Below are 113,422 nucleotides of genomic sequence, written 5' to 3'. Positions count from 1 at the left end.
CTGGCGGCTGGGTGAGCCGACCGGCGCCACGAGCACGCCGGTAGGGCTGAGCTGGTCGAGGATGCTGGTGGGGATGGTGTCGCCTGCCGCGGTGAGGATGATGGCGTCGAACGGCGCCTCGTCGGCCCAGCCCAGTTTGCCGTCGTCGTAGCGCGAGCGGATGTTGGTCAGGCCGAGCTGGCGGAAGCGGCGACGCGCCTGGCGCAGCAGCTCCTCGATGCGCTCCACTGTGTAGAGCTGTTCCACCAGCGCCGCCAGCACCACCGCCTGATAACCCGAACCGGTGCCGATCTCGAGCACCCGTCCCAGCCGCACGCCGCGCGCGTCGGCATGCTCCAGCAGCGCCTCGGTCATCCGCGCCACCACCCAGGGCTGCGAGATGGTCTGGCCCTGGCCGATCGGCAGCGCGGTGTTCTCGTAGGCGCGCGCGTGCAGCGCCTGGTCGATGAAATGGTGGCGCGGGGTGTTGCGGATCACGTCGATCACCCGGGCATCGCGTATGCCCATTTCCTTGAGCTGCTCGGCGAGCCGGTCGCGCGCGCGCTGCGAGGTCATGCCTTCGCCCTTGAGCATGGATGGCGGCAGCGGATGGGTCATCTCAGGCCGCCTTGTCGCCGGCGACAGGCATGTCCTCGCCCAGCGCGACCATCCAGCTGCTGACCTTCTCCAGCGCCTGGAAGCGGGTGAGGTCGACATGGATCGGCGTCACCGAGATGTAGCCGCGACGCACCGCGTCGAAATCGGTGCCGGGGCCGGCATCCTCCACCGCGCCGGATGGGCCGATCCACCACACCGACCGGCCGCGCGGATCGGTGCGCTCGATGCACGGCGCGGAGCGGTGGCGGCGCCCCAGCCGGGTGACCTCGAAACCGCGGATCTCCGTCCACGGCCGATCCGGCACGTTGACGTTCAAGATGGTGTCGGCCGGCAGCGGATCGACCAGCAGGCGCTGCATCAGCCGCAACACGGCCTGCGCGGCGGTGTCGTAGTGCATGCCCACGTGATCGGCGCTGACCAGCGACACGGCAATCGACGGCAGGCCCAGGAAGCGCCCTTCCATCGCTGCCGACACCGTTCCCGAATAGATCACGTCGTCGCCGAGGTTGGCCGAATTGTTGATGCCCGACACCACGATGTCGGGCTCGTCGTCGAGCAGGCCGGAAAGCGCCAGATGCACGCAATCGGTGGGGGTACCGGCCACGCGGTAGCGGCCGTCCTCCAGGCGCGTGGCGCGGATCGGCACGTCCAGCGTCAACGAATTGCTGGCGCCGCTGCGGTCGCGGTCGGGCGCCACCACGATCACCTCGCCCACCGCGGCCAGATGTTCGGCCAGCACACGGATGCCTCGCGCATCCACGCCATCATCGTTGCTGACTAGAACTCGCATGTTGCTCCGTGCCTGACCCGCATTGCGCCCGCCGCCATCGACGAGCGCCTGAACCTCCCGAGTTTAGCCGAGCGGGCGCGGGGTTTCACGAGCGCCGGGCCTCGGCTGGTAGCATCCCGACATGCCACGACGTCCGCCAGTCACCATCAGCGACGATGACACCCGCTTGTTCCGCGAGGCGGTGGGCGAGGTGCGTCGCATCGAGGCCGAAGCCTCGCCCACGACCCCCAGGCCTGCGCCACGCCCGCGCATGTTCGAAGCCGATGAAGCCGCCGTGTCCGCCGAACTGCTGGTGATGGATTTCGACCCGGCCAGCCTGGAGGTGGGCGAGGAACTCGCCTACCTGCGCGAGGGCTATCCGCCCAAGCTGCTGCGCCAGCTCAAGCGCGGCCAGTTCAGCGTGGGCGAGGCGCTCGACCTGCACCAGATGAACGCGGCCGCCGCGCAGGCCGCCATCGCCGACTTTCTCGCCGAAGCGCACCGGCGCGACCTGCACTGCGTGCGTATCATCCACGGCAAAGGCCTGCGCTCGAAGGCCGCCGGCCCGGTGCTGAAAGGGCTCACCGACCGCCTGCTGCGGCGGCGCGACGACGTGGTGGCGTTTGCGTCGGCGCGCCCCGCACAAGGCGGCACCGGCGCGGTGGTCGTCCTCCTCAAGCGCTGAGGAGCACGCCAGGACCATGGGTGGCCCAACGGCCGACTGCCGGCCGGAGCCCTGCGCAAGCGCAGGGCGTATCCCCAAAGCGCAGGATGCGCTTTGGGGATACAACAAGCACGCCGCCCTGGCTCTGGGGCGACGCCATCAGGCGACCTGCGGTGCGGCCGCCACTTCCCGCACCACCACCGTGGCATAGGCCCCCGCCGGCAGCTCGAACGCCAGCTCCAGCGCATCGCTGGCCAGCCAGCGCCAGCGCAGATCCTTGGGCAGCAGGCGCAGCGGACGGCGCTCCTGCTCCATGCGCGCGGCGACCAAGCCCTGCGCAAGGTCGCTGTGTGCCGCCGCGACGTCACGCTCCAGCGCGCCCGCCTCGCCAGTGGCCGGCGATTCACCCTGTCCCCACAATGGGCCGGAAGGATGGATGTCGCCGCGCGCGAGACGCTCGGCCAGCACCTCGGTGTACGGCTCCGGCCCGAACCAGGAGCGCGAACCGGCCAGCGACCAGATTTCGCCCTCCAGCGGCGTGTCCCACGCGTCACGCTCGACGCGGGCGGCGAGCACGTCGTTGAAGATTTGCGAGCGCGCCGCCGAAAGCAGGAAGCCACGCTTGTCGCGATCCACCCGCTTGCCGGCGAACATCGCCCGCGCCTGCGCGAGGTTGCCGCCCTCGCGGCCGAAACGCTGCTCGCCGAAATAGTTGGGCACGCCGCGCGCGGCGATGGCGGCGAGCACCGCCTCGGCACGTTCGTGCTCGCCCTGCACCTCGCGCAGCACCAGCACGAAGCGGTTGCCGCGCAGCGCGCCGCGCTTGAGCTTGCGGCTGTGGCGCGTGGCGGCCAGCACCTTCACCTCCGCATGCGGAAAGGCCGACCAGTCGGGATCGGGCTTGCCGGCGAGCTGCACGGTGAAGGCCTGCCGCGTCACCGCGTGGCGATCCTTGAGTCCCGCAAAGCCCACGTTGAGCGGCGGTACGCCGGCGAACTTCGCCAGCTCGCGGGCCGTCCAATCGGTGTTGGCGCCACGCTTCTCCACCCACAGCAGGGCATGCTCGCCGCTGCCCTCGGCGTCGTAGCCCAGGATTTCCTCAACGAGGAAATCTTCATTGGCAAGGCGAAGGCGTCCGGTCAGCGGTGGTGTGGCGCCATGGGCAAAAGGCAGTTCGATGGACATGGCTCAGATTTTTTCCAGCAACACGCAAGCCTGCGCGGCAATGCCTTCGCCGCGACCGGTAAAGCCGAGTTTCTCGGTGGTGGTGGCCTTGACGCTCACCTGATCCAACGCGCAGCCGAGATCCGCGGCAAGGCACTCGCGCATCGCCTGCGCATGCGGGCCGATCCTGGGCGCCTCGCCGACCACCGTGATGTCGGCGTTGCCCAGCCGGTAGCCCTGTTGTGTCATCAACTGCGCGGCGTGGCGCAGGAACTGGCGGCTGTCGGCGTCGCGCCAGCGCGCGTCGGTGGGCGGAAAGTGCCGGCCGATGTCGCCCAGCGCGAGCGCGCCGAAGATCGCGTCGCACAGCGCGTGGATCGCCACGTCGCCATCGGAATGCGCGATGAGGCCGTGCGTGTGGGCGATGCGCACGCCGCCCAGCACCACATGATCGCCGGGGCCAAAGGCATGCACATCAAAACCGTTGCCGATGCGGAAAGTCATGCGGTTCTCGGTAGCAGGAATTCGGCCAGCGCGAGATCGGCGGTCGTGGTCACCTTGAGATTGTCCTCCATGCCTTCGACCAGCAGCGGCTGGCGGCCGGCCAGTTCCATCGCCATCGCCTCGTCGCTGACCGCGCGGCCCGCGTCAGCCACGGCACGCAGTGCGGCCACCAGTTCGCCGCGACGGAACATTTGCGGCGTGAAGGCACGCCAACGCTGGTCGCGTGGCTCGGTGACGAGGCAACGGTCGCCGTCGCCCGCGCGCTTGAGCGTGTCACGCAACGGCGCGCCCAGCAGGCCGCCGTCAGTCGCCGAAGCCCGCTCGATCAGGCGCGTGATGTCGGCCGCGCGTACGCAGGGGCGCGCAGCGTCGTGCACCAGCACGAAATCGGACTCACCTACCGCAGGTGGCAGGGCGCGCAAACCTGCCAGCACGGAATCGCTGCGCTCGGCGCCGCCGACCGTGGTGAGCACCGGTTTGCCGTGCATATTGGCGATGCCGGGCCAGTGCGCATCGCCCTCGCCCAGCACCACCACCAGCCCGGCGATCTGCGGATGCGCGGCCAGCCGTTCCAACGTGTGCTCGATCAGCGGCTTGCCGGCCAGCAGCAGGTATTGCTTGGGACAGTCCGCTCCCATGCGCGATCCGCGACCGGCAGCGGGCACCACGCACCACAGGCTTGCGCTCATGGCGGCACACCGCCGGGATGCGCCGGCGGCGGCAAGGGCAACGTACTGCTCGCACCGGCCGGCTGGTTGTCGACCTGGTAAAAGGTTTCGCCGGGTTTGATGAGGCCAAGCCCGGTACGCGCACGCGCCTCGACCGCCTGGTCACCGTGCTTGAGGTCGGCCACATCGGCCGCCAGCGCCTGATTGCGCTGCTGCAGCCTGGCGTTCTCCCCGGCCTGTTTCTTGATCGACACGCGCAAGGCTTCCACCTCGTGCACGCCACCGTGCGCGGACCACAACCGGGATTGCAGTCCGAGCAGCAGCAGGATCAGAACCAGGGCAATCCAGCGCAACATAGGGCAACGTGCGGCCGATCAGCCCGGCAGATGGTCGAGGCTGACGAAGGCCGCGCGGCCCGCGTAGCGCGCGGCCGAACCCAGTGCCTCCTCGATGCGCAGCAGCTGGTTGTACTTCGCCACGCGGTCGCTGCGGCACAGCGAGCCGGTCTTGATCTGGGTGGCGGTGGTGGCCACCGCGATGTCGGCGATGGTGGTGTCCTCGGTTTCGCCGGAGCGGTGCGAGATCACCGCCGCGTACTTCGCCGCGTCGGCCATGGCGATCGCTTCCAGCGTCTCGGACAGCGTGCCGATCTGGTTCACCTTGATCAGGATCGCGTTGGCGATCTTCTTCTCGATGCCTTCGCGGAAGATCACCGGGTTGGTCACGAACAGGTCGTCGCCGACCACCTGCACGCGGTCACCGATCGTGTCGGTGAGCAGCTTCCAGCCGTCCCAGTCGCCCTCGGCCATGCCGTCCTCGATGGTGACGATGGGGTACTGCTTCGCCCAGCCGGCCAGCAGGTCGACGAACTGCGCCGAGCTGTACTGCTTGCCTTCGCCGGCGAGGTCGTATTTGCCGTCGTGATAGAACTCCGAGCTGGCCGCGTCGAGACCGAGCAGGATCTCGCTGCCGACCTTGTAGCCGGTCTTGTGCACGGCTTCGAGGATGGTGTCGATCGCCTCGACGTTGGAGCGCAGGTTCGGCGCGAAGCCGCCCTCGTCGCCCACCGCGGTGGCGAGGCCGCGGCCATGCAGCACGCTCTTCAGCGCATGGAAGATTTCCGCGCCGGCACGCAGCGCCTCGGCGAAGCTCGGCACGCCGACCGGCAGCACCATGAACTCCTGCACGTCGACGTTGTTGTCGGCATGCGCGCCGCCGTTGATGATGTTCATCATCGGCACCGGCAGCGCGCCGGGCTTGCCGGTGGTGCCGTTGATCTCTGCCAGGTACTGCCACAGCGCCTGCTTGCGCTGGGCGGCCACCGCATGGGCAGCCGCCATCGACACGCCGAGCAGCGCATTGGCGCCCAGCTTGCCCTTGTTCGGCGTGCCGTCGAGGTTGATCAGTGTGGCGTCCAGGCCGCCCTGGTTGGCTGCATCGAAACCCTTCAGCGCGCTGGCGATGGCGCCGTTGACGTTGGCCACCGCCTTCTTCACGCCCTTGCCGCCGTAGCGCGACTTGTCGCCGTCGCGCAGCTCGACCGACTCGCGCGACCCGGTGGACGCGCCGCTGGGCACCGCAGCGCGGCCGAAGCCGCCGCCGGCCAGGGTAACTTCGGCTTCCAGCGTGGGGTTGCCGCGCGAGTCGAGGATTTCACGGGCGTGGATGCGGGTGATGTCGGTGCTCATGTGATTTCCGTTTAACTTCTGAAAAAGACCAAAGATCCAAAGGCTACCGTTAGCTCAAAGGACAAATATTCCAACGCGAATCCCAATCGCCGGCAAAGCCGGCTCGACAAGCTGGGGCGATTGCAAAGCTCGCTGGCGAATCACCATTAACCACGATCGGTTACAAGCAGCTTGTAGTCCGGCAGGTTGGTCTGACCTTGCGTCACTTCGGCATAGGCATCCTCCAGCTCATCAGCCAGTGCCTCATAGTCGACCAAGAGCAACTCTTCCGCCGGGCTAATGGACTCGTCCGGCAAACTTGTCAGCCGATTGATTTCCCTATCCACCGCCTGAATGACCAACACCAAGGATCGCGCTCCGATCTGCGGCATGACCACACCCTCCTCGTGATTCGATAGCAGTCAACGACCAAATCTAGCGTCTTACTTTTTGCCAGTTCAATCTACTTAACGCACCTTGACCGGCTTCCCCAAGGCGACTGAACGGGCTATGGCCGCACGCGCGAGATTATCGAGCGCCCCGAAATAGGCATCCAGCGTCATCCTTGTTTTTGGACGCACGGTGTAATGCCGCCCCTTCACTGTCTTGCTTCTGTTCCATTTCTGATTCTTGTCAGGCTTGAAAAAGAGAACGTCATCGCAGTATTCGGTGCCCTTGGGCACATTAAAATAGCTCCACTCGGCATAGCCGAACCAACCGGGAACGTCATGCATGGATGTTCCACCGTCAGCAAGCACGTACCAAGGGCCATCCTCGCCAGTTCGCTCACGCGTCAGATCAGCCCCCCTCAACAAACTGCCTGCCGTCCGAACCCATCTGAACTGCACCTTGAATCCGCGCGTGCAACAGTCCATCGCTACTAGCCCCATTTTTCCCGGCATCCAGATCATCAAGACGGCTGCAATCAGGCGAACTACGGTGAATAGCCCGAAAAAGCTCCCACTCTGTTTTGGCCATCGTCCATCCTCCACGTTGACAGATCGGTTCGGCAGCACTCGTTGCACTACAGGCTATTTTCGAGGAAGCGGTGCCGCTTGGTCACGGCATCCAGTTCCATCAGGGTTTCCAGCAGCGCCTCCATCTTGCCCAGCGGCCATGCGTTCGGGCCATCCGACAGCGCCCTGCTCGGGTCCGGATGCGTTTCCGCGAACAGGCCGGCCACACCCACCGCGACCGCCGCACGTGCCAGCACCGGCACGAATTCGCGCTGGCCGCCGGAGCTGGCGCCCTGCCCGCCCGGCAACTGCACCGAGTGGGTGGCGTCGAACACCACCGGGCAGCCGGTCTCGCGCATCACGCTGAGCGAGCGCATGTCCGAGACGAGGTTGTTGTAGCCGAAGCTGGCGCCGCGCTCGCACACCATGATGGCGTCGTTGCCGACGGCCCTGGCCTTGGCCACCACGTGCTGCATGTCCCACGGCGCCAGGAACTGGCCCTTCTTGATGTTCACCGGCTTGCCGGCGCGCGCCACCTTCTGGATGAAGTCGGTCTGCCGGCACAGGAAGGCCGGCGTCTGCAGCACGTCGACCACCGCGGCGACCTCGTCCATCGGCGTGTATTCGTGCACGTCGGTGAGCACCGGCACGCCGATCTGCCGCTTCACTTCGCCGAGGATGCGCAGGCCTTCTTCCAGCCCCGGCCCGCGGAAGCTCTCGCCGGAGGAACGGTTCGCCTTGTCGAAGCTGGACTTGAAGATGAAGTTCACGCCGAGCCGCGCGGTGATCTCCTTCAGCGTGCCGGCGGTGTCCAGCTGCAGCTGCTCGGACTCGACCACGCAGGGGCCGGCGATCAGGAACAGCGGCCGATCCAGCCCAACCTCGAAGCCGCACAGCTTCATGCGACCTTCTCCTGCGCCAGCTTTTCGCCGCTGCGCACGGCCTTGAACTCGCGCGCAGCGCGCACGAAACCGATGAACAGCGGATGGCCGTCGCGCGGGGTGGAGGTGAACTCCGGATGCGCCTGGCAGCCGAGGAACCACGGATGTTGCTGCGGCGGCAACTCGACGATCTCCACCAGCAGGTCGTCCATCGACTTGCCGGAGATCACCAGGCCCAGATCCTCGAAACTCTGGCGGTAGCGGTTGTTGAATTCGTAGCGGTGGCGGTGGCGCTCGCGCATCACGTCCTGGCCGTACAGCTCGCGCGCCAGGCTGCCGGCCTTCAGGCGGCACTCCTGCGAGCCCAGGCGCATGGTGCCGCCCAGATCCGAACGCTCGCTGCGCTGCTCCACCTCGCCCGTGGCGGTGGTCCACTCGGTGATGAGGCCGATCACCGGATTGGCCGTGTTGCGCTCGTTCTCGCTGGAGTCGGCGTCGGCCAGTCCGGCCACGTGACGGGCGAAATCCACCACTGCCGCGTGCATGCCGTAGCAGATGCCGAAGTACGGCACGCGATGCTCGCGGGCGTACTGCGCCGCCAGCACCTTGCCCTCGAAACCGCGCTTGCCGAAGCCGCCGGGAACCAGGATGGCGTCGGCGTGGCCGAGCACCTTGGCGGCGCCGTCGTTCTCGACCTGCTCGGAGTCGACCCAGTGCAGGTTCACCCGCGTCTGCTGCTTGATGCCGCCGTGGCGCAGCGCCTCGGCCAGCGACTTGTAGGCGTCCTTGTGCTCCACGTACTTGCCGACGATGGCCACGGTGACCTCGTCCTTCGGGTGCACCACGGCATCCACCGTGCGCTCCCAGGCGGAGAGGTCGGCCGGCCTGGCGTCCAGCCCCAGCCGCTTCACCACGATCTCGTCCAGCCCCTGCTCGTGCAGCCACAGCGGCATCTTGTAGATCACGTCCACGTCCACCGCGCTGATGACGGCTTCCTCGGCCACGTTGGTGAACAGCGCGATCTTGCGCCGCTCGCCCTCGGGCAGCGGCTGCTCGCTGCGGCACAGCAGCACGTCGGGCTGGATGCCGATGGAGCGCAGTTCCTTCACCGAGTGCTGGGTGGGCTTGGTCTTGATCTCGCCGGCGGCCTTGATGTAGGGCACCAGGGTGAGATGCATGAACAGGCACTTGCCGGCACCGTGCTCGATGCGCAGCTGGCGGATCGCTTCCAGGAACGGCAGCGACTCGATGTCGCCCACCGTGCCGCCGATCTCCACCAGCGCCACGTCGAAACCGCGGGTGGCCTCGTGGATGCAGTGCTTGATCTCGTCGGTGATGTGCGGGATCACCTGCACGGTGGCGCCCAGGTAGTCGCCGCGGCGCTCCTTGCGGATCACCGATTCGTAGATCTTGCCGGTGGTGATGGAATTCTTGCCGGTGAGCCGGGTATGGACGAAACGTTCGTAGTGGCCGAGGTCGAGGTCGGTCTCCGCGCCGTCGTCGGTCACGTAGACCTCGCCGTGCTGGAAGGGGCTCATGGTGCCCGGATCCACATTGATGTAGGGATCGAGCTTCATCATGGTGACCGAGAGGCCACGCGCTTCCAGGATGGAGGCCAGCGACGCCGCGGCGATGCCCTTGCCCAAGGAGGACACCACGCCGCCGGTGACGAAAATCAGGGGAGTCATGGGAAACAGCCGTGCTGGAAAGGCACATTCTAGCGGCAGACGGGCGCCACCGCGAGATGCGGCGGCAGTGCGGATCCATGTGGCCGGGGAGGCGGCCCCCCGGCTCCCCGCACGGGAGGGTTCCAGTCCGACGCACTTCGCGAGGAGTCGGCGGCCGGCAACAACCCGGCCGCTTGACCCGCATCAACACCAGACCGGCGCTGTACCCTAGGCTTGCCGCTGCTGCCTTCTCGCACCCTGGCCCTCGAGGAGAACCGGGCATTGAGCGCCACCTCGCCGCCGCAAGATTCGCGCAACCTGCTGATCGTGGACGACGATCCGGACGTGCGCGATTTGTTGCGCCGTTATTTTTCCCAGCAGGGCTATTCGGTTGCAACGGCCGACAATGGCCAGACGCTGCGCGCCGAACTGGCGCGGCACACGGTTGACCTGCTTTTACTGGACGTGGGCCTCCCCGGCGAGGACGGCTTCGAGTTGACACGGCAATTGCGCCAGCGATGGCACGGCGCGCTCATCCTGATTACCGGCCGCGGTGAATCGGTGGATCGGGTGGTGGGGTTGGAACTCGGCGCCGACGATTACGTCACCAAACCCTTCGACCTGCGCGAATTGCTCGCCCGGGTACGCAGCGCCCTGCGCCGCAGCCAGCCCACCATGGCGGCCGAAGCGTCGGAAGCCGTCATCCACCACTTCGCCGGCTTCCGCCTGGATACCCGGCTGCGCTCGCTGTGTACCGAAGATGGCACCTCCATGGCGCTATCCACCGGCGAATACGAGCTGCTGCGCGTTTTCCTTGAACACCCGAACCAGGTGCTGTCGCGCGACGCGCTGATGCAGCAGACCCGCAAGCGCGACGCTGCGCCTTTTGACCGCGCCATCGACGTCCAGGTGGGGCGCTTGCGCCGCAAGATCGAAACCGACCCGGCCCACCCCGTCCTCATCAAGTCGTTGCGTGGCGCCGGCTACATTTTCGTTGCGGTGGTAACGAGCCTGCGCGACGCATGAACGCCGGCACCATCCCCCACGCCACTATCGAAAGCCTGCGTGGCTGGCTTGCCCTCACCCCGGATGCCACGCTGGCCGTGGATGCCGCGGGCATCGTCGTGCTTGCCAACGGCCAGGCTGAGCACATGTTCGGCTACGCCGACGGCGCCCTGTGCGGCAAGGAGCTGGAGGTGCTGGTTCCCTCGCATCTGCGCGAGGCGCATCGTGCACACCGGCAGGAATTCATGCGCACACCGCTGTCGCGCGTGGTGATTTCCGAGCGCGAGCTCAGTGGACAGCGCCAGAGTGGCGAGCGGTTCCCCATCGGCGTAAGCCTTGCCCCCGTCGCAACCGAACAAGGCACGGTCGTGGTGGTTTCCGTGCGCGACATTTCGCAGACCTGGCGTGCGCGCCGCGTACAGGAGCACGCGCGGCGCGACACCATCGTCATGCAGATCGGCCGCCTGGCGGTGGAATCGCCCGACTACGAGAAAGCCATCCAGCGCATCCCCGAGCTGGTGGCCGATGCCCTGGAAGTCGGGGCGGTAGCGGTTTTTTCCACCGACTGGCGGCACAAATACCCCTACATCCGTGCGTCGACGGGCTTGTCCGAGTCTGCCGCAAAAAGCCTGACCGCGGCCTTTGGCGATACCCGGTTCATCCGCAATACCTTCGTGGCCGGCGGCCCGGATGCCATGACCATGGCTAACCCGCACCATGCGCACCTGGCGCCGGTTTACGCCAGCATCGAGGCCGCCGGATTCCGCGACGCCGCGATCGTTCCCCTGGTCGGACGCGATGAATCGCTGGGCGCCATTGCCGCCTTGACGACGGAAAGCACGCCGTTCGACCACGGCAAAATCGACTTCTTGCGCTCAGTGGCGAACCTGCTCGCCGCCGCCGGCCAGCGCAATCGCACCGAAGAGCATCTGGCGCATGTCCTGCGGCTGGAAGCCATCGGCCAGCTCACCGGCGGCGTCGCCCACGATTTCAACAACCTGCTCACCGTGATCTCCGGCAACCTGCAGTTGCTGGAAGCCGAGCTGCCGACCGATTCCGCCGCCCAGGAGATCATCGAAAGCGCCAGCCGCGCCGTCAGCCGCGGCGCCAGCCTCACGCATCGCCTGCTGGCATTCGCCAGGCGCCAACCGCTGCAACCGCGTGCCGTGGTGCCCCAGCCCTTGCTGGAGGAACTGGGGCGCATGCTGCGGCGAACCCTGGGCGAGGCCATCGCCATCGAGATCGATTGCGCCGCCGGCGTGCCGGACATCTACGCCGACCCCAACGAACTGGACACCGCGCTGGTCAACCTGGCGCTGAACGCGCGCGACGCCATGCCACGCGGCGGAAGGCTCACCATTGCCGCGCGCGAGGTGGTCGTCGCCAGCACGGAAAACGACTGGAAACTTCCGCCCGCACGCTATGTCGCCTTTGCCATCAGCGACACCGGCACCGGCATTGCGCCAGAGATTCGAGCACACGTACTGGAACCTTTCTTCACCACCAAGGCAGTCGGCAAGGGCAGCGGGTTGGGGCTGAGCATGGTGTACGGTTTCGCCTCGCAATCGGGCGGTGCCTTCACCATCGATAGCCGTCTGGGCTACGGCACCCGGGTGGAACTGCTGCTGCCCGTGGCCACGGCGACCCGTTCCAACGAACCTGTGCCTGTCACGCGCACGACTCGCCATGCGCCACGCGGCACCATCCTCGTGGTGGAAGACGAGGCCGACGTGCGCCAGGTCGCCGTGCGATTCCTGCGCGCCCTGGGACACTCCGTGCTCGACGCCCCTGACGCAAAGGCCGCGCTGCAGCTACTGACCGATCATCCGGACATCAGCCTGCTGTTTTCCGACGTGGTGCTCGGCAGCGGCATGAACGGCATTGAGCTGGCGCAAGCCGCGCAGCGCCTGCGACCCGGGTTGCCCGTACTGCTTGCGTCCGGCTACGAAGGCGGCGGCATGCCACACGAACCGGCCCAGTCCAGCGCGCCCTACGAACTGCTGCGCAAACCCTACCAGCGGGAGCAACTGACCGAGGCAGTGCAGCGCATCCTGCGGTCGGACTGAATCTCGCCCGATGGCGAAACGCGGTCAGCCGCTCGCCGCGTCGATGAAGCCGCGCAAGCCGTCCGCATCGAGCAACGCCACCTCGCGATGCGAAACCTCAATGAGCTGCAGGCGTTCCAGGTGGGAAAGCGCCCGGCTCACGGTTTCGTGCTTGAGCGCAAGAAAGCTCGCGATATCCATGCGCGTCATGCGTAACACGAACCGCTGATCGCCAAGGCCAAGCCGCGCCAGCCGGGCGGAAACATCGAGCAGGAACGCCGCCACGCGCGGCTCGGCCGGCAAGGTGCCGATGGTCAACATCCAGCCGCGACTGCGCCGGATCTCCTCGGCCATCGCCGTCGCCAATTGCGCCTGCAGCGCCGGCACGTGGCGGCAGGCATCGAGCACCGGCGGGTATGGCAACTCCCAGACTTCCGTGTCTTCCAGCGCGACGGCATCGCCGACATGGTGCGCCAGGCCGATGGATTCCACGCCGAGCAAATCGCCGCGCATGCGGAAGCCCGTCACCTGCTCACGCCCGCCCTCGGCAAGATTGCTGGTCTTGAGGAAACCGGCCTGCACCAGGTACAGGCCATGAAACGGTTGCCCGCCGCGATACAGATATTGGCGCGCGCGCAACCGCCGTCGACCGATCTGCATGTGATGACGAAGCAGCTCGACTTCCAGCTCGGGCACCATCACTGGCGACTCGGCTTCGACCGGCAAGAGGCAGACGACGCTCATGGTTTTTCCTGACGAACCCAACTGCCAGCAACGATAGGCCGCCGCACCGTCGGCATGGTGTCAGTTGCGCAACACCGTGTAACAACGTGTAACAAAACCGATGTCGCGCCACGCTTGTTGATGGGGATCAAAACGCATGCAGCGGGTACGGGAATAGTCGCCGTGCCGACCGCAAGCGACCCATGAACGAGCACTGCCGCCCTTCCCCCTTCACCGATCTCGCTGCCGTCGAGGCATGGGATGCCTGGTTTCGCTGGCGCGAGCAGGCCACCCTGCACGACGCGGCGATCGAGGACACTTGGCTGCGCGTGGCACGCGCGCTTGCCGCCACCGAGCCGGCGCAACTCGCAGCGCACTGGCAAAACCGGTACTTCGAGGCGATGGCCGGCTGGCGCCTGCTGCCCGATGCCCGCTTGCTTGCCGGCGCCGGCACCGGGCAGTGCCCATGGCGCGGCCATGGCCTGCGCGCCACGCTGAATATCGCCGCTTTCGTGTCGCCAGGCAGCGCATGCATCGATACCGAGGCGGTGACTGCCTGTGCGGTCGTCGCCATGCGCATGCTCGACGATGCCGCCATGCTGGCGCAAACCGCACCCTCGCGACGGGTGCGCATCGGCGTGATGGGACTGGCAGATGCCCTGGCCTTGCTGGCGCTCGGCTACGACAGCGACGATGGCCGCGCGCAGGCCGTGGCGATCCTGCACGCCATCGCCAAGGGTTGCTTTCGCGCCAACGTCGAACTGGCGGCTGAGCGCGGCGCCCGCGCTGGCGCAAGTCGCAAGGCCATGGCGCGCGCCCGATGGCGTGAGACGCCGGCCGAACTGCTGCTCGATGCCTCGCGCCATGGCCTGCGCTATACCCACACCACCGCCATCACCTCCCAGCCGCGGCTGGCCCTGCTCGCCAACGATGTTGCCGATGCCGTGGACCCGTTGCGCGGCGAGCACGTGCATGCCATCGATGCCGTCGGCAGCTTGCGCATGCTGCGTTCGTCCGGCTACGCCATCGGCCTGCTTCAGCAGCGCCATGGCGAGGCGCCAGATACCGTGGATTCACTGCCGCCAGCGGCACAGGTGCGCATGCGCCAGGCGCTCTCGCCATGGCTGGACGAAACCATTGGCTACCCGCTGCTGTTGTCGCAACACGCCAACGACGCCCAGTGCGCCGAAGCGCACCGCCTGGCGCTGGCACAGGGGTTGGGCGCGCCGAGCTGGCGCACGGCAACGAATCTGCAGCAAGTCGAACCGTGCGCCGCGGGCCATTGATGCACATCGAAGGCCTGCGGCATCCAGCCACACGAAGGCGCAGGCAAGTGTTGACCATGGTCAACAAGACGCTGGCGCAGGCGCCGAGAATGCCGCCCCGTAGCAACCGACCGGTTTCGCCCGCAAGGCGTATCCGCCAGTCACGCCACCAACCGTCGGTCACCAACAGGAACTGAGCGATGGCTCATCCAGCACAAAATCCGGCCTGTGCCGTTCCCGTCTCGCCGACACGGCGCCAATGGCTGCAGCATGCAGGCAAGCTGGCCTTGCTCGGCGGCCTGTTTGCCGGCGGCGGCTGGACGCTTGCCCGGCTCGGCGCCAATCTTTGGCAGGTACGCCGCGAACGCACGCTGATGGGCACTTCGGTAGCGATCAACTGCCTTGCCGAAGACCGCGAAGCGACCGGTATCGCCATCGAGGCGGCCTTCGCGCGCATGGCGGCCATCGCCGGCGAACTTACCCGCTTCGACGCCAACAGCCCGTTGGCTCGCCTGAATCGCGATGGCCAACTGCACGTGGTGCCGCATCACCTGCATGCCGTGCTGCGCGAGGCACTGGCCCTGTCGCAACGAACCCAGGGCGCCTTCGACCCGACCGTGCTGCCGGTGCTGCGATATTTCGAAACCTTGCGCGGCACCGACCGGCTCAGCGCCGCCGACGGCCGCCGCATCGAGCAGCATGAACAACTGGTCGACTGGCGCGCCATCGGCATCGACGCGCTGGGCATCCGCCTCGGCACGCCCGGCATGGCCATCACGCTGGACGGCATCGCCAAGGGCTACGTGGTGGATCAGGGCGTCGCCGTGCTGAAGGCACACGGCATCGAATACGGCATCGTCGACGCCGGTGGCGACGTGCATGCCTTCAGCGGCAGCGACCCCAAGCGGCACTGGAACATCGGCATCGTCGACCCCATCGACACCAGCCGCGTGGCGGCGGTGGTCAAAGTCCGCAACGCTGCCCTGTCCACCTCGGGCAATTACCGGGTGTTCTTCTCCGCCGATCGAAAACTGTTCCACATCGTCAATCCGCATACCGGCCTTTCGCCGCTGGCCTACGCCAGCGTAACGATGATGGCCCCACGTTCCGTACTTGCCGATGGCATGAGCACGGCCGCGTTTTCGCTCACCTTGCCGGATCTGTCCGCGCACGCCGCCGCACAGGGGCTTGAGTGGCTGACCATCGCGCGCGATGGCCGCGAACGGTACCGCTCGCGCGAGCTGCCGCTGATCGCGGGAATGGCGCGCGTTGCATGAATGCCCAGCGCGCCCTGCCCGCAACGCTTTTGTTCATGCTGCTCATGCTGCTGGCACTGCCGGCCGTTGCCGGCATCGACACGACGTACCCCGAACTGCACCAGGCCTTCCCCACCGCCACTCGCTTCGGCGACGCCACCGGCGATCCATCGGCCGCCGCCGTGTACCAGGGCGACAAGGTGATCGGCTACGCGTTCGAAACGGTGATGGTGGCGCCGGTGCCTGCCTATTCGGGCAAACCGATCAACATTCTCGTAGCCATCGACACCGACGGCGCGATCCGCGCCACGCGCGTGTTGCACCAAGAGGAACCCATCCTGCTGGTCGGCATTCCGGTGCAGAAGCTCTACGACTTCGTGGCGCGCTACATCGGGCACCACGTCACCGACCAGATCGTGGTGGGCACCGGTGGCGACGGTACGCACATCGACGCCATCTCCAGCGCCACGGTCACCTCAATGGTTGCCAACGAGACCATCATGAATGCCGCGCTGAAGGTGGCCGCCTCGCGCCACATCATCGCCGGCAGCGATACCGACGACGCCAAGGCGACCAGCGTGCGCCGGGATCTCTACCAGCAAGCGGACTGGGCCACGCTCACGGCAAACGGCGCCATCGGCCACCTGCAACTGGATCGCGACCAGGTCGCCGATGCGTTCAGGGGACAAGCCGAAGGTGGACTGGCGGATGACCCCACGGCCCAACCCCCGGCCGGCCACGGCAAGGACACCTTCATCGACCTGTGGTTTGCCGATGTGAGCGCGCCAACCGTGGGCCGCAACCTGCTGGGCGAAGCCGCCTATGCGGAGTTGATGAAGCGCCTCGGCAAGGGGGATACCGCCGTGGCGGTGATGGCCAACGGCATCTACTCCTTCAAGGGCCTGGGCTACGTGCGCGGCGGCATCTTCGACCGCCTGCACCTGATTCAGCAGGGCAAGCTGGTGCTGTTCCACGATACCGACCTGGTGCAGATGGGTGATGGTGGCCTCGCCGGCAAGCCGACGTTCACCGAACAAGCCATCTTCATCGTGCATCACGCCGCGGCGGCCAGCGGCTTCGACGCAGTGAAGCCGTGGACGCTGCAGCTGATGGTGAATCGCCAGGTCGGCCCCCTGCAAAGCATCTACCACACCTTCACCGTCGACTACCGCATGCCGGCGGCATACACCACGGCGCCACCAGCCGCCGCTGCCGAGGCGACGCCAAACGCCGCCCCCACTGCGCTGTGGAAGCAGATCTGGCTGGGCCGCAAGCTGGATATCGGCCTCTTGCTAGCCGGCCTCGGGGTGCTCACGCTGATCCTCGCCCTGCAGGACTGGCTGGTGAAGTACCCGAACCTGCTGGAGCGCATCCGTACCGGGTATCTCCTCTACACGCTGTTCTTCATCGGCTGGTACAGCCTCGCCCAGCTATCGGTGGTGAACGTCTTCGCGTTCATCCACTCGGTGCTGCACGGCTTTCAGTGGTCCACGTTCCTGATGGATCCGCTGGTGTTCATCCTGTGGGTTTTCGTGGCGGCAACCTTGTTGCTGCTCGGGCGCGGCATCTACTGCGGCTGGTTGTGCCCGTTCGGCGCATTGCAGGTACTGGTGAACAAGCTGGCCCGCCACTTCAAGGTGCCGCAGTTCGAATTCCCGCGCCTTGTGCACGAGCGGCTGTGGGCGATCAAGTACATCCTGCTGCTGGTGCTGTTCGGCATTTCGCTGCAATCGGTGGCCACCGCCGAGCACTACGCCGAGGTGGAACCGTTCAAGACCGCCATCACGCTGCACTTCGCGCGCTCCTGGGGCTACGTGGCCTACGCGCTGGTGCTGGTCGGCGTCGCCGCCTTCAACAACAAGTTTTATTGCCGCTACGTCTGCCCGCTGGGCGCCGGCCTGGCCGTTTCCGGACGTTTCCACCTGTTCGAGTGGCTGCGCCGGCGCAAGGAATGTGGCCACCCTTGCCAGATCTGCGCCAACGAGTGCGAAGTGCGCGCCATCGATCAGCTGGGCCGCATCAACTTCAACGAGTGCCATTACTGCCTGGATTGCCAGGTGACCTACGCCAACGACCGCAAGTGCCCGCCACTGGTCGAACGGCGCAAAAAGCGCGAGCGCGCGGCGCGCCCCTTGCCTACCCCGGTCGTGCTCTCCGCCGCGCCGGAGATGGAAAACCGCACGACACCCACCGTTGCCAATCCGCCTTCCACACCAGCCGAGGGATGACCCGCCATGCATGACGACACTGAAAACCCGCTCCGCCCACTCGATGCGGCCGATGCGCCGCGCGACAGCGCGCGCCGCCAGTTCATGAAGACCAGTGCCATGGCCGGCATGGCGGGCGCGGCGGGCCTCGCGCTCTCGGCCTGCGGCAAACAGGTGGCAGCCCCAGCCGCCGGCAAGGCGGCCACGGCCGCACTCCCCGCAACGTCTACACCCACCGCTCCTTCGGAGAAGGAGCTGGCCAAAGCCGAGGTTCCACCCGGCCAACTCGACGAATACTTCGGCTTCTGGAGCGGCGGCCAGTCGGGCGAAGTACGCCTCGTCGGCGTGCCATCCATGCGGGAGCTGATGCGCATCCCGGTATTCAACCCCGACTTCACCATCGGTTACGGCGTCACCAACGAGAGCAAGGCGGTGCTGGGCGACCACTTCCCGCCCGGTGGCGACTGCCATCACCCGCACATGAGCCAGACCGATGCCCAGTACGACGGCCGCTATGTGTTCATCAACGACAAGGCCCACACGCGCGTGGCGCGCATCCGCTGCGACGTGATGCGCACCGACCGCATCACCAGCATCCCCAACGTGCAATCCATCCACGGCCTGCGCGTACAGCGGCGCCCGCGCACCGGCTACGTCTTCGCCAACGGCGAGTTCACGGTGCCGGCGCCGAACGATGGCCATGGACTGGACGACGTGAAGGGCTACCAGACCATGTTCAGCGCCATCGACAGCGACACCATGGACGTTGCCTGGCAGGTGGTGGTGGACGGCAATCTCGACAACACCGAAGCCGACTACGAAGGGAAATATGCCATCTCCACCTGCTACAACTCCGAAGGCGGGACCACGCTGCCGGAGATGATGCGCGCCGAGCGCGACTGGGTGGTCGTGTTCAACATCGCCCGCATCGAGGCAGCGGTGAAGGCCGGCAAGTTCAAGACCATCGGCGCCTCCAAGGTGCCGGTGGTGGATGGCCGCCATGGCTCCGACCTCACGCTCTACATCCCCATTCCGAAGAACCCGCACGGCATCAACGCCAGCCCGGACGGCAAATACGTGGTCGCCAACGGCAAGCTCTCGCCAACCGTCTCCATCATGGAGTGGGCGAAAATCGACGATCTGTTCGCCGGCAAGCTGAAAGATCCGCGCGACGCGGTGATTGCCGAGCCGGAGATCGGCCTCGGCCCGCTGCACACCGCCTACGACGGCCGCGGCAACGCCTACACCACGCTGTTCATCGACAGCCAGATCGCCAAGTGGAACATCGCCGACGCGATCGCCGCACACAACGGCAAGAAGGTGAACTACATCCGCCAGAAGCTGGATGTGGCCTATCAGCCCGGCCACAACCACACCAGCATGGGCGAGACGCGCGACGCCGACGGCAAGTGGCTGGTGTCGCTGAACAAGTTCTCCAAGGACCGCTTCCTGCCCACCGGCCCGCTGCATCCGGACAACGACCAGCTCATCGACATCTCCGGCGACACCATGCAACTGGTGGCCGATGGCCCGGTCTACCCCGAGCCGCACGATGTGACCCTGGTGCACCGGCGCATATTGATGGACAAGGTCAAGCGGATGTGGGATCGCGACGATCCCTACTTCGCCGCCACGGTGGCCGCGGCGAAGAAGCGCGGCGTGGACGTGCTCTCGGACAACAAGGTCATTCGCGAAGGCAACAAGGTATTCGTGTACATGACCTCGGCCGCGCCGGTGTTCGGCCTCACCGATTTCAAGGTGAAGAAGGGCGACGAGGTGACCGTGACGGTCACCAACATCGATGGCGTGGAGGACGTCAGCCACGGTTTCTGCATCGTCAACTACGGCATCAACATGGAGATCAGCCCCGGCGCCACCGCCTCGGCGACTTTCGTGGCTGGCAACGCCGGCGTGTATCACTACTACTGCACGTTCTTCTGCCACGCCATGCACATGGAAATGCAGGGCCGGATGCTGGTGGAGGCGTGAGACGACGCTGCGCCACCCGGGGACGGGTGGCGCAGCGGGGTCATCCCATGAAGCTTTCCTCGCTCATGACCATCGCCTTCCTTGCCGCCGCGCCGATGTTTCCGGCACGCGCCGCCGAGGGTATTGCCGTGCGCATTGCGCAGGCCGCGCCCGGTGCCACCATCACGGTGCCGGCCGGCGTGCATCGCGTGAACCTGGTTCTGGTCAAGCCCGTCACGCTCATCGGCGCTCCCGGCGCGGTGCTCGATGGCGGTGGCCACGGCGATGTGGTGCGCGTTGCCGCCGACGACGTCGCGGTCGAACACCTCACCATCCGTGCCAGCGGCACCGACCTCACCGCAACCAACGCCGGCATCTTCGTCGAGCGCAAGGCCCGCAACATCAAGCTCGCCGACAACGCCATCACCGACACCCTGTTCGGCATCTACCTCGACGGCGCCCAGGACGTGCGCATCACCGGCAACACCGTGCGCGGCATGCGCAACCTGCACGTGGCCGACCGTGGCGACGGCATTCACCTGTGGAACGACGCGGGCTGCGTGGTGCAAGGCAACGACGTGGCGTACTCACGCGACGGCATCTACATCTACGTGAGCAACCACAACCTGATCGCCCGCAACACCGTGCACCATGTGCGCTACGGCGTGCACTACATGTACTCGCAGGACAACCGGCTGATCGGCAACGTCAGCCGCGACAATCTTGCAGGCTACGCGCTGATGGCCTCCAGCCGCCTAACCATCGAGGGCAACGCCGCCGAGCGCGACCAGGCCTACGGTTTCCTGCTCAATTACATCTCCCACAGCACCTTGGCCGACAACACCATTTCCCGCATCACCGGCCAGTCCGGCGTAACCGGCGACGAGGTGGATGGCGGCGCCGGCAAGGGGCTGTTCGTCTATCTCTCGCAATTCAACGCCATCCACGACAACCGCGTGCTGGATTCGCAAATCGGCATTCACATGACGGCTGGCTCCGAGCACAACGAGGTATGGGGCAACAGCTTCATCGGCAACCGCGTGCAGGTGAAGTACGCGCAGAGCCTCGCCCAGGAGTGGTCGAAGGATGGCCGTGGCAACTACTGGAGCGATTACCTTGGCTGGGACCTGGACGACAACGGCATCGGGGATGTGCCATTTCGCCCCAACGACGGCGTCGACGTGCTGCTGTGGAAGTACCCGGCGGCGAAGAGCTTGATGTCCAGTCCGTCCATTCTGCTGATGCGCTACGTGCAGCGCGCCTTTCCGGTGTTCATGCCGCCGGCGGTGGTGGACAGCCATCCGCTGATGCACGCCCCCGCCTTGCCGAGGCCGCCCCATGGTTGACGCGATCCGCTTTGAATCCCTCGCCAAACACTATGGCGATGTGGCCGCGCTGGACGGCATCAGCGCCGGCGTTGCGCAAGGCAAGGTCACCGGCCTGATTGGCCACAACGGCGCCGGCAAGTCCACCCTCATCAAACTCATCCTCGGCCTGATCCGGCTCAGCTCAGGCTCGCTCACCGTGCTGGGGCAGTCGCCATGGAACCAGCCTGCCCTGCGCCAACGCATCGGCTACCTGCCGGAAAACGCCAGTTTCTACGCCAGTCTCAGCGGGCGCGAACTACTGCACTACCTCGCCAGACTCAAGCGTGCCGACACCAGACAGGTGGATGCCCTGCTTGAGCGCGTCGGCCTGATGCCGGCCGCCAACCGCCGCGTGGGCACCTGGTCCAAGGGCATGCGCCAGCGCTTCGGCCTGGCCCAGGCACTGCTTGGCGCGCCCGAACTGGTACTGCTGGATGAACCCACCACCGGGCTTGATCCACAGGCGACCAGCGAGTTGTATCGCATCATTGGCGAGCTGCGCGCGGATGGCGCCAGCGTGCTCATCTGTTCGCACCTCCTGGCCGAGCTCGAACCGCATATCGACGGCGCGCTGATCCTGCGCCAAGGCCGCCTGCTCGCTGCCGGCAGCCTTGCCGAGCTGGATGCGCTGGCCGCATTGCCGGCGCACATGCTGCTGAAACCACGGGGCGAAGCTGCCGGATTGCTGGCCCGGCTGGATGCCCGCGGCCTTGCCGCCAGCCCAAGGCCAGACGGCCGGCTTGCCGTGGAGGTGGCGCGGGCCAGCAAACTGGAAGTGCTGCGCGGGCTTCTGGCCGACCCCGCCATAGCCGACATCGATGTGCGCGCGCCGACGCTCGCCCAGCTCTACGACCATCTCGGCCAGCGCCTGCCCGCCACGGAGGAAACCGCATGAACCCGGTGCTCGTCATCGCATGGAAGGAATTTCGCGACGACTTCCGCAGCCGCTGGACGCTGGCCGTAAGCGCGGTACTCGCCCTGCTCGCCCTTGCCATCGCCTGGTTCGGCAGTGCCTCCGCCGGGCATGTCGGCTTTACCTCGTTCGACGCCACGCTGGCCAGCCTCACTACGCTGGGCGCCTTCGTGATTCCCCTGATCGGCCTGCTGATTGCCTACGACGCGATTGTCGGCGAACGCCATGACGGTACGTTGCTACTGCTGCTCAGCTACCCACTGGGACGCGGGCAGTTGGTGGCCGGCAAATTCCTCGGCCACTGCGGCGCGCTCGCCACCGCCACGTTTGCAGGCTTCGGCGGAGCGGCGGCCGTCATGCTGGCGATGTCACATGCTTCGCTTGCCGGCGCCGACCTCGCCAACATCGCACGCTTCATCGTGAGCGCCATGCTGCTCGGCGCCAGCTTCGTCGCCGTCGCCTGTCTGATCAGTGTGGCCAGCAGCGACAAGGCCCGTGCCGCCGGCCTGGCCCTGATCGGCTGGCTTGCCAGCGTGGTGCTGTTTGACCTCGCCCTGCTTGCGTTGCTGGTGGTGAGCGGCGGCAACCCGGCCGAACGCGCGGTATATCCCTACCTGTTGCTGCTCAATCCGGTGGATACCTTCCGCCTGGTGAACCTGACCGCTCTGGGCCATGGCGCGGGCGACGACCTGCTGACCGGCATGACCGCCGGCTTCAACTACCCCACGCCGCTGCTGGTCGGCGTGCAACTGCTGTGGATCGCCCTGCCTTTTGGTTGGGCCATGGCGGCCTTTCGACGCAAGGAAATCTGACATGTCATCCGGCCGCCTCATCCGCTGGTTCCTGCTGCTTGGCCTGTTGCTGCCCTTGCTGATCGCCGGCTGCGGCACCCGACACGCCACCAGCGAGCCGGCCGCCGCAGTGCCCGCCGATGCGGTGTGCGCGGTGTGCGGCATGTATCTGCGCGATGCGCCGGGCCCGCGCGCGCAAGCCTGGGAGACCGGGGCGGCCAAGCCCCTCTTCTTCGATTCCATTCGAGACTTCTTTGCCTGGGCGCTGCAGCCCGAGCACCAGCACGCCACCAGCGCGCTGTACGTGCAAAACAGCGCACTCATCGATTGGCAGCACCCGACCAACGCCGCCAACAGCTTCATCGACGCCCGTCATGCCTACTACGTGGCCTGGCAGCCGTTGTCCGGTTCCATGGGCCCCACACTCGCTCCCTTCGCCACACGAGAGGCCGCGGAAAGCTTTGTGACCAGGCACGGTGGCGCCGTATTCGACTTCAACCAGATCACCCCCGACCTCATCGCCGGCCTCACCGGGCAATGCCCACCGGCGACCACGTTCCATGCCTTGTCGACCTGTCGCGCACCATCGGCAGCCGCCGCGCACAAGCAAGACGGCATCTTGCCGGTCACCACGAACCCTGCCTCCATGCGTTGAGGCCATCCAGCCAAGGCCCACCTTCGCATTCCGCCGCAGCCACGTCGGAACGGTCGACCATGCCCCATCGAGGCCATGTCCCATGCCAGCCAGCACCACCGAGCACGTCATCGACGTGCAACACTGGAACGACACCTTGTTTTCGTTCCGCATCACGCGCGATCCCACCTTCCGCTTCACCAGCGGCCAGTTCGTGATGATGGGCATGGTGGTGGATGGCAACCCGCTGCTTCGCGCCTACTCCATCGCCAGCGCCAGTTGGGAGGATCATCTGGAATTCCTCTCGATCAAGGTGCCGCATGGCCGACTCACTTCACGCCTGACGCACCTGCTTCCAGGCGATCCGATCATCGTGACGCACAAGCCCACCGGCACCCTGGTTCTCACCGACCTGAAGCCAGGTCAGCATCTGTACCTGCTGGCCACCGGCACGGGGCTGGCACCCTTCATGAGCGTCATCCGCGACCCGGGCACCTACGAGCGCTTCGACAAGGTCGTGCTGGTTCATGGCGTACGCCGCGTGAGCGATCTGGCCTACGCCAACTACATCAGCAACGATCTGCCGCGCCACGCGTACGTGGGAGCCATGTTGCGCGAGAAGCTCGTCTACTACCCCACCGTCACCCGCGAGCCGTTCCGTCATCGCGGTCGCATCCCCTACTCCATCACCAGCGGCCAGCTGAGCGAAGCTACCGGACTGCCACCGCTGAGCCCGGCCACAGACCGCGTCATGTTGTGCGGCAGCCCGGACATGTTGAGGGACCTCTCCACGCTGCTCGATGGATACGGCTTCCGTGGCTCGCCGCGCACGCGCGAGCCGGGCGACTACGTCGTCGAGCACGCCTTCGTCGAAAAATGACCCCTTCCACCACCTTCGACCACACACCACCAACGCGAGGCAACACCATGGGTTTGGACAGTCTCTGGCACTGGGGCCTGCTGCTCGTGATCGTCATGCTGATCTTCGGCACCAGGAAATTCAGCAACGTCGGCAGCGATCTGGGCCATGCCATCCGCGGCTTCAAACAGGCCATGCGCGGCGATGATGAAGCCGCGCCCACCGCCGCCACCGAGCGGCTGCACGCCACGCCATCAGCCACACCGCACACCCCAACCACCCCGCACGACGCGAAGTAGACGCCAGCCACGCCGGCGTCATTCGCCATCGACAGCGCCCGTGCGCCGGGGCAGTCGCCAGTGCGGGCGCACGAAGTGGCAGGTGTAGCCGTTGGGGTAATGCTGCAGGTAGTCCTGGTGTTCGGGTTCGGCCGCCCAGAAGTCGCCCAGCGGCTGCAGCTCGGTGACCACCTTGCCCGGCCATAGGCCGGAGGCGTCCACGTCGGCGATGGTGTCCTCGGCGATGCGCCGCTGCGCCTCGCTGGCGTAGAGGATCATCGAGCGGTAGGAACTGCCGCGGTCGTTGCCCTGCCGGTTCGGCGTGGTGGGGTCGTGGATCTGGAAGAAGAACTCCAGCAGACCGCGGTAGCCGGTGCGCACGGGATCGAACACGATCTCCACCGCCTCGGCGTGCGTGCCGTGGTGGCGGTAGGTGGCGTTGGGCACGTCGCCGCCGGCATAGCCCGTGCGGGTGGACAGCACGCCAGGCAGCTTGCGCAGCAGCTCCTGCACGCCCCAGAAGCAGCCTCCGGCGAGAACAGCGCGTTCGCTGGCCATCATTCGCCCTCCACCTGGTCGAGGTACGCGCCATAGCCTTGCGCTTCCATCTCGGCGCGCGGCACGAAGCGCAGCGACGCGGAGTTGATGCAGTAGCGCAGGCCGCCGCGCTCGGCGGGGCCATCCGGAAAGACGTGCCCCAGGTGGCTGTCGCCCTCCGACGAGCGGACCTCGGTGCGGATCATGCCGTGCGTGGTGTCGCGCAGTTCGTGCACGCTCGTCGGCTGCAGCGGTCTGGTGAAGCTGGGCCAGCCGCAGTGCGAATCGAACTTGTCGGAGGAGGCGAACAGCGGCTCGCCCGAGACCACGTCCACGTAGATGCCCGCAGCCTTGTGGTGCAGGTATTCGCCGGTGCCGGGGTACTCGGTGGCGCTCTCCTGCGTGACGCGGTATTGCTCCGGCGTCAGGCGCGCCAGGGCTTCGGGGGTCTTGCGATACACGGGCATGGCAGGTCTCCGTTGCGGGTCGACGCGGATCGAGATGGGGATGCGCACGGCCGATCCAAGCACCGTCCCTTCAGCAAACGGCCCGGGCATGCCGGGCTTCCGCTTCACCTCAGGTACGCGGCGGTCAGGCGTGCGGACCGTCCAGCCGCATCGCGTCGTCGCGGCCGGTGCCATGTCGGGCACCCGCGCATCGGCGTGCGGAACCACAGCCGGCCACGGCTTTCGGCTGCTTCACCGCCAGCCCGCCGCCCTTGCAGCGCGCTCCTGCTGCGCATCGAACACTTCGCCGCGCAGGCGGGCGTCGACCGCGGTCTGCACCGCGGGCGGCAAGCTGCTCGCCGCCTGGCGCAACTCGCCGGTTTCAGCCGGAGCCGACGGCCCCAGCACGGGCAACGCCCAGCCCCTTGCCGTATGGCAGGCCAGCCCGGCGCGCACCGGTGGCACGCGGACGGTGAAGGTGCGGCAGACCTGCCCGTCGGCGGCACGGAAACTCAGGCCGATCGACACTGGGGCGTGCGCATCCGGCGCGCTCGCCAGCGCCCGGTCGAGCGTACGGCCGAGCACACCGGCGGCGTAGGGCTCGCCGTTCCGCATGCGGACCAGCTCGCTGCCGGCACGCCACCACAGGCCGACGGCAAGCAGGGCGATCGACGCCGCCAGCGCGGCGCCCGGCATCAGCCAACGGCGGGGCGCACGGCGAGGGACGGCGCCTGCGCGGCGACCGCCTTCGATGAGCGTGAGCGGCGCAGCCCGCGGCTGCAGCAGGGCGGACAGACGCGCCGGCACCGGTTCGTCCAGCACCGGATCGAACGCAGCATGCAGCCGCTCCTTCAGCGCCCGCGCCTGCCGCACGCGGCGGGCCAGCCCGTCGTCCTGCGCCAGCGCGGCGTCAATGCGCGCGGCTTGCACCGCGTCGAGCTCACCGTCCACGTAGGCCTGCAGCATGTTGTCGTCGATCGGGTTCATGCATCGTTCCCAAGTAGGGCCTGCAAGGTGGCGCGGGCGCGGGCCAGGCGGCTGGTGACGGTTCCCACCGGCACCTCCAGCATGGCGGCGGCTTCGTCGTAGGACAGGCCCTCAACCAGCACCAGCGCCACCACCTCGCGATGATCCGGCGGCAGCGCCGCCAGGGCCTGCGACAGCTCCAACCGCCGCGCGGGCAGCGCCTCGCCGTCGTCGGCCACCATCTCGCCAGCCTCCTCGGGCGCGAAAAGATGCTGCGCCCGGCCACGTGTGCGCAACTCGTCACGCCATGCGTTGCGCGCGATCGCGAACACCCACTTGTCCAGCGCGGCATCCGGCCGCCACTGCGCGGATCGGGCCAGCGCGCGTTCCAGCACCACCTGCACCAGGTCGTCGGCATCGGCCACCTGCCCCGCCAGCGCCCGCGCCAGGCGGCGCAGGCGCGGCAGCAGTGCAATCAGTCCTTCACGCACAGCATCGCTCGAATGCACGCATCACCTTCCACTACGTCTGAAGGGGTGGATTCCTTCCCTCGGGCGCAACGGCGCGGTTCGAGGGCGTAAAGCATGCGGATGCTAGCATCCACCCCCGTCGCTCCCGAGGTGTCTGGCGATGTTGCTGCGTCGTGCTTCCATGCTTTCCGTTCCGGTGCTGGCCATCGTGCTCGCGTTGGGTGGCGGCTCCCGTGCGCAGGCGCAGGTGCTGGGCCCGGTGCAGCGGTCGCTGCCACACCTTCCGCTGCCGGCCACGCCCTTGCCCGATGCAGTGCCCGGCGTGAACCTGCAAGGTGTCGATAACCTGCTGCGGCGACCACCAGCCCTGGGCCTGAAGTTGCAGGTCGACCGGCTGCTGCGCCGGGAGCCGCGGCGCGTCACTGTCGACCCCAAGGGCGCACCGATCCTGCGCAGCGAATTTCTCGCCATGGGCCTGTCGGATGCCCAGCGCGATGCCGTACAGGCGCAGGGCTTCACCGTGGATCGCGCCACCCCGGCGGACGCCACGCTTGGGCTGGAACTCGTGGTGCTGCACGACACCCGTGAACGCGGCACGCAGGTGGCCATGCGCGCCCTGCAGCAGGCCGCACCGGATGCCGCGTTCACCTATCAGCATCTCTATCTCCCGGCAGGTGATGCCGGCGCAGCGTCCGTCGCGTGGGCGCCGGCCGGCGTGCCGGCGCGTCGCGTGGGCATGGTCGATGGCGGCGTCGATCCGGCCGATCCCGCGCTGGTGCAGGCTCGCCTCGAAACACACGGCTGCGCCAAGGCCACCGCCACGCGGCATGGCACGGCAGTCGCCGCGCGCCTGGTCGCCGGCGATGCAGACACCTTGTATGCCGCCGACCTGTGGTGCGGCGACGAGGTCGGCGGCGCCACCTCCGGTCTGGTGGACGCACTCGCGTGGATGGATCGCGAGCACGTGGCGGTCATCAACATCAGCCTGGTCGGGCCCGACAACCCGGTGCTCGCCCGCGCGGTGCAGGCGATGATCGCGCGCGGCCACGTGCTGGTCAGCGCGGCCGGCAACGACGGCCCTGCGGCGCCGCCGCTGTTTCCGGCGGCCTATCCGGGCGTCATCGGCGTTGGCGCCGTCGATGCACACGACCACGTACTGCCCGAGTCCGCCGCCGGCAGGCAGGTGGCCTTCTGCGCACTGGGCGTGCTCGGCAGCGGCCGCGACAGGCTGCGCGGCACCTCGTTCGCCGCGCCCATCGTGGCGCGCAAGGCTACCCGGGTGCTTGACACTCCCCAGCCCGGCGCGGCGGCCCAGGCCTTGCAGCGCCTGATCGGCGAAGCCCATGCACTCGATGGTTCGCGTTGCGGCCACGGCCTGCTGTCACCCTAAGCTGAACGCGAAGCAACGGTGCCCGGCAGGCATGGAAGGATGCTTCGGCGCCGCGCGTAGTGGTCTCCGGAAGCCGCGGATTCGCCGCCGGCAGGAGGTCCCGACATGAACAACACGACCCGCAGCAACAAGACCCTCGGCATCGCCCTGTGCACGGGCGCGCTGGTGCTGGCCTCGATGAGCAGCGCCTATGCCCAGCATCTGGGCGGCGGGCTCGCCGGCAGCATTGCCGGCAGGATCGGCCAGATCCCGACCGCAGCGGGCCAAATCGGTGGTGCCGCGCAGGGCATGGGCCATCTCGACACCCCGCCCGTCGACGCCAGCCCGGTCACCGACCGCGCGCAGCGCTTGCGCCAGCGCGCCACGTCGAGCGCGGAACAGGCGAAGCAGACGGCGGCGCAGGCCTCCGACCAGGTGAGCGGCCAGGCCAGTGCCAACGGCAATGCATCGGCCTCTGGCAGCCTCGACGGCGGGGCGCTGCGCGATGCCGCCAATGGTGTCAGCGGCCAGGCGGATTCGGCCGTCTCGACGGCCAAACAGAGAGCTGCGAACGCTATGGGGCGCACACGGAATGCGGCTGACGACGCTCGCGCCGACGCCAGGGACGCGGCCCGGGCCGGCGTCAGCAAGGCCCGGCAAGTCGCCGCCAACGGCTCGGCCGCAGCCCATTCGCGGGGCGCGCAGGCCACCGGCAAGGTGAAGGGTGTGGCCTCGTCCGCCACGGACGACGCGGGCAGCCAGTTGGGCTCGATCGCCGGCGCCGCCGACGCCAGCCCGACTGTCGAGGCCGCAGGCTCGGGCAGTGCCAGCGGCAACGCGAACACCAGTTCCAGCGCCGCCACGAACGGCTCGACCAACGGCCAGGCCAACAGTTCGTTCGGCCGCGGCGTGGCGACCTCGGCGCGGGCCAACGGCAGCACGAATGCCGGTTCCAGCGCCGCCGCGAACGGCTCGGCCAATGGCCAGGCCCGCAGCTCGTTCGGCCATGGCGTGTCGGCCTCGGCGCAGGCCAACGGCGGCGCGGACGCGAATGCACAGGGGCATTGATCCCTGAGCCGTGACGCCAGGCCAGGCATCATGCGAAACGAAAAAGGCCCCGCTCGCGGGGCCTTCTTCGTGACTACGGCTCAAGCAGGCGGAACGATCAGGCGAACGGGTCGTCCATCACGATGGTGTCGTCGCGGTCGGCGCCAGTGGCGACGATGGCAAGCTTGCAGCCGGAGAGTTCCTCCACCGCGCGCAGGTAGGCGCGGGCGGCGGCGGGCAGCTTGTTCCAGTCGCGGATGCCGGCGGTGGATTCGCTCCAGCCGGGGAACTCCAGGTACACCGGCTTGCACTCATCCCAGCCGTCGGCATCCAGCGGCGCCAGCTCGCGGCGCTTGCCGCGGTACTCGTAGGCGATGCAAACCTTGATCGTCTCCAGACCGTCGAGCACGTCGAGCTTGGTGATGGCGAGGCCATTGATGCCGTTGATCTGCACGGCGCGCTTGAGCGCCACCAGGTCGATCCAGCCGCAGCGGCGCGGACGACCGGTGCTGGCGCCGAATTCGTTGCCGACCTTGCGCAGGCGCTCGCCCATGGCGTCGTTGAGCTCGGTGGGGAACGGGCCGCCGCCGACGCGGGTGGCGTAGGCCTTGCAGATGCCCAGCACGTAGTCGATGTCGTGCGCGCCCACGCCGGTGCCGGCCAGCGCGCCGCCCACCGTAGTGTTGCTGGAGGTGACGTAGGGATAGGTGCCGTGGTCGATGTCGAGCAGCGCGCCCTGCGCGCCTTCGTACAGGATGCTGCCGCCTTGCGCGCGCACGTCGTGCAGGATGCTGGCAACGTCGTCCACCATCGGCTTGATGTACTCGCCCCAGGCCAGCGCGTCCTTGAGCACGGTGTCGTAGTCCACCGGCGCGGCCTTCAGCCACTGGGTGAGGATGAAATTGTGGTAATCCACCGCCGCCTTGAGCTTCTCGGGCAGCTCGTGCGGGTACATCAGGTCGGCCACGCGGATCGAGCGGCGCGCCACCTTGTCCTCGTAGGCCGGACCGATGCCACGCCCGGTGGTTCCGATGGCGCTCTTGCCGGCGGCAACCTCGCGCGCTTTGTCCACCGCGATGTGGTACGGCATGATGAGCGGCGTGGCCGGGCTGATCTTGACGCGCGAACGCACCTCGACGCCATTGCCTTCCAGCTCGGCGATCTCGTGGATCAGCGCCTCGGGCGACAGCACCACGCCGTTGCCGATCAGGCACAGCGCATCCTCGCGCAGGATGCCCGAGGGGATCAGGTGCAGCACGGTCTTCTTGCCCTTGATGACCAGGGTGTGGCCAGCGTTGTGGCCGCCCTGGAAGCGTGCCACCGCGCTGACCCGCTCGGTCAAGAGGTCGACGATCTTGCCCTTGCCTTCGTCGCCCCACTGCGCGCCGAGGATGACTACTGACTTGCCCATGATGTACTCGCTCAAGTTGATGTAATACGTTCAGGCAGGCACGCAGGCGTCCCCGGAAGAACGCCGAACCTATCGCTGCCTGCGGCTAACCGCCGTGAACTCCGTGAGCGCCATGCACCGGCGCGCATGGCTCAATGTTTGGCCTGTGCCGGGTCGCCGAAGTAGTGCAGGAATTCCGCCTCGGGCTTCAGGATCAGCACGCCGTTGCCGCTGTCGAAGGATTTCTTGTAGGCGGCCAGGCTGCGGTAAAAGGCGAAGAACTCGGGATCCTGGTTGTAGGCTTGCGCGTAGACCGCCGCGGCCTTGGCATCGCCTTCGCCGCGCACCTTGGCGGCATCGCGCTCGGCGTCGGCGCGCAGCACCTGGCCCTGGCGGTCGGCGTCGGCCTTGATCTTCTCCGCCGCTTCCTGGCCGGTGTAGCGCAGTTCGTTCGCCAGTTGCAGGCGTTCGGCGCGCATGCGCTTGTACACCGACTCGCTCACTTCGTCCGGCAGGTCGATGCGCTTGATGCGCACGTCGACCACGGCGATGCCGAGGTTCTTGCGCGCCGAGGCGTCGGTCTGCTGGCGCACCCGCTCGGTGATGTCCTTGCGCCCGCCGGAGATCAGATCCTGCAGGGTGCGCGCGTTGAATTCGAAACGCAGCGCGTCCTTGATGATGGGCGTGAGGCGCTGCTCGGCCTGCAGCTGGTCGCCGCCGGTGGCACGGTAGTAGGTAGCGTTGTCGGCAATGCGCCACTTCACGTAGAAGTCGACGTTGACGCTCTTCTTCTCGGAGGTGAAGTAGCGCTCGGGCTGGGCGTCCAGCGACAGGATGCGCTTGTCGAAATGCACCACCTGCTGCACCACCGGCAGCTTGAAATGCAGCCCCGGCGCGTAATCGGCACGCACGATGCGGCCAAACTGCAGCAGCAGGGCGCTCTGGCCCTCGTTGACCACGAACAGGCTGTTCAGGCCAAGCAGGAGCACGAGCGCGGCAATGACGCCGGCGAAGAGGCGATTCATGGCTGCTTCTCCTTGCCCGTGTCGCTGGCGGTGGCCGTGACGGTCACCGGCGCGGAGGCTGCCTTGCCGTTGCTGCCGGCCGCCGTGCGCGCCGCGTCGCCCGCCGGCAGGTTGATGATGTTGCGGCCGCCGGAGCCGTCGATCACCTTGGGATTGTCGGCCATCACCTGCTCCATCGTTTCCAGCCACAGGCGCTTGCGGGTCACCGCCGGCGCGGCCTTGTACTGTGCCAGCAGCAGGTCGAAGCGGGCGGTGTCACCCTGCGCGCGGGCGATGCGCTCAGCCTGGTAGCCGGCGGCTTCGGCGGCGATGCGTGCCGCGTCGCCGCGCGCCACCGGCACCACCTTGTTGGCGTAGGCCAACGCGGCGTTCTCGATGCTCTGCTTGTCTTCGCGGGCGTTGTTGACGTCGTCGAAGGCGTCCTTCACCTCGGCTGGCGGCGCCACGTTCTGGAAACTCACCTCGGTCACGCGCAAGCCGCTGTGGTAGGCATCCAGCGTCTTTTGCAGCGCCTGCTGCGCCTCGCTCACCAGGTTGGCGCCGGCGGCGGAGAGCACCCGATCCATGTCGCTGCCGCCGATCACCGAGCGCACGGCCGCTTCGGCCGCCGCGCTCACGCTGGCATCGGGATCGTTCACCGAGAACAGGTATTTGCGCGCGTCGTCCACCTGGTACTGCACGGTGAAATCGACCGTGATGATGTTCTCGTCGCGGGTGAGCATGGACACGTGGTCGTTGACCGAACGGATGCGCGTGGCCTCGACCTTGTCCACCGCCTCCACCGGCACCGGCAGCTTCAAGTGGAAGCCGGGCGGCAGCGTGCGGGCGTACTGGCCGAAGCGCAGCACCACACCGACCTGGCGCGCGCCGATGATGGTGTAGCTGCTCATCAGGAGGCCTACCGCAACCAGCACGAGGATCGCGGTGAGGATGCCACCCGGGCCACGGCCCAGCCCGCCCAGATGCTTGCCGAGCCGGCCCAGCCACTGTTCGGGCGAGAACTTGTTGCCACCGGGGCGCGGGCGGTTCCAGGGGTCGCGCTGCCCACCGCCGGGTTCGTTCCAGGCCATCGTCAGTTTCCTTGGGGGTGCCGGACGAACCGGCACGTTACGCCAAAACAGCTCATGGTGAACGGTACTTGCATCGCGCGGAGCCGAGTTGCCGGTCGGGTGGCGCGCGAAGGTTTTCGCACCGCGCAAACGAATGGGATTCTAGCAGACCGAGTCCGCACCCGGACAGTTTTTGGCGAGCAGCTCGCGCAGCGGCGCGGCCTCGCCGTCATCGCTGCCGCCGAGCGGGGCGATGACGCCAAGCGGCGCGTCGATACGCAGGCGCCAGCCGTGCTCATCGACCTCTTCGCCGGCAATCGCGCCGGCCGCCTTGAGCCGCGCATGCAAGCGCCCTGCCGTCAGCGGCAGGCGCAGTTCGGACCGCACGCGCTCGCCGCCCAGGCGTTCACCCAGCGCCTCGCGCAGTAGAGCCAACCCCGCGCCGCTTGCGGCAGACAGCCACACCGCTCGCGGACGACCGTCGCCGTCGCGATCGATGCGCGGTTCCATCGCGGGAGCCTGATGGGAAACGAGCTCCGTATGAGAAGTGCAGCCATGGACGGCGGCCGTTTGATCTTCGCCGGCAAGGACGCCAGCACTGGCTTCTGAAGTGCGGCCGTGGATCGCCGCTCCCTGATCCTCGTCAGCAGGGACGCCGGCACCAGCACCGTCGCCGCCACCCACCAGGTCGATCTTGTTGTAGACATGCAGCTGCGGCACGTCGCCGGCGCCGATTTCCTCCAGCACCCGGTCGACCACGCGGCGCAGCACGTCGCGCTCATCATCGGCGGCATCGCTGACGTGCAAGAGCAGATCGGCGTCGCGCGCCTCGACCAGGGTGCCACGGAAGGCGGCCACCAGGTCGTGCGGCAGCTCGCGGATGAAACCCACGGTATCGGCGATCACTGCCGGGCCGCAGGCGAGGTCGTCGAGCCGGCGCACGGTGGGATCGAGCGTGGCGAACAGCTGATCGGCGGCATATACGCCGCTGCTGGTGAGCGCATTGAACAAGGTGGACTTGCCGGCGTTGGTGTAGCCCACCAGGGCCACCCGCGGCACCGTGTTGCGCAGGCGCGCGCGGCGCTGCTGACCGCGTTGGGTCTGCACCTTCGCCAGCCGCTTGGTGAGCTGCTTGACGCGTTCGCCGAGCAGGCGGCGGTCGGTTTCCAACTGGGTTTCGCCCGGGCCACGGTTGCCGATGGCGCCGCCGCGCTGGGCGTCCAGGTGACTCCAGCCGCGCACCAGGCGCGTGGCGATGTGCTTGAGCTGGGCCAGCTCCACCTCCAGCTTGCCCTCGTGCGAGCGGGCGCGCTGGGCGAAGATGTCGAGGATCAAGCCGGCGCGATCCACCACGCGGGCACTGACGTGCTTTTCGAGGTTGCGCTCCTGCACCGGACTCAGGAAGTGGTCGACCAGCACCAGGTCGGCCTCCAGCGCACGCACCATCTCGGCCAACTCGTCGGCCTTGCCGCTGCCGATGTAGAAGCGCGGGTTGGGCACTTCGACGCGGGCGGAAACGCTGCCGAGAATCTCGGCGCCGGCGGACGTCACCAGCTCGGCGAATTCCTCGGCACGACGCGTGGCGTCACCGCCGCCCCGGCCATAAGGCAACACGAGGACGGCACGTTCGCCTTTCTTCTGACGATCAAACACGTGGGGCGGCAGCCTGCGAAGAGGGAAGGAACCGGAGCGGTTCCACCTTCATGTGGGCCGGCCGGCGACGATTCAAGCGTCTGCGGCGGCGTCCGCCGGGGCGGCGTCGGACGACGCGTCATGGCCGTCATGGCCATTGCCGATGCGCACGTTGCGGCTGGGCACCACGGTGGAGATGGCGTGCTTGTACACCATCTGGCTGACCTGGTTGCGCAGCAACACCACGAACTGATCGAAGGATTCGACCGTGCCCTGCAACTTGATGCCGTTGACCAGATAGATGGCCACCGGCACGCGCTCGCGGCGCAGGGCATTCAAGAAAGGATCTTGCAGCGATTGTCCCTTGGACATTTGTTGTTTTCCCCTGTGCGGCGAGCCTGCCGGGAAAAAACGCCTGCGGCGCCCCGGCGTAACGTTGGCGATGTTAACCGGGTTCAAGGGCTTGAAGGAAGCGGTTTTTCATCTATCCGGCCCGATCCGGCGGCAGGCCCAGGAACAGCTCCACCGCCGCCGCCACGGCAGTCAGGGGCGATGCCGGCTCGGGGTCGAACAGGCGCGCATCCAGTTCGGAACGCAGCCAGGTGATCTGCCGCTTGGCCAGCTGGCGCGTGGCGAAGATGGCCCGCTCGCGAAACGTGGCGGCGTCGATGCGGCCATCCAGATGCTCCCAGCCCTGGCGGTAACCCACCGCGCGTATCGCCGGCAGGTCGGCGTGCAGATCCCCGCGCGCGCGCAAGGCGCGCAACTCGTCGAGAAACCCCGCCGCCAGCATGGCATCGAAGCGCCGCGCGATGCGCGCGTGCAGTTCGCTACGGCTGGCCGGCAGCAAAGCCAGCTTCAGCACGCGCCACGGGAACGCCCCGCCCTGCCCCGCGCGCTGCAGGTCGGACAAGGGCCGCCCGCACAGCTCGATCACTTCCAGCGCGCGTCCGATGCGTTGGGCATCGTTCACGCCGATCCGCGCCGCCGCAGGCGGATCGAGCCGCGCGAGGCGCGCATGCAGCGCCGGCCAACCCGTGAGCTCCGCCTCCTCGCCAAAACGGGCGCGCAGCGCCGGGTCGGCTGACGGCAACTCGGACAGCCCGCGCTGCAGGGCGCGGAAATACAAGCCGGTGCCGCCCACCAGTAGCGGCACCCTGCCGCGCGCCGTGATCGCGCGCATCGCCGCCAGGGCATCGTCGCGAAAATCCGCCGCGGAATACGGCTGCGCCGGATCACGTATGTCGATCAAGGCGTGCGGGTAACGCCGCAGCGTGGCTGCATCGGGTTTGGCCGCGCCGACGTCGAGCCCGCGATAGACCAGCGCCGAATCCACGCTGACCAGCTCCACGCCGAAGTGATCGGCCAGCGCGCAGGCAAGGTCGGTCTTGCCCGAAGCAGTGGGACCCATCAGGAAGATGGCGCGTGGGCGGGTATCGAAGCGGGTATCGCGGTTCATGCGTGGCGGGTATCGGAGCAAGCCGCAAGGGTAACCGATGCCGGCTTGCGCAAAACTTCGGCAAACCAAGCCAAGTGACTGATAGCGCGCCCGCAATCGCGCTTTTCCACAGGCTTGTCCCGGTCGTATCCACACCTCCTGTGGATAGCTCGGCGCTGCAACGCACGACGGTCGCCCGCCGGCGCGGTCGTATAATCGTCGGCCTCCCGCCCGCTTCGCGGGCCTGTCGATGGATTCCCCATGCCGCAGACAATGAAAGCCCTGGTCAAGCGCAAGCCCGAACAGGGCATCTGGATGGAAGAGGTGCCGGTGCCCGAGGTCGGCCCCAACGAGGTGCTGATCAAGATCGAGAAGACCGCGATCTGCGGCACCGACCTGCACATCTACAAGTGGGACGAGTGGAGTCAGCGCACCATCAAGCCCGGCCTGACCATCGGCCACGAGTTCGTCGGTCGCATCGTGGAAGTCGGCCCCGGCGTCACCGGCTACAAGGTCGGCGACCGCGTCTCGGCCGAGGGCCACATCGTCTGCGGCCACTGCCGCAACTGCCGTGCCGGCCGCCAGCACCTGTGCCCGAACACCATCGGCATCGGCGTGAACCGCAACGGCGCGTTCGCCGAATACATGGCCATGCCGGCCTCGAACCTGTGGCCGATTCCCGACCAGATCCCGTCCGAACTGGCCGCGTTCTTCGATCCCTATGGCAACGCGGCGCACTGCGCGCTGGAGTTCGACGTGATCGGCGAGGACGTGCTGATCACCGGTGCCGGCCCGATCGGCATCATCGCCGCCGGCATCTGCAAGCACGTGGGCGCGCGCAACGTGGTGGTCACCGACGTCAACGACTACCGTCTGAAGCTGGCCGCCGACATGGGCGCCACGCGCGTGGTGAACGTGGCCAACGCCTCGATCAAGGACGTGATGAAGGATCTCCACATGGAAGGCTTCGACGTGGGCCTGGAGATGAGCGGCAACCCGCGCGCCTTCAACGGCATGCTCGACTGCATGTACCACGGTGGCAAGATCGCCCTGCTCGGCATCCAGCCCAAGGGCGCCGGCATCGACTGGGACAAGGTGATCTTCAAGGGCCTCACCCTGCAGGGCATCTACGGCCGCAAGATGTACGAGACCTGGTACAAGATGACCCAGATGGTGCTCACCGGCTTCCCGCTGCAGAAGGCGCTCACCCACCAGATCCACATCGACGACTTCCAGAAGGGCTTCGACCTGATGGACGCCGGCCAGTGCGGCAAGGTGGTGTGCTCCTGGAACTGAGCGTTGGTGATTTTTCAAGTTCCCTGCCCAGCCATGGATGGCCGATGGCGAGTCCGCCGCGTCAGTGGTTGATTCACGGTGGCGCGCCTGGACATGTCCGGCCGCGCCAATGAAAAACCCCGCACGACGCGGGATTTTTCACCGGTTCTGACAAGTGCCAGCGACGGCGGAACGCCACCGCCGTCGCGATACCTCGACACGGTATCCGCGTAAACTTTCCCGGCCCGGCACGGCTGCCGGCCAGGGGAAGCTCCCGGTGCGCCGCGCCGGCCACGGCGCCCACGGATACCCGACATGAACGACCGACCCCCATCGACAGGCTCCAGACTGGCGGCAGCACGCGCCAAGGCGCTGCTGTGGTGTCGCTCGCGCCGCGTACGCCGGGCCGGCCTGATCGTCGCCATCGTGCTGGCCGTCTATGGCCTGCTCGGCTTCTTCGCCGCGCCGCCGATCATCAGGCACCAGTTGCAGACGCGGCTCACCGCCCTGCTCGACCGCCCGGTCAGCGTGGGCGAGGCGCACCTGAATCCATTCACCCTGCGGTTGCAGCTGGACAAGCTGCACATCGCCGACCGCAACGGCCGTTCGCCCTTCGTCGATGTCGACCGCGCGGTGATCAACGCCTCGTGGAGCTCGCTGTTCCGCCTGGCGCCGGTGCTGGACGAACTCTCGCTGCAGCATCCGCAACTGCACATCGCGCGCGGCGCGCCGCAACAGTTCAACTTCTCCGACCTCGTCGCCAAATTCGCGGACGGCCCGCCGCAGCCAGGCAGCCAGCCGGCGCGCTTCGCGCTCTCCAACATCCGCGTGCACGACGGCGACATCGTGTTCGCCGACGCGGTAACGCACGCCACGCACCGCATCGACCACCTGGAGCTCGGCATTCCGTTCATCGCCAACCTGCCGCGCGACACCGACGTGTTCGTGCAGCCGCTGCTGGCGATGAACGTGGACGGCAGCCCGCTGCGCGTCAAAGGCCGCACCAAGCCGTTCGCGGGCAGCCGCGAGTCGATGGTGAGCTTCACGCTGGATCACCTCGACCTGCCGCGCTACCTCGGCTATGTGCCAGCGAGGCTGCCGGTGGCGATCCCGCGCGGCCAGTTGTCCGGCCAGCTCGAGCTGCACTTCGTGCAGGCGAAGCCCGGCCCGCAGTTGCGCCTCGGCGGCCGATTGCAGCTGGACGACTTCGCGCTGGCCACGCCCGGCGGCATGCCGCTGCTGGAAATGAAGCACGCCGACGCCGCATTGGACGATGTGGAGCCACTGCTCTCGCGCTACCGGCTCGGCGCGGTGCAGTTGGATAACCTGACCCTGCACGACACCCGCGCGGCCGATGGCCACAGCACGATCGATGCGCTGACCGGTGGCGATGCGGCAAAACCAGCCCCATCGGCCAAGCCCGCTGCATCCGCCACCGAGGTGGGCATCGCCATGCTGACCCTGCAAGGCGGCCGCGTCGTGTATACCGATGCCAGCGGCCGCAAGCCCGCCACGCTGGCGCTGGAAAACATCCATGGCACGCTGCGCGGCCTGTCCACGGTGGCCGCGCCGCCGGCTGCACTCGACATCGCCGCCACGCTCGACGGCGGCAGCCTGGCGACGCACGGCAAGCTCGACCTGGCGGCCAGCCGCTACGACGGCAAGCTGGACATGCAAGGCGTCGGCCTGCCACCGCTGCTGCCGTTGGCTCCGCCGATGCTCAACGCCGACCTGGCCAGCGGCACGCTGAGCGCCACCGGCCAGTTGCGGGCGGATTGGCGCAAGGCCCTCAACCTCAGCCTGTCGTCGGCCAACGCCACCATCGCCAACTTCGCCCTCGCGCAGGGCAAGCGCACGCCGCTCGCCTGGCAATCGCTGGAAGCCGGCATCACGCACTTCGATCTCGCCAGCCACACGGCGCAACTCGACCATCTGATCGCGCACGGCCTGCAGGTTGAGGCGCAGCGCCTGCAAGACGGCGGCATCGACCTCGCCAACCTGGTGAAGCCCGCACCGCCGCATGGCCCGCACCAGCCGTCGCCGCCGTCGCCCGGCTGGCACTGGAGCATCGCCCAGACTGGCATGGACGGCAGCTTGGCGCTCACCGATCCCCGCCTTGCCGGCCGTCGCGGCCGCACCGAATTCAAGCTGGCACACGCCCGGCTCGACGGCCTCTCCGACGATCTGCGCCAGCCGCTCAAGCTGGCGCTGGACGGCGGCAGCGGTCGGGGCCGCCTGCGCATCGACGGTACGCTGCGTCCGCAGCCGTTGGATGCCGACCTGCGCGTGCGCGCCGAGCGCCTCGACGTCGCACCATGGCAATCGCTGGTCGAGGTGCCGCTCAACGTCACGCTCGCCCAGGCCCTGCTCAGCGCCGATGGCCGCCTGCGCTACCGTGCGCACCAGCCGCAAGCCCAACTCGACTGGCGCGGTCGCATCACCCTCGGCAAGCTGCGCGTGCAGGACAAGCTCAGCGGCGAGGACTTCCTGCACTGGAATTCGCTGGACGCCAGCCACCTGGACGTGCACCTGGGCGGGGACGTGCCGCAGGTGGCGGTGACATCCCTGGCACTGGACGACTTCTACGCCCGCCTCATCATCAACGCGAACGGCCGGCTGAACCTGCAGGATGTGGTGGCCAACCCGGCGGCCGCGCCGGTGTCCGTGACCCAAGCCCGGCGCTCGCCGGCCGCGAAGCCGTTGCCGCAGGCCGCTGCCACGGCCGCACCAGCCGCCGACATCCGTATCGGCGGCATCACGCTCTCCAACGGCCACCTCAACTACACCGACGACTTCATCAAGCCGAACTACACCGCCAACATCACCCAGCTCGCCGGCAAGGTCGGCGCGTTCGGCAGCGTCGACGGGGCACCCGCCGAGCTGAACCTGCAAGGCCAGCTCGACGACAGCGCGCCGCTGGCCATCACCGGCACGATCAATCCCCTGCTGCCGGCGGCCTTCCTCGACGTGAAGGGCAAGGCCGACGACGTGGAGCTCACCCACCTGTCGCCGTACGCGGGCAAGTACACCGGCTATCCGATCACCGGCGGCCTGCTCAACATGGATGTGCACTATCGGCTCGACCACGGCAAGCTCGACGCCGACAACCACCTCTTCGTCACCCGGCTCAGCTTCGGCGATGCGCTCCAGGGCAGCGGCATCAGGCATCTCCCGGTGAAACTGGCGGTGGCGCTGCTGAAGGACGCCAACGGCAACATCGATGTGAACCTGCCCGTCTCCGGTTCGCTGGACGATCCGCAATTCAGCGTGGGGGGGCTGGTATGGCATGCCTTCGCACGCCTGATCGGCCGCGCCGTGACCTCACCGTTCCGCTTGATCGCCGCGGCCATGGGCGGCGGCAAGCAGCAGGATCTGGGCTATGTGGAGTTTGCCCCCGGCTCGGCCGTGCTGGACGCGAAGGCGCAGGAGAAACTCGCGCAGATCGTGCAGATCCTGCAGCAGAAGACCGCGCTGAAGCTGGACATCACTGGCCGCATCGATCCGAAGTTCGACGAAAGCGGCCTGCGCAAGGTAATGGTGGACGACCTGGTGCAGCAGGAAGCCGGCAAAGACGCCGACCTGGCCAAGCTCACCCCCGACCAGTACGACAAGTACCTGAAGAAGGCCTACAAGCACGCCAAGTTCCCCAAGCCGCGCGACGCCATCGGCCTCACCAAGTCGCAGCCGCCGGACGTGATGCGCAAGCTGCTGGAAACCAATGCGCCGGTAAACGCGGGCGCGCTGCGCCAGCTCGCCGAGCGCCGCGCCGACGCCGTGCGTGCCTGGCTGCGCGGCAAGCTCGACGACAGCCGTGTGTTCGTGCTGGCGCCCAAGCTCGACACCAAGGGCATCGACGATCAGGGCAAGACCACGCGCGTCGATTTCGGTCTGCACTGATTTGCCATCAGCCTTGATCGCGAAGGTCAAACGGGTGGCCATCCGTGGCTGCACTGTTCAACAAGATTTTTGCGATCATCCTTGATCGCGAAGATCAAACGGGCAGCCATCCGTGGCTGCACTGTTCAATAAACTCCATCCTTTCCTCACCAACGGACTCCCCACATGAGCTACCCCGGCCAGGCGCGCTACGCCAGTGAACTGAATTCCATCCGCGAACAGGGCCTGTTCAAGGCCGAGCGTGTGATCGTCTCGCCGCAGTCGGCCGAGATCACGCTGGCCGACGGCCGCAAGGTGCTGAACTTCTGCGCCAACAACTACCTGGGCCTGGCCGACCATCCCGACGTGATCCAGGCCGCCAAGGATGCGCTGGACACGCACGGCTTCGGCATGGCCTCGGTGCGCTTCATCTGCGGCACGCAGGATCTGCACAAGCAGTTGGAGGCGAAGATCGCGCACTTCTTCGGCACCGACGACACCATCCTCTACGCCGCCTGCTTCGACGCCAACGGCGGCCTGTTCGAGCCGCTGCTGGGCGAGGAGGACGCGGTGATCTCCGACGCGCTCAACCACGCCTCCATCATCGACGGCGTGCGCCTGTGCAAGGCCAAGCGTTTCCGCTACGCCAACAGCGACATGGCGGATCTGGAGAAGCAGTTGCAGGCCGCCGACGCCGCCGGTGCGCGCACCAAGCTCATCTCCACCGACGGCGCGTTCTCGATGGACGGCTTCATCGCCAAGCTCGACCAGATCACCGCGCTGGCCGCGAAGTACCACGCCCTGGTGCACATCGATGAATGCCATTGCACTGGCTTCCTCGGCGACACCGGTCGCGGTTCGGCCGAGGTCAACGGTGTGATGGACAAGATCGACATTTTCACCGGCACGCTGGGCAAGGCACTCGGCGGCGCGCTGGGCGGCTTCACCACCGGCCGCGCCGAGATCGTCGAGATGCTGCGCCAGCGCTCGCGGCCGTACCTGTTCTCCAACTCGCTGCCGCCGCACGTGGTGGCCGCCGCGATCAAGGTGTTCGACATGCTGGACGCCGCCGGCGACCTGCGCGACAAGGTGAAGGAAAACACCCGCTATTTCCGCGAGGCGATGACTCGCGCCGGCTTCGACATCAAGCCCGGCGTGCACCCCATCGTGCCGGTGATGATCTACGACGCACCCAAGGCGCAGGCGATGGCCACGGCACTGCTCGACGAAGGCATCTACGTCACCGGCTTCTTCTACCCGGTGGTGCCGCAGGGCCAGGCGCGCATCCGTACCCAGATGAGCGCGGCGCATACGCGCGAGCACCTGGATCGCGCCATCGCGGCGTTCACCAAGGTGGGCAAGCAGCTCGGCGTGATCTGATCAGCGACGCCTGAGCGCCGCCACCTCGGCGGCGTCCAGGTGCCGCCACTGGCCCTTGGGCAGCTCGCCCAGTTGCAGTGGGCCGATCGCCACGCGCAGCAGCCGCAGCACCTCGAAGCCCTGCGCTGCCAGCAAGCGGCGGATATGACGGTTGCGGCCTTCGTCCAGCACCACTTCCAGCCAGGCATTCTTTTCGCCCGTGCGCAGCAGGCAGGCGCTGCGCGCCCTGAGCAAATCGCCGCCTTCGCGCACGCCGGCCAGCATGGCTGCCAGCGCCGCCGCATCCGGCTGGCCCACCACCTGCACGTGGTAGGTCTTGTCCAGGTGCGTGGCCGGCTCGGTGATGCCCGCCGCCCACTCGCTGTCGTTGCTGAGCAGCAGCAGGCCTTCGCTGGCCTTGTCCAGCCGCCCCACCGGACCCAGCCACGGCAAGCCGGCATCGCGCAACAAGCCGTAGACCGTGTCGCGGCCGCGCTCGTCGGCGGCGCTCACCACCAGGCCGCGAGGCTTGTTCAACGCCAGATAGACGCGCGCCGCCACGCCCACCAGCTCGCCGTCCAGGCTGAGCCGATGACGCTCGGCCACCACTGGATAATCGGGATCGCACACCACGCGCCCATCCACCATCACCCGACCCGCGCGCACGGCCTGCTCGGCCTGGCTGCGCGAGCACACGCCCAGTTTGCTGAGCGCGCGGGCGACTCCATGGCGTTTGCCGGGCGGCGTAGGCGTTTTCACGTCAGGTGGCATGCGTGGCGGCGGAAAGGCCGCGAGTCTGCACGCTGGCACGCCAAAAAAGAAGCCCGGCTCGCGCCGGGCTCCGTGTCACTCATGCAACGCGTGCGATCAGTGCTGCACCTGCAGCTCCACGCGACGGTTCTGCGCGCGACCGGCATCGGTGGCGTTGTCGCCGATCGGGTCGTTGGCACCGTGGCCAATCGGACCGCTCAGGCGGCTGGCATCGATGCCATGGCTGGTCAGGTAGCTGTACACGATCTGCGCGCGACGCTCGGACAGCGCCTGGTTGTACGCCGGCTTGCCCTTGCCATCGGTGTAGCCGGCCACCGTCACGTGCACGTCCGGATAGCGCTTGAGCGTGTCCACCGCCTGCTCCAGCAGCGAGATCGAGTCGGCGGTCGGTTCGGCCAGCACCTTGGCGATATCCTTTTCGCCCACCTTCGGACGGTCGTACTTGAAGTTCACGCCGCGCAGGTCGATCACCACCTTCTGCGGTGCCGGCGCTTCCATCGGGGCCGGGGCTTCGGCGGGAGCCGGCGCCACTGGCGCCGGGGCCGGCGCCGCGGCCGGCACTTCGCCGATGCGCGAGACGATGCTCAGGCCCAGGAACCAGTCGCCGTAGCCGCTCTTGGTCGGCTGGCTCTTGTTGTCCCAGTCGTAGCGGTAGCCACCTTCCACGCGGAAGTCGGCGCTGTTGTTGATGGCCGCGGACAGGCCCAGGCCCAATTCAGCCGCCGGCGACCAGCCATGATTGCCGGGATCCTGATGCTGGCTACCCATCACGCCAGCCAGGAGGTAGGGGCGCCACTGCGTCTGGCCCATGTAGAAACGCGCGGCCACGCCGAGGTTGTTGTTGCTCCATTTGCCGCCGCCGACCGCGCTGTCCACCTTGCGCTTGGTACGGTCGAAGAACACGTCCACCGACGTATTGGCCGCGATGAACTTGCCGACGCCCAGGCCGTAGTAGATCTGGCGGCTGTTGGTATTGCGGTCGGTGTCGTTGTAGTAGCCACCCACGGTCGGCGCGACGTACCAACGGTCGTCATAGCCGTTCGGCCAGACGGGCGCGGTCGCGGCGTCGCCATTGTCGGCGGCCACAGCGCTCTGGGCGTGGAAGCTGCCCACGCCGCCCACGGCCAGCGCGAGCATGAGATAAAGGCTCTTGTGCTTCATTTGGTTATCTCCGTTTCATTATATGAAGGCTGCCGCGTCCGTCTTGATCTGTGACGACGCATCGCGTGCGGACGACTTTTTTTATTTTACACAAAGCTAACAACGACCAACCCTGTCACTGGTGGCGCCATTGTGTCGCCATACAGCTTGCTCTACTCCGAGGCTCACGGCCCCGGTGTGTTCACAGCGTGAAGAGACCCAGGAACTGCTGGATCGGCATGGCGTCGAGCTGCACCGGATCATTCGCCACCGCCAGGATGGCCTTGACCTTGTGTGCCGGCAGGTGGGCGCGCATGGCGGCCTCGAATTTCCTGAGCAGCACCGGGATACCCTCGGCGCGACGCTTGCGGTGGCCGATCGGATAATCGATAGACACTTTCTCCGTGCTGCTGCCGTCCTTGAAGAATACCTGCACCGAATTGCCGATATAGCGTTTCTCCGGGTCGAAATAATCCTTGGTGAACTGCGGATTTTCCACCACGCTCATCTTGTTGCGCAGCGTGTCGATGCGCGGATCGGCGGCGATGTCGTCGTTGTAGTCGCTGGCCACCAGGCGGCCGAAGATCAGCGGTACCGCCACCATGTACTGGATGCAGTGGTCGCGGTCGGCGTAGTTGGCGAGCGGGCCGGTCTTATCGATGATGCGGCAGCCGGCCTCCTGGGTTTCGATCACCACGCGGTCGATCTCATCGAGCTTGCCGGCCACCTGTCCATGCAGTTGCATCGCACACTCCACCGCGGTCTGTGCGTGGAATTCGGCCGGGAAGCTGATCTTGAACAGCACGTTCTCCATCACGTAGCTGCCGAACGGGCGCTCGAACTCGAAGGCCTTGCCCTTGAAGGCGACGTCGTAGAAACCCCAGGTCTTGGCGCTGAGTGCCGACGGGTAGCCCGCCACACCGCGATACACCGCGTTGATGGCATGGGTGACGGCGCGGCGGCAAGCATCACCGGCGGCCCAGCTCTTGCGCGGCCCGGTATTGGGCGCGTGGCGGTAGGTACGCAGCGCGCCGTTGTCGATCCAGCTGTGCGACACCGCCGTGGTGATCTGCTCCTTGTCACCGCCCAGCATGTGGGTGGCGACGGCGGTGGAGGCCAGGCGCACCAGGATCACGTGGTCCTGGCCCACGCGGTTGAAACTGTTTTGCAGCGCGTAGCAGCCCTGGATCTCGTGCGCCTTGATGGCGTAGCCCAGCACGTCGCGCACGGTCGGCGCGGTGCCGCCTTCACGCTCGGCCTGGCGGCCCTGCCAGTCGGCCACGGCGAGGATGGCGCCGAGGTTGTCGGAGGGATGGCCCCATTCGGCGGCGAGCCAGGTGTCGTTGAAATCCAGCCAGCGGATCTGCGTGCCGATGGCGAACGCGGCCTGCACCGGGTCGAGCTCGTGGCTGGTGCCCGGCACGCGCGCACCGCCCGGCAGGCTGGCACCCGGCACCACGGGGCCAAGATGCTTCACGCACTCGGGAAACTTCATCGCCATCATCGCGGTGGCCAGCGAATCGAGCAGCATGTAGCGCGCGGTGTCGTAGGCCTCCTTCGACTCGATCGTGTAATCCGCCACGTAATTGGCGATATCGACCATCGGCTGGTCGGGATCGGGGCGGACGGCGGAACGGATGTCGTGGGCGCTCATGGCGGCTCTCGCGTGAGGGAAGCGCCAATTATAGGTGATGCGTCGCGTCATCCGGAATGCGGCAAGGCGGTTGAACCTCGCCTCGCGAGCCACGACAATGGACACGCTACCACCCAAAGGGGAGTAGTTCCGGATGCGCTCCCGCATCCGTGCGGCCTCCGTCATCACGGGCGAAACCTCGCCCCGGGCGCCGCGGCGGTGGATGCCGCGAACGAGACTTTTGCGGTGACGACGGGCTTGCGCGCGCCCGCCGTTGCCGTACGGCCTCGACGCGTCGGAACATCGCATGGAACCCTTCAGCAGTTTTCTCACCGGCTTGCTCACCATCATCCTGCTGGATCTGGTGCTGGCCGGCGACAACGCCATCGTGATCGCGCTGGCCGCCCGCAACTTGCCAAAACCGCTGCAGCAGAAGGCCGTGTTCTGGGGCACCTTCGGCGCGGTGGCAGTGCGCATCGCGCTGACGGCCGTGGTGGTCTGGCTGCTCGAACTGCCCGGGCTGATGCTGGCTGGCGGCTTGCTGCTGCTCCCCATTGCCTGGAAGCTGCTGCAGCACGAAGACACGCCACACGAAGTCAACGCCGCAAGCAGTTTCTGGACAGCCCTGCGCACCATCGTCGCCGCCGACGCGCTAATGGGGCTGGACAACGTGCTGGCCATCGCCGGCGCGTCCAAGGGACACCTGGAGCTGGTGGTACTGGGCCTGCTGGTCAGCGTACCGCTGGTGGTATGGGGTTCCACCCTGATCCTGAAGCTGATCGAGCGCTTCCCGGCCATCATTTACCTCGGCGCCGGCGCGATCGCCTGGACGTCCGCGCGCATGATCGCGCACGACCACTGGTTTTCCGCCTGGTTCGCCGCCCATGGCTGGGCAAGGTACGCGCTCGACGCGCTGCTGGTTGCGGCGATCTGCGGCGGCGGCTGGCTCGCACGACGGCGACCGGGCGCCGCCGCCTCATGAAACGCGAAGAGGGAGCCGAACCGGCCCCCTCTTCGCGACTGCGCGAGCGATGCAATCAGCGCTTGTCGATGGCCACGTAGGCGAGATCTTCCGGCCCGGTGTAGTTCGCGCTGGGGCGGATGATCTTGCCGTCGGCACGCTGCTCGATCACGTGCGCGCTCCAGCCCGAGGTGCGCGCGATCACGAACAGCGGCGTGAACATCGCAGTGGGCACGCCCATCATGTGGTAGGCGCTGGCGGAGAACCAGTCGAGGTTGGGGAACATCTTCTTGACCTCGCCCATCACCTTCTCGATGCGCTCGGACACCTCGAACAGGGTCGGATTGCCGCCTTCCGCGCAGAGCTTGCGCGAGATTTCCTTGATGATCTCGTTGCGCGGGTCGGACACCGTGTACACCGGATGGCCGAAGCCGATCACGATTTCCTTTTTCTCCACGCGGGCGCGGATGTCGGCCTCGGCCTCGTTCGCGTTGCGGTAGCGCGCGATGATCTCCATCGCCACCTCGTTCGCGCCGCCGTGCTTGGGACCACGCAGCGCGCCGATGGCGCCGGTGATGGCGGAATACATGTCCGAGCCGGTGCCGGCGATCACGCGGGCGCTGAAGGTCGAGGCATTGAACTCGTGTTCGGCATACAGCACCAGCGACTTGTCCAGCGCATTGGCGTGCAGCTCGCTGGGCTTTTTGCCATGCAGGACATGCAGGAAGTGCGCCGCGATGGAATCGTCGTCCGTCTCGGTCTCGACGCGCTTGCCGTTGTGGCTGAAGTGGTACCAGTACAGCAGCATCGAGCCGAAGCTGGCCATCAGGCGGTCGGCGATCTCGCGCGCGCCGGTGACGTTGTGGTCGTCCTTCTCCGGCAGCACGGTGCCCAGCACCGAGCAGCCGGTGCGCAGCACATCCATCGGATGGGTGGCGGCGGGCAGCAGCTCCATCGCGGCCTTCACCGGCGCCGGCAGGCCGCGCAGGCGCTTGAGCTTGGCCTTGTAGTTCTGCAGCTCGGTCCAGTTCGGCAGCACGCCGTGCACCAGCAGATAGGCGACCTCCTCGAAGCAACCCTTGGTGGCCAGGTCGTGGATGTCATAGCCGCGGTAGTGCAGGTCGTTGCCGCTGCGGCCCACCGTGCACAGCGCGGTGTTGCCGGCGGCCACGCCGGAAAGCGCGACGGATTTCTTGGCCTTGGGAAGGACTTGTTCGCTCATCGGATGTCTCCTGTGATGCAGGGGGTTCTTTTGAATTCGGGCAGGAGCCCGCTCGCGGGCGATGCTTCCGCTCTGGTGCATGCCGAAGCCAGAGCATCGCCCGCGAGCGGGCTCCTACCGTGGTTTGAAGGTCAGCTTTTCTGTGCGAACAGCGCGTCGAGCTTGTCCTCGTAGGCGTGGTAGCCGAGGAAGTCGTACAGCTCCTCGCGCGTCTGCAGGCGATCGATGATGTGCTTCTGCGTACCTTCGCGGCGCACGGTTTCGTAGAAGCCCAGCGCGGCCTTGTTCATGGCGCGGTAGGCACCGCAGCAGTACAGCGCGATGTCGACGCCCGCCGAGCGCAGCTCGTCGGTGGTGTAGAAGGGTGTGGAGCCGAACTCGGTGAGGTTGGCCAGGATCGGCACCTTCACCGCGGCCTTGAACTTGCGGTAGTCGTCCAGCGACTTCATCGCCTCGGGGAAGATCATGTCGGCGCCGGCCTCGACGTAAGCCACCGCGCGCTCGATCGCCGCGTCGATGCCCTCGACCGCCGCCGCGTCGGTGCGCGCCATCACCACGAAATCGCGATCGGCCTTCGCGTCCACCGCGGCCTTCACGCGGTCGACCATTTCCTCCTTCGGCACCACTTCCTTGCCGGGGCGATGGCCGCAGCGCTTCTGGCCCACCTGATCCTCGATGTGCACGGCGGCCACGCCGATGCGCTCGAAGTTGCGGATGGTGCGCGCGATGTTGAACGCCCCGCCCCAGCCGGTATCGATGTCGACCAGGAGCGGCAAGCCGGTGGCGTCGACGATGCGGCGAGCGTCGGTGAGCACGTCTTCCATGGTGGAAATGCCCAGGTCGGGCATGCCCAGCGAGTTGGCGGCCACACCGCCGCCGGAGAGGTACAGCGCCTGGTAGCCCACCCGTTTGGCCATCAGGCCGGCGTAGGCGGTGATCGCGCCCATCACCTGCAGGGGAGATTCGGCGGCGAGCGCGGCGCGGAAGCGGGCGCCAGCGGTGGCTGAGTGGGTCATATGGCCTCCGTCAAAACGCGCATTTTAGCCCACGCACCCCGCGCAGCACTTGCTGCAGCACAGCGCTCCATCCATCGGACCATAGCCACGGACAATGGCGACCATGCCAACAATCAATTGGACGCATAGGGCAAGCCGCCTAGAATTGATCCCGTCGATGCACCCAACCACCCGCAATGGAGATCACGCAATGTCTTTGATCAATACCGAAGTGAAGCCGTTCAAGGCGCAGGCGTTCAAGGCCGGCCAGTTCATCGAAGTGAGCGAGGCCAGCCTCAAGGGCAAGTGGTCCGTGTTCTTCTTCTACCCGGCCGACTTCACCTTCGTCTGCCCGACCGAGCTGGAAGATCTGGCCGACCATTACGCCGAGTTCCAGAAGCTGGGCGTGGAGATCTACAGTGTCTCGACCGACACCCACTTCTCGCACAAGGCCTGGCACGACACCTCCGCCGCGGTGAAGAAGATCGGCTACACCATGGTGGGCGATCCCACCCACGCGATCAGCCGCAACTTCGAGGTGCTGATCGAGGATGCCGGCCTGGCCGACCGCGGCAGCTTCGTGGTTGACCCGCAGGGCAAGATCCAGATCGTCGAGATCACCGCCGGCGGCATCGGCCGCGACGCCAAGGAACTGCTGCGCAAGGTGAAGGCCGCGCAGTACGTCGCCAGCCATCCGGGCGAAGTGTGCCCGGCCAAGTGGCAGGAAGGCGAGAAGACCCTGGCCCCGTCGCTGGATCTGGTCGGCAAGATCTGATCCGCCGCGTCACCCGCGACACCGAACCCGGGCGCGCCGCGCCCGGGTTCCTCCGAGGACGTTTGTGCCAGCGGCTTGCACCCGGCTCCGCCCCCTCCGCAGCCACCTCCCCACGGTGCCGGCCGCTGCCACAAACCTCCCTCCCCCAAGGCCGCCGGACGCGCCTGCCCGCACTCCTCGACACGCCACGCCCGGCGCCTGTCCGGATGCGGTCCCGGCCGGCAACCTGCCGCCTCGTTCTCCCACCTCTGCCGGAGTGGTCACCATGCTCGATGCCGCCATCCAGGCCCAGCTCGCGGGCTACCTGGAAAAACTCACCCAACCAATCGAACTCGTCGCGTCGCTGGACGACGGCGCGAAGTCGCGCGAGCTGGACGAGCTGCTGACCGAGATCGCTGCGATGAGCGACAAGATCAGCCTGCGCCGCGACGACAGCGAGCCGCGCAAGCCCTCGTTCGCGATCAACCGCATCGGCACCGACGTCGGCGTGCGCTTCGCCGGCATCCCGCTGGGCCACGAGTTCACCTCGCTGGTGCTGGCGCTGCTGCAGGTGGGCGGGCATCCGTCCAGGGCAGCGGCGGAAACCATCGCGCAGGTGCAGAACCTCGACGGCGAGTTCCGTTTCGAAACCTATTTCTCGCTGTCCTGCCAGAACTGCCCGGACGTGGTGCAGGCGCTGAACCTGATGAGCGTGCTGAACTCGAACATCCACCACGTGGCCATCGACGGCGCGCTGTACCAGGGCGAGGTGGACGCGCGCCAGATCATGTCGGTGCCCACCGTATTCTTGAACGGCAAGCTGTTCGAGCAGGGCCGCATGAGCCTGGAGCAGATCGCGGCCAAGCTCGACACCGACGCGCAGCAGCGCGCGGCCGAGGCGATCAAGGCCAAGCAAGCCTTCGATGTGCTGGTGGTCGGCGGCGGCCCGGCCGGCGCGGCGGCGGCGATCTATGCCGCGCGCAAGGGCATCCGCACCGGCCTGGCGGCCGAGCGTTTCGGCGGCCAGGTGCTGGACACCATGGCCATCGAGAACTTTATCTCGGTCGACTACACCGAAGGCCCGAAGCTCGGCGCCGCGCTGGAAAACCACGTGCGCAACTACGACGTGGACATCATGAACCTGCAGCGCGCCACGAAGCTGGTGCCCGCCAGCGAATCCGCCAGCGGCCTGGTAGAGGTCGAACTGGATAGCGGCGCCACGCTGAAGTCCAGATCCGTGGTGCTCGCCACCGGCGCGCGCTGGCGGCAGATGGGCGTGCCCGGCGAGAACGAGTACCGCAACCAGGGCGTGGCCTACTGCCCGCACTGCGACGGCCCGCTGTTCAAGGGCAAGCGTGTCGCGGTGATCGGCGGCGGCAACTCCGGCGTGGAGGCGGCGATCGATCTGGCCGGCCTCGTGGCCCACGTCACCCTGCTCGAATTCGACGGCAAGCTGCGCGCCGACGAGGTGCTGCAGCGCAAGCTGCGCAGCCTGCCGAACGTGGAGGTGATCGTCAGCGCGCAAAGCACCGAGGTGCTTGGCGACGGCCAGAAGGTCAGCGGACTGGTCTACAAGGACCGCACGGACGGCAGCATGCACAGTCTCACGCTGGAAGGCATCTTCGTGCAGATCGGCCTCTTGCCGAACACCGAGTGGCTGCGGGGTACGCTGGAACTGTCGCCACGCGGCGAGATCGTGATCGACGCGCGTGGAGCGACCTCGCTGCCCGGTGTGTTCGCCGCTGGCGACGCCACCACGGCGCCGTACAAGCAGATCGTGATTGCGATGGGCGCGGGTTCGACCGCCGCGCTGGGCGCGTTCGACCACCTGATCCGCAGCTCGGTGCCGAGCATGCAAACCGAGGCCGCGTGAATCAGCCGGCGTCCCTCGGCGGTGGCCGCACGTCGGGCAGGAACAGCGCGAAGACACCCAGCAGCGGCAGGTACGCGCACACCTGGTAGACGAACACGATGCCGTAATGCTCGGCCACCAGGCCAAGCACCGCCGCGCCCAGCCCGCCCAGGCCGAAACTGAAGCCGTAGAACAGGCCGGACACCATGCCGATGCGGTGGTTCAGCATGTCCTGCGCGTAGACGATGATTGCCGGGAAAGCCGAGGCCAGGATCAGGCCGATCACCACGCTGAGCGCCACCGTCGCGCCCAGGCCCACGTGCGGCAGGATCAGGGTGAACGGCGCGCAGCCCAGGATCGAGAACCAGATCACCCGCCGCCGCCCCATGCGGTCGCCCAGCGGCCCGCCGATCAGCGTGCCGGCCGCCACCGCGAACAGGAACACCGCCAGCAGGTTCGCCGCCGCGTGCACCGAAACGCCGAACTGGTGCATCACGTAGAAGGTGTAATAGCTGCTGATGCTCGACAGGTAAAAGAACTTGGAGAACATCAGCACCAGCAGCAAGCCCACCGTGCGGCGCGCCACCGCCGCCGGATAGCGCGGCTGTACCGCCGCCACATGCTTCTTGCCGCGCCGGTCGAGATGGCGTTGGTACCAGCGCGCCACCTGCAGCAGGATCACCATGCCGAGCAGGGCGATCAGGGCAAACCACGCCGCGTGCGGCCGCCCGCCATCCACGTGGCGCAGCACCAGGAAGGCTGCCAGCAGCGGCCCCAGCGCCGAGCCGGTGTTGCCGCCGATCTGGAACAGCGATTGCGCCAGCCCGTAATGCCCACCCGAGGCCAGTCGCGCCACGCGCGAGGATTCGGGATGGAAGGTGGACGAGCCCACCCCGATCATGCCGACCGCCAAGAGCACCAGCGGGTAATTCGGCGCGAACGCCAGCAGCAGCAGCCCGCACAACGTGGAAGCCATGCCGATCGGCAGGATCAGCGGCAACGGATGCCGGTCGGTCAGCGTGCCCACCACTGGCTGCAGCAGCGAGGCGGTGAGCTGGAAGGTCAGCGTGATGGCGCCGATCTGGAAGAAGCTGAGGTCGAACTCGCCCTTGAGCAGCGGATACAGCGCCAGGATCACCGACTGCATGATGTCGTTGAGCATGTGCGCCGAACTGACCGCGGCCACCACGCGGAAATCGCGCGCCTGCCCCGCCCCGCCCCCCGGCATCGCCGAAGCCTCCGCACTGGCCCCAACAACGCGCACAGCAGCCTGATCCATGAATACGCAACCTTTCGATGAGGCCCGCAGCGGCCCCGCAGGCCGCCATTGTCGCAGCAAGCGGCAGATGCGGGTGAGCGACGCCGAGGCACGCGACGACGGCGCGACGCCCATTCAGCCCGGCAGCGTGTCCGCCACCGCCACGAAACCGCCGGTCTGCCGCTGCCACAACCGCGCATACAAACCGCCGTGCGCGATCAGCTCGGCGTGCGTGCCGCTTTCCACGATGCGGCCCTGGTCGAGCACCACCAGGCGATCCATCCGCGCGATGGTGGAGAGGCGATGGGCGATGGCAATGACGGTCTTGTCCTGCATCAGCACGTCGAGGCTCTCCTGGATCGCCGCCTCGACCTCGGAATCGAGCGCGCTGGTGGCCTCGTCCAGCACCAGGATGGGCGCGTCCTTGAGCAGCACACGGGCGATGGCGATGCGCTGGCGCTGGCCGCCCGAAAGCTTCACCCCGCGCTCGCCCACCAGGGCATCGAAGCCGCGATGCCCTTCGCCGTCGGCGAGCCCGGGGATGAACTCGTCGGCGCGCGCCTTGCGCACGGCATCCATGAGCTCGGTGGCGCCGGCATCGGGACGGCCGTACAGGATGTTGTCGCGGATCGAGCGATGCAGCAGCGCGGTGTCCTGGGTCACCACGCCGATCTGCGCGCGCAGACTCTCCTGCGCGACGCGCGCGATGTCCTGGCCATCGATGACGATGCGCCCGCCATCCAGATCGTACAGGCGCAGCAGCAGGTTCATCAGCGTGGTTTTGCCGGCGCCGGAAGGGCCGACCAGGCCGATCTTCTCGCCGGGACGCACAACCAGATCGAGCCCGGCGAACACCGCGCGGTGACCACCGTAGGCGAAGGCCAGTTGCTCGAAGCGCACCTCGCCGCGCACGACCGTCAGCGCGGCGGCGCCGGCCTGATCCTGCACCGCACGCGGCTGCGCGATGGTGGTGATGCCATCCTGCACCGTGCCCACATCCTCGAAGATGCCGTTGACCACCCACATGATCCAGCCAGACATATTGCTGATGCGGATCACCAGCCCGGTGGAGAGCGCGATGGCGCCCACCGTGACGCGGCCCTCGCTCCACAGCATGAGCGCAAGGCCCGAGGTGCCGGCGATCAGCAGCCCGTTCAACGCGGTGATGCTGGCGTCCATCACGGTGGTGACGCGGGTCATGCGCTGGGTCTTTTCGTTCTGCTCGGCCATCGCCTCGGCCACGTAGGCCTCCTCGCGGCGACCGTGTGCGAACAGCTTGAGCGTAAGCACGTTGCCGTAGCCGTCCACGATGCGTCCCATCAGCTTGGAACGCGCCGCCGAGGCCAGCCACGAACGCTGCTTGATGCGCGGAATGAACAGCGCCAGCGCCCCCACGTACAACACCGCCCACACCAGCAGCGGCAACGCCAGCCACGCGTTCGCATGCGCGAACAGCGCTGCCGCGCTGCCGGTGTACACCACCACGTACCAGATTGCATCGACGATTTGCACGGTGGACTGCCGCAGCGAGCCGGCGGTCTGCATGATGCGGTTGGCGATGCGCCCGGCGTAATCGTTCTGGAAGAAGCCCAGGCTCTGCCGGATCACGTAGCGGTGGTTCTGCCAGCGGATGCGCGTGGTGAGGTTGGGCACGATGGCCTGGTTCACCAGCAGATCGTGCAGCGCATTGAAGATCGGCCGCGCCACCACGACCACCAGCGCCATCCACGCCAGCTCGGGTCCGTGCCGATGGAAGAAGCCGGATGGCGGCACTTCCTTGGCCAGATCCACCACCCGGCCGATGAAGCCGAACAGCGCCACCTCGATGCCCGCCACGACGAAACCCACCACCACCACGGCGAGGAACAAGGGCCACACCTGGCCCAGGTAGAACGCATAGAAGCGCCCCACCGACGCCGGCGGCATGCCGTCGGCGGGCTCCTTGAAGGCATCGATCAGGGATTCGAACCAGCGGAAGATCATCGGGCGTGCATCCGGCGAGGGATGCCTAGCGTGGATGCACGCCCGCCAGTGCGCAAGGGCGCAGCCTATTTCTTCGCACGCTTCCTGCGCGCGGCATAGCCGCTGGCCGACGCGACGATGATGACGATGAACACGACGATGAAACCCGACATGGCTTGCTTCCCAGGTTGATGGATCAAGGATCGAACAGCCCGCGCCTCATTTGCGCTTTGCCGCAGCACCTGGCGCAGGCAGCTCTTGCATCACCAGTGCGAGGCTCTGCCGGTAGTCGGCCAGCGCCTTGCGGCCGGCGGCGGTGATGCGCAATTCGGTCAGCGGACGCTTGCCGCGAAAGCTCTTTTTCACTTCGACCAGGCCGCCTGCTTCCAGCTTGCTCATGTGGCTGGAGAGGTTGCCCTTGCTGAGTCCGCTGACCTGCTCCAGAAAGACGAACTCGACCTCCTTGGCGTTGGCCAGCACGGCGAGTATCAGCAGCCGCGCCGGCTCATGCACCAGCCGGTCCAGCGCCATCACCTCGCCGATGCGCGACGGCGTGCTCATGCGTCGCCCGCCATCTCGCCGCGCAAATGCAGCAACTGCTCGCGCAGCCGCAGGAAGCGTCGATGGTCGGCCACGCCACGGGCGATCATCCCCAGCGCCGCAAGCGGAAACAGCAGGGCCAGCAGGGCCAGCGGCAACGCCTCGTTGGCGGCGGCGGTGCCGATCACCGGATACGCCCGGTCGATGCACAGCAAAGCCGCCTGGCAGAACAGGAACGTGCCGACGATAAAATCCAGCGGACTGCGCAACCAGCGCCAACTGGCCAGCACCAGCAGCCAGACCAGGGCGAGATAGCCAGGCACGCCAGGCGCCAGGTGCGGGCCGTGAGCCAGCGCCGACCCGGTTACCAGCACGGCCACCACAAGTACCACACCGATGCCGAGGCGATGGGTACGGCGTTCGGCGGCAGATTCCTGCTCCTCCACATGGCCCAGACGCTGGTAATAGCACCGCGCCATGCCCTGTTTGGCCAGCAGCCACAACAGCGGCAAGGCCGCCAGCGCGGCGTGCAACACGGTCGATGCCGGCAGCAGGCCGCCCAGCAGATACGCAGCCAGGCAGAATGCGCCGCCCAGCACCGCCGCCAGCCCGCCTGCGCTGCGCGAATAGCGGGCGTAGTCGCGGGTCAGCGTCGCCAGCTCGCACAGCCCGGTTTGCAGCGTGTCGGTCATGCCTGCCCCTCATCGTTCAATGCATACATGTTTGCATTGCAAACTTGTTTCCGTCAACCCGCATCGAACGCACGCCGCGACTGAACGCCAGCCATGCCGCGTTCCGTGCGTCGATTGACCGCCACCGGCATGCCCCGGATCATGCCGGCATGCCTACCTGTTTCCGTCGACCGTCGGCGCTGCCGGCCATCCTGCTCGCGCTCGCACTGGCCGGTGCCTTCGCCTCCGCACCAGCCCGCGCCGACGCGGACGTCGCCGCGCCGGCCGCCACGCCCGCGCAAAGCCTGCAGCAGCTGTCCGACCAGCTCGATACGGTCAAGAACACGCTGAAGAATGCGCAGAAGGCCGCCGTCGACAAGTCCACGCTCGCCGACCTGCGCACGCAGGCGCTGGCGGTGCAGGATCAGGCCCGCCAACTGGCCGATGGGCTGGCGTCGCCGATGAGTGCGCTGGTGGCGCAGCTGGGCGTGCTGGGTCCGGCACCGGCCAAGGGCGCGCCGCCGGAGGCGCCGGCCGTGGCCGCGCAGCGCCGCCAACTGGACAAGGCGCAAGCCGACCTCAATGCGCAGATCGTGCGCGCCAAATCGTTGAGCCTGGACGCGCTGCAGGTGGCCGCGCAGATCACCGGCCTGCGCAACGACCTGTTCCAGGCGCGCCTCACCGCGCGCACGGACACCCCGCTGGGCCATGCCTTCTGGGCCGAGCAGGTACATTCGCTGCCCAACGACCTCGCCCGCCTGCAGCGGCTGGGTTCGCGCTGGGGCGATGCCTGGTCCGATGCCTGGCAGACGCCGAACCGGCTGCCGCTGCTGCTGTGCCTGGGCGCTGCCGTGCTGCTGGCCAGCGGTGGCCGCAGCGTCAGCCGCCTGCTGTGGCATCGGTTCGCCACACCCTGGCTGCCCGAAGGTCGTCTGCGCCGCAGCGCCACGGCGGCGGCGATGGCGCTGGCCACCGCGCTGACACTCTGGCTCGCCGCGCGACTGTTGCGGCTCGGGCTGAACTGGAACGACACGCTGGCCAGCGACCTCGACGCGCTGGCCGCTGCCCTGGTGCGGGTCACTGGCTTCGCCGCGCTGATGGCCGGCCTGGGCAGCGCGGTACTGTCGGCGCGCCAGCCCTCGTGGCGGCTGCTGCCGCTGCCGGATCTCGCCGCGCATCGCTTGCGGCGCTACCCATGGTGGCTGGCCGGCGCGGCGCTGCTGGCCGGCGGCAGCGAGCGGATCGTGCGCAGCATCGGTTCGAGCCTGCCGGCCACGGTGCTGCTGCATGCGCTGCTGGCGCTCCTGGTCAGCGCCCTGGTAGGGCTGGCGCTGGTGCGTCTGCGCCGCGCGCGGCGCGAAGGCGACTCCGCCACCGGCACGCCAGCCCGGCGACCGCTATGGATGGGCTTGCTGAGCTTCGCCGCCACGCTGGGCGTGCTGCTGTGCTGGATCGCGGTGAGTCTCGGCTACGTGGCGCTGGCCTTCTTCGTCGCGGTGCAAATGCTGTGGGTGGGGCTGGTGGGTGCCTGCCTCTATCTCCTGGTGCAATTGACCCGCGACCTGTTCGACACGCTGCTGTCGCCGCACGGCCGCAGCGGTGCGCGCCTGCAGGCTGGCTTCGACCTCGATGCCGCCACGCTGGAGCAGGCCGCCACCGTGCTCACCGGCGTCACCCGCATGCTGCTGGCGCTGACCGCACTGGCATTGGTGCTGGCGCCGTTCGATGCCGGCCCGGCGGAACTCGTGCAGAGCGCACTGCAGGTGTTCAGCGGGCTCAAGCTGGGCCAGCTCACCATCGATCCCGGCGCCGTGCTGATCGCGCTGGCGGTGTTCGTGCTCGGCCTGATCGCGCTGGGCATGCTCAAGCGCTGGCTGCGCGACCAGCTCCTGCCCACCACGCAGATGGACCCGGGCATGCGCGAGTCCATCGTCACCCTGCTCGGCTATCTGGGCGGCGTGCTGGTGTTCGCGCTGGCGCTGGTGGCGCTGAACGTCAACCTGCAAAGCATCGCGTGGATCGCCAGCGCACTGTCGGTGGGCATCGGCTTCGGCCTGCAGGCGGTAGTGCAGAACTTCATCTCCGGCCTGATCCTGCTGGTGGAGCGGCCGGTGCGCGTGGGCGACTGGGTGAGTCTTTCCACCGACGTGGAAGGCGACATCCGCCGCATCAACGTGCGCGCCACCGAGATCCAGCTGGCGGATCGCTCCACCGTGATCGTGCCGAACTCGCAGCTGATCACCCAGAACGTGCGCAACGTGACCCACGCCAGCGCACAGGGCCGCGTGCGCATCCTGCTGCCGATGCCGCTGGACACCGACGCCGATCGCGCGCGCCAGCTGATGCTGGACGCCCTGCGCGCCCATCCGGCCACGCTTTCGATGCCCACGCCGATGGTGCGACTGGACAACATCAACGCCAGCTCGATGACCTTCAGCGCCATCGCCTACGTGCACAGTCCGCGTGACGTGGGCGCGGTGAAGAGCGACCTCCTGTTCGACATCCTGCAGCGCCTGCGCGAGGCGCAGCTGCCACTGTCCACGCCAACCAGCATGGTGGTGCGCACGCTGGGGCCGCTGGGCGAGGACAGCCCGGCGGTGCCGTCGCAGCCATCGTGAAGGCGCGCCGGCGCCATGCGCCTCACGACGCCGGCGGCTTCAGCGCGGAATGCGGACGCGCCACGCGATACATCTGCCACGCAATCTGCTTGAGCAACCCTTGGCGGTCGTCACCGACGCGGTACAGGTCGAAATGCGTGCGGTCGGCAATGAAGCGGATGTCGGACTTCGCGTGCAGGCCGTCCAGCACCGCCTTGAGCCGTTGCGCGGCGCCGTCGAGGTAGAAGGTGTCGGCGCTGCCCACGTAGAGGTGGATCTTGCCGTCCAGATCCCCCTTCAGCCCAGGCCAATCCCGCGCGAGGCGGTACGCGATGTCGTAGTGCTCGCGCCAGTAGGCCACCACGGCAGAATCGACGTCGCCGGTGTCGCGGTCGAACAGCGGCTCGGGCCGGCCGTCCTTGCCGCGTGGCGAGAACACCCACTCGAACGAGGCCAGCTGGCCGCCATACGGGCCGAACACGCGCTCAAGCTGGGCGAACTGCTGGAAGCTGGCAAGCACCTTGCCGTGGTCGCGCACCAGCGGATACGGCGTGCCGTCGACCTTGCGGTAGACATTGGCGTGCAGCGCGTACAGATCCACGCCGGTGAAGTCGTGGAAATCGCTGGGGTCGGGCGAGGTCGACCAGGTGCCGCCGAAGAGCTTCGGATAACGTGTCTGCAGCCACAGCGTGGCCCAGCCGCCCGATGAGTGGCCTTGCAGGAAACGGCCGCCGGGCTTCGCATCCATGCGGTAGGTTTTCTCCAGCGCGGGGATCAGCTCGGTGGTGAGCGCGCGGCCCCATGGGCCGTTGTTCACCGAGTCGGCGAACTCCGTGGTGCCGGTGGGGCCGGATTCGTCCAGGAACACCCAGATCATCGGCGGCATCTCACCCTTGGCCATGGCCGCGTAGATGCTCACCAGCGTACCGACCACGCGATCATTGCCGCCGCCAAAACCCTGCGTGTAATACACGGTGGGATACGTGATGTTCGCCTTTGCGTCGTAGCCCGGCGGCAGCAGCACGCGGCCGCGCATGTGCACCGGGCGTCCCCGGAACGCCGTGAGCGCGGGGCTCACGAAGTCGATCTCGCGCGCATGCACGCGCGCCGCCGGCAACACATCCTGCCCCATCGCCGCCGCCCAGCGACCCAACTGCCACGGATCGCGCGCGGGCACGACGGCATCCAGCACCAGCGTCGGGACCTCCGCCATGGGCAGATGCAGCGTCACCACCGGGCTCACCAGATCGCCGGCATCGCGGCCGCCGTAGTTGTAATCGTGGTGCACGTCCAGCACCGCCTGCACGGCGTAATCGCCCGGCGGCAATTGCGACCAGCCCTGCGGGAAGGCCGTGCGATCCGCGTCGATATCGACCAGTTGTCCTGGCAACCAGCGATCCACCTCGCGCGCGGCGACGGCCGTCCGGGTGGGGAAGAACGGGCTGGTGTCCACCTCGCTCACCTTGCCGTCGCCGCCACGCGCCTTCGCGGCGGCCTCGGCATCCTTCGCCGCGGTGGCGAACAGCAGCAGGCGGCCGGATACCGGCTGTGGCTGCCCACCGCCCAATTGCACGTGGAAGAAGCGGTGCGTCGGCACCGCCGCGACATCGTCACCTGCAATCGCAGCGACGGAATACAGCAGGCCGCAGCCGAACACGACGGCAGCAATGAAACGGCTACGCATGGCAACCCCTTTGATGGACGGTATGCGGGCCGGGAAGCCAGGGGCACGGAAGGCCGGCTATCCCGTCGTGGAACCTGGCGCTTGCAGCGCCCCTATCCTGCGGCATCGGGCACCGCCCGTCGAGAACCCGATGCCGGCGAAAACCGCTGCGCCCGGCGAAATCCTCCAGCGGCACCTCCGCGCCAGGCTCCTGCCTGGCCACTCCGCAGCCAGCCATCCGTGGCCAGGCCGGGCGCCTGGGAAAAACCACAAACCCGCGGCCTCCTCCGGCCATTTGTGGCAACGCCTGACTTCGTTCACCATCACGCCGTAACGAACCACCCCGGGACACTCAATGAACTGGCGTTGGCGCACGGATCTCTGGGTCTTCCTCGTCTGCGCGGCGAGCCTTCTGGCCGGTGCGGTCTGCTGGCTGCTCGGTGCGCGCGGGCTGGCCGCCGGGGTGTGGGCCGGCGGCTGCCTGCCGGCGCTGGCCACCCTGCTGCACGGGGCCGTGACAGCGCTGCGTCGCCGGGAAACCGGGGTGGACGTGCTGGCGCTGATATCCATTGGTGGAGCCTTGCTGCTGCGGCAGGAGCTCACCGCCGCGATGATCGCGTTGATGCTGGCCAGCGGGCGCCTGCTCGAAGGCTTCGCAGCGCGGCGCGCGGGGCGCGAACTGACGGCCCTGCTCGCACGGGCGCCACGCCACGCGCAGTGCTACCGGGATGGAGTCCTGGTGGAATTGCCGCCGGAACAGATCCAGGTCGCGGATCGCCTGCTGGTGCGGCGTGGCGACATCCTCGCCACCGACGGCACCGCACTCGCGGACAACGTGGAGCTGGACGAATCCGCGCTCACCGGCGAACCCATGCCAGTCACCCATCACCGCGGCAGCGCGCTGCGCAGCGGCAGCGTGAACGCCGGCGACGCCTTCGAGATGGTGGCGACGGCAAGCGCATCCGACAGCACCTATGCCGGCATCGTGAAACTGGTCGAGGCGGCGCAGCAGGCCAGTGCGCCATCCACCCGGCTTGCCGACCGTTACGCCGCCTGGTTCGTGCCGCTGTCGCTGGGCGTGGCCGGCTTCGCCTGGCTGCTCAGCGGCTCGGCGCTGCGCGCGCTCGCCGTGGTGGTCGTGGCCACCCCGTGCCCGCTGCTGCTCGCCGTGCCGGTGGCCATGGTGTCGGCCATCTCGCGCTGCGCCCGACGCGGCATCCTGGTCAAGGGTGGCGCCGCGCTCGAAGCCTTGGCCAATGCGCACACCCTGTTCCTCGACAAGACCGGCACGCTGACCGGCGGTCAGGCGCGGCTGGTCGGCATCGACAATGCCGGCCTGCTCGACGACGACGAACTGCTGCGCAGCAGCGCCTCGCTGGAGCAACTATCCCATCACGTGATGGCACAGGCCGTGGTCGATGCCGCCCGCGCTCGCCAGATCCCGCTCGGCGTACCCGATGCGGTGAGCGAAAGCCCCGGCGCCGGCCTGCGCGGCACGCTGGATGGCCATTCGCTCGCCGTCGGCTCGCGCGACTACGTGGCCAACCTGACTACCGTGCCGCCATCGGCACTGGATCGGCTCGAGCGCGGCAGCCTGGATGGCATCGCACCGGTACTGATCGCGCTCGATGGCCGCTACGCGGGCGCCCTGCTGCTCGCCGATCCGATCCGCGCGGAAACGCCGCGCGCCCTGCGCCTGCTGCGCCGCGCCGGACTGCGCCGCATCGTGATGCTCACGGGGGATCGCCGCGACGCGGCCGAAGCCACCGCCGCCGGGCTCGGCATCGACGCGGTGCTGGCCAGCCAGACGCCATCGGACAAGCTGGCCGCGATCGAACGGGCCCACGCCGACGGCACCACCGTGATGGTGGGCGACGGCATCAACGACGCGCCTGCGCTGGCGGCGGCCACCATCGGCGTGGCCATGGGCGCACGCGGCGCCACCGCCTCCGCCGAAGCCGCCGACATCGTCCTCCTCGTCGATCGCCTGGATCGCCTCGCCGAAGCCATGCACATCGCCCGCCGGACACGCCGCATCGCGATGCAGAGCGCGCTGGCCGGCATGGGTCTCTCGCTGCTGGCCATGCTGCTGGCAAGCCTCGGTCTGCTGGCGCCGCTTTACGGCGCCCTGCTGCAGGAAATCATCGACGTGGCGGTCATCCTCAATGCATTGCGTGTCCTGCGCATCCGCCCGCCACGCGCCGTCCGCCATCGGCTGGATCATCGGCAAGCGGAGCATCTGCGCACCGAACACCAGCAGCTCGCCCCGTTGCTCAATCGCCTCGGCGCAGCCATCACACACCTGTCTGGCATGACGACCGGCGAGCGGCTGCTCGAACTGGAAGCCATCGATCGCGGCTTGCGCGAACAACTGCTGCCCCACGAAAGCACGGACGATCGCGAGGTCTATCCCGCCATCGCCGAACTGCTGGGCGGCGACGATCCGATGGCGACGCTGAGCCACACCCACCGCGAAATCTTCCGCCTGCACCGCCTGTTCAGCGCTGACCTCGCGCACCTGCGCGCCGCACCCGACGACAATGAAACCCGGCACCGGCTGCAGCGCCACCTGCACGCGCTGGATGCCATCCTGCGGCTGCACTTCGCGCAGGAGGAGGAGATCTACCAGAGCGTCATCGACGATTGAGCTCCATGCCGATCGCTGGCGGACACCCGCCTTCATCAACGCCCTGTTTGACCTGGTCCGCCACCGCGCCCTTCGCACACCATGGCCGGGCATGGTTCGGCGACGCCCGGCATGCCCACTCACGAAAACCAGTTGCCAAGCCCGCCGACCATCGCTAGGATATGCGGCTCCCGCGGGGTGTAGCTCAGCCTGGTAGAGCGCTACGTTCGGGACGTAGAAGTCGCAGGTTCAAATCCTGTCTCCCCGACCAAGTTTCAACAGAAAGCCGGCCTTGCGCCGGCTTTTTTGCGTCCGTGCTTCAACCCGCCGCGGCCAACGCCGCCAGCCGATCCAGCTCGGCTTCGATGAAGCCGGCTTCCAGTCGCGCCGGACGGTTGAACGGGCCGCGCAGGGCCACGCCCATGTGCTCGCGCAGCAGGTCGAAGAAAGTGTCGAAGGGATCGACGCCGTCGCGCTCGCAGCACCAGCGGTACCAGCGCGTGCCGGCGGCGACGTGGACCACTTCCTCGGCGAGGATCACTTCCAGCACGGCGATGGTGCGCTCGTCGCCGGCGTGGCGCAGGCGCTCGATCATGCCGGGCGTCACGTCCAGCCCGCGCGCCTCCAGCACGCGCGGCACCAGGGCCATGCGTGCGATGTCGGCGTGCACGGTTTTTTCGGCCATTTCCCACAGGCCGTTGTGGGCATCGAAGTCGCCATAGGCGTGACCCAGTTCGGCCAGCCGCGCCTGCAGTAGGGCGAAGTGGCGAGCCTCGTCGGCCGCGCAGCTGGCCCAGTCGCGGTAGTAGGCGTCCGGCATGCCGCGGAAGCGGTACACCGCGTCCCAGGCGAGGTTGATAGCACTTCCCATTTATGCGGTGTGGCTTCGCTTGGTGCCGAAGGCACGGCCAACCGCTCCACGCTCTGGCGGTAGATCCTTCTTTTCCCCTCGATAAACCGCTCTCCAGATACAAGAAAAGCGCCTTTCGGCGCTTGCTTCTTGGTGGTGCTGGGTTGGTTCAATCTTCAAGAAAATCTAAAACCGCCTCTGCTTCTTCGGTGTTATTTACCCACCTGCTATTTCTTTGAATTAAATCTCGCGGTTTAAAGTCTCTTCCCTTTTCCTTTTCAAATCTATCCTTTTGGTTTTTCACTTGCTGTAATCTGGCTTTCGCCTCCCCCATTCCTTTCATTTCGAAGATTTTCCCAGTGTCGTTCAAGTGCATCTCGGTAACTCTTGAAGCCCACTGAATATCTTCTCCATCAATGTAAGGTGAAACCTTCAAATTGATAACATGATAAAGCAAAGCATAGGTTAGCGTCTTGTACAAGGCTCGGCGATAAAAGCTATTTGGTAAAACATCTTCTTTAAATAAAGCCTTGAAAATCTTTTCATATTCTTGTTCCGCTTCATCCACAATGATGTAATTCTGGTGCAGGTCAACCGTCAACATCTTATCAAAAGCTCCTCCCAATTCGGTAAGAACCTTTTCTTCATTGTATAGAGCATAATCGGTTATGTGTCTATCTGGATCAGCTAATGTATAAACATAACCAAACCTCTGGGCAAAGCCATCGGCCATACTTTCAACACTGATTGAATTGATAAAACTATCTTCGGTGTTGACCGCATAAAAGTTGACCTGATTAGCGACTTCGCTCAGCCATGAAAATTGTCGACAGCACGCAAATGCGGCTCTGGCCAAGGGTTGCAGAGGGTCATGGCTCGCGCCAGTCGCGGCAACATGTCCGCGAGACGAAAACGGCGGTTGAAGCGGTAGGCGGCTTCGGCCAAGTAGCGGCGGGCGTATTTGGCTTGGCGAAGTGCGTGGTAGCAGCCACTGATGGCGCGTTTGACGTTGCCCATCAGCACGTTGACCCAGCGCGCGCCCTTCACCTCGGTGCTGGCGCGGCCACCACCGGTCACCAGCACCGTGTGCGCGTGGTCGCCCTCGGCCAAGCGGCGGAAGCAACCCAGGCCGTCGCTAAACACCTCGGCGCCCGGCGCCAGTCGCCGCGTGCGCCAGTCGTTCATCGACGCATTGTCGAAGCTGCGCACCGGCTCGATGACGGCAAACGTCGGGTGCTCCAGCTCGGCGTCGGTCGAAACGGCCACCACAAAGGCCTGCTTGTTCTCCGAACCGCGCCCCGGCTTGCCGCCGTTGCGCTCGCCACCAAGGTACGCATCGTCGATCTGGACAAACCCGTCCAACTGGCGCGGCGCCTCGCGGTCGGTCATCGCCTGCATGACCTTGTGCTTGAGCTTCCACGCCGTGTCGTAGCTGACGCCGAGATGGCGCTTGAGCTCAAGCGCCGACATGTTGGTCTTGCTGCCTGTCAGCAGGTGCATGGCCAGGAACCACGTCGTCAACGGCAGGTGGCTGGCACCGAACAGCGTGCCGCTGGTCAGCGTTGTCTGGTGGCGGCAGGCGCGGCACTGGTAGTACACCCGCCCATCGCGACGGAAGCGCGAGCGCGGCCGCTTGTCGCAATGGGGGCACCGGAAACCGTGCGGCCAGCGGGCGCGATACAGCGCTCGATAGCACTTGGCCTCGGTACCGTAGCGTTGGATGAACTGCGCCATCGACAATCCCGCCTGGAACTGCACTTGGTTCATCGCCATGATCGTTCTCCCGCTTCGAACATGGCACCGAGGTTGCGCTCGCCGCGTCTCAAATCACGCGACGAACAGCTGAGCAAAGTCGCTAATCAGGAAAGTTGAAGGTTGGATCTTCAATAATTACATTTCCTGTCTTTTTTGTTGCCCTTTCAATCTGCCTTGAGTTATACGACTTCAGCATGTGTTCTTTCATTTCGCTGACTGGGCTGTTCGGTGTTTCAATCAACTTTACTTTTTGTGCCCATTCATCGCAAAACCAAGAGGCATAACCGTCCTGCTCTTTACATCGCTTAAGTTCTTCAAACCACATCGCTGAACTTCCGCAATTGGGCATGTTAGATTTTACTGGGGCAATCTCACCGATCCAATCATGGGATAAAGTCTTACCAGCTCCGCTCGGTGCTAAAATGACATTCCAAAGAAAAGGTTTCATTTTTCTTATTTTATCACTTGATAAAAAGCATCCATTCTTGCTTAAGTAGGTAGTTACATAGTGAAGAACTCCAAAGAATGGAAGCTCTAACGGTATATCTGTGAAGGCGCGGAAAGGATCAATACATCTTTGTAAGACTGAGCCCGGAGGTGTCGCAATTAAGCCTCTCCAATCTTGCTCAATGTTTGACGACCTTCGCATAAAGCCTTTCACGACCTGCCTCCCTTCTCCCTTTGTTTTTAGAAAAGCATTGACCCCGCCTGTAGGCTCTTCGCGATAAGTCTTTCCTGAAGCTGTCTTTTTGGTTACATAACCACTTTTTACATTACTCATAATTGTACCTTTATAATTATTTTGTTGTTCTGGTGCCTACATGGTAACCGATAAGTTATGATTTTAATTATTTTTTCATAACTTTTTTTATTTATTACATTTTTCCATATTGATTTACTTTTTATTTTGAAATTGAAGAAATGGCTATCTTACGCCATTCTTGAAATCCCCCACCCCCCCCCCTCTTTTTGCATAACATTGACCTCAATCCCTTATACCGCAAGGGTTGAAGGTGTATTTAAATTGCATAACATGCGCATAACACTTTGCAATAAAAAAGCCGCCTTTCGGCAGCTTTTTTCCAGAGTAACAATTATAAGTGATACAAACCGATTCACATCGGTAGCCCTATGGTAACCGATATTTCAAAAGTTAGATCCTAAATCTCGATCTTTTTTTTTGCTCTTCCTCCATATCCTCCCTTTGCTCCTTGGGCTGTTTGCTGGGTGCTTTACTCCATCTCTCGGGCTTCTGCCTCACCACCCTTTCTAACTCTACCCTTTCCACCTTCGTGGGCTGTGATGCCTCTCTGTGTGCCTCCAGTTGCTTCTCCATCTCCTTGGTAGCAACTGCCAAGAAGTCAGCCTCGAAGTTCATGGCTTTCTCTTGCTTAACTTTTTGCTTTGGCGCTTTGAGCAAATCATCAACCCTCTTTCGATCTCCCTCCCTCAACTCTTTGTAAACTCCAGCCTCATCGCTATGTCGGTGTAGATTGTTCTTCAAATCTTCTAAAAACCTTTCCTCTCCAAAGATCTGTAAATTATCTCGATGTCGGGTTCCAGCTACTAGCGCTAAATTGCGGTTCATACGGCTATCGGTAAACAAATAACTATTGTTAACCGTAGCGCCCTGACTTCGGTGAATAGTTGTGGCATAAGCCAAATCTATGGCCTTTGTGTCCTCGCGGATACTTACCACCTCGCCATTCTCAAGCCTCACCCTGAAGCGTCCGCTATCGTCGTTTACGACGGTTCCATAACTACCATTGATAACCTCCTGCCCTTCATCTTTGAACTTGATTGAGCGACCAAACCGAACGGTATCACCCTCTCTAAAATCATACTTTCCTCTCGATGCTAAAATGTCTTTTGGCAAGATTTCAGCCTCGATCATTTTCTTCTGTATGGCTTTGTTCAAAAGAACCACACCGTCATTGGTGGATGCCATCGCCAGCTTCTCTTCCATTGTGTTTGTATCTTTGACATAAGCTTCGGCTATGCGATCCACCGTGGTGTAAGCATTAGGACATTCCTTAATCATGTCTTGTTCTTCCATGCGCTTGAATAGAGCTTGCCCTTGCTCGGCCTTTTCCAAGCTGTAAAAATCGTTAGATATCTCTTTATGTTTAGTTTTGCGCTGACGTCTAATTTCTTTTAGTTCGTCTGATTTAATTTCACTTTGTAGGATCCGTAAACCGTTACCAGCTCCAACTGGCTGAACTTGGTCGGTATCGCCTGCAAACAACATGCGACAACCCGTCTCCCTTTGTATTTTGAGGAGCTTACTGGTGGCTTCAATGTCAAGCATGCCAGCTTCATCTACATAAATTAAAGTTTTGGCGGTAGGTTGGAATTGTCCTTTTTCAAGGTCGCTCAATAATTTGGCTACGCTGTAACTCTTCATCTCAGTTTCTTTTTCAAGCGTTTTAGCCGCTTTCCAAGCAATAGCCACACCAACCACCTCATAGCCTTTACCTTCATAAGCCTTAATCAAAGCCCAGGCGCTTGCCGTCTTTCCGCTTCCTGCTCTGCCTTTAAGTAAGGTGATGGGTGCGCCACTGGTTCCATTTCTCAAGGCTTTTTCTTGCTCTGCGGAAAGTTTAAATCCCTTCTCTTTTTCAAAATCAGCTATCAAGCGCTCCACTTCATTTTTTTCTATTTTGTGATCTTCTTTTAATAGACTTGCCTTGGCCGTGTCTCTTATTTCCTTGTCAAGTTTGGCTAACTTCAGTGAGCAAAAAGAGGCTTTCTCCAGGTCGTCAAGCTTCGCAAACCGACAAAGCAAATCACTAGATAGGATTTTTTCGGTTGTTTCCTCAATCTTCTTTAAAGCATCGGGGTGTCCCGTGTACGTCTGGGCTACTACTTCGAGAATGTCAAACTTTGTCAATCTGGTCTTTTTTGTGAAGTTGTGGCAATCATCAATTATTTCCTCGATGGATTTTTCCTTTACCACTGTACTTTTCAAGTCAGCTTTTAAGTCAATATCTTCTTTACCCAGCTTTGTATCTATTTGAGTTTTCCAATCTTCGCGGATTTGTTCGTAGGGCTGACCGTCTTTCTCCAGCCGTGTTGCTCTTACTGCCTCATTCAACCGATTGGCTGGCAATCCGTGCTCTTCCATATATTCATCAATTGACTTTCCCCTTTTTGAGAAAAGCTCTTCAGCTTTCTGGCTTACGCCATTGAGCTTGAAGTTGGTTTTTTTGGTTTCTTGGTTGTAAACCTCATCCATCTCTCTTTCATTGGAAATGGTCAAGCCCGCTTTTTGTAGTTCTTCAGCAAGCTTGGCTCGGTAGATAGCACCGGCTGCTGAATACTGCTGGGAAAGGCTCAAAGCGTCCAAAGCTCGGGTCTTACCATCGGCGCATAAGCCATAATTTAGGGCTATGAGGTGGGTGTGTAGCTGAGGATCGATGTGTATTTCTTCAAGTCCGGTCTCCGGATTTATCGCTTTAACTGGCCTTGTATCATCATGATCTATCTCGAAGCCAAACATCTTTACATCCCCAAACTTCTTCTTTCCTCCTTTACCTCCTCGGCATACGGCGTTCTTTTCCATTTCCTTGAAAGCATGGCTCACTGCGGCTCGATGAGCTTCAATGATGGCTTTTGCTAGCTCTTTCTGGTCGTGTGTTTCTGCCCAAGCTAGAGCTACTGTTACGCTCTTTGGCGCTGAAAAGGTCAGGTCCGTCCCCACCCGCCTGTTCTTATTCTTCCAATTTTGGACTAAATATTTTTGGTTCGGTGGTTTGGTTCGTGGATCCTTTCCATCAAAAAACTTTTTGAAAATGTCTTTCTTATCCTCAAAACTTCCTTCATAGCCGAACTCTTCACAACCTCCACCGATAAATCTATATGAATTACTGAAAGGACTGTTACCGTCGTTTTTGGTGTAATAGTCAACGGTCTTATCTTTATCCTCTCCTAAAACTTCACCGAGGATGTATTCCTTATAGTGTTTTCCTTTTATGTCTTTTGCTCTTAACATTACTGCTCACCCTTCTTCTCCTTTACTTTGATTGCTTCAAGTTTGGCCTGAAGCTGTTGATTTGCTCTTGTCAAAATCTCTATCTGTTCGTCAGCTTTCTTCTTTTCTTCCACTGCTTCTTTGGTTCTTTTGATGGACATACCGACCCACTCATGCGCCATCTTTTCTTTTCCATCGAGTTTCACGGTAATTTCAAAGGTCTTGAGAAGCTTTTCTATGAACCGATCAATACTATCTCCTACCCTCTCCTCAACCGTTTCCATTTCATCGGTTAAAGTCTTTTTGATGTAGTCTGCCAATATTTGGCTGTTCTTTTTCTTGTCGTTTGCCGTAGCTCTACTGGGTAGATTTAGCTTTCGCTTGATCGTTGTCATGTCGCGGTAGCTCACCTCAACCCATGTTCTAAAAGTCTTTTTCTTTGCTTCCTTCTTTGCTTCAGCCTCTTCCTTGTTTACTGCTTGAACTGCTTTTTCTGTACCCCTTGCTATTTCTTCGAATAGATTTTCGGTATGCTTTGCTATTTCTCTATCTGGATTTTCCATATGCTTTGCCTCTTGGTTTTTGTTTTTATTCGATGCGCATATGGTACGGTATTTTTTTGATTTTAATTTTTTTAGTTTGCTTTGACCGAAAGGTGCGAGTTGTGTTTTTAGAAACTTAGCTTTTGCTCTTGCTTTTGCTCTTTTTTAGGCATGTGCCATTGTCTAATTTATGTACTTTTAAGCTGCGCTCTGCCTATGGGTAAAACCGTAGGTATAAAAAAAGGCTCCTTGCGGAACCTTGACCTTTTTGTTAGCCTCAAACTTTACCGAAGGAAAGGGAGAAAGTGATGGCCGTTGATTTGGAAAAGTTGCTTGGTAGTTTGAGCGCTCAAGAAATAAAGGACGCTTTGAACATCTTGGCTACTCGTGAAGAAAAGGCACGAGAAGAACTGAGGAATGAAGCTGTTAAGGTAATTCGTACAAAGTTTGAGGATTATGTTGATCAAGGTATTGACTTCTCCCCGACTGACTTTTCCTTTATCTTCAGGGTGAAGTCTGGCAAGGCGACAAAAGCCAAAACCACAAAAACCTCAAAGCCGTCCGATCCCGATGCTCCTCCTATGACTATTAGAAAGTTCAAAGGTAAGGTCTATCCTGTGGTTCGCGGTAAACCGATTGATCCCGTCTTTGCTGGAATGTCCAAAGAGGAATTGGATAACCTCAAAGAACCTAATCCTGATTACAAAAAATACATGGATGACAAAAATAAGGTTGGCAAATAAGTTGACCCCCTCGCCTACGGCGGCCCCCCAAGGGGGGCTATTAACGGTGCTTCGCACATTGGAAAAGCAAAAGCTGGTTAACCATTTTGAGTAGTTGAGCCGTAGGCCAATTGGCGAAGCCTTCCCTTAAAAGCTCTTAAGAAGCTCTGCCCAGCGGTGGAGCTTTTTCTTTGCCTCGACCTTCAATCACTTCAATGATGTTAAACCCAAACTTTCCCACCATGTCTTTGGCTCGGGTTCCTCGGTTAGTCTTTGGGTACTGATATTCCCGATACCATATTTTTTCTTGGGCTTTGTAAATAGTGATGTAGCCTGAACCGTCCTCTTTGTTGAAGTGGAAAAATAGACTGATCCCTAGACTTTGAAGGATGGCGTTTAGTTCAAGCCTTCCTTTTTCTGTTTCCATTTTTTCCACCAAGTCGTCAAGCGTTATTTCTTCTTCCTGAACCTCTTTGGCTTTGGCTCCTTCAAAAGCTTTCTTTGCCTCCTCCAGTTGCTTTGTAACTTGCTTGACTTTCTCAATCAAGATTTTTGGAATTGGGAAGATGTCTAATTCTTCCATTTGTAAAGATACTGCCCTCTCATCCCTCACGGCTTTATAGTAAGCCTCCTCGAGCTTCTCCAAGTCGTCGTCTTGCCTTTCCTTACCATCGGCAAGGATACCCGTCAGCTTGCCTCCTACGCCTCCCTTATGGCTCTCTGTAACCTCACGGCTGGCACCAATCCCCGAAAGCATGACAAAGTAAATGAACTCATAAAAAGCCACATCAAATGGCATTTGCCAAATGCAGATTGGGCAATGGTAGATTCTGAAAAATTGGTTCTTTGTTTGGTTTGGATTTTTGGATTGTTGGTAAAAGAGCGGTGAGTGGCAAGTCTGGCAAAAAATCATCTTGGCAAAAATGTTGCTGAAGTTAGACGATCTCCGCCCTCCTCCCTTTTGAAAACTTCTCCTGATTAGCGACTTCGCTCAGCCATGAAAATTGTCGACAGCACGCAAATGCGGCTCTGGCCAAGGGTTGCAGAGGGTCATGGCTCGCGCCAGTCGCGGCAACATGTCCGCGAGACGAAAACGGCGGTTGAAGCGGTAGGCGGCTTCGGCCAAGTAGCGGCGGGCGTATTTGGCTTGGCGAAGTGCGTGGTAGCAGCCACTGATGGCGCGTTTGACGTTGCCCATCAGCACGTTGACCCAGCGCGCGCCCTTCACCTCGGTGCTGGCACGGCCACCACCGGTCACCAGCACCGTGTGCGCGTGGTCGCCCTCGGCCAAGCGGCGGAAGCAACCCAGGCCGTCGCTAAACACCTCGGCGCCCGGCGCCAGTCGCCGCGTGCGCCAGTCGTTCATCGACGCATTGTCGAAGCTGCGCACCGGCTCGATGACGGCAAACGTCGGGTGCTCCAGCTCGGCGTCGGTCGAAACGGCCACCACAAAGGCCTGCTTGTTCTCCGAACCGCGCCCCGGCTTGCCGCCGTTGCGCTCGCCACCAAGGTACGCATCGTCGATCTGGACAAACCCGTCCAACTGGCGCGGCGCCTCGCGGTCGGTCATCGCCTGCATGACCTTGTGCTTGAGCTTCCACGCCGTGTCGTAGCTGACGCCGAGATGGCGCTTGAGCTCAAGCGCCGACATGTTGGTCTTGCTGCCTGTCAGCAGGTGCATGGCCAGGAACCACGTCGTCAACGGCAGGTGGCTGGCACCGAACAGCGTGCCGCTGGTCAGCGTTGTCTGGTGGCGGCAGGCGCGGCACTGGTAGTACACCCGCCCATCGCGACGGAAGCGCGAGCGCGGCCGCTTGTCGCAATGGGGGCACCGGAAACCGTGCGGCCAGCGGGCGCGATACAGCGCTCGATAGCACTTGGCCTCGGTACCGTAGCGTTGGATGAACTGCGCCATCGACAATCCCGCCTGGAACTGCACTTGGTTCATCGCCATGATCGTTCTCCCGCTTCGAACATGGCACCGAGGTTGCGCTCGCCGCGTCTCAAATCACGCGACGAACAGCTGAGCAAAGTCGCTAATCAGGAAACTTCTTGCCTCCATTGAAGTAACCGCACGATTGAATAACTCCTCTTTCACCACTTGGGGATAAAATCCCTCGATGGTTTCAACTATCTTTTGCCTCCTTCTTTTTGCTATGACCTCGCCTTTTTCAATTACTTCTGTATAGATATTTGCTGTTCTGGAATGGATCCCCAATACCCACTTTTTGGACAATAGGGCGTGAACCTTTGATTTGTTCCACTTGTAAGTTGAATAGCGATTGACAATGGCAACGGCCTTATTAACTCCGCTGGATGCGATGACCTCCAGCAATTCTTCAACCTCTTCTTTTTCTTTTTGGTTGATTTGGTACTTACCATCCACGACGGTTAGACCAAAAGGCGCTATGTTCTGGAATAGGGTTTTTTCGGTATTAGCTGTCCTTCTTTTCCAAGCCTCTTTTATGCGGATTGACTTTGTTTCACTTTCATTTTTGGCGCGCTCTGCGATAAGGCCAATCATGAGGAAATCTTCTAACCGACTATTTACATAAAGCCTTTTGTCGAAAGTGGTGTAAAGGTTTATGCCCTTCTTCAACAAGCCTCTTATTAGGTCGGTAGCAACTTCCCAACCCTCTCGGGTAAGTCTGTCGATGCTCTCGCAAACAATGTAGTCTCCGGGCTTTATTTGGCCTTTGGCGACGTCTTGGAGCATGGTGGCCAGCTCGCCGTTGATACGGTTCTTGCCTGAAAAGCTGCTTACTCCTTCGTCAACATAGTTCCGCACCACCTCGACGGCTGGGTAGCTGGTCTTGAAGTCGTCAAGCCCTGCGGTCTGGCGTGTAAGGCTATCGCCCTCGCCCTGGACCGCTGTTGACCATCGAATGTATGCGTAAGCCCTTGCCATTGCTCAATTCCTGCCTGTTCGCCTAGCTGGAATTTACACCATACAAATCGGCGGGGCTAGCTTGATCGCGTTGAACTCGATGTGCGCCACCGCGTGCACCAGCGCGGCGCGACCTGCGGGCGTGCCGAGGCCGCGTTGCGGCACCTGGCGGGCGCTGACCAGCTGCGGCTTCGCGGGGCGACCGGGGGCCGCGATGGGTTCGGGCGGCGGCGCGGATGCGTCGGGGCGCAATGTGCCCGATTGCACAGCGGCCCAGGCGGCCTGGGTGAGGCGCAGCTTGTCGGTCGGATCGCTGGCGTCGAGGCAGGCCTTGGCGGCGGTGTGGAGGTTGGCGGCAAAGGTTCCCGCAAGCCCCGTCCCCTCACCCTGCCCGCTCTCCAAAGGGGAGCGGGAAAGATCGCTGCTCACGCGCCGCGCCGCGCGGCCTTCGCGTCGTCCGAGCGCAGCAGTTCGATCTGTTCGAGGTATTGCCGATCCAGCCCGGTGACGTACTCGCCGTTGAAGCAGGAGGCGTCGAATTGTGTGAGCGCTTCGTTGCCGTCCTGCACCGCCCAGATCAGGTCTTTCAGATCCTGGTAGATCAGCCAGTCGGCGCCCAGCATCTGCTGGATCTCGGCCTCGGTCTTGCCGGCGGCCACCAGCTCGCTGGCCGAGGGCATATCGATGCCGTACACGTTGGGATAGCGCACCGGCGGCGCGGCGGAGGCGAAGAAGACGTTCTTCGCACCGGCGTCGCGCGCCATCTGGATGATCTGTTTCGAGGTGGTGCCGCGCACGATGGAGTCGTCCACCAGCAGCACGTTCTTCTTGCGGAATTCCAGGTCGATGGCGTTCAACTTGCGGCGCACCGATTTCACGCGGTCGCCCTGCCCCGGCATGATGAAGGTGCGGCCCACGTAGCGATTCTTGACGAAGCCCTCGCGGAACGGCACGCCCAGCGCCTCGGCCAGCGCGCTGGCCGCGGTGCGCGCGGTGTCGGGAATCGGGATCACCGCGTCGATGCCGTGGTCGGGCCGCTCGCGCAGGATCTTCTCGGCCAGCTTCTGGCCCATGCGCAGGCGCGCCTTGTACACCGAGACGTTCTCGATCATCGAATCGGGGCGCGCCAGGTACACGTACTCGAAGATGCACGGCGCATGCACCGCGGCCTCGGCGCAGTGGCGCGCGAAAAGCTGGCCGTCGTCGGTGATGAACACCGCCTCGCCCGGTTCGATGTCGCGCAGGCGCTTGAAGCCCAGCACGTCCAGCGCCACCGACTCGGAGGCCACCGCGTACTCGCGTCCCTCGGCCGTGACGCGCTCACCCAACACCAGCGGGCGAATGCCGTTGGGGTCGCGGAAGGCGAGCAGGCCGTAGCCCAGCAGCAGTGCGAGACAGGCATAGCCGCCCTTGGCGCGCGCATGCACCGCAGCCACCGCCTTGAAGATGTGATCCGGCGTGAGTGCCATGCGCTCCTGGATCTGCAGCTCGTGCGCGAGCACGTTCAGCAGCACCTCGGAGTCGGAGCCGGTGTTGATGTGGCGGCGGTCGTCCTCGAACATCTCCTTGCGCAGCGCCTCGGTGTTCACCAGGTTGCCGTTGTGCGCGAAAGCGATGCCGTAGGGCGAGTTGACGTAGAACGGCTGCGCCTCCTCGACGCCTTCCGACCCCGCCGTGGGATAGCGGCAGTGGCCGATGCCGATGCGCCCGCGCAGGCCGCCCATCGCCTTGTGGTCGAACACATCGCGCACCAGGCCGTTGCCCTTGTGCAGGCGCAGGCGCGCGCCATCCACCGTGGCGATGCCGGCGGCGTCCTGGCCGCGGTGCTGCTGCACCGTGAGTCCGTCGTAAAGCGCCGAGGCCACCTCGGTGGTGCCGACGATGCCGATGATTCCGCACATGATGGATGACCTGCTATGGGTGATTCGTAGGGGAAACCGTGGCTGCCGGCGCGGGCGCCACGCCAGGCAGCGGCTTGCGCAGCGCGGCAGGCAGTGCCGCCGTCGTGTTCAACGCCCCATGCAGGGCGCTCGTCACCGCCGGCGAGTCGAGTTGCCGGCGTACCGCGTCGGAAACCGCAACCGGGTTCAGCTGGCTGCGCAGCGCCTCGGCCGCCGCTGCCGGCTGGAAGTGGCTGCGCAGTTCCGGCGGCACCTGCTGACCCAGCCAGATCGTGGCGCTCTGGAACGGCGGCAGCAGCGCGGATTGCCGCCACAAGGGTTCGCGGGTGAGCCCGGTGAACTGGCCCAGAAACACCAGCACGCACACCAGCAGCGCGCCGCGCACGAAGCCGAACAGCATGCCGAGCAGGCGATCGGTGCCCGACAGGCCGGAGCCTTCCAACAGGCGGCGCACCACGTAGCGCAGGATCGCGCCCAGCACCAGCACCAGCACGAAACAGCCGGCATAAGCCGCCGCCACGCGCAGCGCCGGCAAGGTGATGACGGTCAGCCGCGCGGCGAGCGTCGGGCCCAGCAGCCAAGCCACCCAGAACGCCGCCACCCAGATCACCAGCGCCAGCACCTCGGAGACCAGGCCACGCCACAAGCCCACCAGCACAGACAGGCCCAGTACGGCGAGTATCGTGTAATCGATCCAGTTCATGCCCGGGCTCGTGTCGAGGGATCGCTCAGGGGACGGTGACCACGTTGCCGGCGATACCCAGCTTCGCCTTGATCTGGTCGCGCACACGCTCGGCGTCGGCGTGCTGGGTATGCGGGCCGGCGCGCACGCGCCATAGCGTCTTGCCGCCCACGCTCACCGTATCCACGAAACCATCGAAACCCGCCGCGCGCAGCTTGTCGCGCAGCGCACTGGCGTCGGCCTCGCTGCCCAGCGCGGCCAACTGCACCGCGAAGCCGCCCGCGTGCGGCGCGGCAACCGGCGCCCGCGCCGTGGCTGGGGCTGGGGTCGTGGCCGCATGCGTCGCCGCCGGTTTGACCGGCGTGGCAGCGATGGCGGAATCGGCATGCCCCAGACCCTCCACCAGCTTGGCCGGCACATCGGGAATGGCCTGGGTGATCTTCAGCCGCGCCGCCTCGGCGGCGGTGCGCGAATCGAACGGGCCAGCGGTGACCAAGGTGAGCTGCTTGCCGGCCTGGGTAATCATGCGGGTCAACACCGGATAGCCGAAGCCGCGCACGCGGCGCACGAGATGATCCACGCTGCCGGCGTTGGCGTAGGCGCTGAGGTTGAGCACGTAGATCACGTGCGAACCGGCGGCGGGCACGGCAGCCACGGCAGGCGCGGGCACGGCGGCAGGAGCCGTCGCCGGCTTGACCGGAGCGGGTACGGGCGCGGGTGTCGGCGCAGTCTTGGCCACGGGAGCCTTGGCCTCGGGAGCCTTGGCCACCGGCGTGCCCAGGGTGCCTTGCAGTGGAATCACCGGCTGCGAGGGCGAGGCGCCCGAGCCCATCGTCGGCGCGGCCTGCGCGGCCTTGTTGGGCGCGGCGGCATCGGTACCCACGTCGGTGGGGCGATGCGAGGCGATATCCACGGTGGTGAGCTGGTTGCCGGCGACTGGCGGGGGGCTTGGGGGGCTTGCGGCAGCGGGCGCGGCGGTCGTCGGCGCTGCCGGTGCCGCCACACTACCGGCCGCGGCAGCGGCCGGGGCACCGGGGCTGAGGCTCAGGGTGCGGGTCTGCAGGTTGCCGTCCTGCGCCGGCGGTATCGCCAGGCTTACCGACTGCTCGCCGCCCGTGGCCGGCGGCGGGCTGCCGGGGAAAAACATCGGCACGAAGATGACCAACAGGGCTATCAGGACGAAGGCGCCCAGCAGACGAGTTTTCAAGATTCCGCTCCGAGGCGGCTCTGGTGGCCCGCGATCTGCCCATTATACCTTGCGTGTGCCACGCGCCGCTTCGCGCGTTTTCCTGACCGCGGTCAACGCCGGCCCCACGCGCCGCACCCAAGCTCCCGCATCATGCTCCGGGAGTACGACATGTCCTTCGATATCGTGGTGATCGGTGCCGGCCCGGCCGGCCTGTGCCTGACCCGCTCACTTGCCGGCAGCGGCCTGCGCGTGGTGCTGGTGGATCGTCAGGACGAGGCCGCGTTGGCCGCGCCCACTGACGATGGCCGCGAAATCGCCATCACCCACCATTCGCAGCGCCTGATGCAACAGCTTGGCCTGTGGAACGAACTGCACCCCGCGGAGATCGGCACCTTGCGCGACGCCCGGGTGGTCGATGGCGACGACCAGCGTGGCCTGTTGTTCCACCACGCCGAAACCGGTCGCGCGCAACTGGGCTGGCTGGTGTCCAACCACGCGATCCGCCGCGCCGCCTTTGCCCGCGCCATGGCCACGCCGCAGGTGCGGCTCTTCGCCGGCCGTCGCGTGCGGTCGGTACGCACCGGAGCGGACGGCGCCGAGGTCGCGCTGGAAGGCGGCGAAACGCTCACCGCACAGTTGCTGCTGGCCGCCGACAGCCGCTTCTCCGACACCCGGCGCGCCATGGGCATCGGTGCCGACCTGCTGGATTTCGGCAAGACCATGCTGGTGCTGCGCATGCACCACGAAGCGCCGCACGAGGCCACCGCGTGGGAATGGTTCGACATTGGCCAGACCCTGGCCCTGCTGCCGCTGCACGATGCGCACACCTCCTCCGTGGTGGTCACGCTGGCCCCGCCGGAGATGCGCGAACTCCTGGCGCTGGACGACGCCACGCTGGGCGCCACCTTGGCCGCGCGCTTCCGCCACCGCTTCGGCGCGATGAGTGTGGCCGGCCCCCGCTGCAGCTATCCGCTGGTGGCCACCTATGCCAAGCAGTTCGTGGCCGAACGCTTCGCCCTGCTCGGCGACGCCGCCGTGGGCATGCACCCGGTCACCGCGCACGGCTTCAACTTTGGCCTGCTCGGCCAGCACACGCTCGCGCGGGAACTGCGCGCCGCGCACGCCGCCGGCCTGTCCATCGCCAATGCCGCCCTGCTCGGCCGCTACGCACGCGCCCACCGCCTGGCCACCCGCCCGCTCTACGTGGCCACCAACGCGCTGGCCAGGCTCTACACCGACGACCGCCGCCCCGCCCGCGTGCTGCGCAAACTCGCGCTGGGCGCCGGCGCGAGATTCACCCCTTTCCGCCGCATGGTGATGGCCGGCCTCGCCGCCGAACACGGCGGCATACCCAGACCGCTGCGCTTGCCGCGACCACGCGGTGCCACGTGAATCCTGCGGCGGCGCGGAATCCGCGCTGGCCCTGGAGCATCACGCGGATTCCGCGAGCCGGGAGGCAACCCGCACCTCACCGGTAAGCACCCGGTGGATCGGGCACTTGTTGGCGATCTGCAGCAAGCGCTCGCGCTGCTCGGCGTCCAGCGCGCCTTCCAGCGAGATCACCCGGCGGATGTCGTTGCCGGCAGCAGGCACGCCATCGGGGTTGAAGGCCAACTCCACCGTCACCCGCGTGAGCGGCCAATCCTTGCGCGCGGCATACATCTGCAGGGTGATGGCGGTGCAGGCGCCCAGCGCGGAAAGCAGCAGACGGTGCGGCGCCGGGCCACTGTTGGCGCCGCCCTCGGCGGGCGGTTCGTCGCCGCGCCAGACATGGCCCTGGTCATCGGTGAAATCCACGGCATAAGGCACATCGCCGGTCACGGCGCGCACGGTGGCAAGGCTCATCGGGTTCTCCTCCGGATCGTGTCCCACGGGCGGCCATCATGCGCCCAAGCGGCGTCGGCCGGCACTTGCCTCGTCGCCCACCACGCGCCACGCTAGCCAGATCGGGCGCCAGCCACGGCCCGAGCACGGCCGCCATCGCCACGGAGAGTGTCATGACCACCACACACCCCACCGGCATCGCCCCCGGCATCGGCTACTTCTTCGCCCTGCTGCCGGATCAGACCACGCGCCAGGAGCTGAGCCTGATCGCCCAGCGCTTGTGCAGGGCACACCGCCTCGATGGCGTGCTGACCGCCCCCGACGACATGCACATGGAGCTCTGTCCCATCGGCCGACTGGAAAACCCCTACCAGCCGATGGAGCCCACCTTGCTCGCCGCCGGCGCCGCCGTGCGCATGCATGCCTTCAGTCTCACGCTGGACTCGGTGATGCGACTCAGCCCGGTCGACGGCCGCCACCCCTACGTGCTCACGGCCGACGGCGCCAGCGCGGCCGCCGTGCTCGACCTGCGCCTGACCATTGCCAGGGCGCAGGTGGATGCCGGCCTGGTGCTGGGCGGCATGACCAGCTTCCTGCCCCACCTCCCCCTTCTGCGCGGCTCATTGGCCGACGCTGCCGAGGGCCCGTCCAGCGACATCACATGGCAGGTGCGCGAATTCGCCCTGATCCGCCGTTTCTTCGGCCAGATGCGCCACGAAGTAGCCGCCACCTGGCCACTGGAACCCGCCCCCGTCGCGGTACCGCTCACCCTCGAAGACGAGCTGGCCAATCTGCCGGACTTCCCGATGCCCGACGAGGACGAGGAGTTCTAGACGGCAACCGGGAAACGGCCCGGCAACGCGGCCGCGGGAGATCACTCGCCCACCCGGCACGCGGGCGACCGATGCGCGGAGCCCGTGTCGCGGTCGCCATCGGTAGCCGGCCATCCGACTCCCCATCTGGATTTGCCGCCTGTCGCCATGCCTGGAACGGCCGCGGCCAGCCGCCCCGCGCCCGCCTGAAACCGGCGCCGGGGCGATTGTGCGTTCGCCGCAAGACGCATACGTACGGGAATGCTAGATTCCGTACCGTACCGCACGGTTCAGGGGGCCGCCGGTGCATCCGCCATGCCCTCGGGCATGGCCCACCGTAGTCGATCTGCCTGCAGCAAGTCAGGTGGCAAGACGCGCCTGTCTCATGCATCCGGTTCGACTCCACCGGCGGCCATCGCCGCCTTTGAAGGGGAGGAAGCCACGTGCGATACAAGAGCTTGTTGTTGTCCCTGACCCTGGCCTGCGCCAGCGCGCAAGCCGCCACCACGGGAGTGGCGCTGGTGCATGGCACCGGCAGCCAGACCGACGCCTACGACGATTACTGGCAACCCGCCACGGTCGAAGGGGTGCGCGCCGGCCTCAGCGATCCTGCCAACCTGGTGGTGGTGAACTGCGATTTCACCCAGTACATGTGGGACAGCCGCGCCGCCGGTTGCCTCGCCACCCAGCTCACCAGCTTCATCCAGAACCAGCACATCGACCGGCTGATCGTGATTACCCACTCCGACGGCGGCAACGTGATGCGCTGGATCCTCTCCAACCCCACCTGGGACGCGCGCTACCCCAACATCATCAGCCACGTGGTGAAGGTGGATGCCATCGCGCCCTCCAGCGCGGGCACGCCGCTGGCCGACGCAGTGATGGCCGGCAACGTGTTCGAGTCCGCGCTGGGCTGGCTGCTCGGCTTCCAGAACGACGCCGTGCGCCAGCAGCAGACCGGCTGGATGGCGGTGTACAACCAGCAATACCTGCTGGGCACGGCGGGTCGGCCGGCGCTGCCGGTGCCGTTCCGCGACGTGGTGGGCACCGACGTGGTCTCCGCGCCGTGGAACAGCGACGCCTATTGCGGCGGCTATGCGCAAAGCGTGGGCCTGGAGATCACCCAGAACTGGCTGAGCAGTTGCTCGGACGGCTTCATCGACTGCACCAGCGCCTCCGCGGCGGGTTCGGTGTGGTTCCGCGACACCCAGAAAACCGGTGGCCACGTGCTGAACCACAACCAGAGCCGGCGCGCCTGCTTCGGCCTGCCGTCCATCCTTGCCAACGACATCCGGGGGTGACCACCATGCAACCACGCCTGCTCGCCGGCGCCCTCGCCGCCGCCCTCCTCGCCGCGCCCACCTTCGCCGCCAGCCAGCTCACGCTGCTGCCGCCACGCCAGGGCGATGAAATTCCCGCCACGCTGACGGCGCGCAGCGCCGCACCAGCGCCCGCCGTCGTCGGCACCCTGGCCGCACCGCCACCCATGCCGGTGGAACACGCGCCGGTCAGCGTGAACTGGCCGCTGCCGCACGACGCCGCCATCCAGCCCCGCGCCGAACCCTATGCGCGCCCCAGCCGCGAATACTGGCGCGATGCCTCCGCCAGCGAGCTGCAACAAGGCCTCGTCCTGCCGCTCACCGCGCCAGGCGCGGTGATCCGGCTGAGCCCCGGCAGCGCCACGCTGGGCACGCTGAACCCGGCCGACGTGCACCTGCAACTGGGCCGGCAGACGCTGGACGCCGGCCACGCCAGCCTCGCCGTGGCCGACACCACGCAACTGCGTGCCGCCGGCATGGCCGCGCCGGCCGCCTCGCTGGTGCTGCAACTCAAACCCGCCTTGGGCGCCGGCCCCGCCACCTTGCGCGTACCGACCGCGCGCGGCCGCTACGTGGTGCACGTCTACGAACCCGCCAGCCCGTTCGTGGCCACGGCCCGTGCCGACCGCGCCAGCCTGCTGCAGGGCCAGCGCCTCACGGTGCACGTGGCACTGGACGACAGCGGCCGTGCGCTGCCGCTGTCGAGCGTCGGCGGCAGCCTGCGCGCGCCCGATGGCCGCAGCACGCCGCTGCACTACCAGCGGCAGACCGACGGCAGTTACGCGGTGACGATCACCCCGCAGGACATCCCGGCCACGCCCGGCCTGTGGGAGGTGCACAGTTACACCAGCAGCCACGATGCCGCCGGTGGGGAAATCCGCCGCGACACCACCACTGTGTTCGCCGCCGCCGTACCCGACGCCCGTTATTCCGGGCTGGCCAGCGTGCGGCGCGCCGGCGATGCCGGCATCGACATCACGCTGGGCGTGGCCACGCGGCAGGCCAGCCGCTATGCCGCCTCCGCCGTGCTGTACGGCCGCGACGCCAGCGGCAAGCTGGTGCCGGCGGCCTATGCGCAGTCGGCGGCATGGCTGTCCACAGGCAGCGGTAGCCTCACCCTGCACTACGCCCCGGCCAGCCTGAAAGGCGTAGACGCGCCCTACGAGCTGCGCGACCTGCGGCTGGACGACCAGCCGGCGCTGGGCCAGTTGGAACGCCGTGCCGTGGCCCTGCGCTTCATCGCGCCGTAGCAGGATGTGCGGAAGTACGCTTCCGCACTTTCTCAACTCCGGCGAACGACAGCCCGCCGCCCACATGGCGGCGGGCTTTTTATCATCGCCAACCAGCCCGCGCGCTTGACCGCGCCCGGCGCCCACCGCATCCTGCCGGTTTGTTTCGCCAGAATCCCCACGCATGAGCAGTCGCTACAACGCCGCCGACATCGAAGTCCTCTCCGGCCTGGACCCGGTCAAACGCCGCCCCGGCATGTACACCGACACCAGCCGCCCCAACCACATGGCGCAGGAGGTGATCGACAACTCGGTGGACGAGGCGCTGGCCGGCTACGCGAAAAGCATCGAGGTCACCGTGCACACCGACGGCTCGGTCGAGGTGAGCGACGACGGCCGCGGCATGCCGGTGGACATCCACCCGGAGGAAGGCATCCCGGGCGTGGAGCTGATCCTCACCCGCCTGCACGCGGGCGGCAAGTTCAGCGGCAAGAACTACAACTTCTCCGGCGGCCTGCACGGTGTGGGCGTGTCGGTGGTGAACGCGCTGTCCGACCGCGTGGAAGTCACCATCCGCCGCGACGGCAACGAATACCGCATGGCCTTCGAGCACGGCGACCGCGTCAGCGAGTTGGAGATCATCGGCACGGTGGCGAAGAAGAAGACCGGCACCACGGTGCGCTTCTGGCCGGAGGCCAAGTATTTCGACTCGCCGAAGATCTCGCTGCCCAAGCTCAAGCACCTGCTGCGCGCGAAGGCCGTGCTGTGCGCGGGCCTTGCAGTGAAGCTCACCGACGCGGCCAGCGGCGAAGTCTGCGAATGGTTCTACGAGGACGGCCTGCGCGACTATCTGCGCGGCGAGCTGGACGGCGGCGAAATCCTGCCCGCCGAACTCTTCGTGCATCACGTGGCGCGCGACACCGAGGGCATGGACGTGGCGCTGGCCTGGCTGCCGGAAGGCGAGCTGGTGCAGGAGAGCTACGTCAACCTGATCCCCACCGCGCAGGGCGGCACGCATGTGAACGGCCTGCGCTCGGGCCTCACCAACGCGATCCGCGAGTTCTGCGACATCCGCAACCTGCTGCCGCGCGGCGTGAAGCTGGCACCGGAAGACATCTGGGAGCGGCTCGCCTTCGTGCTCAGTGCCAAGCTGCAGGATCCGCAGTTCGCCGGCCAGACCAAGGAGCGGCTGTCCTCGCGGCACGCCGCCGGCCTGGTGGAAGGCGTGATCCACGACGCCTTCAGCCTGTGGCTGAACCAGAACGTGGACACCGGCGAGCGCATCGCCCAGCTCGCCATCGAGCGCGCCAGCGCGCGACTCAAGGCGTCCAAGCAGGTGGTGCGCAAGAAAATCGTGCAAGGCCCGGCTCTGCCCGGCAAGCTCGCCGACTGCACCTCCACCGACCTCACCCGCACGGAACTCTTCCTGGTGGAAGGCGACTCCGCCGGCGGCAGCGCCAAGCAGGCGCGCGACAAGGAGTTCCAGGCGATCCTGCCGCTGCGCGGCAAGATCCTCAACACCTGGGAAGTGGAATCCACCTCGGTGCTCGCCTCCGAGGAAGTGCACAACCTCGCCATCGCCATCGGTTGCGACCCCGGTCGCGACGACCTCACCGGCCTGCGCTACGGCAAGGTCATCATCCTCGCCGACGCGGATTCCGACGGCCTGCACATCGCCACCCTGCTCAGCGCGCTGTTCCTCAAGCATTTCCCGCACCTGGTCAGCGAAGGCCACGTGTTCGTGGCGATGCCGCCGCTGTTCCGCGTGGACGTGGGCAAGCAGGTGTTCTACTGCCTGGACGAGGCCGAGAAGCAGGCCATGCTGCAGAAGATCGAGCGCGAGAAGATGCGCGGCGCGGTCGCCGTCACCCGCTTCAAGGGCCTGGGCGAGATGAACCCGCCGCAGCTGCGCGAATCCACCATCCACCCCGACACCCGCCGTCTGGTGCAGCTCACCGTGGACGGCGACGACGGCACCGCCAGGCTGATGGATCTGCTGCTGGCCAAGAAACGCGCCGGCGACCGCAAGGCCTGGCTGGAGGAAAAGGGCGACCTGGCCACGCTGGAGGTGTAGCAGACTGTTGAGAAACAGCCTGCTGGCGCGACCCATGGATGGATCGCACGCCGGGCAAGCACGCAACTGCTTGATCGGCGGAGCCGCGTCCGGACATGTGCCGGACGCGGCGAGTCGAGAAAGTGCAGGAAAGCACTTTCTCGACACCCAGGTAGATCGGGTAGATCGGACAGCTGCCACAAGGCATCATGAATTTGCCCGTTTTGACCGCCACTGCGGCACAATAGACGTCCATTCTTGTTTCACCCTCACCATAGAAAGAACGGCTCCATGTCAGTCGCCGAGTACCCACAGGAAGTGGAAGGTCGCCCCCGGGCGCTCCCTGCCGCCAGACCCGCCGTTCAAACCCGCGCCGCCGTCCGACTATCCGGCCTCGACGGCCTGCGCGCCATCGCCGTCACCGCCGTGGTGCTGTTCCACGCCGACTACTACTGGGCGCGCGGCGGCTACCTCGGCGTCGACCTGTTCTTCGTCATCTCCGGCTTCCTCATCACCGGATTGATCGCCCGCGAGGTGGACGGCAGCGGGCGTTTCAACCTGGTCGATTTCTACTGGCGCCGCGCCAAGCGCCTGCTGCCGGCCTCGTGGCTCCTGATGGCCGTGGTCGTGGCCGTCGCGGCATGGGTGGCGCGCGACGCCCTGCCCCACCTGCGCCGCGACACGCTCGCCTCGTTCTTCTACGTCACCAACTGGGAGCTGCTGCACAGCCAGACCTCGTATTTCGAGGCCACCGGCCGCCCGCCGCTGCTGCAACACCTGTGGTCGCTGGCCATCGAGGAGCAGTTCTACCTCAGCTGGGCGCCCTTGCTGCTTCTGCTGTTGCCGCGGCTGGGCCGACGCCGGCTCGCCGCCATCGCCCTGTTGCTGGCCGTCGCCTCGGCGGCCTGGATGGCGGTGCTGGCCCAGCGCATGGGCTATCCGGCGCAGGGCGATCCTTCGCGCCTGTACTTCGGCACCGATACCCACGGCTTCGCCCTCCTGCTGGGCTCGGCGCTGGGCCTGCTCTGGCAGCCCGCCGCCGCCAAGCCGGCGGACGCGACCACGCACGTGCTGGGCTGGCTGTTCGGCCTGGGCGCGCTGGGCGCGCTGATCGCGCTGTTCGCACTGATGGGCGAGAACACGCCCACGCTCTACCCCTGGGGCTTTCTCGCCGCCGCCGGCGTGGCCCTGGTGCTGATTGCCGCCGCCACCCATCCCGGCATCGCCTTCGGCCGCTGCCTGGACAATCCGGTGATGCGCTGGCTCGGCGAGCGCTCCTACGGCATCTACCTCTGGCACTGGCCGGTCTTCATGCTGACGCGGCCCGGCATCGACCTGCGCCATCTGAACGACGGCGCGGCGCTCGCCCTGCGCCTCGCACTCACGCTCGTGGCGGCCGCCCTGTCGTACCGCTATCTGGAAATGCCGGTGCGCCGCGGCGCACTCGAACGCCTGTTCACGCGCAAGCGTCGCCACGCCTGGCCCGGGCGGCTGGCGCTGGCGGCGGCGCTGCTGCTGGTCTTCGGCTCGGTCAGCGCCACGCTGCGCCGGGCACCGCAACAGGACTTGCCGGCGCTGGACGTACGTGCGGCACTGACGCTGGGCGCCCCGGTCGTGCCCACGAGCGCCGTGACCGCGAGCACCGCGACTGCGTTGGCGCCGATCCCGGCCGCCTCGCTGGAGGTGCCACTCGAACCGGTCGCGCTGCCCGCCACTTTCGCCGCGCCGGACGAACCCGCCGTGGCGAGCTATGCCGGCGACGACATCACCGCCATCGGCGACTCGGTGCTGCTGGGCGCCAGCCGACTGTTGAAAGCCTCCCTGCCCGGCGTGGACGTGCACGCCACCATGGGCTGGCAGGCCGCCGACGTCATCCGCGAGCTGAAGACGCTGCAGCAAGCCGGCAAGCTGCGCGAGGTGGCGCTGCTCCACCTGGGCACGAACGGCTACGTCACCGAACCGCAACTGCGCCAGATCCTTGGCATGCTGGCGGACTGCAAGCGCGTGGTGCTGGTCAACACCCACGTGCCACGGCGCTGGATGGAGGCCAACAACGAGCTGATCGACAACGTGGCACCCGAGTTTTCCAACGTCGTGGTGGTGCGCTGGAACGACGTCTCGGACAATCACCCGGACGACTTCGTCTCCGACGGCGTGCACCTGACCTCCATCGGCCTGCGCAGCTACATCATGGCCATCATGCGCACGGGGCACCTGGCGCGCGACGCGGCGGCGGCCACCGCCATCGCCGCCACGCCGGGCAGCGACCCCGCCACCGATGACGCCGGCGACCTCTCGCCCACCCTGGTGCTGGCGCCACAGGCCGCCGCCAGCGACGCCTACTGGCACAAGATGGCCGTATGCGAAACCAACGCCAACTGGCGGAACGCGGGACGTCGCTCCGGCGGCCTCGACATCACGCAGGACGACTGGCAAACCTTCGGCGGCATGGCCTTCGCGCCCACGCCGGCCGACGCCTCGCCCGCGCAGCAGATCGAGGTGGCCAACCGCATCTCGACGCAGGGCTGGGCCAATCCGCACGGTGACGTCATCGCGCCGCTTGGCTTCGCCCGCTGGCGCTGCGTGGCGGCCATCGGCCTGCCGCCCAACCACTCGCCGAACACCTACACTCGCGAGAGCGTGCTGGCCCAAACCTTCCATCTGGGCGAGCGCGGCACCGTGGTGCGCGATCTGGAACGCATCCTCGGCGAGACGCCACGCGGCATCTACAACCGAAAACTTCGCCACAAGTACCTCGCCTATCTGAAGAAGAACAGCCAGCCCGAGGTTCTCGCCGGCACGCTGCCTCAACCCACGGGAGTCCACCACGCATGGCATTCGCCCCGCGCAGATTGATGATCGGCACCTGCTGCGCAGGACTGCTCGCCCTTGCATTCAGCCTTCCCTCGCCCGCCTTCGCGCAGGGCGCCGCCACGACCTCCGCCGAGGTCAGTGACCTGGTATGCCCCAACGCGTCGCCGGCACGCCCCGAGCCGGCGCCTCACCCTCGCGTCGAACATCCCGCGCCGATGGGTTCGGAAATGCCCAGCGACGCCGAACTCGGCCCGCTCGCGCGCACCGTCATCCGTCCCCAACCCCGACTGGACGCCGCAACCATCGCGGGCTTCGCGCCCGGCACCATCGGCACGCCGCGCCGCATCGCCCTCTGGGGCGACAGCCATCTCGCCGGCGGCCCGTTCGCGCCCACGCTGATCCACGCCCTGCACGAGCAGGGGCTGCGCGCGGAAACGCGCTTCCTGCCGCCAACGATGGGCCGCGCCAACGTCGTCCTGCCCGGCCTTCGCGCCTACTGCATCGGGCCGAGCTGGACGACGGTACTGGCCTATACCTCGCCAACCGCGCTCACCATCGGACCGGCCCTGGCCGACCGCGTGGCCGCAGCCAGCCCCAGCAGCTACCTCTGGCTCGACCTGCGCGACGCCGCCCGGCAAACCGACGTGCGCCAGGTGCAGCTGGTCTATCGCGCGCCCGCGGGCGCCGCCATCGACTATCGCATCGACGACGGCACGCAGGCCACGCTGCCGCTGCCCGCCACTGCGGGCAGCCAGACCGTGAGCTTCCGCGCCGACCGCCCGATCGCCACCCTCAGGCTGCGCGTCGTCGGCGGCACGCTGGATGTGCAGGGCTTCATCCTGGATCGCACGCCAACGGCACGCGTCACCCTCGACACGTTCGGCATCCCCTCCGCCACCGTCAAGGGCTGGGCGAATGCCGACCCGCGCGTACTGGCGCAAGCGCTGCACGGCACGGACTACGACGCTGTGGTGCTGGAATACGGCACCAACGAAGGCGCCGATCCCGATTTCAACGCCGACAAATATGCCAGCGAGCTGAGCAGTGCATTGACCAACCTGCGGCAAGTCTTCCCGCAGGCTGCCTGCGTGCTGGTGGGGCCGCCCGATCGCGGCGTGCTGCGTACCGGTCACGGTCACCGGCTGCCACTGCTCGCCTATGGCCGCATCCACCAGCGCATTGCGCAGATCCAGCGCGATGTCGGCCACCGCTTCGCTTGCGCCGCCTGGAACTGGCAAGCCCTCATGGGTGGCCCCGGCGGCAGCTACGGCTGGGCGCATGCCAGGCCCGGCCTGATGGGGCGCGACCTGATCCACCTGAGCCCGGCCGGTTACCGCCTCACCGGGCAAGCCCTGGCCCACAGCCTGGGCTGGTCGCCGTAGACTGCGGTTTTCCGGCATCCCAAACCACCATGGCCCTCGCACCGCCCTTCAACCTGCAAGCCTGGATCGAGGCCCACCGCCACCTGCTCAAGCCGCCGGTGGGCAACAAGTGCGTCGTCGACGGCGACTTCATCGTGATGATCGTGGGCGGCCCCAACGCGCGCACCGACTACCACTGGGAAGAAGGCCCGGAGTTCTTCTACCAGCTCGAAGGCGAGGCGGTGCTGCACGTGCAGGACGAAGGCGTGAAGCGCAGCCTGCCGCTGCACGCCGGCGAGATGTTCTACCTGCCGCCGCGCGTGCCGCATTCACCCGAGCGCATGGCCGGCTCGGTGGGCCTGGTGATCGAGCGCCGCCGCCTGCCGCACGAGAAGGATGGCCTACTCTGGTTCTGCGAGCGCTGCAACCACAAGCTGTACGAGGAATACTTCACGCTGGTCGACATCGAGCACGATTTCCCGCCGGTGTTCGACCGCTACTACGCCTCGCGCGAGGCGCGCACCTGCACGGCTTGCGGGCATCTGAATCCCGCTCCCGCGAAGTACCCGTAGGAGCCCGCTGGCGGGCGATGCTTTATGTTTTGATGCATCAGAGCAGGAGCATCGCCCGCCAGCGGGCTCCTACGGGCGCATGGCGCACCACTTTTCCGCCATGCGCCGCAGCGACGGATCGGCTTGCGGGTTGCGGGCGATTTCGTGCACCGGCTTCCAAGCCAGCGCCAGCGACTCCGCACTGATCGCGTACTCCTCGCTGCCGGTGGCGCGCACCACGTAGCGCACGTCGTAGTGCCAGTGCTCCGGCTCGCTGCCGCGTGCCGGGATGCGGTGGGCGTCAAGGTCGAAGATCGCCGGTTCGACGACGAGATCACGCAAGCCGGATTCTTCTTCCGCTTCGCGCAGCGTCACGCGTGCGAGGTCGCTGTCGCCGTCGGCGTGGCCGCCCAATTGCAACCAGCGGCCCAGCTTGCGGTGATGGGTGAGCAGCACACGCGCGCCATCCGCGCTCACCAGCCAGGCCGAGCCGGTGAAGTGCCCGCTGGTGTGTTCGCGCGCAAACACCGGCGCACCGGTGGCGAGGAAACGCTCGAAGCAGTCGACGACGTCGCCTTCCGCCGGATGCCTCGCGCGATAGTCGTGCAAGGCTGCGGCGAGTGGTGTGAATTCCATGGTCATGACTCGTGGCGAAGGTGGCAGAAATCTCGGCCATTCTAGCTGCGCCGCGTCTTGTCCCACCCTCACCGCTCCGCTATGGTTGGGCGTCTTTCGACTCGTCGCGCCACGCTGGCGCACCACAGAACGAGCGAGGCATCACCCAGGGGATTGCACGCATGCTGTTCAAGCGCATCAAGCCGATCGACCAGATCATCGCCACGGCGGAGAAGAAAAGCCTCACCCGCCAGCTCGGCGCCTTCCAGCTCACCATGCTCGGCATCGGCGCGATCATCGGCACCGGCATCTTCGTGCTTACCGCCGAGGCGGGCCAGAAGGCCGGCCCCGGCATGATGGTGTCCTTCGTGATCGCCGCGGTGGTGTGCGCCTTCGCCGCGCTGGCCTACGCCGAACTCGCCGCGATGGTGCCGGTGGCCGGCTCGGCCTATACCTACACCTACGGTGTGCTCGGCGAGGGCACCGCCTGGGTGGTCGGCTGGGCGCTGGTGCTGGAGTACACCATCGCCGCCAGCACGGTGTGCGTGGGCTGGGCCGGTTACGTCAACGGTTTGCTCAACCATGCCGGCTTCGGCTTGCCACACTACCTTCAAGTAGGGCCGATGGACGGCGGCAGCTTCAACCTGCTGGCCTGCCTGATCGGCCTCGCCGTCACCGGCCTGCTGGTGGTGGGCACCTCGAAGTCGGCCAAGGTCAACACCGTACTGGTGCTCATCAAGATCGTGGCGCTCACCGCCTTCATCTTCGTGGCGCTGCCGGCGGTGAAGGACCCCAACTTCATTCCCTTCGTGCCCAACGGCTGGGGCAGCCCGATGGGCGGCATCGGCGTGCTGGGCGCGGCGGCTTCCATCGTGTTCGCCTACATCGGCTTCGATGCGGTGTCCACCGCCGCGGAGGAAACCAAGAACCCGAACCGCAACATTCCCATTGGCCTGATCGGCTCGCTGGGCGTGTGCACCGTCTATTACCTGCTGGTGAGCTACGGCGCGGTGGGATCGGTGGGCGCGCAGCCGCTGATGGACGCGCACGGCGTGGCCTATGAAGCAGGCACGCCGGCCTTCGCCGAGGCCTGCAAGGGCGCTGCCGAATCGCTGGTGTGCAGCAAGGAGGCGCTGGCCCAGGTGGTGCGTCAGCTTGGTCACAACAACGTGGCCGCCTTCATCGCCTTCGCCGCGAGCATCGCGCTGCCGTCGGTGATCCTCACCATGACCTACGGCCAGACCCGCATCTTCTTCACCATGTCGCGCGACGGCCTCTTGCCGAGCGGCCTGGCCAAGATCCACCCGCGCTTCCACACGCCGCACATCATCACCCTCATCACCGGCGTGTTCGTCTCGCTGTTCGGCGCGCTGTTTCCCGTGGGTATCCTCGCCGACATCACCAATTCGGGCACGCTGTTCGCCTTCATGATGGTGGCACTGGGCGTGCTGATCCTGCGCCGGACGCAACCGGAGCGCGCACGGCCGTTCCGCACGCCGCTGCCGTGGCTGGTGTGCCCACTGGCGGTGCTGGGCTGCCTGCTGCTGTTCCTGAATCTGTCGGAAAAAGCCATCGCCACCTTCTTCGTGTGGGGCGGCATCGGCATCGTGGTGTACTTCGCCTACGGCTACCGCAAGAGCAACCTGGCGCGCGGCATCGACTGAACCACCGGCACGCAAGCCGCTTGCCACACCGCCGGGGCGTCCCCACCGCGCCGGCCTTCTAGTCTGGATGCTCCATGCTCAAGCAATTGCTCGCCCGCAAGACCGCCTTCGCCGGTTCCGAGGAGGCCCACAGCATCGCCCTGAAACGCACGCTGGGCCCCTGGGGGCTCACCGCACTGGGCATCGGCGCGGTGATCGGCGGCGGCATCTTCGTCATCACTGGGCAGGCGGCGGCCGAACACGCGGGACCGGCGATCATCCTGGCCTTCATCATCGCGGCGATCTGCTGCAGCTTCACTGCGCTGTGCTACGCCGAGTTCGCCACGCTGATCCCGATGTCGGGCAGCTCGTATTCCTACGCCTACGCGACGCTGGGCGAGCTGGTGGCCTGGTTCATCGGCTGGAACATGGTGCTGGAGTACGGCGTGTCCGCCTCAGCGGTGGCGGTGAGCTGGACCGGCTATTTCACCAGCCTGCTCGACCACATAGGCATCCACCTGCCCGCCGTGCTCACCAACGCCCCGCTGGCCTATACGGACGGCCACCTCGTGGCCACCGGCGCGTTGCTCAACCTGCCGGCTGTAGCCATCACTCTGGCGCTGACCTGGCTGTGCTATCGCGGCATCCAGGAGTCCAGTGGCGCCAATCTCGCCATGGTGCTGCTCAAGGTCGGCCTGATCGTGGTGGTGATCGTGGCCGGCTGGCGCTACGTCGACCCCGCACTGTGGCATCCCTTCATCCCCGCACAGCAGGGGCCGGAGAAGTTCGGCTGGGCCGGCATCATGCGCGCCTCCACGCTGGTGTTCTTCGCCTACATCGGCTTCGAGGCCACCTCCACCGCCGCGCAGGAAGCGAAGAACCCGCAGCGCGACCTGCCCATCGGCACGCTGGTGTCGCTGGCCGTGTGCACCGTGCTCTACATCGGCATGGCGGCGGTCATCACCGGCCTCATCCCGTTCGACCAACTGGGCACCAGCGAACCGGTGGTCACTGCGGTGAAAGCACATCCCGAACTGGGCTGGCTGCGCTGGCTGGTGGAGGTGGGTGCGCTGATCGGCCTGTCCTCGGTGGTGCTGGTCATGATCATCGCGCAGCCACGCATCTTCATGATCATGGGCCACGACGGCCTGCTGCCGCCGGTGTTCGCCAAGATCCACCCGCGCTACAAGACGCCGCACATCAACACCGTCATCACCGGCCTCGGCATCGCCGCGCTGGCGGCGGTGTTCCCGCTGGATATCCTCGGCGACCTCGTTTCCATGGGCACTCTGATCGCCTTCGTGGCGGTGTGCGCTGGCGTGCTGATCCTGCGCTACACCCATCCCGAATTGCCGCGCACCTTCCGCGTGCCGTGGGCGCCGGTGATCTGCACGCTGGGCGTACTCTGCTGCCTCGGCCTGCTGTACTGGGAGAACTGGTACCAGTGGCTGATGATGGGCGTCTGGACCGCGGTCGGCCTGGTGATTTACATGGGCTACGGCTACCGGCACAGCCGCCTGCGGCAACCCGCGACGCCGGCAGCCTGAGATTCTGGGAGTCGGTGAAAAATCGCCCGTCCGCCGGGCCACCGCGCAGCGCACCCTGCCGGGCTCGCCTGGCGATCGCCCTTGCGACGGCGTCTGAACGCTTCATGGGTCATGGCGCCAACTTGTCACGATAATCCGCAAATTTCGCCGGATTCCATGAATTTTCGCCAAAACGCAAATGCTGACCGATACGGCACCCCTGCGCTCGCGGTGCATGAACCCACCTTGGCACGAAAGCTAAAAAAATCGGCTAATCAACATGTTGCACATGAATTTCCGAAAGTGCTGCCCTTGGGCCTGTCCAGCGGCCGCGCGGGGGGTATGATCCCCAGTCCGAGGGTTGATCACTTGGCAGTGGGCCCCGGATCGCCGCCCGGCGCGTCAGATGGGTAGCTCCTCAGCCTGACGTGCCGGGCCGGCACTTTTCCCGCCTCACCCCTTTACCTTCCCCGCACCGGCCGCGCGCCGCTTGCCGGCTTGCGCTCGCGCGCCACAAAAAAGGCCGACACCAAGTGTCGGCCTCGCGCGGGAAACAGGTGGTTGCCGCGACGCTTACTTTGCCTTCGGCGAGTGCGACACGCACCAACCCTTGGCGTTGACGGATTTGCCCGGGAACAGTGCGCACGGGCCGTAGCCGTTCGCGCCACCCGAATAGAACTGGCAGTTGGCGCAGTTGTCGCCGGCCTTGTGCTTGGGATTCTTGGTCTTGCTGGCGTCTTCGATGTAATCCAGCGCCTTGGCGGTCGGATCGGCATCGGTCACGTGCGGCAGGTCGGCAGCACGCGCAAAGCGCGGCAGGCCACCCAGCACGACAGCCGCCGCCGTGGTGCCGGCAGCCACTTTCAGGAAACGACGGCGTGATGCATTGTTTTCATCTTGCGACATGGGGAACCTCCATCGTGGGTGCACACTCCGCCAAACGTGCCGGCGGGACAGACTGATGCTACGCCCGCCATCGCGGCACACCCGCGAATGGATCGCATTTGCCGGCACCGAGGGCCATCCATGGTGTAAGATCGCCACTTCGTTTGGACGTCCATTCGCATGACCAACCTGCCCGCCACGATTCCCCAGGAACTCTTCGCCGCGCGCGCCGATGCCGTCGCCGACGCCGCACGCGAACTGGCCCTGGCGGGCTGGACGCCCGCCACCAGCAGCAATTTCTCCATGCGTGTGGATGCGCAACACGCGGCCATCACCATCTCCGGGCGCGACAAGGGCAAGCTCGGTCGCGACGACATCATGCTGGTGGATATGCAAGGCCTCGCCGTGGGCAGCGACCACCGTCCCAGCGCCGAAACCGCCTTGCACACCCAGATCTACCGTCGCTGGCCGGAAGCGCAAGCCGTGCTGCACACGCACTCGCGCACACAGAGCGTGGCCTCGCGCTATTTCGCCAAGGCCGGCGAGGTACGCCTTGAAGGCTGGGAGCTGCAGAAGGCCATCGCCGGTCACACCACACACGAGAGCGTGTTCGCCATTCCGGTTTTCCCCAACACCCAGCACATGCCCGAGCTGGTGGCTCGCGTCGACGCTTGGCTGGACGCCGGCAAGCCGCTCGCCGCCTACCTGATCGACGGCCACGGCATCTACACCTGGGGCCGCGACATGAAAGAGGCGCGCCGCCACCTGGAGGCGCTGGAATTTCTGCTCGGCTGCGAACTTGACCTGAGGAAGCTTCCCGCATGAGCCAACTGCGCATCTTCGACGAACATCGCCCCGCAGCGCCGCTCGCCGTGCATGGCGAGCACACCGACATCGCGCGCACGCTTGCCGCCGCCGGCGTGCGCTTCGAGCGCTGGGCCGCCACCGCGCCGGTCGCGCCCGGTGCGAGCCAGGACGCGGTGATCGCCGCCTACCGCACCGACATCGATCGCCTGATGCGCGAGGAAGGCTACCAGTCGGTGGATGTCATCAGCCTCGCACCCGATCATCCCGACCGCGCCGCGCTGCGCCAGAAATTCCTCGCCGAGCACACCCACAGCGAGGACGAGGTGCGCTTCTTCGTGGCCGGCGCCGGCCAGTTCACCCTGCACCTTGGCGACAAGGTCTACGACGTCTTGTGCGAGGCCGGCGACCTGATCGGCGTGCCCGACGGTACCCGGCACTGGTTCGACATGAGCGAGGCACCCTACTTCGTCGCCATCCGCCTGTTCACCAACAAGGACGGCTGGGTTGCCAACTACACCGGCAGCGACATCGCGCAAGGCTTCCCGCGCATGCCGCCGCTGGCCCGCACGGCCTGAACCCGGCGCTTCCGCTGACGCGGACGTGCTGCCAGAATCGCGGGCTCCACCACGGGAGCCTCGCATGGAAATCCGCTTCAAACGCCCACTCAACGTTTCCGGCAACGCCGGCACCCGCCACGCCGGGCTGCTGGTCGTCGGCGTCGTGCTGCTCATGGCAGCGGCATCGAGCATCGTCACCATCGGCCCCGGCAACCGCGGCGTATTGATGACCTTCGGCGCGGTGCACCAGGGCGTGCTGACGCCGGGCCTGCACTTCAAGCTGCCGTTCGTGCAGACGGTGAAGCAGATGAACGTGCAGATCCAGAAGTCGCAGACCAACGAGACGGCCGCCAGCCGCGACCTGCAGAACGTCTCCACCGAGGTCGCGGTGAACTGGGCGATCAACCCGGTCGACGCCGAATGGGTTTACCAGCACCTGGGCGATGAATCCGAGCTCACCAGCAAGGTGATCGCGCCGGTGGTGTCCAATGCAGTGAAGGCGGTCGCCGCCAGGTACAACGCCGAAGATCTGATCGAGAGCCGCGCCAAGGTTGCCGCAGAAATCGAGCAGCAGATCGTCGCGGCCCTGAACCAGTACAAGGTGCAGGTACAGGGCGTGAACATCACCAACTTCCAGTTCAGCCACGTCTACACCGAGGCCATCGAGCAGAAGCAGGTGGCCCAGCAGCGCGCGCTGCAAGCCACCTACGACCTGCAGCGCACCAAGATCCAAGCCGAGCAGGAAGTCGCGCAGGCCGAAGGCCAGGCACAGGCGCAGAAACTGCTGCAGCAAACCATCTCGGCGCAGATCATCCAGCTCAAGGCGGTGGAGAAGTGGAACGGCGTACTGCCGCAGGTGGTCGGCGGCAGCGGCACGCTGCCGATGATCGGCCCGCTCACGCCATCGGCCAAGGCCACAGCCACGGCAGATTGACGTTTGCGCGGGTAGGCTTGCAGCCTTCACGGAACCGGTGAAGCATCCCGCATCGCGCGGAATTTTTCGCCAGCGCATGGCACCCGCTCGCGCGCCCCGCATGGCGGTCGCCGGCGCAGTTGATGTACGCCAGGCCGTCCATGCCTGGGCTGAAAGTACAGAAAAACCACCCACTCTCCCCGGTCGCCACGCCCATGTCCGAAATCCGCGCCATCGTCACTGACATCGAAGGCACCACCAGTTCGATCAGCTTCGTCAAGGACGTGCTGTTTCCCTATGCGCGCAAGCGTCTGCCGGCCTTCGTGGAAACCCATGCCGACCGCCCCGAAGTGCAGCACTGGCTGCACGAGGCCGCGAAGGAAGCCGGCTACATCGAGGCCAGCCGGCAGGAGGTGATCGAACTCTTGCTGCGCTGGATAACCGAAGACCGCAAATCCACCGCGCTCAAGGCGCTGCAGGGCATGATCTGGCGCGAAGGCTACGAAGCCGGCGACTACCGCGCCCACGTCTACCCCGAGGTGGCCGCACGGCTGCGTGCCTGGCGCGCCGACGGGCTGCGCCTGTATGTGTATTCCTCCGGCTCGGTGCCAGCGCAGAAACTGTTCTTCGGCTACAGCGAAGCGGGCGACCTCACGCCGCTGTTCGCCGGCTACTTCGACACCGAAACCGGCCCCAAGCGCGAGCGCGCCTCCTACGAAAAGATCGCTGACGCCATCGGCGAGGCGCCGGCGCATCTGCTGTTTCTCTCCGACATCGTGGAGGAGCTGGATGCGGCACGCGCCGCCGGCTTCCGCACCGGCTGGCTGCTGCGCCCGCCGCTGACGATTCCGGCGCAGGCAACGCATCCCACCTACGCCGATTTCGACGCCATCACGCCCTGAAGCCCCCATGCGCACCCTCCTTGCCGGCCTGCTCGCCTTCGCCGCCGGCGTACTGCTGATGTCCTGGCTCGGTGCCCATGCGCCGCCAGCCAGTCCGGCCACGGCCGCCACGCCAGCCGACGCCGGCAGTGTGGCGGCCAGCCCCGACGGCGGCGACACCGGCAGCGACGACTGGCCCGAGCAGGCACCCACGCCCGAGCAGGTGCTCTACGCCCAGCCGCAGATGCTGCGCGACGCGCTGGCCAAACTCGGCCCGCGCGTACCCGGCAAGCCCAACCTGTACCTCGTCGCCTTCGCCGGCGACGGTGGCGAGGACGTGTTCCACAACGAGGCCGAATACGCCGCCCGGCTGTTCCACCAACGCTTCGGCCCCAGCGCCCATGCGCTGGTGCTGGAGAACAACCCCGCCTCACTCGCCACCCATCCGCTGGCCGACTGGAGCAATCTCGAAGGCGCGCTGGATGGGCTGTCGAAGACGATGCAGCCCGACGACATCCTGCTGCTGTACCTGACCACGCACGGCAGCGAGGATCACACCCTGCTGGTGGACATGGCCCCGCTGCCACTGGACCCGATCGGCGCGCAGGATCTGGCCGGCATCCTCAAGGAACACCCGTTCAAGTGGAAAGTGGTGGTGGTCAACGCCTGCTATGCCGGCGGCTTCATCCCGCCACTCGCCGGCGACGGCACGATGGTGCTCACCGCCGCGCGCGCCGACCGCAGCTCCTTCGGCTGCGGCAGCGAGTCCGCGCTCACCTATTTCGGCCACGCCTGGCTGGTGGATGCCTTGAACCGCAGCGACAACCTCGTCGATGCATTCGCCCAGGCCAGGAGCGAGATCGCGCAGTGGGAGCAAAAGGACAAGCTCACGCCCTCGGAACCGCAGGACTACGTCGGCAAGGGCATCCAGAGGCAACTGGCGGCCTGGCGCAAGGGCATCACCGTCGGCCCGGCCGTACCGTTCGCGCCGCCGGCGCCTGCCGCTTCCGGCAGCACGGCCAGCGGCTCGCCGTGAATCAGCGCGCCGCGTGGCGCGCCCGCAGCACGCTGGCCACGTCGGCCAACGACAAGCCCCGGTCGCGCAGCAGCACGGTGAGATGGAACATCAGGTCGGCCGCCTCGCCCAGCAGCTCCTGCTCGCCCTGCGCCACGGCGGCGAGCGCGGTTTCCACGCCCTCCTCGCCCACCTTCTGCGCGATGCGACGCGTGCCGCTCTCGAACAGCTTGGTGGTGTAGCTGCCCTGCGGGCGCTGCCCGTGGCGCTGCGCCACCAGCGCATCGAGTTCGGCAAGGAAGCCCAGCGGCGGGCGCGCGCCCTCGCCAAAGCAGCTGGACGTACCCAGGTGGCAGGTCGGCCCTTGCGGATCGGCCTGCACCAGCAAGGTGTCTGCATCGCAATCGACACGCAGGGATTTCAGCGCCAGCATGTGGCCCGAGCTTTCGCCCTTCATCCACAGCCGCTGCTTGCTGCGGCTCCAGAACGTCACCTTGCCGCTGGCCCGCGTGGCGGCCAGCGCCTCGGCGTTCATGTAGCCCAGCATCAGCACCTCGCCGGTCAGCCAATGCTGCACGATGGCAGGCACGAGGCCGTGGCCCTTGGCAAAGTCGAGGCGGGAGAGTGCGTCGTCGTGCATGTCGTCGTCCTGGTTCACGGCCGCACCGCCACGCCCTGACTCGCCAGGTAGCGTTTGAGCGCGGGGATGGAAATAGCGCCGGAATGGAACACGCTGGCGGCCAGCGCGCCGTCCACGTCGGCGTCGGCAAAGGCATCGCGGAAATGTTCGGGCGCACCAGCACCACCGGAGGCGATCAAGGGCACCTGGCAGACCGCGCGCACGGCCTTGAGCTGCTCGATGTCGTAACCCTGCCGCACGCCGTCGCTACCCATGCAGTTGAGCACGATCTCGCCGGCGCCGCGCCGCTGCGCCTCGACCACCCAGTCCAGCGTACGCATGCGCAACGCGCGGGTTTTCGACGGATCGCCGGTGTATTGGCGCACGCGCCACTGCCCGTCCTCGTCACGCAGCGAATCCACGCCCACCACCACGCACTGCACGCCAAAGGCGGCGGCCAGCTCGGCGATCAGTTCGGGGCGTTCCAGCGCGGGCGAATTCACCGACACCTTGTCGGCACCCGCATGCAGCACGGCGCGCGCGTCGTCCACGCTGCGGATGCCACCGGCCACGCAGAACGGAATGTCGATGACGCGGGCGACCTGCTCCACCCAGCGGCGATCCACACTGCGTCCTTCCGGGCTGGCGGTGATGTCGTAGAACACCAGCTCGTCCGCACCTTCGTCACGATAGCGCAGGGCAAGGTCGACGATGCCACCCATCGCCACATGGTCGCGAAAACGCACGCCCTTGACCACTTGGCCGTTGCGCACGTCGAGGCAGGGAATGAGGCGGCGGCTCAGCATGCCCCGATCTCCTTCCTCGCACAGAGTGTCACGCTGTTTACACCCGCTCCCCCGGCGAATGTCGGGGGAGCGGGTTGGGGTGAGGGGGCGCGCTTTGGGTCTGTATCGACGAAAGCCCTCCTCACCCAAGCCCTCTCCCCCAAGCGGCGTTTGGGGGAGATGGCTTCATTCATGGCGCGGATCAGCATGCCAGCGCCTCCTGCACGGTGAAGCGGCCTTCCAGCAGGGCGCGCCCAAGGATCACGCCTTGCGCCCCAGCCTCACGCGCCGCACGGATGTCGTCCAGCGAACGCACGCCACCGGAGGCCTGCACCGCGAGCTGCGGCACGCTGTTGGCGAGATGGCGGTAGAGGTCGAGGTTGCAGCCGGCCAGCATGCCATCGCGTTCGATGTCGGTGCACAGGAGATGGCGCGCGCCTTGCCCGGCATACCACGGCGCGAGTTCGTCCAGCGTGCGCGTTTCGCTTGCCGTCCAGCCGGCGCTGGGCAGCGTCCAACGACCATCAACGCGGCGCGTATCGAGCGCGAGCGTGAGCCGTGCGGCGCCATAGCCACGCAGCCAGCCGGCCACGCGTTCGGGATCGCGGATCGCCACGCTGCCCAGCACCACGCGGGTCACGCCGGCATCGAACAGGCGCTGCAGATCCGCTTGCTCGCGCACGCCACCGCCAGCCTGCAACTGCATGCCGTCCCCGGCGATGGCCTCGATCACCGCGAAATTGTCGAGTCGTCCCGCGCGTGCGCCGTCGAGATCGACCAGGTGCAGCCAGCGTGCGCCAGCCTCGGCGTAGCGTCGCGCCAAGGCGCGCGGATCGTCCGAATACACCGTCTGCTGCGCATAGTCGCCCTGTTTGAGGCGCACCACGCGGCCTTCGCGCAGATCGATGGCGGGTATCACGGTGAACGTCATAGTTCGAGAAAGTTCTTGAGGAGCTTCGCGCCGACGGCGGCGGAGCGCTCGGGGTGGAATTGCATGCCGTGGAAATTGCCCTGCGCGATGGCGGCGGAAAACGGCTCGCCGTAGTCCGCCGTGAGCAGCGTCCACTCGCCAACCGGCACCGCGTAGCTGTGCACGAAATAGGCCTGTTCGCCTTCGACCAGGCCACTCAGCAACGGATGCCCGCGCCGCGCCATCAAGCTATTCCAGCCCATGTGCGGCACGCGCAGGCCCGGGCGTTCGACGAAGCGGCGCACCGGCGCGGGGATGACGCCGAGGCAGTCCACCGCGCCCTCCTCCGAATGCGCACACAGCAATTGCATGCCCAGGCACACGCCCAGCACCGGCTGGGTCAGGGCACGCAAGAGCTCGACCAGGCCCAGTTCGCGCAGCCGCGCCATGCCCGGCCCCGCCGCGCCCACGCCGGGCAGGATCACCCTGTCGGCGGCGCGGATCGTGGCGGCATCGGACGTCAGCGCCGCCTCCGCGCCCAGCCGCTGCAGCGCGTAGCGCACTGAACCGATATTGGTGCCACCGGCGTCGACCAGCACCACGGCCATTACAGCGCGCCCTTGGTGCTGGGCAGTTCGTCGCCCTCGCGGCGGATCGCCTGCCGCAGCGTGCGCGCCACCACCTTGAAGCAGGCTTCCACCATGTGGTGCGTGTTCTCGCCGCGCACCGCAAGATGCAGGTTCGCGCCCAGCGTCTCGCACAGCGAGCGGAAGAAGTGCGGCACCATTTCCACCGACAGCTCGCCCACGCGCGGCGCCGGAAAGTGGCCTGCGAACACGAAATACGGGCGGCCCGAAAGATCCAGCCGCGCCTCGGCCGCGCTCTCGTCCATCGGCAACGCGAAGCCGTAGCGGGCGATGCCGCGCTTGTCGCCCAGTGCCTGTTTCAAGGACTGCCCCAACGCCAGCGCGCAGTCCTCCACCGTGTGGTGTTCGTCGATGTGCGTGTCGCCGTCGCAAGACAGCTCCAGCGCGAAACCGCCGTGCTTGCCGAGCTGCTCCAGCATGTGGTCGAAGAACCCGATGCCGGTGTGCACGCGCGGCTCGGCCACGCGGTCGAGATCGACTTGCACCGTGATGCGGGTTTCCTTGGTGTTGCGCTCCACGCGGGCGTGGCGCGGCGCATCCAGCACCTGATGCGCCAGCTCGCCCCAGGCCACGCCCTGCGGCCCCACGTGCAGGCCGCGCACGCCGAGGTTGGCGGCAAACTGCAGGTCGCTCTCGCGGTCGCCGACCATGAGCGAGGACGCTCGGCTCCAGCCGTCGTCGGCGAGGTAATGGCGCAGCATGCCAATGCCGGGTTTGCGCGTGTCCTTGCCTTCGTGCGGGAAGCTGCGGTCGATCAGCACCTCGCGAAAGCCGATGCCCTGCGAGGCCAGGATACGCAGCAGGAGCTCGTGCGGCCCGGTGAATCGCGCCTCGGGAAAACTCGCCGTGCCCAGGCCATCCTGGTTGGTGACCATCACCAGCTCGTAGCCGGCGGCGACGAAACCTTGCAGGGCGGCGATCACGCCGGGCAGCAGTGCCAGTTTCTCGTAGCTGTCGATCTGCTCGTCGGCCGGCTCCTCGATCAGACAGCCGTCGCGATCCACGAACAGGATCTTCCTGCCGGCATTCATGTCGCCGATCCCTCGGCAGCACCCAGGCCGCCCATGGCCGATCGGTTGCCGGACGCCCGTCCCTCGGCGACACCCCGGTCATCCGTGGCCGGACTTCTCATCAAGGCGGCAAGCACGCTGTCGTTCTCCGGCGGCGCCCCCACCGTGATGCGCAAGGCGTCGCCCAGGCCCGGGTAGCGGCGCACGTCGCGCACCACGATGCCGGCATCGAGCAGGCGGCGGTAAACAGCGCCGGCGTCGTCGAAACGCACCGTTAAAAAATTGGCCTGCGAAGGCAGCACTTCGCGCACGCCGGGCAAGCTCATCAACGCGGTACGCAGGCGCGCGCGTTCGTCGCAGATCCGCTCGACATGGCTGCGCGCATTGGCCCGCCCCCAGCCGGACAGCGCCAACAAGGCTGCCTCCACGCAGGGCCGCGGCAAGGGATACGGCGGCATGATCCGGCGCAGCAAGGCGATCACCTCCGGATGCGCCAGCAGGCAGCCGATGCGCGCGCCGGCCAGCGCCCAGGCTTTCGACAACGTGCGCAGCACGGCGAGGTGCTCGTAGTCGTCCAGGAGATCGGCCACGCTGTCCACGCCGGAGAACTCGACGTAGGCCTCATCCACCACCAGCACGGCGCGACCGTCCAGCGCCTGCGCCAGCCGTTCGATGTCGGCGCGCGGCACCAGCCGGCCGGTCGGATTGTTCGGCGTGCAGACGAAGACCAGTTTCACCGCGGCCGTGACCGCCGCCAGGATCGCCTCCACGTCCAGCGTGAAATCGGCGCGCAACGGCACCTCGATCACCGCCGCATCCTGGATGCGCGCGCACACCGCATACATGCCGAAGGTCGGCGGTTGCACCAGAATCGCGTCGCGGCCCGCATGGCAGAACGCACGCACCAGCAGGTCGATGGCCTCGTCGCTGCCGCGTCCCACCAGCAGCTGTTCGCGACGCACGCCATACAGGCGCGCGAGCACATCGAGCAACGCGGCGGGCTGCGGTTCGGGATAGCGGTTGCAGCCCAGGCCATGGTCGCCGGTGGGTGGCCAGGCGGATTCGTTGGCGTTGAGCATCAGCTCGCCGCCGCCGGCCTCCATGCGCGCGGAGGAATACGGCTGCATGGCGCGGATCTCCGCGCGGGCCAGATCGAGCACGCTCATGCGATTTGCTCCAGCGCGGCGAGGCGCAACGTCACCGCGCGACGATGTGCTTCCAGTTGCTCGGCGGCGGCCAACGTGGCGGTGCATGGGCCGATGGCGCGCAGGCCGTCGGCGGACAGCTCCTGCACCGCGATCTGCTTCTGGAAACTCGCCACCGACACGCCGCTGTAACTGCGCGCATGGCCATAGGTGGGCAGCACGTGGTTGCTGCCGCTGCAGTAGTCGCCCACCGATTCGGGCGCCCAGGCGCCAAGGAAGACCGAACCGGCGCTTTCGATGTCGTCCAGCAGGGCACGCGGCGCAGCCACCTGCACGATCAGGTGCTCGGGCGCGTAACGGTTGCTCACCGCCACCGCCTGCGCCAGCGAGGCGACCCGGATCAGCCGGCTCTGCGCCAGCGCCTGTCGTGCGATGTCGGCACGGGGCAGTTCGGCGCATTGCCGCTCGACCTCGGCGGCGGCGCGGTCGATCAAGGCGTCCGAGTCGCTGAGCAGGATCACCTGTGAGTCCGGGCCGTGCTCGGCCTGCGACAGCAGGTCGGCCGCCACGAACACAGGATCGGCCTGCGCATCGGCGATCACCAGCACCTCGGATGGCCCGGCCGGCATGTCGATGGCCGCACCATCGGGATCGGCCGACACCTGCAGCTTGGCTTCGGTGACCCAGGCGTTGCCGGGGCCGAACAGCTTGTCGCAGGCCGGCACGCTCTCGCTGCCATACGCCATCGCCGCGATTGCCTGCGCGCCGCCCAGCTTGAACACCCGGTGCACGCCGGTGAGCCGCGCGGTGTACAGCACCGCCGCGTCGCAGCGGCCATCGGCGCGCGCCGGCGAGCACAGCACCACCTCTGGGCAGCCGGCGATGCGCGCCGGCACGCCAAGCATCAGCGCGGTGGATGGCAGCGGCGCCGTGCCGGCGGGCACGTACAGGCCCACGCGACGGATCGGCCGCAGCATGCGTTCCACCCGCACGCCGGGCGCGGTTTCCACCGCCACCGGCTGCGGCGCAGCGGCGCGATGGAAGGCCTCGATGCGTGCGGCGGCCTCACGGATCGCCGCCTTCAGCGCCGGCTCCAGCGCGGCCTCGGCCTGCGCAAATTCGTCGTCGGTGGCTTCCAGCGCGACCAGCGTGCAGCGATCGTATTGCGCGCTCAGTTCGCGCAGCGCGGCGTCACCGCGCGCGCGCACCGTGGCCACGATGCCGGCCACGCCCTCGCGCAATTCGTGGCTGCGCGATGGCGATGGCCGCGCCAACGCAGCGCGACGCCCGGCTTCATCCAGCGCATCCCAGTCCAGACGTTTCATGCGAACCGACCTTTCATGCAAGCCATGCCTTTCGTTTCAACCCTGCTTTTCATGCCAGCATTTTCTCCACCGGCAGCACGAACATCTCGCGCGCGCCGGCCTTCTTGATCTCCTCCAACTGGCGCCAGCTCACCTCGCCCGCGCACAGCGCCTGCAACATCAACTGATCGGGCTGACCGGCCACCGGCAGCAAGGTCGGTTGCGGGCCGCCGGGCAGCAGCCGGGTGATGCCGTCCAGCGCGGCGCGCGAGGCTTGCAGCAGCAAGAGACGCGATTCGCGCACCTGGATCACGCCATCGATGCGCTTGAGCAGCAGCTCGATCAGGTCACCACGCTCGTCGGCGGGCAACTCGCGCGGGCCCGCCAGCACCGCCTCGCTCTCCAGCAGCACATCGGCCTCGCGCAGCTGGTTGGCCACCAGCGTGCCGCCGCTTTGCACCAGGTCGCAGATGGCATCGGCGGTGCCCAACTTGGGCGCGATCTCCACCGAGCCGGCCAGGGTCACCACGCCGGCATCGACCCCGCGCTCGCGCAGCCAGGCGCCGAGCAGGCCCGGATAGGAGGTGGCGATGCGCCGACCGGCCAGTTGCGCGGCGTCGCGGTAATCCATCTCTTGCGGCACCGCGATGGAAAGCCGGCAACGGCCGAAGCCCAGCGGGCGCAGCTCGCCGGGAGCCGCCACAGCAGGGCCGGCGCCCAGGCAAAACTCGTCCAGCACGTTGCGCCCCACGATGCCTAGCTCGCACACACCCTGCGCGATCAGGCCGGGGATGTCGTCGTCGCGCACCAGCAGCAGATCCACCGGCTCGCCTTCGCCGAAGCAGAACAGCTTGTCGCGGCTCTGCCGAAAGGTGAGCCCGCAGCGCTTGAGAAGTTCCAGCGCCGGCTCGGTGAGCCGGCCGGATTTCTGCATGGCGATGCGCAGCCGGTCGCGTGTCTTCATGCCTTTTTCCTCGCGACCTGCGCCTGCCGGCGCGCCGCACGAACGGCGGCGGCGAGGTAGCCGCCGTTGCCCTGGTTGAGATAGCGCGCCACGCGCCCGATGGTGGTGATGCTGACCGCGGTGCGCTCGTGGATCTCGCGGTACGGCAGGCCGTCCAGCAGCAGCGGCACCACGCGCCAGCGATCCACCATCACCTCCAGCTCGGCCGGCGTGCACAGGTCGCCGAGGAAGGCGGCCATTTCCTCCGCGTTCTTCAACGACAGCAGCGCCTCGTACAGGCTCTGCGCGGCAGCGCCAACGGCCGCATCATCGGACAGTCTTCGCTTCATAATGTGATAACGCGTTAATACGATGGATCGCAGCATAACGCCTTTGCTGCGCCGCCGCAAGCACATGATCGCCCGTTGTGTCATTCGTCCGCACATGAAGGTCAACCCTATTTGTAGTGTTGACGAATCGACAAATGCCCAATATGTTGTGTCGGTCGGTATCCCGGTCGCTTGCGGCGGCCGGGTTGAAAAGGGAATCCGGTGGAAATCCGGAACTGCCCCGCAGCGGTAAGCGGAAACGAAATGCCTCACAGGCACTGGGCGGCAACGCCCGGGAAGCGAGGCAAAGTAGGTGGATCAGGCACGCGTCTGGCCCGTGTCCGCGAAGTCCGAAGACCTGCCGACACGCCGGATCGCCGGTCGATGCCGTACCACGGCGCGGCCGATACGCCCGGTGCGGGTGACCGCTTCCGCGGGGGAGCGCGTCGCGTATCGGGCGCCCTGCCCGGTCGCACGCGTTCCCTCCGAAGCCGAACCCTCTTGGCCCTGCGCGCGGGAGCAGGCAACTCGTCAAGAAGCCGCCTCACGGCTTCCCTTCGGGGAGCGCATATGTTCCATCTCAAACCAACACTGCTTCGCACGCGCACTGACGCGTGCGGTCATGTCGCCGCGCCGCATCAGGCCGCCGTCCGACCACCAGGCTGACGCCACCCTTCACCCGAATCCGACTCCGCTGGCGCGCCGCCATGGCACGCCAGTCTCGCCTGCCTGTGCTTCAAAGGAGGACACCCCTCATGCTGGAAACCATCATCAAGCGCGACGGCCGCGTCGAGCCGTTCACTCCGTCCAAGCTCAACCAGTGGGGCGAATGGGCCGCACAAACCCTGGGCGACGCGGTGGACTGGCCTTCGGTGGTGCTCGAAGCCGTCGCCGGACTGTCCGGTACCTCGAACACGCGCGAACTGCAGCAACAGCTCATCAAGACCTGCCTGCACTTCGACACCTGGTCGTACAACCGCATGGCGGGGCGGCTCTACGCCACGTTGATCCGCAAGGACCTCTACGGCCGCGACCGCCCCAGCGTGCTGGCGCTGCATCGCAGGCTGCAGCAGCTCGGCTACATGGAGGCACTGGATTACTCCGCGGCGGAATACGCCGAAGTCGAGCGCCTCATCGACCACGAGCGCGACTTCGCCTACGCGCACTACCAGTTGCACACCCACCTCACCAAGTACGCCATTGCCGACCGCGTCAACGGCGTGTATTTCGAGACTCCGCAGTTCATCTACATGCGCATGGCGATGGCGCTGGCGGTGGACCAGCCGCGCGCGCGCCGCATGCACGACGTGGAGCGCTTCTACGAACACCTGTCGCTGAACCGCATCAACGCGCCCACGCCCAACCACGTCAACCTGGGCACGCCGCTGCGCGGCTATGCCAGCTGCTGCCTGTACACCACCGGCGACAACGCACGCTCCATCGCGGTGGGCAACCACATCGCCAACACCATGACCTACATGTCCGCCGGCATCGGCGCGCACATGCAGACGCGCTCGCTGAACGACCCGGTGCGCGGCGGCGTAATCCGCCACCAGGGCAAGCTGCCGTATTACCGCGCGCTGGTGGCCGAGGTGAAATCCAACCTGCAGAACGGCCGTGGCGGCGCCTGCACCAGCTACTTCCCGATCTTCGACCCGGAGGTGGACGCGCTGCTGCGGCTGAAGAACCCGATGTCCACCGCCGATCGGAAGATACGCGGCATGGACTACTCCTGGGGCGGCAACCGCTTCTTTGCGCGCAAGGTGGCGTTGAACGAGGACGTGTTCCTGTTCAACTGCTACACCGCGCCCGACCTGCAGGAGGCGCTGTACAGCGGCGACGAAACGCGTTTCGAGGCGCTGTACGCGAAGTACGAGGCGGACACGGGCTTCAGGAAAACCTACGTCAACGCACGCGAGCTGCTCATCACCGCCAGCAACGAATGGAACGAAACCGGGCGCATCTACGAGCACAACATCACCGAGATGAACCGGCACACGCCGTTCAAGGACACCATCTACAGCTCCAACCTATGCTCGGAAATCGCGCTGCCCACGGCGCCGTACAACCACATCCTCGAACTGTATGCGGGGCGCGACATCTCCTTCGTGACCTTCGAGACGGAGGCCGGCGACACGCGCCGCATCGAGGGCGGCGCGCGCATCACCACCGCGCGCGGTGCGCTGTGGCCGGAGGACCTCGCCGTGGGCGACGTGGTCGACGGCGTCCGCGTCGCGCGCATCGTTCAGCGTTCCGCGCCCGAGGTGGCCACCTGCAACCTGGCCGGCATCTGCGTGGACAACATCGACTCGGAGGAACAGTACGCCGAAGTGGCCTATTACGCGCTGCTCATGATCGACAAGTGCATCCACCTTGCGCACTACGAGCTGCCGCAGGTGGGCGTGACCTCGCGCAAGCGGCTGAATGCGGGCGTGGGCATCCTCGGCCTGGCTCACCTGATGGCGAAAAATCGCCAGCGCTACACCTCGGCCGAGGGCAAGGCCTTCATCCACGCCGTGGCCGAACGGCACTACTACCACCTCCTGCGCGCCAGCCTGCGGCTGGGCCAGGAACTGGGCAATGCGCCGTGGATGCACAAGACGCGCTGGCCCGAGGGCTGGCTGCCGCTGGACACCTGCAACCGCCACGTCGACACGCTGGGCGACTTCCGCCTGCACTACGACTGGGAGGCGCTGCGCGCGCAGATCAAGGCCAACGGCGGCATCCGCAACTCGGTACTGGTGGCGCACATGCCCACCGAAACCAGCGCCAACGCCTCGGGCACCACCAACGGGCTCTACCCCGTGCGCGAGCTCACCCTCATCAAGACCGACAACCACCGCGTGAACTACTGGGCCGCGCCCGAAGGCGACGCCCTGGGCGAGTGGTACCAGTCAGCCTGGGACATCCCCGCCCGCGACCTCACCGAGATGTACGCCATCGTGCAGAAGTGGACCGATCAGGGCATCTCGGCCGACTTCTACCGCCGCGTGATCGGCGACGACTGCATCGAATCCACCGAGATGATCGAGAACTACCTCTACCGCGTGAAGCTGGGGCTGAAGTCCAAGTACTACATGAACCAGAAAACCTCCAACGGCATGCAGGAGGTCGCGGCAAGCACCGCGACCAGCGCCGCCGACGAGAAGGACAGCGATTGCGAGGCATGCACTTTGTGAAGCCGTGGCGGCTTCGACCCATCCGTGCGGACGAAGCCGCTCCCGCAACAACAGCCACCACCGCACACACCGCCACGAGAACGCCATGACCGACAACATTTTCAACTACGCCAAGACCGACTACGCCAAGCCCTCGCTGTTCCTGGGCCAGAAGCCTGGCCTGTTCGACACCATCAACCGCCACTACCCCGACATCTGGCGCCTGTACAAGGCACAGAAATCGCTGGACTGGGACGAGAACGAGTTCGACTACTCCTCCTGCAACGCCGACTTCAAATCCTGCTCGCGCGCCACCTGGGAAATGATGATCAAGACCCTGGCCTGGCAATGGGAGGCCGACAGCGTGGCCTCGCGCGCCATCGCCCCGGTGTTGGCGCCTTTCATCACCTCCAGCGAACTGTGGGCCTGCTGGCAACGCATCTCCGACAACGAGGTGATCCACGCCGCCACCTATTCGGAGATCGTGCGCAACTCCTTCGACGATCCCGGGGCCATCATCGAGGAGATCCTGCGCGTGGAGCAGGCGCACGCGCGGCTGGAGCGCGTGGCCAAGGCCTTCGGCGAGGGTTATCGCGCCTCGCACCAGTATGCGCTGGGCCTGCTGCCCAACGACCAGGCCACCTACAACACTGTGTTCATGACGGTGGTGGCGCTGTTCTGCATGGAGCGCATCCAGTTCATGGCGAGCTTCGCCGTCACCTTCGCCATCTGCGACACCGGGCTGTTCCAGCCCATCGGCAAGGCGATCCAGAAAATTGCCCAGGACGAGCTGGAAATCCACGCCGAACTGGATCGCGCCGTGCTGGCCAACGAGCTCGCCACCGAGCGCGGCCAGCGCGCCTTCCGCGAATGCCGAGACGCGATCGAGGCGCTGATCGAGGAAGTGGTGGACAGCGAACTCACCTGGATCGCCTACCTGTTCGACGAGGGCCGCGAGCTGGTCGGCATGAACCCCGAGCGCCTGTCGGCATGGACGCTGTACTGCGCCAAGGACGTCTACCAGACGCTGGGCCTGACCACCACGAAATACGCCCTGCCCGGCGCCAATCCGCTCAAGTACATGGAGAAGTGGCTGAACATCTCCAAGACCCAGGCCTCGCCGCAGGAACAGGACATCGCCGCCTACAAGGTAGGCGTGATGCGCCGCACCGACAAGCACCTGATCTTCGACGCCGACTTCTGAAGGAACCCGCCATGCAAGTCATCATCTACGGCCGCGACCACTGCACGAACTGCGACAAGAGCAAGCTCTTGTGTCAGATGAAATCCATCGCCTTCCAGTACCACGCTGTTGGCAGCGATATCACGGTGGACGAGCTGCACGGCAAGATCGGCCACCGCGCCACCAGCCTGCCGCAGATCTTCCTGGCCGAAGGCGACGCGATCCGCTACCTGGGCGGCTACGACGAGTTGCGCAGCACCTTGCAGCGCATGCATTGAGCGGCAGGCGCCATCAAGCAAAAAACCCGCCGAGGCGGGTTTTTTGTTGGCCGGAACCAGCACGAAGGAATCAGGCCGACTTCTTCTTCGGCGCGGCCTTCTTGGCGACAGCCGGCTTGGTCACGGTGGCCTTGACGCCGACCACGGCCGGCTGCACGGCGTGCGCGCGGGTGTTGCCGTAGCTGCCGCGATAGGTCTTGCCGCGACGGGTCTTGCGATCGCCCTTGCCCATGGAAATTTCCTCAGAATGCGTGATGGCTGGTCATGATAGCAGCGCCGCGGCCACGGACAAACCATGGCCGGCACCCGTCAGGCATGACCATGCCCGGCGCAGCCCGAGGGTTCGTCCTGGCACTCGCCCGGATCCACCTGCACCGTGGCATGGTGGATCGCGAAGCGCTCACGCAGCACACGGTTGATGGCGCGCAAGGCCTGCGCCGCTCCCGCCGGATCGCGCAGATCCGCATGCAAGGTGGCCATGCGCGAGCCGGAGGCCAGCTGCCATACATGCAGGTGGTGGATGCCGCAGATCGCCGGATCGGCTCCGCGCAGCGCGTCCTCCACGGCGGCCGTATCGAGGCCTTCAGGCACACCTTCGAGCAGGATGTGCGCACTGCGGCGCAGCAGTCGCCAGGCGCTCGCCAGGATCAGCACGACCACCAGCAGCGACAGCAGCGGGTCGGCCCACAACCAGCCGAAGGCATGGATCGCCAGCGCCGCCAGCACAGCCGCCACCGAACCCAGGAGATCACCCAGCACATGCAGGCTGGCGCCGGCCAGGTTCACGTCGTCATGCGCGTGGCCATGCAGGTGGCGCAGCACCAGCACATTCACCAGCAGGCCGACGGCGGCCACGGCCAGCATCAATCCGGAGCGGATGGGTTCTGGCTGCAGCAAGCGCTGCGTCGCCTCATACGCCACCCAGCCAACCAGCACGAACTGGCTGAGCGCATTGACGAAACCCACCAGCACTTCCATGCGGCCGTAACCGTAGCTGCGCCGGGCGTCGGCCGGAAGCGCGGCAAGCCGGGCGCCGTAGTACGCCATCAGCAAAGCCAGTGCATCCACCAGCATGTGGCCGCCATCGGTGAGCAGCGCCAGCGAGCCCGACCACAGGCCGCCCACGACCTCGGCCAGCATGGTGATCGTGGTGAGCAGGAACGCCACGAACAGCTTGCGCCCGCGCGGGTCTGCTGGCGCGTGCTCGTGCGGCGCGTAGCCGTGGCCGGCGTGCTCGTGAAGGTGGTGCTCGTGGGCTGCGCTCATGCGCGCATGCTAGGAAGCCGGCACAGGGTTACACAATCACCGATCAATGCGCGCACTGCACGCCGTGCACATGCGCGCTGCCACGCCGGCGATCGATGTAGAGATTCATGAAATGCGCCGAGGCGACCAGCAGGCCGCCGCAGGTCACCAGCAGGCTATGCAGTATCAGGATGTCCTGACGATCCACCAGCGCGATGCCGACGACGAGCAGCAACAAGCCGGGCACTGCCAGGAACAGCGGCAAGGCACGACGATGGCGCCGATAGCCAATCACCAGCGCCACCAGCGCCAGTACCACGGCAAACATCACGAAGCCGCGCTCGAAGCCGTGGCTGGCCAGGAAACCCAGCCCCAGCAGCGGCAGCAGTGTCAGCACGAAGGGCAGCAAGGCGCAGTGGATGGCGCACAGGAAGGAGGCCGTGGCCCCCACCCGGTCGGCCAGGTGCCACCAACGGCCGGCTCGAACCGGCACGCTCCCACCCGCCGCGCTCGAAAGCGCGACGGCTCGCAGCCTGCTGTCGCCGGGAGCGCAGCGTTCGATGCTTTCCATGGTGCTATGTTATTTTATAACAAACCAGCAGGCAAGCCGGCACGACGGCGGCCCCAGCAGGCGGGCGATTTTTTACAGGATCTCAGCCCTTGTGGCAGCGCTTGCACACGCCGTGCACTTCCAGCGTCTGCGCCTGCGCGTGAAAACCCATGGCCTTGGCCTGCGCCTCGATCAGTTCGGCCACGCGCTCGTCGCAGACTTCCTCGGCGCCGGCGCAGACATCGCAGATCAGGAACGGCACCTGGTGCGCCTCGCCGGGGTGGTGGCAGGAGACGAAGGCGTTGACGGATTCCAGCTTGTGGATGAAGCCCTGCTCCAGCAGGAAATCCAGCGCGCGGTACACCGTGGGTGGCGCGGCGTTGCCGTGCTTGTCGCGCAGTTGGTCGAGCAGGTCATAGGCTTTCGTCGGCTTGGTGGCGGCAGCCACCAGCTCCAGCACTTCCATGCGCAAGGGGGTCAGGCGCAGACCGCGCGCCTCGCTGACATGGGCCACCTCGCGCACGAAGGCCTTGGCGTCGTGGCGATGGTGGTGCGCATGCGGCTTGACGGCGTCCTGACTCATGGCCGCGATGATAGCGCAGGCGTTCAGCGCCGCAGCGGCGGCGGCAGCTTGCGGGGTG

Annotated in this window: 101 protein-coding genes, 1 tRNA gene, 3 pseudogenes and 1 riboswitch (2 of these 106 cut by a window edge); of the genes and pseudogenes, 43 read left to right on the top strand and 62 right to left on the bottom strand. The window is 66.1% G+C overall.

What is annotated here, in order from left to right; all coding sequences use genetic code 11:
* On the bottom strand, positions 1-597 hold the 5' portion of the coding sequence (locus tag AC3WQA_RS17345) for a protein-L-isoaspartate(D-aspartate) O-methyltransferase (RefSeq protein ID WP_492676273.1). It extends 96 nt beyond the left edge of the window; the window shows 597 of its 693 coding nt (coding positions 1-597); it begins with the start codon at positions 595-597; its stop codon lies beyond the left edge, outside the window.
* A 1-nt stretch (position 598) separates the two neighbouring features.
* Positions 599-1,387, bottom strand: coding sequence for a 5'/3'-nucleotidase SurE (surE, locus tag AC3WQA_RS17340; protein WP_492676272.1), 789 nt, complete (start codon positions 1,385-1,387; stop codon positions 599-601).
* Positions 1,388-1,508: 121 nt separating this feature from the next.
* Between surE and AC3WQA_RS17335 the strand changes: the two genes are divergently transcribed.
* On the top strand, positions 1,509-2,051 hold the full coding sequence (locus AC3WQA_RS17335; RefSeq protein WP_492676271.1) for a Smr/MutS family protein: 543 nt from the start codon (positions 1,509-1,511) through the stop codon (positions 2,049-2,051).
* 138 nt (positions 2,052-2,189) lie between these two features.
* Here the strand turns inward: AC3WQA_RS17335 and truD are convergent, their stop codons facing one another.
* From truD to pyrG, 9 genes are all read right to left on the bottom strand, one after another.
* Entirely contained in the window at positions 2,190-3,215 is a 1,026-nt protein-coding gene (gene truD, locus AC3WQA_RS17330) for a tRNA pseudouridine(13) synthase TruD (RefSeq protein ID WP_492676270.1), read from the bottom strand.
* A 3-nt stretch (positions 3,216-3,218) separates the two neighbouring features.
* The gene (gene ispF, locus AC3WQA_RS17325) at positions 3,219-3,698 is read right to left on the bottom strand and encodes a 2-C-methyl-D-erythritol 2,4-cyclodiphosphate synthase (protein ID WP_492676269.1); all 480 of its coding nucleotides are present in this window, start codon (positions 3,696-3,698) and stop codon (positions 3,219-3,221) included.
* Positions 3,695-4,387, bottom strand: coding sequence for a 2-C-methyl-D-erythritol 4-phosphate cytidylyltransferase (gene ispD / locus AC3WQA_RS17320; protein WP_492676268.1), 693 nt, complete (start codon positions 4,385-4,387; stop codon positions 3,695-3,697). The genes ispF and ispD overlap by 4 nt, the downstream gene beginning before the upstream one ends.
* A complete protein-coding gene (gene ftsB, locus AC3WQA_RS17315; protein WP_492676267.1) occupies positions 4,384-4,722 on the bottom strand; it encodes a cell division protein FtsB in 339 nt (112 codons plus the stop codon). The genes ispD and ftsB overlap by 4 nt, the downstream gene beginning before the upstream one ends.
* Before the next feature lie 18 nt (positions 4,723-4,740).
* Complete coding sequence (gene eno / locus AC3WQA_RS17310; protein WP_492676266.1) at positions 4,741-6,054, bottom strand: phosphopyruvate hydratase; 1,314 nt, start codon at positions 6,052-6,054, stop codon at positions 4,741-4,743.
* 146 nt (positions 6,055-6,200) lie between these two features.
* On the bottom strand, positions 6,201-6,425 hold the full coding sequence (locus AC3WQA_RS17305) for a hypothetical protein (RefSeq protein ID WP_492676265.1): 225 nt from the start codon (positions 6,423-6,425) through the stop codon (positions 6,201-6,203).
* Positions 6,426-6,500: 75 nt separating this feature from the next.
* Positions 6,501-6,908 carry a Tse2 family ADP-ribosyltransferase toxin gene (locus AC3WQA_RS17300; protein WP_492676389.1) on the bottom strand — a complete coding sequence of 136 codons (408 nt, stop codon included), beginning with the start codon at positions 6,906-6,908 and terminating at the stop codon, positions 6,501-6,503.
* 149 nt (positions 6,909-7,057) lie between these two features.
* The gene (kdsA, locus tag AC3WQA_RS17295) at positions 7,058-7,891 is read right to left on the bottom strand and encodes a 3-deoxy-8-phosphooctulonate synthase (protein WP_492676264.1); all 834 of its coding nucleotides are present in this window, start codon (positions 7,889-7,891) and stop codon (positions 7,058-7,060) included.
* Complete coding sequence (pyrG, locus tag AC3WQA_RS17290; protein WP_492676263.1) at positions 7,888-9,558, bottom strand: CTP synthase; 1,671 nt, start codon at positions 9,556-9,558, stop codon at positions 7,888-7,890. The genes kdsA and pyrG overlap by 4 nt, the downstream gene beginning before the upstream one ends.
* A gap of 213 nt (positions 9,559-9,771) precedes the next feature.
* On the opposite strand from pyrG, the gene AC3WQA_RS17285 reads away from it, so the two are divergent.
* Together AC3WQA_RS17285 and AC3WQA_RS17280 are read left to right on the top strand one after the other, a co-directional pair.
* Positions 9,772-10,563, top strand: coding sequence for a response regulator (locus AC3WQA_RS17285; RefSeq protein ID WP_492676262.1), 792 nt, complete (start codon positions 9,772-9,774; stop codon positions 10,561-10,563).
* Entirely contained in the window at positions 10,560-12,608 is a 2,049-nt protein-coding gene (locus tag AC3WQA_RS17280) for an ATP-binding protein (protein ID WP_492676261.1), read from the top strand. The genes AC3WQA_RS17285 and AC3WQA_RS17280 overlap by 4 nt, the downstream gene beginning before the upstream one ends.
* A gap of 24 nt (positions 12,609-12,632) precedes the next feature.
* Here AC3WQA_RS17280 and AC3WQA_RS17275 read toward each other — a convergent pair whose 3' ends face one another.
* Positions 12,633-13,331 carry a Crp/Fnr family transcriptional regulator gene (locus tag AC3WQA_RS17275; RefSeq protein ID WP_492676260.1) on the bottom strand — a complete coding sequence of 233 codons (699 nt, stop codon included), beginning with the start codon at positions 13,329-13,331 and terminating at the stop codon, positions 12,633-12,635.
* Positions 13,332-13,513: 182 nt separating this feature from the next.
* Between AC3WQA_RS17275 and AC3WQA_RS17270 the strand changes: the two genes are divergently transcribed.
* The 10 genes from AC3WQA_RS17270 to AC3WQA_RS17225 all read left to right on the top strand — a co-directional run bounded on the left by AC3WQA_RS17270 (position 13,514) and on the right by AC3WQA_RS17225 (position 24,869).
* Positions 13,514-14,596, top strand: coding sequence for a ribonucleotide reductase barrel domain-containing protein (locus AC3WQA_RS17270; RefSeq protein WP_492676259.1), 1,083 nt, complete (start codon positions 13,514-13,516; stop codon positions 14,594-14,596).
* A 179-nt stretch (positions 14,597-14,775) separates the two neighbouring features.
* Positions 14,776-15,852 carry an FAD:protein FMN transferase gene (locus tag AC3WQA_RS17265; RefSeq protein WP_492676258.1) on the top strand — a complete coding sequence of 359 codons (1,077 nt, stop codon included), beginning with the start codon at positions 14,776-14,778 and terminating at the stop codon, positions 15,850-15,852.
* Entirely contained in the window at positions 15,849-18,059 is a 2,211-nt protein-coding gene (locus AC3WQA_RS17260; RefSeq protein ID WP_492676257.1) for a 4Fe-4S binding protein, read from the top strand. The genes AC3WQA_RS17265 and AC3WQA_RS17260 overlap by 4 nt, the downstream gene beginning before the upstream one ends.
* A 6-nt stretch (positions 18,060-18,065) precedes the next feature.
* Positions 18,066-20,027: a TAT-dependent nitrous-oxide reductase gene (gene nosZ / locus AC3WQA_RS17255; RefSeq protein WP_492676256.1), complete on the top strand. Its 1,962-nt coding sequence runs from the start codon at positions 18,066-18,068 to the stop codon at positions 20,025-20,027.
* Between the two features lie 47 nt (positions 20,028-20,074).
* Positions 20,075-21,352 carry a nitrous oxide reductase family maturation protein NosD gene (locus AC3WQA_RS17250; protein ID WP_492676255.1) on the top strand — a complete coding sequence of 426 codons (1,278 nt, stop codon included), beginning with the start codon at positions 20,075-20,077 and terminating at the stop codon, positions 21,350-21,352.
* Complete coding sequence (locus AC3WQA_RS17245; protein WP_492676254.1) at positions 21,345-22,268, top strand: ABC transporter ATP-binding protein; 924 nt, start codon at positions 21,345-21,347, stop codon at positions 22,266-22,268. Before AC3WQA_RS17250 ends, AC3WQA_RS17245 begins: the two co-directional genes overlap by 8 nt.
* Positions 22,265-23,098 carry an ABC transporter permease gene (locus AC3WQA_RS17240; protein WP_492676253.1) on the top strand — a complete coding sequence of 278 codons (834 nt, stop codon included), beginning with the start codon at positions 22,265-22,267 and terminating at the stop codon, positions 23,096-23,098. The genes AC3WQA_RS17245 and AC3WQA_RS17240 overlap by 4 nt, the downstream gene beginning before the upstream one ends.
* A 1-nt stretch (position 23,099) precedes the next feature.
* On the top strand, positions 23,100-23,732 hold the full coding sequence (locus tag AC3WQA_RS17235) for a nitrous oxide reductase accessory protein NosL (RefSeq protein ID WP_492676252.1): 633 nt from the start codon (positions 23,100-23,102) through the stop codon (positions 23,730-23,732).
* A gap of 82 nt (positions 23,733-23,814) precedes the next feature.
* Positions 23,815-24,591 (top strand): ferredoxin--NADP reductase, encoded by a 777-nt coding sequence (locus AC3WQA_RS17230; protein WP_492676251.1) that lies wholly within the window; start codon positions 23,815-23,817, stop codon positions 24,589-24,591.
* 47 nt (positions 24,592-24,638) lie between these two features.
* Positions 24,639-24,869: a Sec-independent protein translocase subunit TatA gene (locus AC3WQA_RS17225; RefSeq protein ID WP_492676250.1), complete on the top strand. Its 231-nt coding sequence runs from the start codon at positions 24,639-24,641 to the stop codon at positions 24,867-24,869.
* An 18-nt stretch (positions 24,870-24,887) separates the two neighbouring features.
* On the opposite strand, the gene msrA is transcribed toward AC3WQA_RS17225, so the two are convergent.
* The 4 genes from msrA to AC3WQA_RS17205 form a co-directional block, all read right to left on the bottom strand.
* A complete protein-coding gene (msrA, locus tag AC3WQA_RS17220; RefSeq protein ID WP_492676249.1) occupies positions 24,888-25,406 on the bottom strand; it encodes a peptide-methionine (S)-S-oxide reductase MsrA in 519 nt (172 codons plus the stop codon).
* Positions 25,406-25,852, bottom strand: coding sequence for a peptide-methionine (R)-S-oxide reductase MsrB (gene msrB, locus AC3WQA_RS17215; RefSeq protein ID WP_492676248.1), 447 nt, complete (start codon positions 25,850-25,852; stop codon positions 25,406-25,408). The genes msrA and msrB overlap by 1 nt, the downstream gene beginning before the upstream one ends.
* Positions 25,853-26,083: 231 nt before the next feature.
* On the bottom strand, positions 26,084-26,818 hold the full coding sequence (locus tag AC3WQA_RS17210; protein ID WP_492676247.1) for an anti-sigma factor family protein: 735 nt from the start codon (positions 26,816-26,818) through the stop codon (positions 26,084-26,086).
* The gene (locus tag AC3WQA_RS17205; RefSeq protein ID WP_492676246.1) at positions 26,815-27,306 is read right to left on the bottom strand and encodes an RNA polymerase sigma factor; all 492 of its coding nucleotides are present in this window, start codon (positions 27,304-27,306) and stop codon (positions 26,815-26,817) included. Before AC3WQA_RS17205 ends, AC3WQA_RS17210 begins: the two co-directional genes overlap by 4 nt.
* Before the next feature lie 142 nt (positions 27,307-27,448).
* On the opposite strand from AC3WQA_RS17205, the gene AC3WQA_RS17200 reads away from it, so the two are divergent.
* On the top strand, positions 27,449-28,657 hold the full coding sequence (locus tag AC3WQA_RS17200) for a S8 family serine peptidase (RefSeq protein WP_492676245.1): 1,209 nt from the start codon (positions 27,449-27,451) through the stop codon (positions 28,655-28,657).
* A 105-nt stretch (positions 28,658-28,762) separates the two neighbouring features.
* Positions 28,763-29,704, top strand: coding sequence for a hypothetical protein (locus AC3WQA_RS17195; RefSeq protein ID WP_492676244.1), 942 nt, complete (start codon positions 28,763-28,765; stop codon positions 29,702-29,704).
* Between the two features lie 97 nt (positions 29,705-29,801).
* Here the strand turns inward: AC3WQA_RS17195 and AC3WQA_RS17190 are convergent, their stop codons facing one another.
* The 6 genes and pseudogenes from AC3WQA_RS17190 to miaA form a co-directional block, all read right to left on the bottom strand.
* Positions 29,802-31,094, bottom strand: a complete 1,293-nt coding sequence (locus AC3WQA_RS17190) for an adenylosuccinate synthase (protein ID WP_492676243.1) — start codon at positions 31,092-31,094, stop codon at positions 29,802-29,804.
* 131 nt (positions 31,095-31,225) lie between these two features.
* The gene (gene hflC / locus AC3WQA_RS17185) at positions 31,226-32,098 is read right to left on the bottom strand and encodes a protease modulator HflC (protein ID WP_492676242.1); all 873 of its coding nucleotides are present in this window, start codon (positions 32,096-32,098) and stop codon (positions 31,226-31,228) included.
* Entirely contained in the window at positions 32,095-33,168 is a 1,074-nt protein-coding gene (hflK, locus tag AC3WQA_RS17180) for an FtsH protease activity modulator HflK (protein ID WP_492676241.1), read from the bottom strand. Before hflK ends, hflC begins: the two co-directional genes overlap by 4 nt.
* A gap of 648 nt (positions 33,169-33,816) precedes the next feature.
* Positions 33,817-34,800 (bottom strand): annotated as a pseudogene (hflX, locus tag AC3WQA_RS17175) (ribosome rescue GTPase HflX); the annotation flags it as partial.
* A gap of 72 nt (positions 34,801-34,872) precedes the next feature.
* Positions 34,873-35,151, bottom strand: a complete 279-nt coding sequence (gene hfq, locus AC3WQA_RS17170; RefSeq protein ID WP_492676240.1) for an RNA chaperone Hfq — start codon at positions 35,149-35,151, stop codon at positions 34,873-34,875.
* A gap of 112 nt (positions 35,152-35,263) precedes the next feature.
* A complete protein-coding gene (gene miaA / locus AC3WQA_RS17165) occupies positions 35,264-36,238 on the bottom strand; it encodes a tRNA (adenosine(37)-N6)-dimethylallyltransferase MiaA (protein ID WP_492676239.1) in 975 nt (324 codons plus the stop codon).
* 240 nt (positions 36,239-36,478) lie between these two features.
* Between miaA and tdh the strand changes: the two genes are divergently transcribed.
* The 3 genes from tdh (at position 36,479) to kbl (ending at position 42,748) form a co-directional block, all read left to right on the top strand.
* Positions 36,479-37,513, top strand: coding sequence for an L-threonine 3-dehydrogenase (gene tdh / locus AC3WQA_RS17160; protein ID WP_492676238.1), 1,035 nt, complete (start codon positions 36,479-36,481; stop codon positions 37,511-37,513).
* Between the two features lie 294 nt (positions 37,514-37,807).
* The gene (locus tag AC3WQA_RS17155; protein ID WP_492676237.1) at positions 37,808-41,389 is read left to right on the top strand and encodes a DUF748 domain-containing protein; all 3,582 of its coding nucleotides are present in this window, start codon (positions 37,808-37,810) and stop codon (positions 41,387-41,389) included.
* A gap of 165 nt (positions 41,390-41,554) precedes the next feature.
* The gene (gene kbl / locus AC3WQA_RS17150; RefSeq protein ID WP_492676236.1) at positions 41,555-42,748 is read left to right on the top strand and encodes a glycine C-acetyltransferase; all 1,194 of its coding nucleotides are present in this window, start codon (positions 41,555-41,557) and stop codon (positions 42,746-42,748) included.
* Here the strand turns inward: kbl and AC3WQA_RS17145 are convergent, their stop codons facing one another.
* From AC3WQA_RS17145 to AC3WQA_RS17135, 3 genes are all read right to left on the bottom strand, one after another.
* Entirely contained in the window at positions 42,749-43,498 is a 750-nt protein-coding gene (locus tag AC3WQA_RS17145; RefSeq protein WP_492676235.1) for a pseudouridine synthase, read from the bottom strand.
* 96 nt (positions 43,499-43,594) lie between these two features.
* A complete protein-coding gene (locus AC3WQA_RS17140) occupies positions 43,595-44,659 on the bottom strand; it encodes an OmpA family protein (RefSeq protein WP_492676234.1) in 1,065 nt (354 codons plus the stop codon).
* A gap of 181 nt (positions 44,660-44,840) precedes the next feature.
* Positions 44,841-46,292: a bifunctional 2-methylcitrate dehydratase/aconitate hydratase gene (locus AC3WQA_RS17135; RefSeq protein WP_492676233.1), complete on the bottom strand. Its 1,452-nt coding sequence runs from the start codon at positions 46,290-46,292 to the stop codon at positions 44,841-44,843.
* A gap of 286 nt (positions 46,293-46,578) precedes the next feature.
* On the opposite strand from AC3WQA_RS17135, the gene AC3WQA_RS17130 reads away from it, so the two are divergent.
* A complete protein-coding gene (locus AC3WQA_RS17130) occupies positions 46,579-47,253 on the top strand; it encodes a TerC family protein (protein WP_492676232.1) in 675 nt (224 codons plus the stop codon).
* A 55-nt stretch (positions 47,254-47,308) separates the two neighbouring features.
* Here AC3WQA_RS17130 and prpC read toward each other — a convergent pair whose 3' ends face one another.
* The gene (prpC, locus tag AC3WQA_RS17125) at positions 47,309-48,454 is read right to left on the bottom strand and encodes a bifunctional 2-methylcitrate synthase/citrate synthase (protein WP_492676231.1); all 1,146 of its coding nucleotides are present in this window, start codon (positions 48,452-48,454) and stop codon (positions 47,309-47,311) included.
* Between the two features lie 131 nt (positions 48,455-48,585).
* Positions 48,586-49,470, bottom strand: coding sequence for a methylisocitrate lyase (gene prpB / locus AC3WQA_RS17120; protein ID WP_492676230.1), 885 nt, complete (start codon positions 49,468-49,470; stop codon positions 48,586-48,588).
* A gap of 190 nt (positions 49,471-49,660) precedes the next feature.
* Here prpB and ahpC point away from each other — a divergent pair, with 190 nt between their 5' ends.
* Together ahpC and ahpF are read left to right on the top strand one after the other, a co-directional pair.
* On the top strand, positions 49,661-50,224 hold the full coding sequence (gene ahpC / locus AC3WQA_RS17115) for an alkyl hydroperoxide reductase subunit C (protein ID WP_492676229.1): 564 nt from the start codon (positions 49,661-49,663) through the stop codon (positions 50,222-50,224).
* A 265-nt stretch (positions 50,225-50,489) separates the two neighbouring features.
* Positions 50,490-52,076: an alkyl hydroperoxide reductase subunit F gene (ahpF, locus tag AC3WQA_RS17110; protein WP_492676228.1), complete on the top strand. Its 1,587-nt coding sequence runs from the start codon at positions 50,490-50,492 to the stop codon at positions 52,074-52,076.
* A gap of 1 nt (position 52,077) precedes the next feature.
* Here the strand turns inward: ahpF and AC3WQA_RS17105 are convergent, their stop codons facing one another.
* The 4 genes from AC3WQA_RS17105 to AC3WQA_RS17090 form a co-directional block, all read right to left on the bottom strand.
* Positions 52,078-53,283 (bottom strand): MFS transporter, encoded by a 1,206-nt coding sequence (locus AC3WQA_RS17105; protein WP_492676388.1) that lies wholly within the window; start codon positions 53,281-53,283, stop codon positions 52,078-52,080.
* 165 nt (positions 53,284-53,448) lie between these two features.
* Complete coding sequence (locus AC3WQA_RS17100; RefSeq protein WP_492676387.1) at positions 53,449-55,293, bottom strand: ABC transporter ATP-binding protein; 1,845 nt, start codon at positions 55,291-55,293, stop codon at positions 53,449-53,451.
* A gap of 201 nt (positions 55,294-55,494) precedes the next feature.
* Positions 55,495-55,836 carry a transcriptional regulator gene (locus AC3WQA_RS17095; RefSeq protein ID WP_492676227.1) on the bottom strand — a complete coding sequence of 114 codons (342 nt, stop codon included), beginning with the start codon at positions 55,834-55,836 and terminating at the stop codon, positions 55,495-55,497.
* Complete coding sequence (locus tag AC3WQA_RS17090) at positions 55,833-56,507, bottom strand: hypothetical protein (protein WP_492676226.1); 675 nt, start codon at positions 56,505-56,507, stop codon at positions 55,833-55,835. Before AC3WQA_RS17090 ends, AC3WQA_RS17095 begins: the two co-directional genes overlap by 4 nt.
* 149 nt (positions 56,508-56,656) lie before the next feature.
* Here AC3WQA_RS17090 and AC3WQA_RS17085 point away from each other — a divergent pair, with 149 nt between their 5' ends.
* On the top strand, positions 56,657-59,104 hold the full coding sequence (locus AC3WQA_RS17085; protein ID WP_492676225.1) for a DUF3772 domain-containing protein: 2,448 nt from the start codon (positions 56,657-56,659) through the stop codon (positions 59,102-59,104).
* A gap of 22 nt (positions 59,105-59,126) precedes the next feature.
* Here AC3WQA_RS17085 and AC3WQA_RS17080 read toward each other — a convergent pair whose 3' ends face one another.
* A complete protein-coding gene (locus AC3WQA_RS17080) occupies positions 59,127-60,767 on the bottom strand; it encodes an alpha/beta hydrolase (RefSeq protein ID WP_492676224.1) in 1,641 nt (546 codons plus the stop codon).
* Positions 60,768-61,101: 334 nt separating this feature from the next.
* On the opposite strand from AC3WQA_RS17080, the gene AC3WQA_RS17075 reads away from it, so the two are divergent.
* Positions 61,102-63,393, top strand: a complete 2,292-nt coding sequence (locus AC3WQA_RS17075) for a heavy metal translocating P-type ATPase (RefSeq protein WP_492676223.1) — start codon at positions 61,102-61,104, stop codon at positions 63,391-63,393.
* 173 nt (positions 63,394-63,566) lie between these two features.
* Positions 63,567-63,643: transfer RNA gene (locus AC3WQA_RS17070), tRNA-Pro, on the top strand.
* 48 nt (positions 63,644-63,691) lie between these two features.
* On the opposite strand, the pseudogene AC3WQA_RS17065 reads toward AC3WQA_RS17070, so the two are convergent.
* The 6 genes and pseudogenes from AC3WQA_RS17065 to AC3WQA_RS17040 form a co-directional block, all read right to left on the bottom strand.
* Positions 63,692-64,237: pseudogene (locus AC3WQA_RS17065) on the bottom strand (ferritin-like domain-containing protein); the annotation flags it as partial.
* A 154-nt stretch (positions 64,238-64,391) separates the two neighbouring features.
* On the bottom strand, positions 64,392-65,078 hold the full coding sequence (locus AC3WQA_RS17060) for a hypothetical protein (RefSeq protein WP_492676222.1): 687 nt from the start codon (positions 65,076-65,078) through the stop codon (positions 64,392-64,394).
* Complete coding sequence (locus AC3WQA_RS17055; RefSeq protein WP_492673425.1) at positions 65,033-65,995, bottom strand: IS1595 family transposase; 963 nt, start codon at positions 65,993-65,995, stop codon at positions 65,033-65,035. The genes AC3WQA_RS17060 and AC3WQA_RS17055 overlap by 46 nt, the downstream gene beginning before the upstream one ends.
* An 82-nt stretch (positions 65,996-66,077) precedes the next feature.
* Positions 66,078-66,758 carry a hypothetical protein gene (locus tag AC3WQA_RS17050; protein WP_492676221.1) on the bottom strand — a complete coding sequence of 227 codons (681 nt, stop codon included), beginning with the start codon at positions 66,756-66,758 and terminating at the stop codon, positions 66,078-66,080.
* Between the two features lie 372 nt (positions 66,759-67,130).
* Complete coding sequence (gene mobF / locus AC3WQA_RS17045) at positions 67,131-69,968, bottom strand: MobF family relaxase (protein WP_492676220.1); 2,838 nt, start codon at positions 69,966-69,968, stop codon at positions 67,131-67,133.
* Complete coding sequence (locus AC3WQA_RS17040) at positions 69,968-70,510, bottom strand: hypothetical protein (RefSeq protein WP_492676219.1); 543 nt, start codon at positions 70,508-70,510, stop codon at positions 69,968-69,970. The genes mobF and AC3WQA_RS17040 overlap by 1 nt, the downstream gene beginning before the upstream one ends.
* Before the next feature lie 287 nt (positions 70,511-70,797).
* Here AC3WQA_RS17040 and AC3WQA_RS17035 point away from each other — a divergent pair, with 287 nt between their 5' ends.
* The gene (locus AC3WQA_RS17035; RefSeq protein WP_492676218.1) at positions 70,798-71,232 is read left to right on the top strand and encodes a hypothetical protein; all 435 of its coding nucleotides are present in this window, start codon (positions 70,798-70,800) and stop codon (positions 71,230-71,232) included.
* A 136-nt stretch (positions 71,233-71,368) separates the two neighbouring features.
* On the opposite strand, the gene AC3WQA_RS17030 is transcribed toward AC3WQA_RS17035, so the two are convergent.
* The 7 genes and pseudogenes from AC3WQA_RS17030 to AC3WQA_RS17000 all read right to left on the bottom strand — a co-directional run bounded on the left by AC3WQA_RS17030 (position 71,369) and on the right by AC3WQA_RS17000 (position 77,888).
* The gene (locus AC3WQA_RS17030) at positions 71,369-72,010 is read right to left on the bottom strand and encodes a hypothetical protein (protein WP_492676217.1); all 642 of its coding nucleotides are present in this window, start codon (positions 72,008-72,010) and stop codon (positions 71,369-71,371) included.
* A 192-nt stretch (positions 72,011-72,202) separates the two neighbouring features.
* A complete protein-coding gene (locus AC3WQA_RS17025; protein WP_492673425.1) occupies positions 72,203-73,165 on the bottom strand; it encodes an IS1595 family transposase in 963 nt (320 codons plus the stop codon).
* 54 nt (positions 73,166-73,219) lie between these two features.
* A complete protein-coding gene (locus AC3WQA_RS17020) occupies positions 73,220-74,119 on the bottom strand; it encodes a recombinase family protein (protein WP_492676216.1) in 900 nt (299 codons plus the stop codon).
* 54 nt (positions 74,120-74,173) lie between these two features.
* A pseudogene (locus AC3WQA_RS17015) lies at positions 74,174-74,500 on the bottom strand (DUF455 family protein); the annotation flags it as partial.
* A gap of 23 nt (positions 74,501-74,523) precedes the next feature.
* Complete coding sequence (purF, locus tag AC3WQA_RS17010) at positions 74,524-75,999, bottom strand: amidophosphoribosyltransferase (protein ID WP_492676215.1); 1,476 nt, start codon at positions 75,997-75,999, stop codon at positions 74,524-74,526.
* 13 nt (positions 76,000-76,012) lie between these two features.
* On the bottom strand, positions 76,013-76,702 hold the full coding sequence (locus tag AC3WQA_RS17005; RefSeq protein ID WP_492676214.1) for a CvpA family protein: 690 nt from the start codon (positions 76,700-76,702) through the stop codon (positions 76,013-76,015).
* A gap of 25 nt (positions 76,703-76,727) precedes the next feature.
* On the bottom strand, positions 76,728-77,888 hold the full coding sequence (locus tag AC3WQA_RS17000; protein ID WP_492676213.1) for an SPOR domain-containing protein: 1,161 nt from the start codon (positions 77,886-77,888) through the stop codon (positions 76,728-76,730).
* A 150-nt stretch (positions 77,889-78,038) separates the two neighbouring features.
* Between AC3WQA_RS17000 and ubiM the strand changes: the two genes are divergently transcribed.
* Positions 78,039-79,262 (top strand): 5-demethoxyubiquinol-8 5-hydroxylase UbiM, encoded by a 1,224-nt coding sequence (gene ubiM, locus AC3WQA_RS16995; protein ID WP_492676212.1) that lies wholly within the window; start codon positions 78,039-78,041, stop codon positions 79,260-79,262.
* 39 nt (positions 79,263-79,301) lie between these two features.
* Here the strand turns inward: ubiM and AC3WQA_RS16990 are convergent, their stop codons facing one another.
* Positions 79,302-79,715, bottom strand: coding sequence for an OsmC family protein (locus AC3WQA_RS16990; RefSeq protein ID WP_492676211.1), 414 nt, complete (start codon positions 79,713-79,715; stop codon positions 79,302-79,304).
* Between the two features lie 152 nt (positions 79,716-79,867).
* Here AC3WQA_RS16990 and AC3WQA_RS16985 point away from each other — a divergent pair, with 152 nt between their 5' ends.
* The 7 genes from AC3WQA_RS16985 (at position 79,868) to AC3WQA_RS16955 (ending at position 89,854) form a co-directional block, all read left to right on the top strand.
* Entirely contained in the window at positions 79,868-80,527 is a 660-nt protein-coding gene (locus AC3WQA_RS16985; RefSeq protein ID WP_492676210.1) for a 2'-5' RNA ligase family protein, read from the top strand.
* A gap of 422 nt (positions 80,528-80,949) precedes the next feature.
* A complete protein-coding gene (locus tag AC3WQA_RS16980; RefSeq protein ID WP_492676209.1) occupies positions 80,950-81,807 on the top strand; it encodes a hypothetical protein in 858 nt (285 codons plus the stop codon).
* 5 nt (positions 81,808-81,812) lie between these two features.
* Positions 81,813-83,075 (top strand): DUF4785 domain-containing protein, encoded by a 1,263-nt coding sequence (locus AC3WQA_RS16975; protein ID WP_492676208.1) that lies wholly within the window; start codon positions 81,813-81,815, stop codon positions 83,073-83,075.
* Positions 83,076-83,238: 163 nt separating this feature from the next.
* Positions 83,239-85,128: a DNA topoisomerase IV subunit B gene (parE, locus tag AC3WQA_RS16970; protein ID WP_492676207.1), complete on the top strand. Its 1,890-nt coding sequence runs from the start codon at positions 83,239-83,241 to the stop codon at positions 85,126-85,128.
* A 270-nt stretch (positions 85,129-85,398) separates the two neighbouring features.
* Entirely contained in the window at positions 85,399-87,963 is a 2,565-nt protein-coding gene (locus AC3WQA_RS16965) for an acyltransferase family protein (protein ID WP_492676206.1), read from the top strand.
* A complete protein-coding gene (locus tag AC3WQA_RS16960) occupies positions 87,939-89,303 on the top strand; it encodes a GDSL-type esterase/lipase family protein (RefSeq protein ID WP_492676205.1) in 1,365 nt (454 codons plus the stop codon). Before AC3WQA_RS16965 ends, AC3WQA_RS16960 begins: the two co-directional genes overlap by 25 nt.
* A 29-nt stretch (positions 89,304-89,332) precedes the next feature.
* Complete coding sequence (locus AC3WQA_RS16955) at positions 89,333-89,854, top strand: 3-hydroxyanthranilate 3,4-dioxygenase (RefSeq protein WP_492676204.1); 522 nt, start codon at positions 89,333-89,335, stop codon at positions 89,852-89,854.
* A 69-nt stretch (positions 89,855-89,923) separates the two neighbouring features.
* Here the strand turns inward: AC3WQA_RS16955 and AC3WQA_RS16950 are convergent, their stop codons facing one another.
* Positions 89,924-90,475: an NUDIX hydrolase gene (locus AC3WQA_RS16950; RefSeq protein ID WP_492676203.1), complete on the bottom strand. Its 552-nt coding sequence runs from the start codon at positions 90,473-90,475 to the stop codon at positions 89,924-89,926.
* Between the two features lie 155 nt (positions 90,476-90,630).
* Between AC3WQA_RS16950 and AC3WQA_RS16945 the strand changes: the two genes are divergently transcribed.
* The gene (locus tag AC3WQA_RS16945; RefSeq protein WP_492676202.1) at positions 90,631-92,112 is read left to right on the top strand and encodes an amino acid permease; all 1,482 of its coding nucleotides are present in this window, start codon (positions 90,631-90,633) and stop codon (positions 92,110-92,112) included.
* Between the two features lie 74 nt (positions 92,113-92,186).
* On the top strand, positions 92,187-93,638 hold the full coding sequence (locus AC3WQA_RS16940; protein ID WP_492676201.1) for an amino acid permease: 1,452 nt from the start codon (positions 92,187-92,189) through the stop codon (positions 93,636-93,638).
* A gap of 552 nt (positions 93,639-94,190) precedes the next feature.
* Here the strand turns inward: AC3WQA_RS16940 and AC3WQA_RS16935 are convergent.
* Positions 94,191-94,523 carry a high-potential iron-sulfur protein gene (locus AC3WQA_RS16935; RefSeq protein WP_492676200.1) on the bottom strand — a complete coding sequence of 111 codons (333 nt, stop codon included), beginning with the start codon at positions 94,521-94,523 and terminating at the stop codon, positions 94,191-94,193.
* Positions 94,524-94,682: 159 nt separating this feature from the next.
* Here AC3WQA_RS16935 and AC3WQA_RS16930 point away from each other — a divergent pair, with 159 nt between their 5' ends.
* From AC3WQA_RS16930 to AC3WQA_RS16910, 5 genes are all read left to right on the top strand, one after another.
* Complete coding sequence (locus tag AC3WQA_RS16930) at positions 94,683-95,327, top strand: methylthioribulose 1-phosphate dehydratase (RefSeq protein WP_492676199.1); 645 nt, start codon at positions 94,683-94,685, stop codon at positions 95,325-95,327.
* A complete protein-coding gene (locus AC3WQA_RS16925; RefSeq protein WP_492676198.1) occupies positions 95,324-95,884 on the top strand; it encodes a 1,2-dihydroxy-3-keto-5-methylthiopentene dioxygenase in 561 nt (186 codons plus the stop codon). The genes AC3WQA_RS16930 and AC3WQA_RS16925 overlap by 4 nt, the downstream gene beginning before the upstream one ends.
* Before the next feature lie 64 nt (positions 95,885-95,948).
* A complete protein-coding gene (locus tag AC3WQA_RS16920; protein WP_492676197.1) occupies positions 95,949-96,800 on the top strand; it encodes a prohibitin family protein in 852 nt (283 codons plus the stop codon).
* Between the two features lie 194 nt (positions 96,801-96,994).
* The gene (mtnC, locus tag AC3WQA_RS16915; protein WP_492676196.1) at positions 96,995-97,681 is read left to right on the top strand and encodes an acireductone synthase; all 687 of its coding nucleotides are present in this window, start codon (positions 96,995-96,997) and stop codon (positions 97,679-97,681) included.
* 7 nt (positions 97,682-97,688) lie between these two features.
* A complete protein-coding gene (locus tag AC3WQA_RS16910) occupies positions 97,689-98,696 on the top strand; it encodes a C13 family peptidase (RefSeq protein WP_492676195.1) in 1,008 nt (335 codons plus the stop codon).
* A 1-nt stretch (position 98,697) separates the two neighbouring features.
* Here AC3WQA_RS16910 and hisIE read toward each other — a convergent pair whose 3' ends face one another.
* From hisIE to AC3WQA_RS16865, 9 genes are all read right to left on the bottom strand, one after another.
* Entirely contained in the window at positions 98,698-99,315 is a 618-nt protein-coding gene (gene hisIE / locus AC3WQA_RS16905) for a bifunctional phosphoribosyl-AMP cyclohydrolase/phosphoribosyl-ATP diphosphatase HisIE (RefSeq protein ID WP_492676386.1), read from the bottom strand.
* Positions 99,316-99,329: 14 nt separating this feature from the next.
* On the bottom strand, positions 99,330-100,100 hold the full coding sequence (gene hisF, locus AC3WQA_RS16900; protein ID WP_492676194.1) for an imidazole glycerol phosphate synthase subunit HisF: 771 nt from the start codon (positions 100,098-100,100) through the stop codon (positions 99,330-99,332).
* Between the two features lie 181 nt (positions 100,101-100,281).
* Positions 100,282-101,010, bottom strand: coding sequence for a 1-(5-phosphoribosyl)-5-[(5-phosphoribosylamino)methylideneamino]imidazole-4-carboxamide isomerase (gene hisA, locus AC3WQA_RS16895; protein ID WP_492676193.1), 729 nt, complete (start codon positions 101,008-101,010; stop codon positions 100,282-100,284).
* On the bottom strand, positions 101,007-101,597 hold the full coding sequence (gene hisH, locus AC3WQA_RS16890) for an imidazole glycerol phosphate synthase subunit HisH (RefSeq protein WP_492676192.1): 591 nt from the start codon (positions 101,595-101,597) through the stop codon (positions 101,007-101,009). Before hisH ends, hisA begins: the two co-directional genes overlap by 4 nt.
* Positions 101,597-102,667 (bottom strand): bifunctional histidinol-phosphatase/imidazoleglycerol-phosphate dehydratase HisB, encoded by a 1,071-nt coding sequence (gene hisB, locus AC3WQA_RS16885; RefSeq protein WP_492676191.1) that lies wholly within the window; start codon positions 102,665-102,667, stop codon positions 101,597-101,599. Before hisB ends, hisH begins: the two co-directional genes overlap by 1 nt.
* A complete protein-coding gene (gene hisC, locus AC3WQA_RS16880; RefSeq protein ID WP_492676190.1) occupies positions 102,664-103,812 on the bottom strand; it encodes a histidinol-phosphate transaminase in 1,149 nt (382 codons plus the stop codon). Before hisC ends, hisB begins: the two co-directional genes overlap by 4 nt.
* Positions 103,809-105,116 (bottom strand): histidinol dehydrogenase, encoded by a 1,308-nt coding sequence (gene hisD / locus AC3WQA_RS16875; protein WP_492676189.1) that lies wholly within the window; start codon positions 105,114-105,116, stop codon positions 103,809-103,811. The genes hisC and hisD overlap by 4 nt, the downstream gene beginning before the upstream one ends.
* Positions 105,117-105,165: 49 nt before the next feature.
* A complete protein-coding gene (hisG, locus tag AC3WQA_RS16870; RefSeq protein WP_492676188.1) occupies positions 105,166-106,059 on the bottom strand; it encodes an ATP phosphoribosyltransferase in 894 nt (297 codons plus the stop codon).
* Positions 106,056-106,388 (bottom strand): YerC/YecD family TrpR-related protein, encoded by a 333-nt coding sequence (locus AC3WQA_RS16865; protein ID WP_492676187.1) that lies wholly within the window; start codon positions 106,386-106,388, stop codon positions 106,056-106,058. Before AC3WQA_RS16865 ends, hisG begins: the two co-directional genes overlap by 4 nt.
* A gap of 139 nt (positions 106,389-106,527) precedes the next feature.
* A riboswitch (cobalamin riboswitch) is annotated at positions 106,528-106,747 on the top strand.
* A 375-nt stretch (positions 106,748-107,122) separates the two neighbouring features.
* On the opposite strand from AC3WQA_RS16865, the gene AC3WQA_RS16860 reads away from it, so the two are divergent.
* The 3 genes from AC3WQA_RS16860 to AC3WQA_RS16850 all read left to right on the top strand — a co-directional run bounded on the left by AC3WQA_RS16860 (position 107,123) and on the right by AC3WQA_RS16850 (position 110,986).
* Positions 107,123-109,546 carry a ribonucleoside-diphosphate reductase subunit alpha gene (locus AC3WQA_RS16860; protein ID WP_492676186.1) on the top strand — a complete coding sequence of 808 codons (2,424 nt, stop codon included), beginning with the start codon at positions 107,123-107,125 and terminating at the stop codon, positions 109,544-109,546.
* A gap of 85 nt (positions 109,547-109,631) precedes the next feature.
* Entirely contained in the window at positions 109,632-110,729 is a 1,098-nt protein-coding gene (locus AC3WQA_RS16855; RefSeq protein WP_492676185.1) for a ribonucleotide-diphosphate reductase subunit beta, read from the top strand.
* A gap of 11 nt (positions 110,730-110,740) precedes the next feature.
* Positions 110,741-110,986, top strand: coding sequence for a thioredoxin domain-containing protein (locus AC3WQA_RS16850; RefSeq protein WP_492676184.1), 246 nt, complete (start codon positions 110,741-110,743; stop codon positions 110,984-110,986).
* A gap of 70 nt (positions 110,987-111,056) precedes the next feature.
* Here AC3WQA_RS16850 and AC3WQA_RS16845 read toward each other — a convergent pair whose 3' ends face one another.
* The 5 genes from AC3WQA_RS16845 to AC3WQA_RS16825 form a co-directional block, all read right to left on the bottom strand.
* Positions 111,057-111,218 (bottom strand): 30S ribosomal protein THX, encoded by a 162-nt coding sequence (locus AC3WQA_RS16845; protein WP_492676183.1) that lies wholly within the window; start codon positions 111,216-111,218, stop codon positions 111,057-111,059.
* Positions 111,219-111,295: 77 nt separating this feature from the next.
* A complete protein-coding gene (locus AC3WQA_RS16840) occupies positions 111,296-112,252 on the bottom strand; it encodes a cation diffusion facilitator family transporter (RefSeq protein WP_492676182.1) in 957 nt (318 codons plus the stop codon).
* Between the two features lie 43 nt (positions 112,253-112,295).
* The gene (locus AC3WQA_RS16835) at positions 112,296-112,724 is read right to left on the bottom strand and encodes a MerC domain-containing protein (protein ID WP_492676181.1); all 429 of its coding nucleotides are present in this window, start codon (positions 112,722-112,724) and stop codon (positions 112,296-112,298) included.
* A gap of 160 nt (positions 112,725-112,884) precedes the next feature.
* Positions 112,885-113,364 carry a transcriptional repressor gene (locus AC3WQA_RS16830; RefSeq protein WP_492676180.1) on the bottom strand — a complete coding sequence of 160 codons (480 nt, stop codon included), beginning with the start codon at positions 113,362-113,364 and terminating at the stop codon, positions 112,885-112,887.
* Between the two features lie 23 nt (positions 113,365-113,387).
* On the bottom strand, positions 113,388-113,422 hold the end of the coding sequence (locus tag AC3WQA_RS16825; protein ID WP_492676179.1) for a hypothetical protein. 235 nt of this gene lie beyond the right edge of the window; the window shows 35 of its 270 coding nt (coding positions 236-270); its start codon lies off the right edge, out of view; the stop codon is at positions 113,388-113,390.

This window comes from Rhodanobacter sp. FW106-PBR-R2A-2-24 (assembly GCF_058789615.1).
The sequence above is the reverse complement of the archived record's forward strand: the minus strand, read 5'-3'. Positions and strand labels throughout refer to the sequence as shown.

Coding starts and splice junctions, on each gene's coding strand:
- AC3WQA_RS16845 (WP_492676183.1), bottom strand. CDS start 111,218: ATGGGCAAGGGCGATCGCAAGACCCGTCGCGGCAAGACCTATCGCGGC.
- hisH (WP_492676192.1), bottom strand. CDS start 101,597: ATGGCCGTGGTGCTGGTCGACGCCGGTGGCACCAATATCGGTTCAGTG.
- truD (WP_492676270.1), bottom strand. CDS start 3,215: ATGTCCATCGAACTGCCTTTTGCCCATGGCGCCACACCACCGCTGACC.
- AC3WQA_RS16985 (WP_492676210.1), top strand. CDS start 79,868: ATGACCACCACACACCCCACCGGCATCGCCCCCGGCATCGGCTACTTC.
- AC3WQA_RS17155 (WP_492676237.1), top strand. CDS start 37,808: ATGAACGACCGACCCCCATCGACAGGCTCCAGACTGGCGGCAGCACGC.
- pyrG (WP_492676263.1), bottom strand. CDS start 9,558: ATGACTCCCCTGATTTTCGTCACCGGCGGCGTGGTGTCCTCCTTGGGC.
- AC3WQA_RS17240 (WP_492676253.1), top strand. CDS start 22,265: ATGAACCCGGTGCTCGTCATCGCATGGAAGGAATTTCGCGACGACTTC.
- AC3WQA_RS17095 (WP_492676227.1), bottom strand. CDS start 55,836: ATGAGCACGCCGTCGCGCATCGGCGAGGTGATGGCGCTGGACCGGCTG.
- AC3WQA_RS16935 (WP_492676200.1), bottom strand. CDS start 94,523: ATGTCGCAAGATGAAAACAATGCATCACGCCGTCGTTTCCTGAAAGTG.
- AC3WQA_RS17200 (WP_492676245.1), top strand. CDS start 27,449: ATGCTTTCCGTTCCGGTGCTGGCCATCGTGCTCGCGTTGGGTGGCGGC.
- AC3WQA_RS17085 (WP_492676225.1), top strand. CDS start 56,657: ATGCCTACCTGTTTCCGTCGACCGTCGGCGCTGCCGGCCATCCTGCTC.
- AC3WQA_RS16910 (WP_492676195.1), top strand. CDS start 97,689: ATGCGCACCCTCCTTGCCGGCCTGCTCGCCTTCGCCGCCGGCGTACTG.
- AC3WQA_RS17105 (WP_492676388.1), bottom strand. CDS start 53,283: ATGCCGGGGGGCGGGGCGGGGCAGGCGCGCGATTTCCGCGTGGTGGCC.
- AC3WQA_RS17265 (WP_492676258.1), top strand. CDS start 14,776: ATGGCTCATCCAGCACAAAATCCGGCCTGTGCCGTTCCCGTCTCGCCG.
- kdsA (WP_492676264.1), bottom strand. CDS start 7,891: ATGAAGCTGTGCGGCTTCGAGGTTGGGCTGGATCGGCCGCTGTTCCTG.
- AC3WQA_RS17235 (WP_492676252.1), top strand. CDS start 23,100: ATGTCATCCGGCCGCCTCATCCGCTGGTTCCTGCTGCTTGGCCTGTTG.
- hflK (WP_492676241.1), bottom strand. CDS start 33,168: ATGGCCTGGAACGAACCCGGCGGTGGGCAGCGCGACCCCTGGAACCGC.
- AC3WQA_RS17145 (WP_492676235.1), bottom strand. CDS start 43,498: ATGCCACCTGACGTGAAAACGCCTACGCCGCCCGGCAAACGCCATGGA.
- AC3WQA_RS17040 (WP_492676219.1), bottom strand. CDS start 70,510: ATGGAAAATCCAGATAGAGAAATAGCAAAGCATACCGAAAATCTATTC.
- eno (WP_492676266.1), bottom strand. CDS start 6,054: ATGAGCACCGACATCACCCGCATCCACGCCCGTGAAATCCTCGACTCG.
- AC3WQA_RS17210 (WP_492676247.1), bottom strand. CDS start 26,818: ATGAACCCGATCGACGACAACATGCTGCAGGCCTACGTGGACGGTGAG.
- AC3WQA_RS17090 (WP_492676226.1), bottom strand. CDS start 56,507: ATGACCGACACGCTGCAAACCGGGCTGTGCGAGCTGGCGACGCTGACC.
- AC3WQA_RS16945 (WP_492676202.1), top strand. CDS start 90,631: ATGCTGTTCAAGCGCATCAAGCCGATCGACCAGATCATCGCCACGGCG.
- ftsB (WP_492676267.1), bottom strand. CDS start 4,722: ATGTTGCGCTGGATTGCCCTGGTTCTGATCCTGCTGCTGCTCGGACTG.
- hflC (WP_492676242.1), bottom strand. CDS start 32,098: ATGAATCGCCTCTTCGCCGGCGTCATTGCCGCGCTCGTGCTCCTGCTT.
- msrA (WP_492676249.1), bottom strand. CDS start 25,406: ATGGCCAGCGAACGCGCTGTTCTCGCCGGAGGCTGCTTCTGGGGCGTG.
- AC3WQA_RS17300 (WP_492676389.1), bottom strand. CDS start 6,908: ATGGACTGTTGCACGCGCGGATTCAAGGTGCAGTTCAGATGGGTTCGG.
- AC3WQA_RS16950 (WP_492676203.1), bottom strand. CDS start 90,475: ATGACCATGGAATTCACACCACTCGCCGCAGCCTTGCACGACTATCGC.
- AC3WQA_RS17230 (WP_492676251.1), top strand. CDS start 23,815: ATGCCAGCCAGCACCACCGAGCACGTCATCGACGTGCAACACTGGAAC.
- AC3WQA_RS17250 (WP_492676255.1), top strand. CDS start 20,075: ATGAAGCTTTCCTCGCTCATGACCATCGCCTTCCTTGCCGCCGCGCCG.
- AC3WQA_RS17335 (WP_492676271.1), top strand. CDS start 1,509: ATGCCACGACGTCCGCCAGTCACCATCAGCGACGATGACACCCGCTTG.
- AC3WQA_RS17190 (WP_492676243.1), bottom strand. CDS start 31,094: ATGGGCAAGTCAGTAGTCATCCTCGGCGCGCAGTGGGGCGACGAAGGC.
- ahpC (WP_492676229.1), top strand. CDS start 49,661: ATGTCTTTGATCAATACCGAAGTGAAGCCGTTCAAGGCGCAGGCGTTC.
- AC3WQA_RS16940 (WP_492676201.1), top strand. CDS start 92,187: ATGCTCAAGCAATTGCTCGCCCGCAAGACCGCCTTCGCCGGTTCCGAG.
- AC3WQA_RS16840 (WP_492676182.1), bottom strand. CDS start 112,252: ATGAGCGCAGCCCACGAGCACCACCTTCACGAGCACGCCGGCCACGGC.
- AC3WQA_RS17195 (WP_492676244.1), top strand. CDS start 28,763: ATGAACAACACGACCCGCAGCAACAAGACCCTCGGCATCGCCCTGTGC.
- AC3WQA_RS16960 (WP_492676205.1), top strand. CDS start 87,939: ATGGCATTCGCCCCGCGCAGATTGATGATCGGCACCTGCTGCGCAGGA.
- AC3WQA_RS16965 (WP_492676206.1), top strand. CDS start 85,399: ATGTCAGTCGCCGAGTACCCACAGGAAGTGGAAGGTCGCCCCCGGGCG.
- AC3WQA_RS17225 (WP_492676250.1), top strand. CDS start 24,639: ATGGGTTTGGACAGTCTCTGGCACTGGGGCCTGCTGCTCGTGATCGTC.
- AC3WQA_RS16850 (WP_492676184.1), top strand. CDS start 110,741: ATGCAAGTCATCATCTACGGCCGCGACCACTGCACGAACTGCGACAAG.
- hisIE (WP_492676386.1), bottom strand. CDS start 99,315: ATGCACGACGACGCACTCTCCCGCCTCGACTTTGCCAAGGGCCACGGC.
- AC3WQA_RS16855 (WP_492676185.1), top strand. CDS start 109,632: ATGACCGACAACATTTTCAACTACGCCAAGACCGACTACGCCAAGCCC.
- AC3WQA_RS17005 (WP_492676214.1), bottom strand. CDS start 76,702: ATGAACTGGATCGATTACACGATACTCGCCGTACTGGGCCTGTCTGTG.
- AC3WQA_RS17260 (WP_492676257.1), top strand. CDS start 15,849: ATGAATGCCCAGCGCGCCCTGCCCGCAACGCTTTTGTTCATGCTGCTC.
- AC3WQA_RS16990 (WP_492676211.1), bottom strand. CDS start 79,715: ATGAGCCTTGCCACCGTGCGCGCCGTGACCGGCGATGTGCCTTATGCC.
- hisC (WP_492676190.1), bottom strand. CDS start 103,812: ATGAGCGTGCTCGATCTGGCCCGCGCGGAGATCCGCGCCATGCAGCCG.
- AC3WQA_RS17035 (WP_492676218.1), top strand. CDS start 70,798: ATGGCCGTTGATTTGGAAAAGTTGCTTGGTAGTTTGAGCGCTCAAGAA.
- AC3WQA_RS16925 (WP_492676198.1), top strand. CDS start 95,324: ATGAGCCAACTGCGCATCTTCGACGAACATCGCCCCGCAGCGCCGCTC.
- hisB (WP_492676191.1), bottom strand. CDS start 102,667: ATGAATGCCGGCAGGAAGATCCTGTTCGTGGATCGCGACGGCTGTCTG.
- AC3WQA_RS17270 (WP_492676259.1), top strand. CDS start 13,514: ATGAACGAGCACTGCCGCCCTTCCCCCTTCACCGATCTCGCTGCCGTC.
- AC3WQA_RS16975 (WP_492676208.1), top strand. CDS start 81,813: ATGCAACCACGCCTGCTCGCCGGCGCCCTCGCCGCCGCCCTCCTCGCC.
- AC3WQA_RS16930 (WP_492676199.1), top strand. CDS start 94,683: ATGACCAACCTGCCCGCCACGATTCCCCAGGAACTCTTCGCCGCGCGC.
- miaA (WP_492676239.1), bottom strand. CDS start 36,238: ATGAACCGCGATACCCGCTTCGATACCCGCCCACGCGCCATCTTCCTG.
- hfq (WP_492676240.1), bottom strand. CDS start 35,151: ATGTCCAAGGGACAATCGCTGCAAGATCCTTTCTTGAATGCCCTGCGC.
- AC3WQA_RS17275 (WP_492676260.1), bottom strand. CDS start 13,331: ATGAGCGTCGTCTGCCTCTTGCCGGTCGAAGCCGAGTCGCCAGTGATG.
- AC3WQA_RS16920 (WP_492676197.1), top strand. CDS start 95,949: ATGGAAATCCGCTTCAAACGCCCACTCAACGTTTCCGGCAACGCCGGC.
- AC3WQA_RS17140 (WP_492676234.1), bottom strand. CDS start 44,659: ATGAAGCACAAGAGCCTTTATCTCATGCTCGCGCTGGCCGTGGGCGGC.
- hisA (WP_492676193.1), bottom strand. CDS start 101,010: ATGACGTTCACCGTGATACCCGCCATCGATCTGCGCGAAGGCCGCGTG.
- kbl (WP_492676236.1), top strand. CDS start 41,555: ATGAGCTACCCCGGCCAGGCGCGCTACGCCAGTGAACTGAATTCCATC.
- AC3WQA_RS17075 (WP_492676223.1), top strand. CDS start 61,102: ATGAACTGGCGTTGGCGCACGGATCTCTGGGTCTTCCTCGTCTGCGCG.
- AC3WQA_RS17130 (WP_492676232.1), top strand. CDS start 46,579: ATGGAACCCTTCAGCAGTTTTCTCACCGGCTTGCTCACCATCATCCTG.
- AC3WQA_RS17080 (WP_492676224.1), bottom strand. CDS start 60,767: ATGCGTAGCCGTTTCATTGCTGCCGTCGTGTTCGGCTGCGGCCTGCTG.
- AC3WQA_RS17050 (WP_492676221.1), bottom strand. CDS start 66,758: ATGAGTAATGTAAAAAGTGGTTATGTAACCAAAAAGACAGCTTCAGGA.
- AC3WQA_RS17280 (WP_492676261.1), top strand. CDS start 10,560: ATGAACGCCGGCACCATCCCCCACGCCACTATCGAAAGCCTGCGTGGC.
- hisF (WP_492676194.1), bottom strand. CDS start 100,100: ATGCTGAGCCGCCGCCTCATTCCCTGCCTCGACGTGCGCAACGGCCAA.
- ispF (WP_492676269.1), bottom strand. CDS start 3,698: ATGACTTTCCGCATCGGCAACGGTTTTGATGTGCATGCCTTTGGCCCC.
- AC3WQA_RS17305 (WP_492676265.1), bottom strand. CDS start 6,425: ATGCCGCAGATCGGAGCGCGATCCTTGGTGTTGGTCATTCAGGCGGTG.
- hisG (WP_492676188.1), bottom strand. CDS start 106,059: ATGAAGACACGCGACCGGCTGCGCATCGCCATGCAGAAATCCGGCCGG.
- mtnC (WP_492676196.1), top strand. CDS start 96,995: ATGTCCGAAATCCGCGCCATCGTCACTGACATCGAAGGCACCACCAGT.
- hisD (WP_492676189.1), bottom strand. CDS start 105,116: ATGAAACGTCTGGACTGGGATGCGCTGGATGAAGCCGGGCGTCGCGCT.
- ispD (WP_492676268.1), bottom strand. CDS start 4,387: ATGAGCGCAAGCCTGTGGTGCGTGGTGCCCGCTGCCGGTCGCGGATCG.
- tdh (WP_492676238.1), top strand. CDS start 36,479: ATGCCGCAGACAATGAAAGCCCTGGTCAAGCGCAAGCCCGAACAGGGC.
- AC3WQA_RS17055 (WP_492673425.1), bottom strand. CDS start 65,995: ATGGCGATGAACCAAGTGCAGTTCCAGGCGGGATTGTCGATGGCGCAG.
- AC3WQA_RS16955 (WP_492676204.1), top strand. CDS start 89,333: ATGGCCCTCGCACCGCCCTTCAACCTGCAAGCCTGGATCGAGGCCCAC.
- prpB (WP_492676230.1), bottom strand. CDS start 49,470: ATGACCCACTCAGCCACCGCTGGCGCCCGCTTCCGCGCCGCGCTCGCC.
- ubiM (WP_492676212.1), top strand. CDS start 78,039: ATGTCCTTCGATATCGTGGTGATCGGTGCCGGCCCGGCCGGCCTGTGC.
- mobF (WP_492676220.1), bottom strand. CDS start 69,968: ATGTTAAGAGCAAAAGACATAAAAGGAAAACACTATAAGGAATACATC.
- purF (WP_492676215.1), bottom strand. CDS start 75,999: ATGTGCGGAATCATCGGCATCGTCGGCACCACCGAGGTGGCCTCGGCG.
- AC3WQA_RS16865 (WP_492676187.1), bottom strand. CDS start 106,388: ATGAAGCGAAGACTGTCCGATGATGCGGCCGTTGGCGCTGCCGCGCAG.
- AC3WQA_RS16830 (WP_492676180.1), bottom strand. CDS start 113,364: ATGAGTCAGGACGCCGTCAAGCCGCATGCGCACCACCATCGCCACGAC.
- nosZ (WP_492676256.1), top strand. CDS start 18,066: ATGCATGACGACACTGAAAACCCGCTCCGCCCACTCGATGCGGCCGAT.
- surE (WP_492676272.1), bottom strand. CDS start 1,387: ATGCGAGTTCTAGTCAGCAACGATGATGGCGTGGATGCGCGAGGCATC.
- AC3WQA_RS17020 (WP_492676216.1), bottom strand. CDS start 74,119: ATGGCAAGGGCTTACGCATACATTCGATGGTCAACAGCGGTCCAGGGC.
- prpC (WP_492676231.1), bottom strand. CDS start 48,454: ATGAGCGAACAAGTCCTTCCCAAGGCCAAGAAATCCGTCGCGCTTTCC.
- msrB (WP_492676248.1), bottom strand. CDS start 25,852: ATGCCCGTGTATCGCAAGACCCCCGAAGCCCTGGCGCGCCTGACGCCG.
- AC3WQA_RS17025 (WP_492673425.1), bottom strand. CDS start 73,165: ATGGCGATGAACCAAGTGCAGTTCCAGGCGGGATTGTCGATGGCGCAG.
- AC3WQA_RS17245 (WP_492676254.1), top strand. CDS start 21,345: ATGGTTGACGCGATCCGCTTTGAATCCCTCGCCAAACACTATGGCGAT.
- AC3WQA_RS17030 (WP_492676217.1), bottom strand. CDS start 72,010: ATGCCATTTGATGTGGCTTTTTATGAGTTCATTTACTTTGTCATGCTT.
- AC3WQA_RS17135 (WP_492676233.1), bottom strand. CDS start 46,292: ATGAGCGCCCACGACATCCGTTCCGCCGTCCGCCCCGATCCCGACCAG.
- parE (WP_492676207.1), top strand. CDS start 83,239: ATGAGCAGTCGCTACAACGCCGCCGACATCGAAGTCCTCTCCGGCCTG.
- ahpF (WP_492676228.1), top strand. CDS start 50,490: ATGCTCGATGCCGCCATCCAGGCCCAGCTCGCGGGCTACCTGGAAAAA.
- AC3WQA_RS16860 (WP_492676186.1), top strand. CDS start 107,123: ATGCTGGAAACCATCATCAAGCGCGACGGCCGCGTCGAGCCGTTCACT.